Here is a 114361-nt window from a genome sequence, read left to right as displayed (position 1 = left end):
CCCACCTCGGCGTCCTGTCCGGTGACCACCGGCAGCTCGTCCTTGGCGTAGCCGCCGGAGCGCAGGGCGGAGATGATCCCGATCGACAGCCCGTCGTAGGGGGAGAGCACGCCGTCGAGCTGCTCGCCGCCGCCCACGGTGATGAGGTCCTCCATGCGGTCCTGGGCGGTGTCCGGCAGCCAGCGCAGGATGGCGGCCTGCTCGAACTCGGTCTGCCCGCTGGGCACGTTGAGGGTGCCGTCGTCCAGGTAGGGCTTGAGGGTGTCCATGGCGCCGTTCCAGAAGAAGGTGGCGTTGTTGTCGTCGGGGCTGCCGGCGAAGAGCTCCACGTTGAAGGGGCCCTTCTCCCCGGTCGGCTCGCCGTTCTCGTCGAGGATCCCCAGACCGGTGAGCAGGGAGGTGCCCTGCTGCACGCCCACCTCGTAGTTGTCGAAGGTCGTGTAGTAGTCCACGGTGTCGGACTCGTTGATGAGCCGGTCGTAGGCGATCACGGGGATGTCCTGGGACTCCGCGGTGTCGAGCACGCTGGTGAGCGTGGTGCCGTCGATCGAGGCGATCACCAGGGCCTTCGCCCCGCCGTTGATCATGTTCTCGATCTGGGAGATCTGGGTGGGGATGTCGTCGTTGGCGTACTGGAGGTCCACCTCGTAGCCGAGCTCCTCGAGCTCCGCCTTGACGTTCTCGCCGTCGGCGATCCAGCGCTCGGACTGCTGGGTGGGCATGGCCACCCCGATCCGGGCGCCCTCGTTGGAGCCCTCCTCCGCGCCGGCGCCGCGGCTGCCGCCGCAGGCGCTGAGGCCCAGGACGAGGGTCAGTGCGGTCACCCCGGTGAGGGTCCGCTGCAGGTGGGTCTTCGCGGTCATGGTCGTGCCTTTCGTCGGTCCGGTCCCCGGTGGCCGGAAGTCCGTGCTGGGCCCGTGCTGGGCCCGTGCTGTGCTCGTGGTGGGTCGGTGGAACGGAGGTGGTGTGTGCGTGGCGGAGCGGGTCAGAGCGTCTGGGCGAGGCGGTAGTACGCGGCGTTCCAGCGCACCTCGCGCTGGAACTCGCGCAGGGTGGTGGAGTCGTCGATGAGCAGCAGCTCGGTGCCGGTGATCTCCGCGAAGTCGCGGATCACGTCCGCGCCCACGGCGGTGCTGAGCACCGTGTGGTGGGCGGCCCCGGCGGTGAGCCAGGCCGCGGCCGAGGTCGCCAGGTCCGGCTGCGGGCGCCACACCGCCCGGGCCACCGGCAGGTGCGGCAGCGGGGCGTCCGGGGGCACGACGTCGACGGTGTTGGCCGTGAGCCGGAACCGGTCGCGCATGTCGGACATCGCCACGACCACGCCCGGGCCGGCGTCGGTGTCGAACACCAGGCGCACCGGGTCCTCCTTGCCGCCGATGCCCAGCGGGTGCACCTCGAGGGAGGGCCGCGCCGTGGTGAGGGTCGGGCAGATCTCCAGCATGTGGGCGCCGAGGATCTTCTCCTCGCCGGGGACCAGGTGGTAGGTGTAGTCCTCCATCAGGGAGGCGCCCCCGGGCAGCCCGGCGCCCATCACCTTCGCGGCCCGCACCAGCAGCGCCGTCTTCCAGTCGCCCTCCGCGCCGAAGCCGTAGCCGCGGGCCATGAGCCGCTGCACGGCCAGGCCCGGCAGCTGGCGCAGCCCGCCGAGGTCCTCGAAGTTCGTGGTGAAGGCGCCGAAGCCGCCCTCCTCGAGGAACTGGAGCAGCCCCAGCTCCTGCCGGGCCCCGCAGCGCAGGGACTCGTGGCGCTCGCCGCCGCGGCGCAGCTCGGGGGCCACGTCGTAGAGCTCCTCGTACTCGGCGACGAGCTCGTCCACGCGGTCCTCGGCCTGGGCGTCCACCACGGCCACGAGGTCGTTGACCCCCCAGGTGTTCACCGAGACCCCGAACCGCAGCTCGGCCTCCGTCTTGTCGCCCTCGGTCACGGCGACGTTGCGCATGTTGTCCCCGAAGCGGGCGATCCGCAGCCCCTGGACCGCGGCCCGGCCGGCGCAGGCGCGCTGCCAGGCGGCGATCTGGCCGGTGACCTCGGGGTTGGAGGCGTGGCCCACCACGGTCTTGCGCGGGACGTCGAGCCGGGTCTGGATGTAGCCGAACTCCCGGTCCCCGTGCGCGGCCTGGTTGAGGTTCATGAAGTCGAAGTCGATCTCGCCCCAGGGCAGCTCGACGTTGATCTGGGTGTGCAGGTGCAGCAGCGGCTTGCGCAGCGTGTCCAGGCCGGTGATCCACATCTTGGCGGGGCTGAAGGTGTGCATCCACGCGATCACGCCGATCACGTGGTCCTCGGCGTTGGCCTCCAGCGCGGTGCGGCGGATGGAGGCGGCGTCCTTGAGGGTGGGCTTCCACACCACGCGGACCGGCAGTCCGGCGTCGTCGAGCATCCCGACGATCGCGCGGGACTGCTCGGCCACCTGGCGGAGCGTCTCCTCGCCGTAGAGGTCCTGGCTGCCGGTGAGGAACCAGACCTCGTAGGGCTCAAGAGTGGTGCTGAGAGGGCTCAAGGGAGTGCGCTCCTGGGGTCGAGGGGGTGGTGGCGGGCTGCTGGCCGTAGACGTTCTGGTACCGGTCGAACAGGGAGTCGACGTGGCTGGGGTCGATGGGCAGCGGCTCGCCCAGCTGGCGGGACAGGTGCACGGTGCGCGCGACGTCCTCGAGCATGGCGGCGGCCTTGACGGCGTCGCGGGCGTCCTTGCCGATCGTGAAGGGGCCGTGGTTGCGCATCAGCACCGCGCGGGAGCGGTGCCCGGAGAGGGTCTCCACGATGCCGCGCCCGATCGAGTCGTCGCCGATGATCGCGAAGGGCCCCACGGGGATCTCCCCGCCGAACTCGTCCGCCATGGCCGTGAGGACGCAGGGGACGGGCTCGCCGCGGGCGGCCCACGCCGTGGCGTAGGGCGAGTGGGTGTGCACCACTCCCCCGACCTCGGGCATGTGCCGGTACACGTAGGCGTGGGCGGCGGTGTCGCTGGAGGGCGAGCGCTCCGCGCCCGGGGTGCCGGACACGGGGCGGCCGTCGAGGTCGCAGAGGATCTGGTTCTCGGGACCGAGCTCGTCGTAGCTCACGCCGCTGGGCTTGATGACGAACAGGTCGGTGCCGGGGACCCGCCCGGACACGTTGCCGGCGGTCCACACCACGAGGCCGTAGCGCACCAGTTCGGCGTGCAGGTCGGCGACCTCCTGCCGGGTCCGGGCCACGCGCTCCTCGAGCTCGGGCGTCAGGGTGTTCATGCGGAGACCTCCTGGGTGGATCGTGCGTGGCGGCGCAGCGCCTTGAGCCGGCGCATGACGTCGTTGCCGCCGCGGCCGAAGTGGTCGTGCAGCGCGGTGTACTCCGCGTAGAGCGCCGAGTAGGCCTCGGTGCGGGCGGGGTCCGGGGTGTACGCGGCGTGCTCCAGCCGGCCCATGGCCCCGGCGGCGGTCCGGACGTCGGGATAGGCGCCGGCGGCCACGGCGGCGTGGATCGCGGAGCCGAGGGCGGGGCCCTGGTCGCTGCCGATGACGGAGATGGGCATGCCCAGCACGTCCGCGTAGATCTGCATCAGGAACGCGTTCTTGATCAGTCCGCCGGCCGCCACGAACTCGGTGACGGGGATCCCCGAGGCCGCGAAGGTCTCGACGATGGTGCGGGTGCCGAAGGCGGTGGCCTCCAGCAGCGCCCGGTAGACCTCGTGGGGGCGGGTGGCGAGGGTGAGTCCCACGAGCAGCCCGGAGAGCTCGTGGTCCACGAGCACCGAGCGGTTGCCGGACTGCCAGTCCAGGGCCAGGAGCCCGTGGGCGCCCACCGGCTCGCGGCTCGCCTGCTCGGTGAGCAGCTCGTGCACGCTGAGCCCGCGGGCGGCGGCCTCCTCGCGCAGGGCGCCGGGCACGAAGTGGGCGGTGAACCAGCCGAAGATGTCCCCCACCCCGGACTGGCCGGCCTCGTAGCCGTAGAGCCCGTCGATGATCCCGCCGTCCACCACGCCGCACATGCCGGGGACCTCCCGCAGGGTGTCCGAGCTCATGACGTGGCAGGTGGAGGTGCCCATGATCGCGACCATCTGCCCCGGGTCGGTGGCCCGGGCGGCCGGGGCGCACACGTGGGCGTCGACGTTGCCGACGGCCACCGCGATGCCGGCCGGAAGACCCGTCCACGCGGCCGCCTCGGCGCTGAGCGTGCCGGCCGCGGCGCCGAGGGCGCCCACGGGGTGGTCGACCTTCTCCTCGGCGAAGCCGGCGAAGTCCGGGTTCAGCGCGGCCAGGAAGTCCCGGTCCGGGTACTGCCCGTCCTGCAGGATGCCCTTGTAGCCGGCCGAGCAGGCGTTGCGCACGTAGCTGCCGGTCAGCTGCCACACGATCCAGTCCGCGGCCTCCACCCAGTGGTCCATCCGGTGGTAGAGCTCCGGGTCCTCCTCGAGCAGCTGCAGGCCCTTGGCGAACTCCCACTCGCTGGAGATCAGCCCGCCGTAGCGGGGCAGCCAGCGCTCCCCCCGCCGGGCGGCGAGCTCGTTGATGCGGTCGGCCTGGGCCTGGGCGGCGTGGTGTCGCCACAGCTTCACGTAGGCGTGCGGGCGGTCCGCCAGCCCGGGCAGCTCGTTGAGGGGCGTGCCGTCGGCCACCACGGGGACCATGGTGCACGCGGTGAAGTCGGTGCCGATGCCCACCACGGCGGCGGGGTCCACCCCGGCGGCGCGCACCGCCGCGGGCACCGCCTGGCGCAGCACCTCGACGTAGTCGGCGGGCACCTGCAGGGCCCACTCGGGCGGCAGGGGCGCGCCGGTGGCGGCCAGCACGGTGTCCATCACGCCGTGCCGGTACTCGTGCACGGCGGAGCCCAGCTCGGCGCCGTCGTGCACCCGCACGACCACGGCGCGCCCGGAGAGGGTGCCGTAGTCGACGCCGACGACGTACGTGGGGATGGTGCTGCTCTGGCTCACGGTGGACCTCGTTGTCGCTCCGGCCGTCCGCTCCGGGTCCGGCGCTCGCTGGCCACCGGAACCGAATGTGAACGGTCACATCTGTATGTCCGGGACAACGTACCCCGCTGCGGAGTGAGGTGCACCACAGTGTCACATAACGGTTTGGTAACGACCAGCCCGGGGGCGTCAGGCGGGTGGCGGCGCCGTGGAGCGGCGCAGCACGAGCTCGGGCACCACGTCCCCGGGCTGGACGGGCTCGTCGCCGCGCAGCTCCGCCAGGAGCACCGTCACGCAGCGGCGGCCGAGCTCGGGGAAGTCCTGCCGGACGGTCGTCAGCGGCGGCAGGAAGTGCGCCGACTCGGGGACGTCGTCGAAGCCGACCACGCTGATGTCCCCGGGCACCTCCAACCCCACCTCGGCGAAGGCGTGCACCAGCCCGAGCGCGATGTGGTCGTTGCCGGAGACCACGCCGGTGAAGTCCCGGCGCTCCCGCACGGCCAGGCCCACGCGGTAGCCGGACTCCGCCGTCCACTCCCCCGCGGCGGCGAGGGCGGGCTCGAGCCCCCAGGCGGCCATCTCCTCGCGGTAGCCCTGGCGCCGGGCGTCGGTCTCGACCCAGCCCTCCGGGCCGGGCACGTGCAGCACCCGCCGGTGGCCCAGCTCGAGCAGGTGCCGGGTGGCCCGCCGGGCGCCGGCCAGCTGGTCCACGGACATCCGGTGGTCCGTGCCGTGCAGCGAGTGCACCGTGACGAAGGGGATCCGGATGGAGAGCTGCTCGATCACCTCCAGGGTGGCCGACTGCGGGGCCAGCAGCACCAGCCCCTCGACCGCGTGGTCCATCAGCCGGCCGAGCGCCGCCTCGATGGAGGACCGGTCCGCGTGGTCGATGTGCGCGGTGTCCACCACGTAGCCGGCCTCGGTGGCCGCGGTCTGGACCGCCTGCAGGCTCGCCGTGGGCCCGTACTCGGCACCCGAGGAGACCAGGGCCCCGATGATCCGGGACTCGCTCGTGACCAGGGCCCGCGCGGCCCGGTTGGGCCGGAAGCGCAGCTCCTCCATGGCCTGGAGCACCCGCCGGCGCGTGGAGTCCCGCAGGTTCGGATGACCGTTGAGCACCCGGGAGACCGTCTGGTGGGAGACCCCGGCCGCCCGTGCCACGTCCCGGATGTTGGGGGCGCGCTGAGGGCGCGCGGCACGCGCGCCGTCCTCGTCGATCATGGCCGAAACGGTACTCCACGGGCCGGCCGGGCACATCCGGGACTCTCCCGGAGGGCTCCTCGCAGGGCGGCCGCGGCGCGGATGCTTGCGCACGGAGGCCGCCGCACCGCATGGTTGACCCCGGTGCCACCCGATCGGCGGGGCGCCGTCCCCCGCGCAAGCGGGGACTCCCACCGAAGACGGAACGGACGACACGACGCATGGAACACCGCACACTGGGCAGAACCGGACGGACCGTCTCCACCGTGGGCCTGGGCACCTGGCAGCTGGGCGCCGACTGGGGCGAGGTCGAGCCGGCCGAGGCCACCGCCGTCCTGGAGGCGGCCGTGGAGTCCGGGGTGAACTTCTTCGACACCGCCGACGTCTACGGCGACGGGCGCAGCGAGCAGACGATCGGGGCGTTCCTGCAGGAGCACCCGGAGCTGGACGTCACCGTGGCCACGAAGATGGGCCGGCGCGTGGACCAGGTCCCCGAGAACTACGTCCTGGCCCACTTCCGGCAGTGGGTGGACCGCTCCCGGCGGAACCTGGGCACCGACACCCTCGACCTGGTCCAGCTGCACTGCCCGCCCACGCCGGTCTACAGCGACCAGGAGGTCTACGACGCGCTGGACACCCTCGTGGAGGAGGGCGCGATCCGCCACTACGGCGTGAGCGTGGAGCGCACCGACGAGGCCCTGGCCGCGATCGCGCGCGGGAACACCGCCACGGTGCAGATCATCCTCAACGCCTTCCGGCTCAAGCCGCTGGACGCCGTGCTGCCGGCGGCGCGGGAGGCCGGCGTCGGGATCATCGCCCGGGTGCCCCTGGCCTCGGGCCTGCTCTCCGGGAAGTACACGAAGGACACCCGGTTCGCGGAGGACGACCACCGCAACTACAACCGCACCGGCGGCGCCTTCGACGTCGGCGAGACATTCTCCGGGGTCGACTTCGAGCGCGGCCTCGAGGCGGTCCGGGAGTTCTCCGAGCTGCTGCCGGAGGGCACCCCCACCGCCCAGGCCGCCCTCGCGTGGGTGATCGCCCAGGACGGCGTCAGCACGGTGATCCCGGGGGCGCGCAGCGTGGAGCAGGCCCGCGCCAACGCCTCGGCCGCGGACACCGGGTCCCTGGGCCGTGACCTCGACGAGGGGGTCCGCCGGATCTACGACGCCCACTTCCGCGAGAGCGTCCACCCCCGCTGGTGACCGGGCCCGTCGTCGTCGTGCCCGGCCCCGGGGACGGACCCGACGACGACGCGGCGGGACCGGCCGCGGCACCGGGATAGCGTGGGCGGATGGGCTGGCACATCGGCACCTCCGGGTGGAGCTACGACCACTGGGAGCACGTCCTCTATCCGACGGGCACGCCCCGGGCCGGGCGCCTGGCGCGCTACGCCGAGGTCTTCTCCACCGTGGAGCTCAACGCGAGCTTCTACCGGTGGCCGCGCGAGAGCACCTTCGCCGGGTGGAACCGGCGCCTGCCGCCGGGCTTCCGGATGTCGGTGAAGGCGCCCCGCGGCCTGACGCACGCCAAGAGGCTCTACGCGCCGGAGACCTGGGCGCGGCGCATCGCCGCGTCCTGGCACGAGCTGCGGGACCGGCGGGGCGTGCTCTTGGTGCAGCTCGCCCCCACCCACGCCCGTGACGACGCCCGGCTGGACTGGTTCCTGGCCGCGCTGCCGGACTGGATCCAGGTGGCCGTGGAGTTCCGCCACGACAGCTGGGTGCACCCGGAGGTGTTCGCGCTCCTGCGCCGGCACGGCGCGGCCTACTGCGTCATGAGCGGGGCGGGGCTGCCCTGCGTCCTGGAGGCCACCGCCCCGGTGGTCTACGTCCGCTTCCACGGCCCGGACCACCACCACCTGTACGCCGGGTCCTACCCGGACGCGGACCTGGCGTGGTGGGCGGAGCGGATCCGCGAGTGGGACCGGGCCGGGCACGAGGTCTACGCCTACTTCAACAACGACGGCCACGGCCACGCCGTGCGCAACGCCCTGACCCTGCGCCAGCTCCTCGACGGCGGCTGAGGACGGCGGATGAGGACGGCGCTCGAGGACGGCCGGCGGGGTGCCCGACGGCGGCGGGACGCAGGTGAGCGCCGTCCCCGCCCTCGGTGCCCGGCCCCCGCACGGCGGCGCCGGGGCTATGCCACCACCTGCGGCTCGGCCGCGAGCTCGGACCGGAGGGCCGCCACGAAGGCGTCGACGTCCTCGGCCGTGGTGTCGAAGCTGCACACCCAGCGCACCTCGCCCGTCGCGGCGTCCCAGTCGTAGAACCGGAAGCGCCGGCGGAGGCGGTCGGCGACGCCGTCGGGCAGGACGGCGAAGACGGCGTTCACTTGGGTCTGCTGGGTGAAGGCGACGCCGGGCATCGACCCGTCGGCGATGCCCGCCTCGATGCCGTCGCGCAGGCGCCGGGCCATCGCGTTCGCATGGCCGGCGGTGCGCAGGTACAGGTCCCCGTCCAGGAGCGCCAGCAGCTGGGCCGAGACGAAGCGCATCTTCGACGCGAGCTGCATCTGGTGCTTCCGCAGGTAGACCAGCCCCTGGGACGCGGCCCGGTTCAGGACCACCACCGCCTCGGCGCCCAGCGCCCCGTTCTTGGTGCCGCCGAGGCTGAGCACGTCGACGCCGACGTCGGTGGTGAAGGCGCGCAGGGGCAGGCCGAGGGCGGCCGCCGCGTTCGAGAGCCGGGCCCCGTCCAGGTGGACGGACATGCCCTGCGCGTGCGCGTGGTCCGCGACGGCCCGGATCTCGTCCGGCGTGTACAGGGTGCCGAGCTCGGTGGACTGGGTGAGGTGGACGACGAGCGGCTGGGCGCGGTGCTCGTCCCCCCAGCCCCAGGCCTCCGCGGCGATCCCCTCGGGCGTGAGCTTGCCGTCCGCCGTGGGCACGGGCAGCAGCTTGAGGCCGGCGGACTTCTCGGGCGCACCGCCCTCGTCGACGTGGATGTGCGCCGTGTCCGCGCAGATCACGGCGCCCCAGCGCGGGAGCATCGACTGGAGGCCGACGACGTTGGCGCCCGTGCCGTTGAAGACCGGCCACACCGACGCGCCCTCGCCGAAGTGCCGCACGATCACCTCCTGCAGCTTCGCCGTGTAGACGTCCTCGCCGTAGGCGACCTGGTGGCCGCCGTTGGCCTCGGCCAGGGCGTCGAGCACCTCCGGGTGGACCCCGGAGTAGTTGTCGGAGGCGAATCCCCGCAGCTCCGTGTCGTGCAGCCTGGTCATGGGGTGCTTCGTCCTTCCTGCGCGAGTTCGATCGTCGAGTCGTTCAGTGCCGCGGCCTCGGCGTCCCACAGCCCGGCGTAGGCCGCGGCGAGACGATCCTCCAGGCCGGCCAGGGCCTGCACCCGGAAGATCACGGCCGCGGCACGCAGCGGGGCGCCGGCCTCGCGGGCCGACCTCGCGTATCCGTGGGCCACCGCCCGGGTCCACGCCTCGCCGGCGGCCTTGACCGCGGCGTAGTTGGCGCCGCCCGCCAGGGGGCGGGCGACCGCGGTCGAGGACACGATCGCCAGCCGGCCCGCCGGTGAGGCCCGCAGGTCCTCGTCGAAGGCCCGGCTCAGGTGCCGCAGCGCGGAGAACGAGGGCTCCAGCGCGCGGTAGTCGTCCTCCGTCTGCCCGGCGAGCCCGCCGCCGCCCCGCCAGCCGCCGACGAGGTGGAGGAGCCCGTCGATCGGCATCCCGTCGTGGCGCAGCCGGCGGGACAGCGCGAGCACCGCGTGCTCGTCCGCGAGGTCCAGCGCGTCCACGCGAGCCCCCAGGGCGGCGAGCGGCGCGAGCTTCCCGGCGCTGCGGCCCGTGGCGACGACGCGGGCCCCGGCGGCGGTCAGGGCACGCGTCGCCGCCAGACCGGAGGCGCTGGTCGCGCCGGCGATCAGCACGGTGCGGCCGGTCAGATCGGTCATCGCTCAGTCGTCCGAGGCACGGATGCCGGTCGTCGAGGCGATGACGCCCCGCATCTTCTTCTCGAGCGCCTCGAAGAACATCGACAGCGGGAACTCGTCGTCCAGCACCAGGTCCGTGTACCCCTTCGGCGGCCCGGCGAGGACCTCGCGCGGGAGCCCCTGCGCCCAGGCCGAGGCGGGGTGCGGGGTGACCACGGAGGCGACGAGCTCGTAGGCCTTCAGCCAGTGCACCGTCTTCGGGCGGTCGATCGACTCCCAGTACAGCTGGTCGATCGCGTCGCCGAGCTCGACCACCGCATCGGCGACCCGGTCCCAGTCGACGCTGAGCTCGACGTCGCGCCACCGCAGCACGTGCCGGCGGTGGAGCCAGGCGAACAGCAGCTGCCCGCCCAGCCCGTCGTAGTTGCGGACCCGCGACCCGGTGATGGCGAAGCGGAAGATCCGGTCGAAGATCACCGCGTACTGCACGAGCTTCCCGTGCCGGCGGGTCTGCTCCTCGAGCGCGGTGAGCTCCTCGCCGGCCGCCGTGCGCGCGGTGAGCGCGCGCTCGATGGTGACCGACTCGCGGAACGCCGTCAGGTCGCAGCGCAGCTCCTCCAGGGAGTACAGGAAGAACGGCATCCGCTGCTTGATCATGAAGGGGTCGAACGGCAGATCGCCGCGCATGTGCGTGCGGTCGTGGATCATGTCCCACATCACGAAGGTCTTCTCGGCCAGGTCCTGGTCGGCGAGCAGCGCCGCGGCCTCGCCGGGCAGGTCCAGCTGGGTGATGCCGGCGGCCGCGGTGACCACACGGCGGTAGCGGGCCGCCTCGCGGTCCTGGAAGATGGCTCCCCAGGTGAAGCGCGGGGTCTCCCGCACGGCGACCGTCTCGGGGAACAGCACCGCCGAGTTCGTGGCGTACCCCGGGGTGAAGTCGATCAGCCGCAGGGACACGAACAGGTCGTTGCCGTAGTGCCCGGCCTCGAGCGCGGCGATGAACTCGGGCCAGATCGCCTCGACGATCAGGGCCTCGACGTACCGGTGCGCCGAGCCGTTCTGGGTGTACATCGGGAACACGACGAGGTGCCGGAGGCCGTCGACCCGGTGCTGCTGCGGCTGGAACTCGACGAGGGAGTCCAGGAAGTCCGGTGCCCCGAACCCCCCGTCCGCCCAGCGGGCGAAGTCGGCCGGCAGGGCCGCCAGGTACGCCGCGTCGTGCGGGAACAGTGGAGCCAGTTCCGCGATCGACGCCACGATCCGCCCGACGAGCTCGCGCGCCGCCGGGTGGTCGGAGGCCTCCGGGACCGACCCGTCCGTGACCTGCAGGGCCTGCAGCGCGGTGGCCGCAGCCTTCAGCCGCAGCCACGCCGGGCCCGACTCCACGGCGCGGGCGTCCTCCACGACCTCAGGCTCTCCGATGATGGCCGGCACCGTCTGCAATGACGTGGACATGGAAACCCTCCTGTCGTCGAATCGGCGGAAAAATTACGGTGATACCGCTCACATGCAGGAAGATTCACATGCACTCGGGGGTCTGTCAACCCTCGCGTCCCGAGCAGCTGATAGCGTTCGGGCCATGGACGACCCTGTCGACGTACGGCTGGCCACCGAGGTGTCCCACGACCCGCGCGCCACCCTCGCCCAGCTCTCCGAACGGGTCGGCCTCTCGACCTCGGCCGTGCAGGCGCGCCTGCGGAAGCTGGAGAGCAGCGGTGTGATCGTCGGCTACCAGGCGATCCTCGACCCCGAGGCCGTCGGCAAGCCGCTGTCGGCGTTCATCGAGATCACCCCGCTCGATCCGCGTCAGCCCGACAACGCCCCCGAGCTCCTCCAGCCGCTCACGGCGATCGAGGCCTGCCACTCGGTGGCCGGGGACGCCGCCTACATGCTGTTCGTCAGGGTGGGCTCGCCCAAGGAGCTCGAGGCGCTCGTCAACGAGGTCCGCCACACGGCCTCCGTCAACACCCGCACCACCGTGGTGCTGCAGACCTTCTACGAGCACCGGCCGATGCTCCCCGCCGCCGAGGCCTGACGCCGGCGCCGGTGTCCTCGGCCGCGCGGGACCCCTGGACCGCGCGGCGGCGCCGCTCGGAGGCCGTCCGGACGGCGCCGCACCCCGCCGCCGGCGGGGGACTCCGGCGGATCAGGAGATCTGCAGCCCGCCGTTGATGTCGTAGGTCGCCGCGGTGATGTAGCCGGCGTCCTCGCCGACCAGGAAGGCGAGCAGGGCGGCCATGTCCCGCACGGTGCCCACCCGCCCCACGAGGATGTCCTTGGCCATTCCCGCCTTCCGCTCCTCGGTCAGCGTGCCGCCCATGATGTCGGTGTCCACGGGGCCGGGGGCGATGCAGTTCACCGTGATCCCGTGCTCGCCCATCTCGCGGGCCACGGCCCGGGTGAAGCCGATGATGGCGGCCTTGGAGGCGCTGTAGGCGGACTTGGAGTAGGTGCCGCCCCCGCGCTGGGCGGAGATCGAGGAGATGCTGACCACCCGGCCCAGCTTCCGCTCGATCATCCCGGCCAGGACCCGCTGGGTCACCAGGAACGTGCCGGTCATGTTGATCGCGAAGACCCGGTCCCAGGTCTCGCGGGTCTCGTCCATGAAGTCGGTGGGCGAGCTGATCCCGGCGCAGTTCACGAGGGCCACGATCGCGGGCAGCTCGGCCTCCACCCGGGCCACGGCCTCGTGCACGGAGGCCTCGTCGGACACGTCGGTGCGCAGCCCGAGCGCCGGCACGCCGTGCCGGTCGGCGATGTCCCGGGCGGCCTCGGCGGCCGCGTCGCCGTCGATGTCCAGGATGGCCACGCTCCAGCCCTGGCTCGCGAGCAGGTCCGCGGCGGCGCGGCCGATGCCCCGCTCGGAGGCGGCGCCGGTGAGCACGGCGGTGCGCTCGGCGGGGAAGGCAGGGGTCTCGGTCATGTCAGTCATCTCCTGTGCTGTGCTGGTCGGTCGGGTTCGGGTTCGGGGTCGGGTGGTCGGGTGCGGGGACCGCGCCGGCCGGGCGGCCGATGTAGTGCTCGTAGTCCTCGTAGGTCTGGTCGAGGTGCTCCTCCATCGCCGTGCGGGCGGCCGCGGGGTCGCGGGAGGCGATGGCCGCCAGGACCAGCCGGTGGTGCCGGATGGCGTGGCGCTGGACCTCCGGGAAGGCCGAGGTGGCCCGCCGCTCGGTGTAGAGCAGCTGGGAGAGCTGGCCCAGCAGCACGGGCACGAACGGGTTGCCGGAGGCGCGCAGCACGGCGTCGTGGAAGGCCATGTCCGCGGCGGTCACGGCGTCGAGGTCCTGGGCAGCGTGGGCCTGCTCCAGCTCCTGGACGGCGGCCTCCATGGCGGCGAGGTCCTCCTCGGTCACGTGCTGGGCGGCCAGCTCCGCCGATCCGGTCTCCACCATGCGCCGGACCTCCAGCAGCCGCAGGGCCACCTGGTTCGAGGCCACGCCGCGGGAGGCCGCCTTGAGGATGGCCTCCAGACCGGTCCACGCGTCCGGCGGGTTGACGAAGGTCCCGAGACCGCGCCGGACCTGGACGATGTTCTGCGCCTGCAGGGCCTTGAGCGCCTCCCGGACGGTGAGCCGGCTGACCTCGTGCTCCCTCGCGATCTGCGCCTCCGGCGGCAGGGCCTCGTGCGGGGCGACCTCGCCGCGCAGGATGCGCTCGAGCAGCTCCTCCGCGACCGACTCGACCAGCGACTTCCTAGCCATCGGCACGTCGCTCCGCAGCCGGCGCCCTCCGCTGCGCCGGGACCGGCACCGTCCGCGCGAGTGTGCCGGCGGCGCCGGGCGCCCGGACCAGGTCCGGCGCAGCGCTGCGGGTGCGCGCCGGCCGGCGGGGAACGGTGCGGCGGCCGGTGGTGCCGCCCCCGAGCACGAACGTCTCCGATGTCACAGCGGCCCTACCCCCTTGTCAGATGTCTTATCTGTGATTAGCCTCACATGAACCGTTCCGTCCGTCAATTCCCCGGCACCGGGCACCGCTGCCCGGGCGCCGCGCGTCCTCCACCGTCCGCAAGGAGCTGCATCACCGTGGATCTCCAACTCCTCCTGGCCCTGGTCCTGGGCATCGCCACCATCATCGTCCTGGTGCTGCGCACCCGCCTGGACGCCTTCGTGGCCCTCCTCATCGCCGCGCTGGTCACAGGTCTGGTCGCGGGCCAGCCCGTGCTCGAGATCGTCGCCGCCATCACCACCGGCTTCGGCAACACCCTGGCCTCCATCGGGATCGTGATCGGCCTCGGGGTGGGCATCGGCAAGATCCTCGAGGTCTCGGGCGCCGCCAACGCCCTGGCGCTGGCCTTCCTGCGCGTCTTCGGCCACGGCCGCGAGCCCTGGGCGATGGGCAGTGTGGGCGCCCTGGTCTCCATCCCGGTGTTCTGCGACTCCGGCTACGTGATCATGAACCCGCTGGCCCGCTCGATCGCCCGGGTGAAGCGCGCCGGCTACGTGACGCTCGCCCTCGCCCTGGGCTGCGGCATGACCCTGACCCACCACCTCGTGCCGCCCACCCCGGGCCCGCTGGCCGTGGCCGGCATCCTCGGGGCGGACCTCGGCGCGCTGATCCTCGGCGGCCTGGTCTTCACCGTGATCCTGCTGCCCGTGGTGGTCCTCTACGCGCGCTGGATCGGCCCCCAGCTCGAGCCGCGGGTCGAGGAGCACGTGCGCGAGGCTGTCTACGGCACCGTGGCCGCCGCCGGCGTGGGCGGGTCCGCCGCCGCCGGGACGGGCTCCTCGGGCGCCGGCACCTCGGACGCCGGGCTCCGGGACGGCCTGGACGAGGAGGCCCGGCAGCCGGTCACCGCCGATCCCGCCGTCGACCTCGGCGAGCCGCCGGCCGGGGCCAAGCCGCACCGGGTGGGCGCGTTCGTCGCGTCCCTGCCGCTGCTCATCCCGCTGGCGCTGATCATCCTCAACACCGTCACGGGCGCCATCGACCAGAACGCCCAGGGCGTCATCGGCGGCGACGAGTACGAACCCTCCGCCTGGGCCGTCCCCTTCGCGTTCATCGGCAACCCCGTCGTGGCCCTGATCATCGGCATGGTGCTGGCCCTCTACGTCCTGCTGCCCCGGTGGACGCCGCGCAACAAGGCGCACGGCTGGTTCGCCGAGGCCGCCGCCTCGGCCGGGCTCATCCTGCTCATCACGGGCGCCGGCGGCGCGCTGGGCCAGGTGCTCCGCAGCTCCGGGGTGGGCGACGCCCTGGCCGAGGCCATCGCCGCGACCCCGCTGCCCGCCTTCCTCGTGCCGTTCCTGATCGCCACGCTCGTGCGCATCGCCCAGGGCTCCGGCACGGTCGCCATGATCACCGCGGCCTCCGTGTCGGCGCCGCTGGTGACCACGCTGGGCATCGACCCCGTCGTCGCCGCCCTGGCATGCACCGCCGGGTCCATGGTCTTCAGCTACTTCAACGACTCCTACTTCTGGGTGGTCACCCGCTTCACGGGCCTGCAGGGCACGGACGCCCTGCGCGGCTGGTCCGGCATCACCACCGCGGTGTGGGCCGGATCCATCCCGCTGCTGTTCGTGGCGAACCTGATCCTCAGCTGATCCGCACGGACCCCGCCGGGGCGGCGCGCCGGGAGCGCGCCGCCCCGTACGCTGTCCGGAGATCCCCGCCTCCCGATCCGAAAGGACGCACCGTGCTCACCGACGCTTCACCGGCCACCGCCCGCCGGGCCCGCCTGGGCCTCGGCTTCCTCGGCGTGCTGCTGATCGGGGTGAACCTGCGGGTGGGCTTCGTGACCGTGGGCCCGCTGCTCGAGGAGATCAGCCGCGATCTGGGCATCTCCGCCGGGCAGGCCGGGCTCCTGACCGGCCTGCCGCTGGCCATGTTCGCGCTGTTCTCCCCGGTGGCGCCCGCGGTGGCGGCCCGGACGGGCCTGGACCGGGCACTGTGGCTGTCCCTGCTGCTGCTCGCGGCCGGGATCGTCGGCCGTTCCGCGCCGGTGCCCGGCGCGGTGTGGCTCGGCACCGCCCTGGTGGGCATCGGCATCGCGTTCCTCAACGTGCTGCTGCCCTCGCTGGTGAAGCGGGAGTTCCCGCAGCGGGTGAGCCAGGTGACCGGTCTCTACACGTCCGTGCAGGGTGCGGTGGCGGCGGCCGGCTCCGCCCTGGTGGTGCCCATCGCCCACGCCGGGGCGGGCGGGTGGCGCCTGGCCCTGGCGGTGTGGGCGGTGCTCGCCGTGCTCGCGCTGGTGCTCCTGCTTCCATGGCTGCGGCAGCGGACCGCCGCCGGCCCGCACGAGACGGCAGCGGACCGCTTCCGCTCGCCCTGGCGCTCCGCGCTGGGCTGGCAGGTCACCCTGTTCATGGGCCTGCAGTCGGTGGCGTTCTACGTCTACATGGCCTGGCTGCCGAGCATCGAGCGCAGCCACGGCGTCTCGGCGACCACCGCCGGCACGCACATGGCCCTGTTCCTGCTGGTCGGCATGGCGGCCAGCCTCAGCTCCGGGGCGCTGATGCACCGGTTCGGCGACCAGCGGGCCGTGGCGTTCGGCGGGGCCGCGCTGGCGCTGGCCTCCTACGCGGGCCTGGCCGCCGCCCCGGCCCTGGTGCTGCTGTGGGTGGTGCTCGGGGCCGCCGGCTGCGGCAGCCTCATCGTCGTGGCCCTGTCCCTGTTCAGCCTGCGCTCGAGCAGCCATCAGCAGGCCGCGGCGCTGTCCGGGATGGCCCAGTCCGTGGGCTACGGGCTGGCCGCGGTCGGGCCCGCCGTCTTCGGCGTCCTCTACGACGCCGGTGGGCGGTGGGAACCGCCGCTGCTGATCATGGCGGGCCTGATGGTGGTGCTGTGCGGCGTCGCGCTGCTGGTGGGTCGGGACCGCGTCATCCCTCCGCCCGCCTGAGGCGCGGCCGGACAGCGCAACGCCGCCCGGCCGAGCGGCGGGGCGGCGTTGCGCTCAGGACCCGGTCATGCGGATCAGGCCATGTGCGGCTGGGCGAACCACTGCTTGACCGGGGCCTTGAACGCGGTCACGAGCCACAGGACGTTGACCACGATGAGCAGCAGGCCCAGGATCAGCAGGACGATGCCCACGCCGCCGTACATCAGGGCGCCGAAGAGCCCGATGCCACTGGTGACGATGCTGAGGATCGACAGGACGATGCCCAGGATCCGGGCCCAGTTCTTGCCCTTCTTCAGGAACACGTAGATCAGCGCGTAGAGACCCAGTGCGATGAGCAGCATCACGATCGAGGTGACCATCGCGGTGCTCTGGGTCTGGGCGATCTGGTCGGCGGACAGGCCCAGCTGCTCGTAGGTCTGGGTCATGTCCGCGGTGGAGCTCGCGTACAGTCCGACGAGCTGGTTGAGCAGATAGAGCCCCGCCGAGGCGAGGGTGAGGGTCAGGAGCCGGCCCAGCTCGGGCGGGGCCGCTGCGGGCCGGCCGGCGCCGTACTGGTCGCCGCCCGCCGCGTTGTAGCTGGGCGGACCGGAGGGCTTGCCGGGCCGGTCGGGATACGGATTGCTCACGGGGATCTCCTTCGGTGGGTACGGGCAGAGCACGCTCTCCCATCCTCCCCGGGAATTCGCGAATGCACCTCCGCCGCGCGGCCGAGGCGTGCCCCCACTTCTGCGCCGGCCCTCCCCCGCGAGAGGCAGCACTGCTCAGGCGAGGAGCCGCGCGTAGACCACGTAGTTGTCGTCGAACAGCCCGGTGGCCGGGTCGTAGCCGTCGCAGGTGATCAGGCGCAGCTCCGCCCCTGGGGTGTCCCCGTAGACGTCCTGGGTGGGAAACGCGTTCTTGGCGTACTGCTCCCCGCGCTCGACGGCGAAGACGGCCGTGCTGCCGTCCTCCCGCACCACCTCGATCCGGTCCCCGGGGACCAGGCCGCGCAGACCGGCGAACACCCCCGGCCCGCCGTCGGTGGCGTTGACGTGGCCCAGCAGCACCGCCGGGCCGCGCTCGCCCGGTGCGGGCGAGCCGGTGTACCAGGACGCGGGGGCGCCGGGATGGGTCGGCGGCACCTCGAGCGAGCCGTCGGGGCGCAGACCCAGGTGCAGCAGCTCGGAGACGCTGCCCGCCGACGGGATCCGGACCGACACGGGCGCGGAGGCCGCCAGGACCACCGGCCCCGTGGCCGGGGCGGGAGTGGCCGCGGCACCGGGTGCCGGCGCTGCCGAGGGTTCGGCGGCCGGACTCGGTGACGACCTCACCGGGGCTGCGGTCGGAGCCCCCGGTGAGGAGCGCGGGGAGGAGGTCGCGGACGCCGTCGGCGACGGCGCCGTGGACGGTGCCGGCGTCTCGGCCGAGCAGCCGCTCAGCAGGAGGAGGGCGACCGCCGCAGGGGCCAGGCGGCCCCTGCGGCGGTCGGTGGTCGGATCCGTCACGGGGATCGGCTCCTGGTGCGCCGGACGGGCCCGCGCTACGCCCGAACGGTGCTGCGCCGGCGCACCACCACCGCGGCACCGGCGGCCAGGGCCAGGCCGCCGCCGAGGACGAGTCCGCCCGTCCCGGAGCCGTCCTGCACGGCCGCACCGGTGTCGGCGCCGCCCACGGGCACCTCGTCCATCTGGGTGTACGGGTCGACGCCGGGCACCTCGCCGGGCTGGGCGTCGGGGCCGGGGCCCGCGCCGGGGATCCAGTCGATGACGGTGTGGCTGTACCCGCCCTGGTCGTTCTCCACGGGGATGCGCGTGGGGTCGTAGGTCCAGTCGGCGCTCTCGCACACGACCCCGTCGCCGTCGTCGTCGACGAGGCTCGCGCTGTAGCTGACCGAGCCGACGGGGATGTTGTGGACGCCGTACTGGGCGGCCGTGGCGCAGTCGGTGAAGACCATCGGATCACCCGGCGCGGCCGTCGCCGGTGCCGCCGTCAGGGCCGAGAACCCGATGGCCATCAGCAGGGCCGCACCAGCTGTGTTCTTGTTCATGGAGTCCCCACAATCTCGGAGAGGAAGAGTTTGCAAAGGCATCGTAGGCAGGTGGGGAGTGCGGCGTCACGTGTCAAATCGTGACCCGCTTCCGGGCGCGTCGCGACAGTGAAGATTCCGCCGCGGCATTCCGGATGTGGGGCCTGACCGGGCCCTGTGTGACGCTCCCCGCGCGTGTGGATGACGCACGTCCCGCGCCACCCGCCGCGCCGGCATCCCCCCGTCCCGGGACAGAGACCCCGGAACAGGGGCCACGGAGCAGGAGCCCCGAGCCCGCTCAGGCCCCGGCGTCCGGACGCTCGTGCCCGGCCAGGGCCAGCCGGCTCGCGGCGGCCTCGTCCACCACGATCGTGGTGCGGCGGTGGAACTGCAGCACCGACGCCGGGCACCGGGCCGCCACCGGCCCCTCCACCGCCGCGGCCACGGCCTGGGCCTTGCGCTCGCCCTGGGCGACGAGGAGCAGCTGCCGGGCCTCCAGGATCGTGCCCAGCCCCTGGGTGAGGCAGTGCGTGGGCACGTCGTCGGGAGCGTCGAAGAACCGGGCGTTGTCGGCGCGGGTCTGCGCGGACAGCGCCAGGACCCGGGTGCGGGAGCTCAGGGCCGAGAGGGGTTCGTTGAAGCCGATGTGGCCGTTGGTGCCGATGCCGAGGATCTGCAGGTCGATTCCGCCGGCCACGGCGATCGACTGCTCGTAGTCCTGGGCCGCACCTTCCAGGTCCGCACGGACGCCGTCCGGCACGTGGACCCGCTCGGCCGACAGCCCGAAGGGGTCCGCGACCTCCCGCCGCAGGTACGCGGCGTAGCTGTGCGGGTCGTGGCCGGGCAGACCGACGTACTCGTCGAGGGCGAAGCACTCGAGGCGGGACAGGTCCAGCCCCTCCTCCCTGCGGCGGCGGGCCAGTTCCCGGTAGATCCCCACCGGGGAGGAGCCCGTGGCCACGCCGAGCACCAGGGCGGGCTGCGCAGCGATCCGATCGGCGACGACGCCGGCCGCGTGCGCCGCGACGTCCGCGGCGGTGGGCAGGACGACCACGTCCACTGCGGGCCTCCTTCGCTCGGCGGGACCTCCATTGTCCCCCGGAGCGCGGACCGCCCGCCGGGCGTCTCGCAGGATCAGCCGACGAGCTGGGCGTAGACCACGTAGTTGTCGTCGAACTCCCCGGTGGCCGGGTCGTAGCCGTCGCAGGTGATCAGCCGCAGCTCGGGGCCGTCGGTGTTGCCGTAGACGGACAGCGTGGGGAAGGCGTCCTTCGCGTACTGCTCCCCGCGCTCGACGGCGAAGACCGCCGTGCTGCCGTCCTCCCGCACCACCTCGATGCGGTCCCCGGGCGCCAGGTCCCGCAGACCGGCGAACACCCCGGGCCCGCCGTCGGTGGCGTTGACGTGGCCCAGCAGCACCGCCGGCCCCACCTTCCCCGGGGCGGGCGAGCCGGTGTACCAGGCGGCCGGCGCGCCCGGGTCTCCCGGAAGAACCTCCAGGGAACCGTTGTCGCGCAGGCCGAGGTGGAGCAGCTCCGAGTCGGTGCCGGTGGCCGGGATGCGGACCGACACGGGTGCGGAGACGGACGTGCCCCCCGGATCGGCTGCGGCAGCCGGTGCGGTGGACGCCGCAGGCGTCGGTGCGGCAGACGCCGAGGGCGTCGGAGCCGTGGTCGCCGGGGCCGTGGTCACCGACGGGGTCGGCGCGGACGACCGGCCGACGGATGCGCTGGCCGAGGGCATCTCCTCCAGCTGCGCGGGGTCGGGGCCGGCGCAGCCCGTCAACAGAAGGACAGCGACCGCCGCGGAGGCCAGGAGGCCCCTGCGGCGGTCGCTGGACGAGCTCTTCACGGACGACAACCTATCCGATCGGCTCGATGTGCCGGGCGGTCTCAGGCCCGGACGGTGCGACGACGTGCGACCACGGCAGCACCGGCGGCCGCGGCCAGGGCCAGGCCGCCGCCGAGGGCGACGCCGCCGGCCTGGGAGTCGTCCTCGACGACGACACCGGTGTCGGCCGCACCCGCGGGCACCTGGCCCGTCGCTGCCGGCAGCGGACGCCGCGGCCCCCGGACGCCGGATCCGGTCGGTGTGCGCATGCGGCCGGGGCCTGTCCCGCAGCTCCCGGGGTCACCGCTCGAGGGTCCGCCTCGGTGGCACGCCGTAGGCCGCCCGGTAGGCACCGGCGAAGCGGCCCGGATGGGAGAAGCCCCAGCGCGCGGCGGTCTCCCGCACGGTGTCCCCGCGCGCGGGGTCGCCGGCGAGCAGGTCGGCGTGGGCGGCGGCCAGCCGGGTGGTGCGCAGGTAGGCGGCGGGGGTGAGGCTTCGTGGGTGGTTGGCGCGGAAGGCGCGCACCAGGGCCTCGGTGGTGGTGCCGGCGGCGCGGGCGGCGTCCTCGACGGTGATGGGCAGGGAGGCGTGGCCGTCGAAGAAGGCCACCGCGATGCGGTAGACGCGGGTCTGGGCCTCCATGGACAGGATCCGCTCCCGCCGGTCCCCCACCAGGGGAAAGCACTCGAGCATCGCCACGGCCAGGTGGCGGCTCAGCTGCGCGCGCACCAGGGGCTCGGCGAAGGCCGCGGAGTCCACCGTGTCACGGGCCATGCCGGCCAGGTCGGTCCAGTACTGTCCCAGCCGGTCGGTGATCGGTCGTGCGGAGGCGAACGCCACGGAAGTCTCGGTGCCGTAGACGGTGTCGGCCACCCCTTGCAGCAGCGGGCGGGTGAGGTTGATGGTGGTCGCCTCCAGGGCGTCCCCGACCACCAGGGTGGGGTGACCCGGGCGGAACAGCACCGGGGATCCGAGGCCGGTACCGGCCTCCGCGCCGGTGGACCACTCGTAGCGGGTCGCGCGGCCGTCGGTCACGCCGAAGACCTCGGTGTCGCCCCAGGAGCAGAACGCTCCGTCCATGCCCAGCCGCACCACCGACAGGTGCTCGTCGCCGTCGTGGCGGTGCCGGTAGCGGAACTCCGGACGGGCCGGGGCGAACGAGAAGGGCACGCGCACCTCGGCGAACAGGGATGCGACGGCATCCGGCTCCCTGACCGTGGCCACGCGGTGGATCGGTGCGCTCATCCGAGTTCTCCCCATCGACTCGCTGCGTGCGGGTTCGACGCCCGGGCACTGCCCCCCACCGGACCCCCCTCCAGTCTACGGACAGGACGCGCTGTGGACCGGGACCGATCTGGGTAGCCTGGGAGCATGGGTTCACCGCAGGGATGGTCGGTCCTGAGGACTCGGGATCCGGAGGATGGCCGCGCGGCGATGGAACGGGCCTACCGCCGCCTGCGCCTGCCGCAGCCGGTGGCAGGGTTCGAGATGTCGCTGTCGATCACCGCCCTCGGGCCGCTGACCGCCCAGCGGCTGCGGCTGATCGGCTGGGACAGCTGCGGCGCCAACGACAACACGGGGCTGCTGCGCATCGGTAGCGTGGCCCACGGCCGCTTCCTCGTCCGGTCCGACCGCACCGAGGTCACCGGCGGACCCGCCTTCCTCTTCCCCACGGGCGGCTATGAGGCCCGGTGGGAGAGCCTGGGACTGAGCACCCTGACCGTGGAGACCGCGGTCGTGGAGGACTACGCCCGGGCGCTGACCGGCCGCCCCGACTTCCGGCTGCGGTTCACCGGGCACCACCCCCGCACCGAGGCGCACGCGAAGTACTGGCAGGCCACGGCGGGACAGGTCGTCCGGCACGTGCTGAGCGGCGACGTCGCCGCGGTCAGCCCGCTGCTCCTCGACCAGAGCCTGCGCAGCCTGACCACCGCCGTGCTGCAGACCTTCCCCAGCACCTTCCTGGAGGCCGGGAACGACCCGGAGCCGCCGGGGGCGGCCCAGCCGGCGGCCCTGCGCCGGGCGGTCGCCTTCATCGATGCCCACCTGGCCGAGCCCATCGGCCTGCCCGAGATCGCCGCGGCGGCCCGGCTGAGCCCGCGGGGCCTGCAGGCGGCCTTCCGCCGCCACCTCGACACCACGCCGCTGGGCTACCTGCGCACGGCCCGGATCGACGCGGCCCGCCGCGATCTGCTCGCCGCCGGCCGCGCCCCCGGCACCACCGTGACCGCGGTGGCCACCCGCTGGGGCTTCGCCCATCCCGGCCGCTTCGCCGCCGCCTACCGCGACCAGTACGGGGAGGCGCCCGGGGACACCCTGCGCCGCTGACCCGGCCGTCCCGTGCGAGGTCCGACCCGGCGGCCGGCGGCACGCTTCCCTCGACGGCGCGCGGACCGGCGACCTAGCGAGCCCCGCCGGTGTCACCAAGTCCGCGGACCACGTGCGCGACGACGGCGCCGAACCCCGGCGCGGCGCCCGCCGGACCGGCCGTCAGCGCGGTCGCGTACAGGGCGGCCCAGGCGGCGGCGCGGCGCCGCACGTCGGCGTCGTAGCGCCCGGTGCCGTCGTCGAGCGCCCGGAAGGCGGCGCGCTGCGGGGCGTCGAGGACCAGCCACGCGGCGGCGAGATCCGAGGCCGGGTCACCGGCGCAGACGTCGCCGAAGTCGATGAGCCCGGCCAGCCGTCCGGCGCGGTGCACGAGGTTCCAGGGGTGCGGGTCGCCGTGCAGCCAGACCGGCGGCCGGGACCAGGGCGCGGCCCGCGCCCCGTCCTCGACGACGCCCCGGAGCCGCTCGGCGGTCCCCGGCCCGAGCGCGGCCGCCGTGGCCGGCCAGGGGGCGGGCACGGTGCGGAGCCGGTCGGCGAGGGGCACGCCCCGGTAGGGGTTGCGCGGGGCCTCCGGCGGCGCGGGCACGTGCAGGGCGCTCAGCGCCCGGGCCAGGTCGGTGGCGAGCCGGTCGCGGCCGGTCACGGGCAGCAGCGCGACGGCCTCCCCCTCGACCCACCGCGTGAGCAGCCAGGGCCAGGGGTATCCGGCGCCGGGCCGGCCGGGGAACACCGGCACCGGCGCCTCGACCCCGAGGTCGCCCAGCGGGGCGCTCACGGTGGCCGTCCACCGCCGCTCGTGCCCCAGGCAGGGCACGGCGGCCTGCCGGCCCGGCAGGCGCACCGCGTGGGCGGGCCCGAGCCGGAACATCGCGTTGTCCCAGCCCTGGGTGGCCGGAACCGGCGGCAGGTCGGCCAGCGCCCGCAGCGGGGCGGGCAGCTGCTCCCGCAGGAGGCGGCGCACCAGCGTCGTCGTCGGACGGAGCTCGGGGGCGGACACGCCCCCAGGGTACGGCGGGGGCTCCGCACCCGGGCGGGGCCTCCTGGGTGCGGAGCCCCCGCCGGCGGTCAGGGCTGGGCGGGCAGCACGTACCGGCCGGTCCGGTCGGTGGCCAGGGCGAGGGAGGAGATGTACTGCTTCTCCCCGTGCGGACCGGGCTCGGCGGAGAGCAGCATGTCCGGGCGCTCGAACTCGAGGCCGCTGACGTGGCAGGTGAGCTTGGCGTCGGAGGGGTTGCCGTCGGCGTCGAACATCGGCAGGTCGATCCCGTCGTCGGTGCGCCGCAGGTAGTACTTCCCGCGGGTGGCCACGGCGAGCAGGGGCGGGCAGACCAGGGCCAGGCCGATCGCGAACATCGGCGAGAACGGCTGCACGCCGGCGCCGAAGGCCCCGAAGAACACGGCGATCGAGATGCCGGCGGAGAGCAGCATCGAGACGAAGCCGACCGGGTTGACGGCGTGGAGCATGCCGCGGCGGAATTCGGGGACCTTCGGGGAGAGCTTGAGCAGGTACTTGTTGACGGCGATGTCCGTGGCGACCGTGACCACCCAGGCCATCGCGCAGTTGGCGTAGAAGCCGAGGATCGTGTTGAGGAAGTCGAACATGTTCGCCTCCATCAGCACCAGGGCGATGGCGAGGTTGACCAGGACGAAGACCATGCGGCCCGGGTAGTGCCGGGTGAGGCGGGTGAAGCTGTTGGTCCACGCCAGGGAGCCGGAGTAGGCGTTGGTGACGTTGATCTTCAGCTGCGAGACCACCACGAGGATCAGGGCGAGGGTGAGCGCCAGCCAGGTCGGCATCATCTCCTCGTAGACGCCGAGGAACTGGTGCACGGGCTCGTCCGCGGTGGCGGAGGCGGCCGGGTCGAGCTTGGCCAGCAGCCAGACCGTGATGAACAGACCGGTGGCCTGCTTGAGGGCGCCGAAGACCACCCAGCCGGGCCCGCCCAGGACCACGGCGGTCCACCACGCGCGCCGGTTGGCGGCGGTCTTGGGCGGCATGAAGCGCAGGTAGTCGATCTGCTCGGCGATCTGCGCCATCAGGGACAGGCACACGCCGGCCGCGAGCATGACCGCGGCGATGCTGACCCCGCCGTCGCCGCTCTCGCCCTGGTAGGCGAAGAAGGTCTCGACCGAGCCCGGGTTGGTGAGCACGAGGAAGGCGAGCGGGAAGACCATGAGCAGCAGCCACAGCGGGGTGGTCCACACCTGCAGCTTGGCCAGGGTGTTCATCCCGTAGATCACCAGGGGGATCACGACGAGCGTGGAGATCGCGTACCCGATCGCCTGCGGGATGCCCAGCACCAGCTCGAGGCCCTGGGCCATGATCGAGCCCTCCAGGGCGAAGAAGATGAAGGTGAAGGTGGCGAAGATGATGTTGGTGACCACGGACCCGTAGTAGCCGAAGCCCGAGCCGCGGGTGATCAGGTCCAGGTCGATGTTGTACCGGGCCGCGTAGTAGGCCAGGGGCAGGCCGGTGGTGAAGATGATGACCGCGGCCACGAGGATGCCGAGCAGGGCGTTGGCCGTGCCGTGCGCCATGCCGATGCTGGCGCCGATGGAGAAGTCGGCGAGGTAGGCGATGCCGCCCAGGGCGCTGGTGGCCACCACGCCGGGGCCCCACTTGCGGTAGGAGCGCGGGGCGAAGCGCAGCGTGTAGTCCTCGAGGGACTCCCTGGTGGCCTGGCTGACGTCGCGGTCGGGGGCGCCGGGGGCGTGCGCCCCGGCCGGGGCGGGTGCGCCCGCGGCGGGATCGGCGGGTGGCGGGAGGAGCTTCTCGGACATGGCGGCTTCCTTCGGTCGAGGGGTCTCGCCTGCGAACCTAGGGAGGCCGTGAGGCCGGGCCGTGTCATCGCTGTTTCACGGTCGTAAATGCGGTGGCGTGCTCGGGTGCCCGGCCGGCCCCGGTGTGTCACACCGGGGCCGGCACTGGCCGGGAGACCCCGGGTGGGCCACACTGAAGCCCCACGTCAGGGCGGCCGGGGAGCCGCCCCACCGCGGCACGGGAGCAGCATGGACACCTCCGATCCACCGGGACAGGGCCGCGACGGCCTGTACAACCTGCTGGTGCAGATCCTGGGTCTGCTGAATCCCGGCGCCTGGCTCCCGGCGGTCTTCGGCCTGGGCGGTCTCACGCTGCTGCTGGAGTTCCGGGAGATGCACGCGGTGGACCTGCCCCGGGCGCTGCGGACCGTGCTGGACGCCGTGGTCGCGCTGTCCCAGTCCGCGGTGACCGCAGCGCTCGTCGTGCTCCCCACGCTGGCGGTCGCGGCCATGATCACGCAGCCGTTCTCGCACGTGGCCACGCGGTTCCTGCAGGGCCACTGGGCGCCGCGGCCGGGGCTGCTGGCGCTGCACCGGATGCTCGTCCGGCGGCAGATCACCCGGAAGCGGCGGATCGAGGCCCGGCGGAAGGATCAGGTGAGGGCCCTTCAGGAGTGGGCGGGCACCCCGGAAGAGGCCGCCTCCGGGAGGTCGGAGTGGCGCACGCGGGCCACCCCGGAGGAGCTGGCCACGGTGGAGCACTGGCTGGAGGAGGAGTCGGCCTACCCGGCGGAGACGCGCATGTTGTCGACGAAGCTGGGCAACATCCTGCGCCGGACCGAGGACCGGATCAGTGCTGCGGGGCCGGCCATCGGGATCGTGCGCCGCCCGGCCACGGTCCCCTCCGCCGTCGACGCCGAGCTGGACCAGGCCCGCACCCTGCTGGAGATGTACTGCACCCTGGTCTTCGTCGCGGCCCTGCTCGCCCTGGTCACCCCCGTGGCCCTGACCGGTCCCCTGCGCTCCGCGGCGCCGGCCGTGACGGTGCTCGTGCTCGTCTTCGCGGGGATCTCCGCGCTCAGCTACCAGGCGGCCATCGCCAGCGCCCGGCGGTACTGCTTCCTGCTGGAGGCGGTCGCCGGGGCGGCCCCGCCGGACGGGGGCGCGGACCCGGAGGGCGGCTGAGCGGGCGCTGCACCCCGCCGAGGGCGTCGGTTCAGCCCAGTCGCCCCAGCAGGTCCCGGAGGGTGGCGAGCTCGTCGTCGGCCAGCCCGGCGAGCGCCAGGGCCTCTGCCTCCTGCAGCGGCGGCCACAGCTGCTCGTGCAGCTCCCGCCCGCGGTCGGCGGCGTGCACCCGCAGCCGCCGGCGGTCGGCGGGGTCCACGTTGCGGTAGACGAGGGCGCGGGCCACCAGCCGGTCGACGAGCCGGGTGAGCGTGGGGGCGGTGGTGCGGGTGGCCTCGCTCAGCGGCCCCATGGACTGGGCGCCGTCCACGCACAGCGTCTGCAGCACCCGCCAGCCGTCGAGGGTCAGCTCGTGGGGCGCCAGGACCTGCTCGAGGGCGTGACGGGTGGCTGTGGCGGCCCGGTCCAGGAGGTCGATGCTGAGGGTCGTCGGGGCGGTCGCTTCTCGACGCATGGTCCGGCCTTTCCGCGAGGAGGGCCCCGGGTCCGCCGGCTCCCGGTCCGGCGGGGAGCCGGGGCGGAGCGCGGTGGACGGGGCCGCTGACTGCGTTCTCATGGTACTGCCGAGGCCGTCGCGCCCGTGGGTGCCGCCCGGGCGTCGTCATCATTTCCCTCCCGGGGCGGCGGTGGGCATAGTGGTGCCCACCGCTCGGACCGCTCCCTGCCGGGAGCGGCGCGCTCCGGCATTCCCAGGAGTAGAAGGTGCTATGCGGAACGACGATGTGCGCATCGGCCTGGTCATCCCGTTGCAGGGTTCCACGGGGATCTTCGGCCCCTCGTGCGAGGCGGTCGCCGACACCGCCGTCCGGGAGATCAACGCCGAGGGGCTGCTGGGCCGGAGGGTCGTCCTCGAGGTCGTCGACGGCGGCGCCCCGGTCCCGGAGATCACCGCCCGCGTCGGCCGTCTCCTCGAGCGCGGAGCGATCGACGCCCTGACCGGCTGGCACATCTCCGCGGTGCGGGAGGCCCTCGCCCCGCTGACCGCCGGGCGGATCCCGTACGCGTACACCTCGCTCTACGAGGGCGGGGAGCGCCGGCCCGGCGTGTTCTGCACCGGTGAGACCCCGGAGCACCAGGTGGGCCCGGCCCTGCGGTGGTTGCGGGACCGGCGCAGGGCCCACCGCTGGTTCATCGTCGGGGACGACTACGTCTGGCCGCGGGTGTCGGCGCGGGTGACCGAGCGCTTCGCCCACGAGCTCGACCTCGAGCTGGTGGGCGCGGCCTTCGTCCCGCTCGGCACCGGGGACTTCTCCGGGACGCTGGACGCCGTCGCCCGCAGCGGCGCCGACGGCGTGCTGCTCTACCTCGTCGGACAGGACGCGGTGCAGTTCCACCGCATGTTCGCCGCCCGCGGGCTCGACGACCGCCTGCTGCGCTACACGCCGCTGATGGAGGAGAACATGCTGCTGGCCAGCGGCTGCGAGGCCACGCGGGACCTGTTCGTCAGCGCCTCCTACTTCCGGTCCCTGGCCACCGCCTCGGCGCTGCAGCTGTGCACCTCCTACGTGGCCGACCACGGACCCGACGCACCGCCGCTGAACGAGATGGCCGAGTCCTGCTACGAGGGGCTGCTGATGCTGCAGTCCCTGGCCCACCGGGCCGGCAGCTTCGAGGTGCCCCGCCTGATGGCGGCCGCCCAGGGCTTCGGCTACGACGGACCCCGGGGCGCCATGACCATGGCACAGCACCGGACCGACCAGCCGATCCACCTCGCCGTCCCGGACGGCTTCGACTTCGAGGTGATCGAGACCCTGTGCCGGGGCGGGCCGCCGAAACCTTAGTCCCCGATCGCCCGGACCGCTGACTCCCCCGATGTTTCCACCTGAAATAGACGTCACCTGGAAACATTGGGAGGTAGCGATGGCCACGTACGTGTTCCGATGCGCCGAGTGCTCGGACTTCGAAGTCGTCCAGCCCATGTCCGCGGTGAGACCCACGCACCCGTGCCCGGGGTGCGGCGGCCCCTCCCGGCGGGTGTTCACCCCACCGGCGCTGCGCACCACGCCTGCCGGGCTGCATCGCGCGGCCGAGGCCGCGGAGGCCAGCGCGGAGGCGCCGCAGGTGGTGCACTCCCTGCCCGGCGGGGCGCCGAGGCCGCGAAGCCGGCGGTGGAGCCCGTTCACCGGAGCCGCTCCCGTCGCCGCGGACCGCAGGCCCGCGGGTCCGCACCAGCCGCTCCCGAAGCCGTGACCCATGGCTGCCGTCGGTCTGCTCTACGTCGGTGCGGTCCTGTTCGTCAACGGGGTGCTGCTGCTGGGGCGGATCAGCCCCCGGGCCGCGGCTCCGCTGAACCTCTTCGTGGGTGCCCTGCAGGTGCTCACCCCCACCTACCTGATCGTCTTCGCCGCCGGTGACCCCGCCCAGATCGCCTTGGCCGCGGGGCTGTACTTCTTCGGCTTCACCTACCTGTGGGTGGGCATCAACGCGATCACCGGGTGGCCCAACCACGGGCTGGGCTGGTTCTCGCTCGTCGTGGCCGTCAGCGCCGTGGGCTTCGCCGTGTACACGTGGGTCGAGCTGGCGGACCGCGCGTTCACCGCGCTGTGGATGATGTGGGCCGTCCTCTGGTTCGCCTTCTTCGTCCTCATGGCCTTCGACCGGGCGGACCTGGGCCCGGCCGTGGGGGTCCTGGCCATCGGCAACGCCGTGGTCACCACCGGCGTCCCCGGTTTCGTCCTCCTCTCCGGGTGGTGGCAGGACTCCACCGCCCTCGCCCTGGCCATCGCCGTCATCGGCGTGCTGCTCCTGGTGCTGTGCCTGCCCCTGGGCCGGGCCCTGGCCGCCCGCGGCACCTCCTCCGAGTCCGGGTCGGCGTCCACGCCGGCCACCTGAATGAAAGGACAGTCCCATGCCTGAAGTGATCTTCAGCATCGACCAGAGCAAGTCCATGTGGGACCAGGCGGTCCCCGGCCACAACCGGTGGCACCCGGAGGTCCCCGCGGCGGTGACCGTCAAGCCGGGCTCGGACATCCGCGTGGAGTGCCGGGAGTGGACCGACGGCCAGATCGGCAACAACGACTCCGCCAACGACGTCCGCGACGTCGACCTGTCCAAGTGCCACGTGCTCTCCGGGCCCATCGCCGTGGAGGGCGCCCAGCCCGGGGACCTGCTCGTCGTCGACATCCTGGACATCGGCCCGGTGCCCCAGACGGTCGGTGACAACTGCGGGGAGGGCTGGGGCTACTCCGGGATCTTCGCCAAGATCAACGGCGGCGGCTTCCTCACCGACTACTTCCCGGACGCCTACAAGGCGATCTGGGACTTCCAGGGCCAGCAGTGCTCCTCCCGCCACGTCCCCGGGGTGCGGTACACCGGGATCACCCACCCCGGCCTCTTCGGCACCGCCCCCTCGGCGGACCTGCTGGCGCGGTGGAACAAGCGCGAGCAGGCGCTCATCGACACGGACCCGGACCGGGTGCCGCCGCTGGCCCTGCCGCCGCTGCAGGACAACACCCTGGGCGGGACCGCGCAGGGCGACCTCCTGGACCGGATCGCCCGTGAGGGCGCCCGCACGGTGCCGCCGCGCGAGCACGGCGGCAACCACGACATCAAGAACTTCACCCGGGGCAGCCGCGTCTTCTACCCCGTCTTCGTCGACGGCGCGAACCTCTCCGGCGGCGACCTGCACTTCTCCCAGGGCGACGGCGAGATCAACTTCTGCGGCGCCATCGAGATGGGCGGGTTCATCGACTTCCACGTCGACCTGATCAAGGGCGGCATGGAGACCTACGGGATCCACAACAACCCGGTCTTCATCCCCGGCCGCGTGGAACCGCGCTACTCGGAGTTCCTGACGTTCATCGGGATCTCCGTGGACCACCGGGACGACACGAACCTCTACCTGGACGCCACCCAGGCCTACCGCAACGCCTGTCTCAACGCCATCGAGTACCTCAAGAAGTGGGGCTACACCGGCGAACAGGCCTACCTCATCCTCGGCACCTCGCCCATCGAGGGCCGGATCGGCGGCGTCGTCGACATCCCCAACGCCGCCTGCTCCGTCTTCCTGCCCACGGAGATCTTCGACGTGGACATCCGCCCCGGCGGGGACGGGCCGGTGCACCGGGACCGCGGCCAGGTGGCCGTCACCTCCTGAGCCGTTGCCGCCCGGCACGGCCCCGCCCGGGAGGGACCCGGGCGGGGCCGTCCCGGGCGGCGCGCCGCGCCACGGGCCCGACACCTGCGCATCACTGTTGTCCCTGCCCGTTCCCCCGGGCGCATCGCATCCCTAGGCTGTGACCATGGCCACACCACAGACCCGCACCCGGCCCACCGTCAACTCCGACATGGGCGAGGGCATCGGCCTGCACCGCTTCGGCAACGACCCGGAGCTGCTGCAGGTGGTGGACCTCGCCAACGTCGCCTGCGGCTTCCACGCCGGGGACCCGGACATCATGTCCGCCACGGTCGCCGGCGCCGTGGCCCACGGCGTGCGGATCGGGGCGCACCCCTCCCTCCCGGACCAGTGGGGCTTCGGCCGCCGCGCCATGGTGCTCACCCCGGAGGAGGTCGAGTCCCTGGTCCGCTACCAGGTGGGCGCCCTGACCGGCTTCCTGCTCCAGCACGGCGCGGAGCTGCACCACCTCAAGCCGCACGGCTCGCTCTACGGCATGGTCGCCAAGGACCCCGCGCTCATGGAGTCCGTGGCCGCGGTCGCCGCCGACTACGGGGTGGCGGTGCTCGGGATGGCCGGCACCGCCCACGAGGCGGTGTGCGCCGAGCGCGGCGTGCCGTTCGTGGCCGAGCTCTACGTGGACCTGGACTACAACGCCGAGGGCGGGCTGATCATCCAGCGCACCCCGCACACCACCGACCCGCGGGCCGCCGCCGAACGGGTGGCGCAGGCCCTGGAGCAGGGCACCGTGCGCGCCGAGGACGGCACGGAGCTGCCCATGCGCTTCGAGTCCGTCTGCGTGCACTCGGACGCCCCCGGGGCGCCGGCGGTCGCCCGCGCCGTGCGGGAGGCGATCGACGCCCGCGTCCCCGCCGGCTGACCCGGCGGGCGGGCCAGGAGACCACCAGCAGGAACCAGCCGCAGCACCGACCGAAAGGACCGACATGGCCGAGATCCAGTCCCCGCTCCCCGGCGTCTTCTACCGCCGCCCCTCCCCCGACAAGGACCCCTTCGTGCAGGACGGCGACCGGGTCGAGGCCGGTCAGGTCATCGGCCTCATCGAGGTGATGAAGCAGTTCTCGGAGGTCCAGACCGAGTCCGCCGGCACCCTGGAGGGCTTCCGGATCGATGACGGGGACATGGTCCATCCCGGGGACGTCATCGCCGTCGTCGCGGAGAGCTGAGCCGTGGCGATCTCCACGCTGCTGGTGGCCAACCGGGGCGAGATCGCGGTCCGGATCCTCCGCTCCGCCCGCAGCGCGGGCCTGCGCACGGTCCTGGCCGTCAGCGAGGCCGACCAGGACTCGATGGCGGCGGGCCTCGCCGACGCGGTCGCCGTCGTCGGGCCCGCCCCGGCCCAGAAGTCCTACCTGAACGCGGAGGCGCTCGTGGACGCGGCCCGGGAGCACGGCTGCGACGCGGTGCACCCCGGCTACGGCTTCCTCTCCGAGAACGCCGCGTTCGCCCGCCGCGTCCAGGAGGCGGGGCTGACCTGGGTGGGCCCCTCCCCCGAGGTCATCGACCTCATGGGCCACAAGACCCGCGCCCTGGAGGCCGCGATCGCCGCCGGGGTGCCCGTGCTCGCCGGGTCCAACGGCCCCCTGGAGGGCGACGACGACGCCGTCCTGGCGCTGGCCCGGGAGGTCGGGTACCCGCTGGTGATCAAGGCCTCGGCCGGCGGCGGCGGGCGCGGCATCCGCCTGGTGCGGGCCGAGGAGGACCTGCTGCGCACCGTGGACACCGCCCGGTCCGAGGCCGGGGCGAGCTTCGGGGACACCACGGTGTACCTGGAGCGCTTCGTCGAGCGGGCCCGGCACGTGGAGGTCCAGGTGCTCGGGGACGGCGAGACGTTCCTGCACCTGGGCGACCGCGACTGCTCCCTGCAGCGCCGCTCGCAGAAGATCGTCGAGGAGGCCCCCGCCCCGGACCTGCCGGACGCGGTCCGCGAGCGCATGAGGGACTCCGCCGTGGACCTGGCCCGGCTCTGCCGCTACACCGGGGTGGGGACGGTGGAGTACCTCTACGACCCCGTCCGGCACGAGGCGGCGTTCATCGAGATGAACACCCGCCTGCAGGTGGAGCACCCGGTCACGGAGTTCGTCACCGGCGTGGACCTCGTGGCCGAGCAGCTGCGGATCGCCTCGACCGGGCGGACGCAGCTGCGGCAGGAGGACATCACCTTCACCGGCCACTCCGTGGAGTGCCGGATCAATGCCGAGGACCCGGAGAGGAACTTCCTGCCCAGCCCCGGGACCATCAGCCGGCTCGACTGGCCCGAGGGCGAGCACTACCGCGTGGACAGCGGGGTGCGCGCCGGGGACACCGTGGCCCCGTACTACGACTCGCTGCTGGCCAAGCTGATCGTGCACGCCGAGGACCGCGGCACCGCCGTGCAGCGGATGGGCGCGGCCCTCGCCGCCACGCACATCGAGGGGGTCCGGACCACCGTGCCGCTGCTGCAGCGGCTCGTGCTGGACCCGGTGTTCGCGGCCGTGGAGCACCACACCACCTGGATCGAGACCGAGCTGCTCGGCGGACCGCCCAGCGGAGGGAGCACACCGTGACCGAGACCCTGCACCTGCCCACCGCCCGCTACACCTGGGGCGGGGACGAGTTCCTGTTCGTGGAGTTCGACGAGGCGATGAACCTCACCGCCAACTACCTGGCCACCACGGTGGCCCAGGGCCTCACCGGGCTCGAGCTCGAGGGCGTGGTGGACGTCTGCCCCGCCAACGCCTCCCTGCTGGTGCGCTTCGACCCCGACGTCCTCGCCCCGGAGGAACTCAAGCGCCGCGCCCAGGAGCTCGAGAGCCAGGCCCGCACCTCCACCCAGCACCGGGCGCAGACCCGGATCATCGAGGTCCCGGTCTGGTACCAGGACCCCTACACCGCCGAGGTCGTCCAGCGCTTCCGCGAGGGCTACCACCAGGACCCCTCCGGCACCGACCTCGACTACGCCGCCCACGTCAACGGCCTGTCCGACGCCGCCGAGTTCATCCGCCGCCACCACGGGTCCCCGTGGCTGGTGTCCATGGTGGGGTTCGTGGCCGGGCTGCCGTTCATGTACCAGCTGGTCCCCCGGGAGCGGCAGCTGGAGGTGCCCAAGTACCTCAGCCCCCGCACGGACACGCCCCCGCTGACCGTGGGCCACGGCGGGTGCTTCGCCTGCATCTACTCCGTGCGCGGCGCCGGCGGCTACCAGATGTTCGGCATCGCCGCCGCCCCCATCTACGACCCGGCCCAGGAGCTGCCCGACTTCCGGGACTTCCTCATCCTCTTCCGGCCCGGGGACCTCGTGAAGTTCCGGCCGGTCGACGAGGCCGAGTACCGGTCCATCCAGGAGCAGGTCGAGGCCGGCACCTGGCGGTTCAAGCAGGCGCCCGTGACCTTCGACGTCGAAGCCGCGCTCGCCGACCCCGACACCTACAACCGCACTCTCCTGGAGGCCCTCGATGGCGCTGAGAATTGAGCAGCCCGGGCTGCTGACCACCGTCCAGGACCAGGGGCGGTTCGGCTACTACAACGTAGGCATCCCGCAGGGCGGGGCCATGGACCAGGAGTCCGCCCAGGCCGCCAACAAGCTCGTGGGCAACTCCGCCGAGGAGGCCGTGCTGGAGTGCACCTACATGGGCCCCTCCTTCACGGTGGACGCCCCGACGACGATCGCGGTGGCCGGCGCCGACGTGCCCCTGCTGGTCAACGGGCAGGAGCGCCCGCCCTGGACGCGGATCGAGCTGGCCGAGGGCGACGCCGTGAAGTTCGGGGTGATCCGCGGCGGCGCCCGGTTCTACCTGGCGATCCGCGGCGGCATCGACGTGCCGCAGGTGCTCGGCTCCCGCTCCACCTACGCGATCGGGCGGCTGGGCGGGCTCCACGGCCGGAAGCTGGAGGCCGGGGACGTGGTGCCCGTGGGCGAGCCGACCGGTCTGCTGCCTTCGATCGAGGAGATTCCCGCGTCCCACCGGCCCGCGTCCGGCGGGCCGCTGGAGCTGCGGATCGTGTGGGGGCTCTACGACCACCTGCTCACCGACGAGGGCCGGCGCCGGCTGGTCGAGGAGGAGTGGAAGCTCACCCCGGTGGCCGACCGCATGGGCCTGCGCTTCGAGGGCCCCGGCGTGGAGTGGATCGAGCGGGAGCAGCCCTTCGGGGCCGGCTCGGACCCCTCCAACATCGTCGACGCCGGCTACGCCGTGGGCTCGATCCAGATCCCCGGCGGCACCCAGCCGATCGTGCTGCACCGGGACGCGGTCTCCGGCGGCGGCTACGCGATGGTGGGCACGGTGATCTCCGCGGACATGGACCTGCTGGCCCGGGCCACCCCCGGCACTGTCACCCGGTTCCGGGCGGTGGACCTGGAGGAGGCCCACGCGGCCCGACGGGAGCGGGCCCAGCGGCTCGAGGAGCTCTGGGCGCTGTAGCCGCGGCGGCGCCGTCATCGCCTGGGCCGCCGCCTCCCGCGCTGCTGGCTCCCGGGCCGCTGGCTCCCGGGCCGTCATGAACCGGTCGCGCCGCTGTCGCGTCCGGGGTCCCGCCTACCCTGATGTCTTAAGCGAACTCGGAGGGGGAGGCGCGGGATGGCGAGCAGCGACAGCAACACCGGCGGGGCCACGGGGGTCGGCTGCCTGGCCCTGATCGTGCTGGGGATCCTCGGCTGGATCTACTCCTTCGTGGTCGAGCACTGGGAGTTCTTCGTCGGCGCCGCCGTGGTCCTCGGCTCGCTCACCGTGGTCGTGCTGGTCACCAGGACCCTGTTCCGCAGCACGGTGGGCCGGAAGCGGGCCGCGGCGGCGGCCGCGGAGAAGACCCGGCGGGGCCGGAACGCCGTGCTCGAGGAGTCCCGGCGCGCCGGCCGGAACGACATGCGCACCGCCTGGCTGGAGTGGCAGATCCGCCCCGGGACCACCGCACCGCAGAGCGCCGACGCCGCGTCCGTCGTCGAGCGGCTGGCCGTGATCCCCAAGCCCGGGTGGAACCTGACCCAGCTGCGGATGCACGGGCGCGCCGTCTGGGCCCGGCGCGGCGGAACCGCCGGTCGCTCGTCGCGCGCGGACGTCGAGGCCCGCCTGGACCGGGTGGCCGCCATGATCTCCGACCTCACCGACGAGGAGTTCGACACCCGCCGCGGGCAGACGAACGAGCAGTACCTCTACCACCCGGACCGCGAGGTCCGCGCGGCCTACCTGGAGGGCGGCGCCCAGGGCGTGGAGACCATCATGGGCACCATCACCGCCGCCCGGGCCCAGGCCCGCGAGGACGCCGCCACCCGCGCCTCCGCAGAGTCCCTGGCCCAGCAGCGCAACGCCGCGCTGCGGGCCCTGCGGGAGACCCGGCAGGCCACCGAGAACCGGGACGCCCACGCCGCCTGGGACGAGGAGGCCCGCCGCGCCGGGGAGTGACCGCTCCGGGTGAGCACGCCCAGATCGGCCCCACCGGCCCCGGTCCCCCGGCGCCGGTGACGACTACACTGGGTGCTCAGGACTCGTGGTTCTCGGGGGGACCCACCATGAAGAACACCCAGGGCAGCAGCAGCGCGACCGTGTGGCTCGTCCTGCTCGCCGTGATCGTCTTCCTCGGCCTGTTCCGCTTCCTGATCCTCGGCGGAGTGGTCATCATCGCCCTGGCCCTGCTCGGCCTGCTCGTCTGGCTGAGCGCGGGGTTCATCCGGAGCCAGCTCCGGGCGGCCCAGGAGATCGGGGTCCCGGATACCGGGGCCGGCCCGCCGCCGGTCGTGAACCGGCGGACCGGGCAGCGGGCGGTGGAGGACGCCCGGGCGACCGGCGCGTCCAACATGCGCACGGCGTGGATCTCCTGGCACCTGCGCTCCCTGCCCCCGCAGGACGGCAACCGGGATCCCCGGCTCCTCGCCGGGACGCTGGCCGTGGTCCCGCAGGCGGAGTGGAACGCGGACCGGCTGCGGCAGCACGGGCGGGCCCTGTGGTCGCTGCGCACCAGCGCCCGGGTGCACCACCTGCTCGAGCAGCTGGACGCCTGTCTGGACCGCACGGTGGCCATGATCTCCGACCGCACCGACGACGAGTTCGACACCAGCCTCGGCCAGGTCAACGACCAGTACCTCTACCACCCGGACCGGCAGGTCCGCACCGCCTACCTGGAGGGCGGCGCCCTGGGCGTGGAGGCCATCATGGACGCCGTGACCGCCGCCCGGGCCCAGGCCCGCGAGGACGCCGCGACCAGGGCTGCCGCGGAGTCCCTGGCCCAGCAGCGCAACGCCGCGCTGCGGGCTCTGCGGGAGACCTACGCCCCCACCGAGAACCGGGACGCCCACGCCGCCTGGGACGAGCAGGCCCGCAAGATCGAGGAGTGAGCCCCCGGCGTCACGCCAGCGGAACCTGCAGGCACCGCTCCTCCTCGAGCCAGCGGCACCGGGTCCCCAGCGCGGCGCTGCGCTGCTCCATCCGGGCGGCGATCGCCCGCGCCTCCCGACCCGCCCGCATCACCCGGCAGTCCGCGATCACGGTGGGGACCAGGCGGAGCTCCCGGGGACGGCCGTCCCGGACGTCGAGCAGGAAGACGAACGACTGGTCGTTGCGCTCCTCGGGGTCGACCGCGTAGTCGTCGACGAAGTCCCCGGCGCTGTGGACCACCGGCCGCCCGCGCACGACCTCGACCCCGCGGAAGATGTGCGCGGAGTGCCCGACGACGACGTCGGCCCCCGCCTCCACCAGTGCGTGGGCGAAGGCGCGGTGCTCCTCCGGCACCTCCACGCCCCAGTTGGGCCCCCAGTGGGCGGAGACGACGAGGAGGCCGGTGCGCCGGCGGGTCTCCCGGACGAGCTCCAGCAGCTGCTGCCCACGAGCATCCCCGAGCCGGACGGGCACGTGGAAGATCCCCGGGGCGCCGGGCCCGGCCGCCCAGCGCGGTTCGTTGTCCGTGAAGGCGAGGACCCCGACCGTGGTTCCGGCCGCGGTGAGGAGCGCCGGCTCGCGGGCCGCCGCGGCGTCCGGCCCCGCCCCGGTGTGCCGGATGCCGTGGGCGTCGAGCAGGGGCAGCATGTCCTGCAGCGCGGGGACGCCGACGTCGAGCACGTGGTTGTTGGCCAGGGAGACGACGTCGAGGTGCGCCGCCTCGAGGCTGGCGATGTTCTTGCGGTCGGAGCGGAAGTGGAAGGTCTTGCGCGGCCACGGCGTCCCGCCGTCGGCGAGCACGCACTCGAGGTTCGCGAACCGCAGGTCCGCCTGCTCGAACAGGGGCAGCACGTCGCCCCACGGATAGGCCGGGTCCTCCCGCCGGAGCCGCTCGTTGACCAGGCGGCCCAGCATGACGTCGCCGACCATCGCGATCCGCATGACCCACCCCCTCGGTCTGCTCCCATGGTGCGCCGGCGCCCCGGCGGGGACAAGGCGCGCGGAGGCCTCGCAGGGAACTCGTGGGGGCTACGCGCGGCCCTGGCGCAGGTGCTCCCGCAGGCCCGGGATGGCGAAGCGGACCAGCCCGTAGCCGGCCGGCTCGATCAGCCCGGCGTCGATCAGCCGGGTCCGGTAGTTGCCCACGGTGTTCGGCCGGGCCCCGATCCGGGCGCCGATGTCCCCGGCGGTGGACGGCCCGTCGTCCTCGGCCATGGCCCGCAGGACGTCCAGGTCCCGCGGGGAGGCCGTGGAGAGCGCCGCCTCGATGACCACGCGCTCGTTCCGGCGGCGGGCGGCGGCGACCGCCTGGTCCACCATCGCATCGGTGAGCACGGGCGAGACCTTCTCGGCCTCCTGCCACAGGAAGTATCCCACCAGCTGGATCAGGAAGGGGTAGCCGCCGGTGGCCTCGGCGGCACGGCGGGCCTGGCCCTCGGTGAGCGTGAACCCGCCCGCCGCGAAGGTCTCCGCGTAGGAGCGCTGGACCTCGTCGACGGCGGCGGCGTGCAGGTCGATCCGGTCGGCCCGGCGCAGGAACGTGGCCACCCCCTCGTTGAGCAGGTCCGAGACCGCCGCCGGCAGGCCGGCGAAGAGCAGGGCGACGGGCAGGTCCGCGCGGATGAAGTGCTGCACGTCCGCGGCCAGCTGGGCGATCTCCTGCCGGTCGGCGGCGTGGATCTCGTCCACGGTGATGACCAGGCCGGTCCGCTGCTCCTCCAGCAGGTGCAGCAGGCGCAGGCCCTCCTCGCGCCACTCCAGCTGCTGCTGGGGCGGCAACTGGGTGGTGAAGCCGAAGCCCGCCGCGGTGACGGCGGTGAGCCGCCGGCCCTGGGGCCCGCTGCCGAGCTCCTCGGCCAGCCGGCGCATGGCGTGGCCGATGCGGCCCAGAAAGCCCTTCGTGGCCGTCTCGGAGACCACGGCCCAGCCCTGGGTGCGGGCCAGGTCCTCGGCCGCGCCCAGCATCACGGTCTTGCCCACGCCCCGGGCGCCCGTGAAGATGGTGAGCAGTCCGGGCGCCCCGGAGCGCAGGCGCAGCCCGTAGGCGAACTCGTCCAGGACCCCGGCCCGGCCGATGAGCTCGGGCGGCGACGCCCCGGCGGTGGGCCGGAAGGGGTTGTCCACGGCGCCCCCTGTGTATGTCGGTGAATGGTGTGAATCTTGTGAATCCGGTGCGTCCAGCGTACTCCGCCGGGACCCGGTGTGAGGCGCCGCCCTCATCGCCGCTACATCGGGTCCCGGCGCGTCCCTCCCGCGGAGCCGCTGTGGTCACCGGGGGTGGTGGGACTCCTCGAGCCCGAAGACCGGGGTGGGAAGGCCCTCCATCCGGGCCTTGAGCTGCAGGGCGAGGTACTTGGAGTAGTGCCGGCTCTGGTGCAGGTTTCCGCCGTGGATCCAGAGGTTCTCCACGTTGGTGGGCTTCCACATGTTCCGCAGCTCCCCCTCCCAGGGCCCGGGGTCCCGGGTCGTGTCCGAGCCGTAGCCCCAGCACTTGCCCACGCGGTCGGCGACCTCCGGGGAGATGAGGTCGGCGAGCCACTCGTTCATGGACCCGTAGCCGGTGGCGTGGACGACCAGGTCCGCCGGCAACTCGGTCCCGTCGTCGAGGACCACCGCGTCCTGCGTGAGGTGGTCGACCTGCCCGGAGGCCAGCCGGACCCGGCCGTCGATGATCAGCTGGGAGGCGCCCACGTCGATGTAGTAGCCGGAGCCGCGGCGCAGGTACTTCAGGAACAGCCCGGAGCCGTCCTCGCCGAAGTCGAGGTCGAAGCCGGCCGCCTCGAGCGCCTCGTAGAAGTCCCGGTCCCGCTCGGCCATCTCCTGGAACGCGGGCCGCTGCACGTCCGGCAGGACGCGGTAGGGCCAGGAGGCGAAGAGCATGTCCGCCTGCTCCGTGGTGATGCCGGCCTCGAGGGCCTCCTCGGAGTAGAGCGGCTTGAGGACGAGGTCCATGAGGGAATCGCTGCGGGAGATGTGGGTCGAGGAGCGCTGGACCATGGTGACCTCGGCCCCGTGCTCCCAGAGGTCGGCGCAGATGTCGTGGGCGGAGTTGTTGGAGCCGATGACCACGGCCCGTTTGCCCGCCCAGTCGTCGCCCCCGGCGTGGGCGGAGGAGTGGTGCTGCGCGCCCCGGAAGGTCTCGGCGCCGGGGAACTCCGGGATCCGCGGGTACCCGGAGACCCCCAGCGCGAAGACCAGCTGGGTGGGGTGCAGCACGATCTCCTCGCCGTCGCGGTCCACGACGACGGTCCAGGTCCCGGCCTGCTCGTTCCACTCGGCCGACCGGCACTCCGTCCTGGCCCAGTAGTTGAGCTCCATGATGTCGGCGTAGTGCATCAGCCAGTCCGCGACCTTGTCCTTGGCGGGGAACACCGGCCAGTCGTCGGGGAACGGCAGGTAGGGCATGTGGTCGTACCAGACCGGGTCGTGCAGGTGCAGGGACTTGTAGCGGTTGCGCCAGGCGTCGCCGGCCTTCTCGTGCTTGTCCACCACGATCGTGGGGATGCCCAGGCGGCCCAGCCGGGCGGCCAGGCCGATCCCGCCCTGCCCGCCGCCGACCACGAGGCAGTACGGTTGCTCGCTGCGGCCCAGGGCCTCCTCCCGCGCTCGGCGCCGCTCCAGCCAGGTGGTGCGCTCCCGGGTGATCTCGTGGACGACGCCGCGGTCCCGCCGGGGGCCCTTCTTCTCCTCGAAGCCGCGCAGGTCCTGCAGCGTGGTGAGCAGGGTCCACGCCTTGCCGTCGCGCAGGCGCAGGTAGCCCCATCCGGAGCCGGCGGCGGTCTCGAAGCGCACCCAGCACTCCGTGACGCCGTCCGCCGTGGTCGGTTCGCCCTCGACCTCCCACCCGGAGGGCCGGACGTGCGGCAGGGTCTGCGCGAGCATCCGGCAGATCTGCTCGCGGCCCTCCAGGGTCTTGAGGTTCCAGGTGAAGGCCAGGAAGTCGCGCCAGAAGCCGTCCTCCTCGAACAGTCCCGCAGCCGCGTCCGCGTTCCCGGCGGTGAGGGCGTGCTCCAGGGACGCCAGCCAGGTACGGGCGGTCTCTGTTCCGGCGCGCACTCCGGTGTCGATGTCGGTCATGGTTCCTCCTCCATGTACGCCGGACGCCCGGTGGCATAGGGTCCGGTGTGATGCGTGTCACCACTGTGGAGCCGCGGGGGTTTCCGCGACGTTGCATCAGGACGCACGCGGAGGGCGGGCACCGAGGACGGAGGAGTGCGCTGTGGACAGCTGCGGATCGGCCGGAGCACCGGAACGGGTGCGTTCCGCCTGGGAGCGGTGCGCCGCCCGGGGCATGTCCCGGGACCTGGACGGCCCGCGGGAGGTGCTCCCGGACCACGAGGTGGAGCACCAGCGGGCGCTCTCCCCGCTGGGAGCGCACGTCGATGTCGTCGCCGATCTGCTGGGCGTCGCCCGCGACGCCGCCGAGGCCCGGGTCGCGGTCCTCGCGGGACCGGACGGCACGGTGCTGTGGCGGCGCGGAGGGCGCTCGCCGCTGGGGCGCGCCGACCGGCTCGGGTTCGTCGAGGGCGCCGGCTGGGACGAGCACGGCGTGGGCACCAACGCGATCGCCCAGGCGCTGCGCACCGGAGCCCCGGAGGAGCTGCGGGGAACGGAGCACTTCGCCCGCTCCCACAGCGCCTGGGACTGCACGTCCGCCCCGGTGCGGCACCCGGGCAGCGGTGAGGTGCTCGGCGTCATCGACCTCTCCGGCCCCCGGGGCACCGCCACCCCGGACACCCGGGGCCTGGTGCGCTCGGCCGCGCGCGTCGTCGAGACGCTGCTCGCCGCCCAGGCGCCCTCGCCGCCGCACGCCGCCCGCGGCACCGGCACCCCGTCCCTGGAGCTGCGCCTGCTGGCCGAGCCGGCCACGGCCCGCGTGGGCGGCGGGGACTGGTTCCCCCTGCCGACGCGCTCGGCGGAGATCCTGGCGCTGCTCAGTCTGCGCGAGCGCGGGTGGAGCGCCGAGGAGATGGCCTACGAGCTCTACGGCGAGCGCGGCACCCCGGGCACGGTCCGCACGGAGATCCACCGTGTGCGCCGCAGGATCGGCGCGGTGATCACCACCGGCCCGTACCGCTTCGCCGACCCGACGGCGGTCACCAGCGACGTCTCGCGACTCCGGAGCGCCCTCGAGCAGGGCGACGTGGCCCGGGCCCTGAACATCTACCGGCAGCCGCTGCTGCGGTCCTCGGACCTGCTCACCATCGAGGAGTGGCGCTCCGAGCTGGACCGGGAGACCGCGGCGGCCGTGCGGCGCAGCGGCGACCCCCGGATCGAGGCCCGCTGGTCACACACCGAGATGGGACAGACCTACCGGCACGGGTGAAGCGGGGCGGACGTCGTCCGTGCGGGTTGGTCGAGCGCTGCGCCCGGCCGAGAGAGCGTTTCAGCCGACCAAAGTAGCGAAGACGACGTAGTTGTCGTCGAACTCGCCTGTGAAGGTGTTGTAGCCGTCGCAGGTGATCAGCCGCAGCTCGGGCCGCTCGGTGTTCCCGTAGACGGCCTGGGTGTCGAAGCTGTCCTTGGAGTACTGTTCAGCCCGCTCCACAGTGAACACCGCAGTCGAGCCGTCCTCTCGCGCCACCTCGATGGTGTCCCCCGGCGCCAGGTCGCGCAGTCCGGCGAAGACGCCGGGGCCGCCGTCGGTCGCATTGACGTGGCCGAGGAGGACCGCCGGCCCGCGCTCTCCCGGTGTGGGCGATTGGTTGTACCAGGACGCGGGCGAGCCCGGAATTCCGGGCGGCACGTCCAGCGTGCGATCCTCACGCAGGCCCAGGTGCAGCAGTTCGGACTGGGCTCCGATGGCGGGGATGCGCACGGAGACCGGCACCGACTCCTCCATGGGCACTTGGCTGTCTGCTGACTCAATCGCCGGCCCGGGCGCCGGATTGGAAGGGTTCGCGGACGGTCCCGTGGTCGCGAAAGGGGCAGACGGGGACGATGGGCCTGTCGCGTCCGCTCCCGGATCACCCTCGGATCCCTGGGCGCAGCCGGTGACCAGCAGGGCGGCCACCGCCGCAGCGGCCAGGAAGCCGCTGCGGCGGTCGCGGAAGAGCGTCAGCACGGACACGAAACTTATCCCGTTGCCCTTGCCTGCTGGTTGCCGACGAGCCGTGTCTCAGGCTCGGACGGCGCGGCGGCGGGCCACAACGGTCACGCCGGCCGCGGCCACCAGGGTCAGGCCGCCCGCGAGCGCGAGACCGGGCGCGGCGGACTCGCCCTCGACGCCGGTGTCGGCACCGCCGACCGGCACCTGACCGACCTGGTCGTAGCCCTGGCCACCGTTGTTCCAGTCCTCCGGCACCCAGTCGACGATCTCCTGGTACTGCACGCCGTCGTCCGTGCCGTCGGCGTCGCAGCCGAAGCCGTCCCGGTCGGCGTCGAGGTGCAGGGCGTACGCGGGGTCACCGACGGGGATGTTGACCCGGCCGGCAGCGCGGGCCTCGGTGCAGTTGTCGAAGACGGCAGGGTTCTGGACGACACCGTCCTGCACGACATCGGTGGGGTTCGGCGCGACCGGAGTGTCGGGCGTCGGGAAGATGTAGACCGAAGTGCCGCCGCCCTCGCAGGCGACGCCGTCCTCGTTGCCGTCGAGATCGAGGCTGTAGGCGGCGGACGACGCCGGGATGTTGTAGTAGCCGGCATTGTTGGCGTCCGTGCAGTTCTGGAACATCTGAGCCGAGGCCGGTGCCATCGACAACCCCGTGAACCCGGCGGCGGCCAGTGCCGCCAGTGCTGCTGCAGTCTTCTTCATCGCGATTCCTCCGCAAATGGGTGCATGTGATTCATTGCACACTCATCATAAGGAGGGTGATTGTTTGTCGGTGCAAAGGGACGAAGAAACCGCAAAAAACGGTGTTGGTCAGTGTCGATAACGTTCTTGGCATAGCAATCAGCCTCGACATCCGCGTCCGGCAGGAAAGCTGAGTCCCCCGGTTGGGGGACACAGCACTACTGAAGACCTCCGGTGGGGACGCCCGGCGGTTGGGCCAAGAGGATGCCCCAGGCGCCCTTCGTGACTGTCGATGGCCCTGGTGCACCCGACGTTTTCCAGCTGGTGTGCCGAGGCCCGGGCTGGCAGGAGCGGGTCCCACCCACACGGTGGGACAGGCATTCCATGGTCCTCCCTCCCTCGATCGGCATGACGGTGTGACGACGCCGTTGCGGTCCGCAGCGGCCGCCGGCCCTCACCGGGCTAGGTCAACGGTCCTGGTGAAGCGCGCGCGGTACTGGGTGGTCGAGATCTGGAACCGTGCCGCGAACGTCCGGCCCAGTGCGCCAGTGCCGCTGATGCCGGCGGCGCAGGCGGCCTCGGCGATGCCGCGCCCACCGGCAGACGGGCCCCGGCAGAGGTATGCACCGGCTGCCCGGGCTCACTCGGGCCAGGCGTTGCCCTGGATGATGCGCACGAAGTCCTCCCGGTGGAAGTCGGGGTCGAAGTGGGCGAGCACGTCGTCGTTCATGGTGCCGAAGGTGGTCTCGGGACGGTCGGCCATGCCGTCGTAGAAGGCGCGGAGGATCCGGTTCTTGAAGTCCGGGCGGGGGTGCGCGGCGACGACCTCGGCGCGGTGCTCCTCGGAGATCTGGTCCAGGTCCAGGCCCAGCACGTCGGTCTCGACGCCGAGGGTGACCATGGCGACCTCGGGCTCCAGGTGCAGCGGGATCTCCGGAGTGGTGTGCAGGGCGATCGCCAGCCACACGGTGCGGGCCTCCTCCGCGGAGCGGCCGTGGTCGCGCAGGAACGCCTGGGCCGCGGCCGCGCCGTCGATCTCGAAGCGCTGGTCCCGGGTGCGGTACTCGTCGGTGAGGCCGAGGTCGTGGAACATCGCCCCGACGTAGGCGAGCTCCGGGTCCACCTCGATCCCGCGGGCGGCGGACTTGAGCATGCCGAAGAGGAAGACCCGGCGGGAGTGGTGGAACAGGTTCTCGTCGGCGGCCTTGCGGACCAGCTCGGTGGTCTCGCGGGCGAGGGGCGAATCGGGAACGGTGATGCCGGCGATGGTCTCGGGCACGGTGTCTCCTCTGCTCGGGTGTGGGTGGCGCGCGGAACCGGCCAGGGCCGGTCCTCCCCCACTCTCTCAGGCAGGAGTGCAGCGGGACCGCAGGATGGGGACGCCCTCACCCGTCAGGTCGTCGCAGTACGCCGCGCGGCCGGCCATCGCCATGGTGAGCGCCAGCGTGGTCCCGCGGACCTCCGGGCCGGAGCCGGTCTCGAACGGGCCGTCGGTCGCCACCAGGTGCAGGCCCTCGGCCGTGCTGCGGCTGGGCACGGCGAAGTCCCGGCCCGCGAAGAACCGCGCCACCTCGGTCACCGTGCCGACCGGCGGGGTGCGGGGCAGCCCGAGCGGGCGGCGGATGTCCTGGCCGTGCACGACGACCTCACCCAGCCACGCCGCGGTGTCCTTGGAGGGTGCTGTCCTGCTCCCGGCCACGGCGCGGAACCGCTGGAGCGTCTCGGCCGGCGTGGCACCCCGGTGCTCCTCCAGCCGGCGCTGGTTGTGCAAGCCGGCGTCGAACCGGGCGCCCAGCATGCTCCGGAGCCACCGGAACCGGCCGAGGCTCGCGGCCGCGGTCAGGTGGGCGACGACCTCCTCCACCGACCACCGCCCGCACAGGGACTGCACCGCCCACCGGTCCTCGTCCAGGTCGGCCAGGTCCTCGGCCAGGGCCGCGCGCTCGGCGTGGACGGCGGGCCACAGATCGCTCGCACTGGTGCGCACCATGGCCTTACTCAAGCACATGCCGGGGTGCCGCGCGTGCGGTGTCCGCCGGTCCCGCTAGCGTGGCAGAGGACCCACACCCCCGGGGCAGCACACCGGCCACCCACCGAGGAGCTTCGATGACGAGCACCCGCTTCCTCCACACGAGCGACTGGCAGCTGGGCATGACCCGGCACTACCTCGAGGGCGAGGCCCAGTCCCGGTACACGGGCGACCGCGTGGAGACGATCCGCCGGATAGGGGAGCTGGCCCGCGAGCGGGGATGCGCGTTCGTGGTGGTGGCCGGCGACGTCTTCGAGCACGCCAACCTCAGCCGCCGGGACGTCGGCCGCGCCCTGGACGCCATGGGCGCCGTGCAGCTGCCGGTGTACCTGCTGCCCGGCAACCACGACCCCCTCGGCCCGGGGTCGATCTACGCCCAGGACGCCTTCCAGCAGCTCAAGCCGGACAACGTCGTGCTCCTGGACGACGTCGGCCCCTGGCCCGCCGCCGACGGCGTGGAGCTGGTGGCCGCCCCCTGGCGCAGCAAGCGGCCCGACGCGGACCCGGTCGCCCCGGCCCTGGAGGGCCTGACGGCGGACGGGACGCTGCGGATCGTGGTGGGCCACGGCATGCTCGACGAGCTGGACCCCGACCAGAACTCCCTGACAACCGTGCGCCGGGCGCCCCTGGACGAGGCGCTGGCGCGCGGGGCGATCCACTACGTGGCGCTGGGCGACCGGCACATCCGCTGGCCCGAGGACGGCCGCGGCGCCATCCACTACTCCGGCACCCACGAGTCCACGAGCTTCCGCGAGCACGGCCGCGGGCAGGTCCTGGAGGTTGCCCTGGACGACGCCGGCGCGCAGGTCACCGCCCACGAGGTGGGCCGGTGGGAGCACCTGCGCCTCCAGCGCCGGCTGGACGGCCCCGAGGACGTCGACGCCCTGCGGGCCGAGCTCGCCGCGCTCACGCCCAAGGAGCGGATCATCCTGCAGACCGTGTTCACCGGCACCCTGAGCCTGTCCGCCTCCGCGGCGCTGGAGAACCTGCTCGCGCAGCAGGCGGAGGTCTTCGCGAGCCTCAACGCGTGGGAGCGGCACACCGACCTGGTGGTCGTCCCGGACGAGCACGAGTTCGAGGACCTCGACGTCGGCGGCTACGCCGCGGACGCCGTCGTCGAACTGCGCGAGAAAGCCGCCTCCGACGCCGAGGACGCCCCCGCCGCCGGGGACGCGCTGCGGCTCCTGTACCGCCTCGTGGGAGGACCGACCCGATGAAGCTGCACCGCCTCAAGCTCGAGAACTTCCGCGGCGTGACCGCCCGCGAGATCGAGTTCCCCGACGCCGGGGTCGTGGTGGTCACCGGCCGCAACGAGATCGGCAAGACCTCCATGATCGACGCGCTGGACGCGCTGATCGCCCTGCCGGACAGCAGCAAGAAGCGCACGATCCTCGAGGCGAAGCCCGCCGGCCGGGACGTGCCCGTGCTCGTGGAGGCGGAATTCTCGATCGGGCCGACCCGGGTGGTCTACACCAAGCAGTGGCTGAAGCGGCCCACCACGACCCTGCGTCACGTCTCGGGCGCCTCGGCCGGGCGCACGGTCACCGGCCGCGAGGCCCACGACGCCGCCGAGCAGCTGTGGGCCACCGCCGACACCATCCTGTGGCAGGCGCTGCGCTACCTCCAGGCCAGCGGCCTGGACCAGAACGCCCTGACCGACAGCGCCGCGCTGCGCCGGGCCCTGGAGTCCCGCGCCGGCGAGGCCCAGGGCGACGACCGCGAGGTCACCACCCTGCTGGAGCGCGTGGGCGCGGAGTGCGACCGGTACTGGACCTCCACGCGGAAGAGGAACGCCAAGTTCGTCCAGGCCGAGACCGACTGCCGGGACGCCGAGACCGCCGCCGCGGCGGCCGCCGAGGAGCTGCGCGGCATCGCCGGAGTCGAGGACGAGCTGGCGGAGCTCACCGAGGAGATCGCCGACTCCGGCCGCAAGCTCGCCGCGGCCCGGGCCGAGCGGGCGGAGCTGGACCGTGCCGCCGAGCAGATCGAGGCCGTCCAGCGGCAGCAGCAGGAGGCGCAGCGCCGCCGGGACGCCGCCCAGGGCGAGCTCGACCGCGCCCGCGAGCGCGCGAGCCGCCGCACGGAGCTGGTCGCCGCCCTGGCCGCCGATGAGGAGCGCAGCGCCGCTCTCGCCGGAGACCTGCGCGCCTGCGAGGAGGACCTCGCACCGGTGCGGGAGCAGGCCGAGGAGACCGAGCAGCGCCGCGCCGCGGCCCAGGCCGCCGTGCAGGAGGCCCGGGCGGCGCACCGGTCCGCGCGGGAGGACCAGAAGCACCTCGAGGACGTCGGGCGCCACCGCCGCGCGAGCACGATCCTGGACTCCCTTGAGGCGGTCCGGGCGCGGCTGGCCGAGCTGCAGTCCCGGCCCATCACCGAGATCGACGAGGACGTCCTGGACGAACTCGACCGGGCCCAGCGCGCCGCGGAGCGGGCCGAGGCGGAGCTGGCCGCCGGCAGCGCCCGGGTGGAGCTCACCGCGCTCGGGCACGCCCGCCGCATCGAGCGCTGCGGCGCCACGGAGGAGGTCCGCTCCGAGGAGCCGTGGTCGGTCCCGGTGACCGACGAGGTCGAGATCGAGATCCCCGGCGAGTGGCGGGTGCGGATCTCCCCGGAGCAGGGCATCGAGACCCGCCGGGACGCCGCGCAGCAGGCCGCCGAGGCCTTCGCCGCGCTGCTGGCGCGGCACGGGCTCGGCTCGGTCGCCGAGGCGCGGGCGGCGTGGCGCGACGCCCAGGAGCTGGCCCGGCAGGTGCGCGAGGCCGTGGCGGACCGCGACCGGCTCCTGGACGGCGAGGACGAGAGCCGGCTGCGCGACGAGCGGGACCGCCTCGCGGCGGCGATCGAGCAGTACGGCGAGCGGCGCAGCGGCGACGTGCCGCTGCCGGCGTCGGCCGACGCGGCGCAGGCCACGGTCCAGGCCGCCGAGGACGCCCTCATCGAGGCCGAGGACGCCGCCCGCCGCACGGAGGCGGCCGCCCAGGCGGCCCGGGCGAACCTGGAGAAGGCGCAGACGCGGCTGCACTCCCTGCAGGGTGCGGCCCTGGAGCAGGAGCGGGCCCTCACCGCCGCCCGGGCCCGGCTCGAGGAGGCCCGCCACGACGTGCCGGACGAGGAGCTCGAGCGCGCCGTCACCGCGGCCGGTGCGGCGCTGGCCGCCGTCCAGGAGGAGATCGACGCGCACGAGGCGCACCTGACGGGTCTGGACGCCGAGCGAGTGCTCGCGGACCGGCAGCTCGTGGCCGACCAGGTCGCCGGGCTCGAGCGGCTGCTCACCGACCGGCAGGGCCGCCGCAGCTCCCTGCTGGGCAAGCTCGAGGGCATGGGCCGCGACCGGGTGCAGCTGGTCCACGACCAGGCCGAGACCCGGCTCGAGGCCGCCCGGCGCCACCTGGCCGGGATGGAGCGGCGGGCCGAGGCGGCCCTGCTGCTGGAGCGCACCCTGCTGGCCCACCGCGAGCGCGCCCACGCCCAGTACGTCCAGCCGTTCCGCACCGCGGTGGAGCAGCTGGGCCGGGCCGTCTACGGCCCGGAGTTCGAGGTGCAGGTGAGCGGCACCCTGGAGGTGGAGCAGCGCAAGCTCGACGGCGACTGGCTGCCCTTCGCGGCCCTGTCCACCGGGGCCAAGGAGCAGCTGGTGATCCTCATCCGGCTCGCCACCGCCCTGCTGGTGGACCCGGAGGACGGGGTGCCGGTGCTGCTCGACGACGCCCTGGGCCACTCCGACCCGCAGCGGCTGCGCCGGCTGGCCTCGGCCATCACCACCGCCGGGGAGCGGACTCAGGTGATCGTGCTGACCTCCAACCCGGAGCGCTTCGCGAACCTGCGGGAGGCGCGGCGGATCGAGATGTGAGCCGCGCCGGACTCCGGGAAGGTCGGGCAGAGACATATCCGGCCCACCGGACGACCGCCGCCCCCCGGTGTGCCGTGGCTCACCTAGACTCGTGGCCACGGAGACGAGGGACGGACATGAGCATCGAGGACCAACGACGTTCCCGGGTAGCGGCCACGGGATCGCAGGCGCCGGCGTCGGGCGATCGCGCCCGCTCCGAGGCTGATTCCCGGGAGGCCGATGCCCGGGACGCCGATCTGGAACAGGCGCTGGCCGAGGTGCGGGAGGTCGGGGTCGAGGCGAGCGAGCTGCTGCGCGCGGAAGGCCTGAAGCCGGCCCGGCTCGTGCACTTCCCCCGGGGCGCCCGGTCCTACCCCCTGTTCGGCCGTGCGCTCTCCGGGGTCCGGAGCGGCCACGGGTGGCACGTCGTCGGCGGCCTGGTCGTGGGCACGGACGGCCGGTTGTGGGCGCGCACACCGGGCCCCGACGCCACCCCGCACCAGGACCTGGGCGCGTGGCGGCTGGAGGTGGAACCGCCCGACGGCCCGGGCGAGCTGCCGCCTCCCGTGGCCTTCGACGGGACCTCCCTGCACACTGTGCGCCGGATCTCCGAGGACGAGTACCTGAAGGTCGACCTCATCGACCGCCTCACGGACGGCTACGCGCGGCTGCTCATCCTCCACCACCGGCAGCGGTCCTGAAGGGCTGAGCCGGGTGACCGGCTCACCCTTGCGGCAGCGCGGCCTCCGGGTACTTCTCCTTGACCGCGTCCCAGTTCCGCTCCATCACGAGCGGATCCACCCAGGCGATGTTCCACCGGTGGCCGTCCGGGTCGGCGAAGACCCGGTTGCGCATGTAGCCGGCGTCCTCGGCCCGGTGCGTGGTGGCGCCGGCGGCCACCGCCCGCTCCGCCAGGGCGTCGACCTCCTCGGGCGTGTCCACGACCAGGGCGTAGCCGCCGCTCACCGTGCGGCCGGGGTCGGCCAGCTCCTGGTCCCCGCCGATGACCCGCTGCATGTAATCGCGCTCCACGAGGGTGACCCCGAAGTTCTCGCCGAGCTCCAGGATCACGCTGTGCCCCTCCTCCAGGCCGGGCGCCACCGACCAGCCCAGGGCCTCGTAGAACGCCCGCGAGCGCGCCAGGTCGGTGACGGGGATGTGGGGATAGAACTGGTAGGCCATGACGACTCCTCCGGGGATCGGCGGGCGAGACTTCCATGCTCGCCCCGCGCCCGAGGAGGAACAACGATGTGACCCGCCTGTTGCGGCACCGCCCGCGATGGTGGTTCCGGCTGTCGAGCCCACGGACATTTCTGCCGCTACTTCAAAAAGTAATGCGCCAGCCACCGTGTCATGCCTCACACTGCCTCTAGAGTCGGAGTGCCAATTGCATCCGCAAACTAGTGGTCAGGGGATGCCCTGGGACCACGGGCTGACGCGGCAGGTGAATTGAACCTGCTGCCTCGGGAGAGCCGGAAAGGGAGGACGCGTGAGCACCCAGCGCACTGACTTCAGCCTGCCCAACCTCCCACTTAGCTGTTGCGGGGCATGAGGTTCTTGGCGCGGGTGCGGCGCTGAGATGAGGAACGGGCTCCTCGCTTCAGGATGGAAGTTCCTACACCAACATCCGCGCGAGAGAGCCCGTTCATGACCCACCGTAATGCACCCCTGACCCCCACCGGCCGGCTGCGCATGGTCCACCGTCACCTCCACGACGGCATCCCGAAAGCCCATGTGGCGACCGAGTTCCGGGTCAGCCGTCCCACGGTGGCCACCTGGGTGGCCCGCTACCTCGCAGCGGGTGAGGCGGGGTTGGTCGATCATCCCTCGACTCCGCGGCGCAGCCCTCAGCGCACCCCTGCGGCGGTCGTGGAGCTCATCGAGTCCCTGCGCCGGGACCGGAAGTGGTCGGCCCGGCGCATCCACCGCCACCTGCTGGATCTGGGGCACCGCCTGCACCTGCGCACCGTGGGCCGCTGGCTGTCCCGGCTGGGCATCTCTCGGCTGCGCGACCTCACTCCGGACGGGGACGACCTGCGGCGCCCGCCGCGGCGGATCCGTGCGGGGTGGCCAGGGCACATGGTGCACCTGGACGTGAAGAAGGTCGGACGGATCCCCGACGGCGGCGGCTGGCGGGCCCACGGCCGTGGCAGCGCTGCTGCCAAGCAGTCCAAGCGTGGTCCCGGGGCGAAGGTCGGCTACACCTACCTGCACTCGGCCGTGGACGGGTTCTCAAGGCTGGCCTATACCGAGGCCCTCGAGGACGAGCGGGCGACCACCACGATCGGGTTCTTCTGCCGGGCGAGGGTGTTCTTCGCCGCCCACGGCATCGACCGGCTGCATCGGGTGGTCACCGACAACGGCGCCAACTACCGGGCGAAAGACTTCACCCGCACGGTGGAGGTCCTCGCCTCCCGGCATCAGCGGATCCGCCCGTACACCCCGCGCCACAACGGGAAGGTGGAGCGGTTCAACCGGCTGCTCGCCGACGAAGTCCTCTACGCCCGCCCCTACGCCAGCGAGCAGGCCCGCCGGGACGCGATCGGGGTGTGGGTCAACCACTTCAACTACCATCGGCCCCACACCGCCTGTGGTGATCAGCCCCCGGTCTCACGCACCCCGGCCCGTGCCAATAACGTCATGCCCTCTTACACTTAGCACCCCGCTGCAAGCGGAACCGGGCCGGGAGCGCGGTGTCTACTCCTGGTGGCTGGACACCGCCCGCTATCCCACCCCCGAGGCGGCCGGTCTGCTGCAGCTGCCGGACGTGCCGCGGCTGGTGCACGCCTCCGGCCGGGCCGAGCTGCTCTACGTGGGCCGGGCCCGCCGCAATCTGCACCAGCGCATCGTGGGCCAGCACCTGCGGCGCACCCGGTCCTCGGCGCTGCGGCGCACGCTGCTGGCCGTCCTCCTGCCGGGCGGCCCGTCCTGGCGGCAGGGCGCGGCCCTGGACGGGCGCGGCCGGGTGGTCCTCGACGAGGCGCAGGAGCAGCGGCTCACGGACTGGATACAGGAGCACCTGCTCCTGGGCTGGGCGGTCTGCGCGACGAAGGACGACGTCGACGCGCTGGAGCGGCGGTGGATCGCCGAGCACCGGCCGGTGCTGAACACGGACGGCACCGACCACGGCGCTCAGCTGACCGCGCTGAAGGAGACTTTCCGCGCGGGCCTGCCGCGGCGTTCCTGACCTCGGCGCACGAGGGACTTCTTGACCACGCAGACCACCAGCCGCGCATCCTGAAGCTGCTGCGACAACTACTACGGAACACACGGCGGCCCGCCGCCCCGGCGGCTCACCAGGAAAGGACGTCATGACCACCACCGTTCCCGAGGTCCCCACCGCGCTCCGCGACAACCTGCACGAGCTCTACCGCCACCTGCACCGGAGCCCGGAGCTGTCCATGCAGGAGCACGCGACCGCCGAGCTGATCCGCGCCCGCATGGAGGCACTGGGCTGCGAGACGTTCCGGTGCGGGGACACCGGCGTCGTCGCCGTCCTGCGCAACGGCGAGGGGCCTGTCGTCGGCTTCCGCGCGGACACGGACGCCCTGCCCCTGGCCGAGGACACCGGCCTCGACTACGCCTCCACGGCCCGCGGCACCCTGCCCGACGGCACCGAGGTGCCGGTGATGCACGCGTGCGGCCACGACACCCACATCACCAGCGCGATCGGCGCCGCGACCCTGCTCGCCGGCGACCGCGACGCGTGGGCGGGCACGGTCGTGTTCCTCTTCCAGCCCGGCGAGGAGACCGCCGAGGGCGCCCGCGCCATGCTCGACGACGGGCTGTGGGACCGGGCACCGCGCCCGGAGGTCGTCTACGGCCAGCACGTGTGGCCGGGGCGCGCCGGGCAGGTGGAGATCAGCACCGGCCCGGCCATGGCGATGGCCGACAGCTGGCGGGTCACGGTGCACGGGCGCGGCGGGCACGGCTCCCGTCCCGAGGACACGATCGACCCTGTCGTGCTGGCCGCCCACATGGTGGTGCGGATGCAGAGCATCGTCTCCCGCGAGGTGCCCGCCCAGCAGTCCGCCGTCATCACCATCGCCACCTTCCACGCGGGACTGAAGGAGAACATCATTCCCCCGACGGCGGTGTTCACCGTCAACGTCCGCAACCTCGACCGCGCGGTCCGGGAGAAGGTGCTCGCCGCGCTGCGCCGCGTGATCCTCGCGGAGGCCGACGCCTCGGGCGCACCGGCCCCGGACATCGAGGAGCTCTACACCTTCCCCCTGCTCGTCAACGACCCCGCGGAGACGGCCGCGCTCAAGCAGGCGCTCGGGGCCGCCCTGGGCGAGGGAAACGTGCTGGACCGTCCCGCCCAGATGGGCAGCGAGGACTTCGGGCACCTGCCCGACGCCATCGGGGTGCCCGGCGTCTACTGGTTCTTCGGCGGCACGCCCGACGACGTGCTCGACGGCGGGAAGCCGGTGCCGACCAACCACTCGCCCTTCTTCGCCCCGGTGATGGAGCCGACCCTGACCACGGGCGTGACCGCCGCGGTCACGGCGATCCTCTCCCGCGTAGGCATCGCCCGATGACCGCCCGCGCGGACACCTCCCTGCTGGAGCTCTCCGCCCGGGAGCTCTCGGCCGCGATCCGGCAGCGGAGCGTGTCCGCGCGGGAGGTGCTCGAGGCCCACTACGCCCGGATCGACGCCGTGAACCCGGCCGTCAACGCCGTGGTCACCCAGGTCCGGGAAGCGGCCTACGCGGCGGCCGCGCGAGCCGACGAGCGCACCGTCGTCACCCCGCCCGACGAGCTGCCGCCCCTGCACGGGGTGCCGATGACCCACAAGGACACCCACGCCGTCCGCGGGATCCGCACGACCTCCGGTTCCCCGGTGTTCGCCGAGCACGTGCCCGACCACGACGACCTGATCGTGGCCCGGTTCCGGGCGGCCGGGGTGATCAGCACCGGCAAGAACAACGTGCCGGAGTTCGCCGCCGGCTCCCACAGCTTCAACGAGCTCTTCGGCACCACGCACAACCCCTACGACCGCACCCGCAGCGCCGGCGGCTCCAGTGGCGGGGCCGCCGCGGCGATCGCGTCCCGGATCCAGCCCCTGGGCGACGGCTCGGACATGGGCGGGTCCCTGCGCAACCCGGCGTCGTTCTGCAACGTCGTGGGGTTCCGGCCCTCCACCGGGGTCCTGCCCCTCGCTCCCTCCCCCGACGCCTGGGCGTGGCTGGGCCGGTCCGGGCCGATCGCCCGCAGCGTGGACGACGTCGTCCTGGCGATGTCCGTGCTCACCGGGCCCGACCCCCGGGTCCCGCTGGCGTGCCCGGTGGAGCGGGCGGCGTTCCGCACGTTGGCCGCCGAGGATCTCCCCGAGCCCGACGCCCGGCCCCTGGCCGGGGTGCGGATCGGGCTGACCACGGACTTCGGGGTCGGCGTGCCGGTCGAGGCGGAGATCCTCGACGTGCTTCGCGAGCAGGCGCGGGTGTTCGAGCAGATCGGGGCCGTGGTCGAGGAGGCCGTGCCCGACCTGCGTGACGCCGATGAGGTGTTCGATGTGACGCGGGCCTTCGACATGGCCGTGAACCTGCGCACCGTGGTCGCCGAGCACCGGGAGCAGGTGAAGCCCGAGGTCGTGTGGAACGTCGAGAAGGGCCTGGCCCTCACCGGCCCGCAGCTCATGGACGCCGCCCTGGCCCGCACCCGCCTGCACGAGGCGACCCAGGCGTTCTTCGGCGCCTACGACCTGCTCCTGTGCCCCACTGCCCAGGTGCTGCCCTTCCCCTCCGAGGAGCGCTGGCTGCGCACGGTCACCGGTATGCCGATGCAGACATATGTCGAGTGGCTGCGCTCGGCCACGCTGATCTCGGCCACGGGCTGCCCCGCGGTCTCGGTGCCGGGCGGGTTCAGCCCGGGCGGGCTGCCGGTCGGGCTGCAGCTGGTCGCCGCGCACGGCCGGGACGTCGAGCTGCTGCGTGCCGCCCGCGCCTACGACATCGCGACACGCCACGCGGAGCGGGCGCCCGTGCTCTGACCCTCCTACCTCTCGGCGCTACGACACAGTGCCTCCCGGGTCGGCGGCGTCCTAGGCTGGGAGCGGGAGAGGTGGGAGACCATGAGAACCCGCCGCACCGTCGTCGCCCTGTTCGGAGCGCTCCTGCTCGCGGCCGGAGCCCTGCTGCTGCTCCAGGCCGTGGGCGCCCCGGTGGCCACGGGGCTGTTCTGGAGCGTGCTGTTCCTGGCCGCCTCCGCCGTCTTCTGGTACCTGTTCGCCACGGACCGGCAGAGCTGGTGAGCCGCGATCCCCGGTGGCGCGCTCCTGGGCCTGGGCCTCTCGGCGCTCGCCGGCGAGGCCGGACTGCCCGGCGCCGCCGTGTGGGGCGGCTCCCTGTTCCTCGGCTCGATCAGGCTCGGCTTCGCCGCGGTGTACCTGCGGGACCACGAGCGATGGTGGGCGATCATCCCCGCCGGCGTGATGCTGACGCTGGCCGTTCCCGCGGTGGGAGGCGCCTCGGACGCCGGGGCGCGCGCCTCCGGGGCCCTGTTCTTCGCCGGCCTCGCCCTGACCTTCGTGCTCGTGGCGGTCCTGCCCGGCGGGCCGGGCCGGCGCCGGTGGGCGTGGATCCCCGCAGGCGCGCTGGCGGTCCTGGCCGTGCTGGTCGCCCTGGACGCCACCGCGCTGCTGAGCGTCTTGAACTACCTGTGGCCGCTGGCCCTCATCGCCGGCGGCGGGCTCCTGCTGTGGCGGGCGCTGGGGCGGCGGCACACGCCGGAGCCGGTCGACAGCAGCGGCGACCGGGCGCCGGCGGCGTGCGAGGAATCCAGCTCTCCCTGACGGATGCTGAATCAGCAGCCGGAGCGGAGCACATCCGGCTCGGCGTGACGCAATAGGCAGACCGATCTTGTGGTGACCCGGCACCTGCTCACGAGGGAGATCTCGGAGGGCAGAATCACTAACGCTGGATCCACTCACCGACAATTTCTATCGCCGTAGCTGTTGTGGGCTTCCCGCCCACCCATGAGATGCATGGAGTTTTCTCACCATGTCCGCCACGATCACCACCGCGGAACATGTCCCGCTCCCCCGCACTGGAGCTCTTGAGATCGCCCCGTGTGCCCGATCTTGGCAGCAGGCAGGAACGCTGCTGGACCAGGCTGCACGCTCAAGTGCACTTGGCCCTGCCCGGCCGACCGCGTGACATCAGATGCAGACGGGGCAGGGTTCGTAGAAGTTCAGTGGTCTACCGCAGCCGGAGCAGGGCGGCGGCGCCCATGGCCACTCCATGGTTCCCGTATGGACCGCTCTGGCGAGTTGAGGTGTGGGCATCGGAACCGCGTTGTCCGGCACGTCGGGGCAGTACAGGCGGTAGGACGCAAGCCTCTCCTCGGCCGCAAAAGCTTCGAGCTCGACCTCATTGTCGGCGGGGCCGCGATTGCGCCGCCGAAACCAGTCGTTGAACCCGGGGCCGACCATGCCGGATCCCTTCTGAACGACGAGGGCCGTGATCCCCGGCAGGCTCTGTCCTTCGCAGTAGTCGAGCACCCGATAGAGCGGCTGCCCGATCCACCGCGGGAGCAAGCTCGTCGTGCGAACCTTGGTGGCCTCGAACAGATGGTCGCCCAGGTCCTGGTACGTGATGTAGCCGCCGAACGTTGAAGCGACGGACTTCAGCTTCGGAATCGCCTCCTCTGTCCACAGTCTTCGCGCTTCCTGAGGAGGAAATGGGACGTCTCGGTGCGGCTCTTGCCATGTCCCGGGCAGTCGGCTCGTCATGTTCGTGCCTCCGATAACGGCGATGTTCGCATTCACAAATTTACATCGGACGTTTGCGGGACTCCATTTGCGACGCCCACATGAATACCATCGTCGATTTCCACCGCCGGCGTCCGGAAATGCGGGCGAGGGCTGCGGCCCAACCTGGGCCGCCCCTGATAGCTTCAACTCATGGAAGAGGCCGGAGAGTTCGACGACGACTACAACTTCCGCGACGACACTCCGGCAGGCAAGGACCCCGACAGTCGTAGCCCCACACTCCGGCAGTACCACCGAATTCTCTGGAGCAAGCCGCTCCCTGACGGGCGGCCGTTCGAGCTTCATGCTGGGCGCGCTTTGTCCCCGTATCTCGCGTATGAAGCAGACGGCACGGAATTTGTCCTCGGCAGCGATGCCATCACGAGCTCCTACACCCGCTGGTCACGTCCAAAATCTCTGGTCAACGCCATCGCTTCGTTGGATGAGGACCAGCGGTCCCGATATCTGAACCCGCCGTACACCATCGGCAGTGCGATGATTTGGCCCGTCAGGAGGAAGGACCGGCCCACCATGAACACGGCGCGCGGGTTCAGACTGCTGATCGCTGACCGTATGGACCTCACACTTGAGTGCATCCGGCGTCACTACGCAGGAGAACCGTGGAGTCCCCTCGCTGATGTCATCAACGCCTACGCGGACTACTTCGAACTCTTCGAAGGGTTTACGGAGTTCGTGGAGTTCTTCCACTTTCAAGACCTCGTGACGCCCGACTGTGACGAGGTCCGGTTCTACCTGCCGTTCGATAACTTCAAGCGTTCCGGGACACCGACCACAACCGACGAGTACGTGGAGTACCGGGAGAAGACGTTGGAGTTCATTGAAGGCCGGAAACGCCGGATGGCCGAGTGGGTCAGCGAGCACCACTCCCGAAACTGAAATCCAGCAGCAGTGCCGCAGCAACTGCCTCTCCCCCTCGATCCAGAGGCTGACTCACACTGTGCAGAGCACGGTCCGCTGCAAGAGTGCGACGGACAGCCCTGACCGTGCTCGCTCGGCGGAGGGTGATGCCACCGTCATCCGCCGGAGGAGGGCGGCCTGGGCCGTTCCCAGACCCGGGCGAATTCTTCGGCGACCAGTGGCCAGATCAGCCGGAGACCGTCCGCGACCGTGTCGACGCCTTCGGCCAGCGGCCCGAAGGCGACGAATTCGTGGGGAATGACTCTGCCGGCCGCGTCTTTCCGGCCCAACGGATCCGGGAAACGCAGTGCCACCTTCTCGGCGACGCGGCGCCAGGCTTCCGGTTCATCCTCGACCCCCGAGAAGACTGAGTCGTACTCCGGGAGCGGATCCTGGAATCCTCCGTCACGGAGGAACCGGAACCCCCAGTTCCGCCCCCGAGTGGCCCAGATGAGGCTCATCTGAGACTCCTGATAAAAATCCGCTTCTCTTCGCCTGCTTCCAAGTCGATCTTGAAGCGGGTCAGCGCGGCAGTCAGGTAGTCTCGCTTGGCCAGAGCTTCGGCGTGCAGCACCTGGAGTCTGTCCCCGGCGAGCTTTGCCGCGTCGTTCAAGACTTCTTGCGAGAGAACAAGGCCGACAAACTTCAGCACAGGGCCGATTGGGCCGGGTCGCTTGATCTTGATCCCGACCAGCACGGCGGCCAGAGCTCCGGCACCACTCAGCAGTTTCTCGCCCACTTTCGCAGGGAGAAGCTTCAGCTCGGCCCACCGCAGGTGTCGCTCGAACGGAAGCACGGCGGCCAATGGCAGGATCAGGTCCAGACCGATTCGCTCGGTCACCTCGACCTTGCCCGCGTCGAACCTAGCTGACGACAGCAGCACGAAGTCCTCACCGACTGACAGCGCGTCGCTCCCTTCCACCAGCCCCGCGAGCACCTGGCGCAGGTCTGCCATCTCATCGCCGGCCTTCTCGATGAGAAGATCCCTGAACTTGAACACGTCCAGGTTCGGCAGGAGATCGGACTTCGACAACGCCATGATCCAGATCCGCGGGAACTCGACGAGAGGCTTGCCGTCCTCCAGGAGGTCGTCCTTGAGCGAGAGCAGTCCGTTGTGGAAGGTGGCCAGCAACGCCTTGAGGTACCGCTCCTCCTCCCCTGCGTTGTCCAGCAGACGCTGACCATCCACGAGCAGGAGTGCGACGTCAGAACCCAGCAAGGACTTGAACGTGTCAATCCTGCGCTGGGCCTCCTCCGGTCCGCTCACGTTCTGTTCGAACCACTCGCCCGGATAGTCGTGCCAGACCAGACGCAGGGCGTCGAAAGGCTTCTTCTTCATCGCCTTGGCGTCAGGTTCATCCTTCAGCCTGACCGAGAACGAGTAGGACGTGGCGGAGAAATGGTTGGACATGGGCAGTCGCGCCGAGTTCTTCATGCCGAGGTAGCTCTGATGCAGTCGAGTGCCTTGACCGGCATCGTCCGCCACGACGTGGAACAGATTGTTCTGCCGGTACTGGGGCTCCTGGGTGGCTCCGTAGAACGAGGAGAGCATCACGGTCTTGCCACTGCCACTCGCGCCGAACACCGCAATGTTCTGCTCCAGTACTCTGCTCGGTTTCATGTGCAAACCCTACGCCGGACAACCACTGATGGTGGGTTCCGTGGACCCCCGTGCGATTCGCCGCGTCGGTGCCGATGGGCAGGGAACTGCTGCCGTGGTCACTGTTCCGCCGGGTCACTTGCCCAGGCGCTGCAACACCCCATCGGCCGGCGCTTTCTCGTCATGGTCGCAACACCTGACCGAAAGTTAGGCCATGACAGCACCACTGAGAGGCCATGATCGCCGCGTCGGGCGGCGGCCGATGTCGGCCAAACGGGAACAGTTCCTGAAGATGATCGGGCAGGGCTGGTCCGTGGCCGCCGCGGCCCGCGAACTGGGCGTGAGCCGCAGCTCCGCGAACAACTGGAAGAACGGCTACCGGGTGGCCCGACCCGACGGCACCGTGGTCGTGTTCGAGCCGCTGACACCTGCCCCGCAGCCGATCTCCGCCCGGTTCCTATCCCAAGAAGAGCGGCTGATGATCGCCGACGAGCTCCGGGCCGGCACCAGCCTGCGTGGCATCGCCGCGCTGCTGGGCCGAGCCCCCTCGACGATCTCCCGCGAGGTGCGCCGCAACCACGGCGGACTCACCGCCTACCGGCCCTTCACCGCCGAACAGCTCGCACGCCACCGCCGGCGGCGCCACCATCGGCTCAAGGTCGAGGCCGACGCCCAGCTGGGAGGCTGGGTCGCCGCGCGGTTGGCCGAGTACTGGAGCCCCTCGCAGATTGCCCGTGCCCTGCCGGCCACCTTTCCGGGCCAGCCAGCACGCCATCTGGCGCACGAGACGATCTACCGCGCCGTGTACCGCCACCAGCTCCCGCCACTGGCCCGGGGACAGCGGTCCTGTCTGCGCACCGGGCGCACCTACCGCAAGGCCCACCGCCACCCGTCCCGGCGTCGGGCCCGGTTCGGGCTGCCGGTGCGGATGATCAGCGACCGCCCCGCCCACGTGCTGGAGCGTCTCGAGCCCGGGCACTGGGAAGGCGATCTCATCGCCGGGCCCGGCCACCGTTCCAACATCGCCACGCTCGTGGAGCGCACCACCCGCTTCACCATCCTGGTCCCCGTGCCCGGATCCCGCCATGCCGAACTCGTCCACCGCGGCCTGGTGGTCGCACTGGGCACCCTGCCCCCGGACCTACGGCGCTCGATCACCTGGGACCAGGGCATCGAGATGTCCCGGCACCGGGAAGTCAGCGCGGACCTGGGCTGCCCGGTGTTCTTCTGTGAGAAGGGCAAGCCCTGGCAACGGGGCACGAACGAGAACACCAATGGTCTGCTGCGCCAGTTCTTTCCGAAGGGCACCGACCTGTCGGTTCATGCCCCGGAGCATCTGCGAGTCGTCGTGTCAACGGTCAGCGGGACTTCCTTGTGGGCGGTCAGGTGATCTCCCCGCCGGCGGACAGCTGATCTCCCTGCCCGCGGTCAGTTAATCTCCCTCCGGCGGTATCAGGTCAAGGGGACCACCCCGCGTCCGGCGGTGGCGTCGGTGAGCCGCAGCGAGGTGCCCTCGGTGATGATGACGTGGGCGTGGTGCAGGAGCCGGTCCACGGCGGCGGTGGCCAGGGTCTTGGGCATGATCGTGTCGAACCCGGCCGGATGGATATTGCTGGTCACGGCGAGGCTGCGGCGTTCGTAGGTCGCGTCGACGAGGCGGTAGAAGGCCTCGGCGGCGGCCTGGCCCGAGGGCAGCATCCCGATGTCGTCGACCACGATGAGCTCGGCCCGGGTGATGCGGGCGATGGTCTTGCCGATCGAGCCGTCCGCCCCGGCCCGCCCGATCGCGGCGGTCAGCGATTCGAGGGTGAACCACGAGACCCGCATTCCGGCGTCGATGACCTGATGGGCCAGGGCCTCGAGGAAGTGCGTCTTGCCCGTGCCCGATGGCCCTGAGATCGCGAGGTTCTCCGCCCGGCCCACCCATTCCAGGGTGGCCAAGGCCGACTGGGTCGGGACCGGGATCGAAGAGTCCGACTCGCGCCAGGACTCGAAGGTCTTCCCAGCGGGCAATCCGGCGGCCTTGCGGCGGGCGGCTTTGGTGGCCTCGTCGCGGCCACGGGCTTCCTCGGCCAGCAGCACCCGCAGCACCTCGGTGGGGTCCCAGCGCTGGGCGCGGGCGGTGGCCAGCACCTCGGGGGCGGCCGTGCGCAGGTAGGGCATCCGCATGCGCTTGAGCACCGCGGTGAGGTCGTCGGGCAGCGGCGGTGCTGCCGGGGCGGTGGTGGTCGTGTTCATTGAGCGGTCTCCTCGGTGGTGGGGATTGTGCTGGTTGTCGTGCTGGCGCCAAAGGACGCCCAGGCGGCGGTGCCGGGCTGGGCGGAATGGGTCTCATCGGCGGCCACGAGCCCGGCGGCGGTGGCCCCGGTGGCCTGGTGATCGCAGATCGCGGTCAGGTCACCCTCGCCGAAGCGCCCGGCGGCCGCGGCGATTCCGAGGGCGGCGTCCACGGGCCCGTCCCCGATGAGGGCGGCGAGCTCAACGGCGGCGGCCATCTTCGCCCGGATCCGGGTGGTCCCGGCCGCGGAGGCCTCGATCAGCCAGGTGTGCGCCCCAGCCCCCAGGGCCAGGAAGTTCTTCTCCGCCGCGCTGCGGGCTCGTGGCCGGGGCGGGCGTGGGGCACCAGTGGGGTCTTGGGGGTGGTCGGGGTAGTGGGCCAAGTCGATCCGTGGATTGCCCGGGGTCGAGAGGCGGTGGCGGGCGACCTCGGTGAGCCCGGCGCGGCCGGCGGCCCAGCCCGGCATCGTGGGGAGGACGTCGAGGTCGGCCATGACCACCAGCTCGGCCCCGGCGACCCGCACCCACACCTCGGCCCCGACCAGCCCCGGTGGGGTGGAGTAGCGCACCGAGCCGAACCGGATGGTCTGGTCGGTGCCCACCGTGCGGGTCACCCCCAGGGCGGTGGTGTGCGGAGCGGCCGGCAGTACGTGCAGGCGTTGCTGCTCCTCGGCCAGCGCCTCGGCGGGCACCCGGGCCGACTCCCGGTGGGTGCGTCCGTTGACCTTGGCGCAGAACGCCGTACAGGCGGCCTCGAGTGCGGCGAAGGAGGCGTACTGCTCACGCAGGTTCGCCTCGGTGGGCACCAGGTCGGCCTTGGCGATGCGCACCGTGGACTCCGACCCACCCTTGGACTCCGGGTCATACGGCACGCAGGTGTGCACCTGGGTGCCGTAGTGCCGGCCGGCTTCCACGATCTGCGGGTGGCGCACCGCAACCCCGGCCACGTGATCGACGGTCACGGTCCTGGGGTTGTCGGTGAGCACGTAGGTCGGCACCCCGCCGATCCGCGCCAGGGTCGCATCCAGGCACCCGATCAGCGTCGGCAGGGTCTGGTCCCAGACCGGGATCACCACTCGGTAGCGTGACCAGGCCAGCCAGGCGCAGAACAGCCACGTGCGCCTCGGCGTCCCGTCGATCCCGGGAACCTTCGGGCCTTCGCCCCAGTCGAACTGCAACCACAGACCCGGTTCGGTGATCCAGGGCCGGTAGGTGCGCCGGTGCCCGGCCCGCCAGGCAGCCTTCACCTGCGCCACGGCCCGGCGGGTGGTGCGCTCGGTCCCCGGGAACCCGAGCGCGACGAGGCGGGCGTGGATGACGTCGGCGCGGACCGTGCCCTGGCTGCGCTCGACCCACTCCTCAATCTTCGGCAGATACCCATCGATCATCCGGGGACGACGGCCCGGCCCGGTCACCGGCCGGCCCGCATCCCGGGCGGCGGCGTAGCGGCGGACCGTCTTCGGGTCCACCCCGGCCAGGGCCGCGGCCGAGTGCGCGGAGCCGGTGGCGTCGTAGGCTTCGAGAATTTCCATGATCTCCCTGTCAGACTTCTTCATGCGTCCCTCCGGCGGGTGATGGCTCAAGGTGGTCAGAGACCTCGAGCGAACCCCCGGAGGGACGTCTGCATGGGGACCGACACGAGCCCGGCCCCGGGGCTGAGAACAGGGAGATCAGCTGTCCGTCAGCAGGGAGATACGTGTCCGCCTACAGGGAGATTGGCATGTCCGCTAGCACGTCGCTCACCAGCTCAACCGTCGACCCCGAGCGGTGCTCGGTGGTCGGACGCCGGCGGAGCTGTTCGCCGCCTTGCTACCCTTCCCGGACCACCCGCTGTTGCGACCATGACGAGAAAGCGCCCGTTGACAGCCGACGACCAGCAATAGCCGCACCTGGTTGCCGCAGTACACCACCAGCCCTTAGACAGGACCCATAGAGAACCCCACGCTCGCCGACTTAGTCGCCTCCGTGCCCGAACTGGACGCCCGGGAGGTCGGCTCGGCTGGCTTCGAGCGCGGGACTGCCCCGACTTCCGTTGACAGGTTGACCTGCCCTATGGCCTGCTTACCCCTGTAGGTGTGAAGATCGGCGCATCTCATTGAGAGGCCCCGACCATGCCACGCCCCTTTCCTGCAGAGTTCCGTCTTCGTGCCGTCGCCCTCGTACGGGCCGGCAAGACCATCACCGCCACCGCCGCCGAGCTGGGCATCAGCACCGGTGCGCTGCACAACTGGGTTCGCCAGGACCAGATTGACCGCGGCGAACGGCCCGGGCTCACCACCCATGAGTCGGCGGAGCTGGCCAAGGCGAAGAAACGCATCCGGGCCCTCGAGGCCGAGGTCGAGATCCTTAAGCGCGCCACGAAGCTGCTCGGGGAGGACCGTCCCGCCCCAAAAGGATTCATCCGGTGATCGATGAGCTCGTCGACGCCGGGCACCCCGTCAAGGTCTGCTGCCGGCTGCTCGGGGTGAGCAGTCCCGGCTACTACCAGTACAAGAATCGGCCGCTGTCGCCCACGGCAATGCGCCGGCAGTGGCTCACGGGGCTGATCCGGGAAGTGCATACCGCCTCCCGCGGCACCTACGGCTCCCGGCGGGTCCACGCAGAGCTCACCCGCGGCATGGACGTGGTGGTCAGTGAGAACCTGGTGGCCGTGCTGATGAGTCTCGCGGGGATCGCCGGGCTACCGGGCCCGGCCAAGGTGAAGAAACTCAAGGGCGTGGCCACCGCCGATGACCTGGTGCACCGGAAGTTCCACCGGCTGGCGCCCAATGAACTATGGGTCACGGACATCACCGAGCACCCCACCAGAGAAGGCAAAATCTACTGCTGCGCGGTGCTGGACGCCTTCTCCCGCCGGATCGTCGGCTGGTCCATCGACAACCACCAGGACTCCTCCCTGGTGGTCAACGCCCTGGACATGGCGATCAAGAACCGTCGACCGGCGCCGGGCGGGATCGTGCACGCCGATCACGGCGTGCAGTTCACCTCCTGGGCCTTCACCCGCCGCATCCGGGAGGCGGGCCTGATGCCCTCATTCGGGACGATCGGGGATGGCTACGACAACGCGATGATGGAATCCTTTTGGTCCTCCATGCAGATCGAGCTGCTCAACCGGAAGAAGTGGCGCACCCGGATCGATCTGGCCAACGCGATCTTCGAGTACATCGAGATCTTCTACAACCGGCAACGGCGTCACTCACAGCTGAACTACGAGTCCCCGGTCACCCACGAACTACGCTACGAATCACCATCCATTCCTGCCTGATCTTCAGACCGCACGGGGTAAGCGAACCGTGGGGCAGGTCAGGTATGGAAAACATCGAGCAGACCACCGCCCCGATGACCATCGCTGAGTTTTTGGAGCGTTGCAGCGCCGAGGACCTCAAGCACCTGGCCGCGATCGGCATCACCGCGCTGGGCGGCATGAAGGGCTGCCCCGAGGAAGACTTCAGCGGCGGCGACTTCTACGAGCGGGTGAACCAGGTCGTCCACGAGGTCGCCCCGAGGCTCGCCCCGCGCCCGGCGTTCCTGCTCTCCGACGAGGAGACCGTCGAGACCGACGGGCAGGCCTGGCGCGACCGCCTCGACCCCTTCTTGTGGGACCTCGGCTGACCCTCTGACCCCACCGCCCACAACGGCCGGCACCCCGAGCCCCAGGGTGCCGGCCGCTCCCGTGTCCCTCTACGGGCGGACGTAGCCGCTTCCGTCCCCCCAGTACATCGGTCGCTGCTCGCACTCCGAGCCGTCCACGAGGTACCGCGTGGACTGCGGGGTGCCGTAATTGTCGATCCGCAAGCAGGCGTCGAGCACCCACTCCTGCTCGATGACGGGATCCGTCGCGGTCACCGTGGGAGTCTGTTTGCCCCGCTGTGCGCTCGTGGAGGTGGTCGTGGTGGTGGTCTCCTGGTGGTATGTCCCGTGGTGGTAGGTCAACCCTTCGAGAGGGGTGACGGCCGCCCGCCGGGGCACGTCGATGACCGTCTCGGTGGTCGTGGTCTCGCACGAGCGGATGCCCTTGCTGAAGCTGTAGGTGCTGCCATCGGCTTCGCAGCTGGACTGGGTGATCCGGTCCTGGTTCGGGTGGGCGCCGGGGGCGGCGGTCGCAGCGGTGGCGCCGACCAGGGACAGGGCGCCGGCGAAGGCGAGGGACAGAGCTGAGCGAGTGAGTGTCTTCATGGAGTTCACCGTAGCGAATGCGGCGCTGACCATTCGTTCTGTGACTCAGCATCGGCCGTCCCCTGTTCTGGTGATGGGGTCCAGGGCTCATAGTGCTGTTCGGACTGGCACAAGTTCCGCACATATGGAGGGCATGAACAAGACCTCCCAGACCACCGATCCGACGACCTTCGACTCCACCGGCCTGGCCGAGAAGCTCGCCAGCACGATCACCAATCAGCTCCTCGAGACGTTCGGCACCGCCGGTCTGCTGCGGCAGCCCATGGTGCGGGCCACCGTGGGCGAGCACCTGGCACCCACGCTGCGGTCGCTGGCCGACGAGGGCCTGATGATGGTTATGGAGGACCTGCACGACCGCCTCGCCGCCTTCCCCGCCCTGGCCGAGCAGCTACTGCCCCCGTTACCTTCTTCCCAGCTCCTCGGTCCGTGATGATGAGGAGTGTTGGCCGGCCGGTCCTCGGCATGATCGTTTGCCCCCAGTCATCCATGATCCGGGGGGTGTTGTCACCGAGGGCCGGTCCGGTGGTCACGGATCGCTGATAGAGGCGGGATCTCCTGTGGAGGACCTTTGTAACGTGGATGCCGAGCGTGACCACCTCCCGGCCGGCCAGCACGTGCAGATGCCATCGCAGGAGAAGGGACCCGGCCATGTCAGAGCAACCATCCCCGGCGGTGTTCGTCGGCCTCGACGTCGGCAAGTCCGACCATCACGCCGTGGCCGTCACGAGCACGGGGAGGGCGGTCTATGACAAAGCTCTGCCCAACGACGAGGCTCGGCTGCGGGCGATTCTTGAGGCCCTGATCGTCGAGCACGGGCCGGTGCTGATGGTCGTTGATCAGCCGGCCACCATCGGGGCGCTGCCGGTGGCGGTGGCCCAGGCGATGGAGTCTGTCACCGTGGCATACCTGCCGGGACTGGCCATGCGCCGGATCGCGGACCTGCACCCGGGTGCGGCGAAGACGGACGCCCGCGACGCGTTGATCATCGCCGAGGCCGCCCGGACCATGCCGCACACCCTGCGGAACATCCGGGTGGACGAGGCTCAGATCGCCGAGCTGGGTGTGCTGGCCGGCTTCGACGACGACCTCGCCGCCCAGATCACCGCCACCTCGAACCGTCTGCGGGGGATGCTCACCCAGATCCACCCCGCCCTGGAACGGGTCCTCGGGCCGCGGGTGACCCACCCGGCGGTGGCCGACCTGCTCACCCGCTACCCGACCCCGGCGAAGCTGCAGACGGCCGGACGGGGTCATGTGAGGGCGAGGCTGAAGAAGCACGCCCCGCGGCTGGCCGAGCCGTTGACCGAGGAGGTCTTCGACGCCCTGGGCCAGCAGAGCGTGGTCGTGGCCGGTACCGAGGCCGCCGCCACCGTCATCCCGATCCTGGCCGGGCAGCTGGCCGGCCTGATCCATCAGCGCGCCACGGTGGCTACCCAGGTCGAGGCCCTCGTGGAGGCCCACCCTCTTTCCGCGGTCCTGACCTCGATGCCCGGCATCGGCGTCAGGACCGCCGCGAGGATCCTCACCGAAGTCGTCGGCAAGGACTTCCGAGACGCCGGGCACTTGGCCTCCTACGCCGGAATCGCCCCGGTTACCCGAAGGTCGGGAACCTCGATCCGCGGCGAGCACGCCGCCAAGGGCGGGAACAAGAGACTCAAACGGGCGCTGTTCCTCTCCGCCTTCGCCTCACTCAACCACCCGCCCTCCCGGGCGTACTACGACCGCAAGCGCGCCCAGGGCAAACGCCATAACCAGGCGATCATCGCCCTGGCCCGCCGACGGATCGACGTCCTGTACGCGATGCTGCGCGACGGGACCCTCTACCAAGACCCCACCGAGCCTCAGAGCCCGTCACCGGTGGCCCTGGCCGCTTGACGAAAACGATAGAGGCACCCCCCGCTAGGCTGACGTCCCAGCTGTCACCGCCACGCTGACCCTGCAGGAGTGGGTGGGTCCGAAGGAGGACCGTGCGGAGCCGGTGGGCTACCCCGAGGAGATCATCCTCCCGGCCGCGTGGCTGGTCCGCCAGAACCGCGACCAGTTGGAGCGGACCGGCACCGGTCAGCTCGACGCCGACGAGCTGCACCTGCTCGGTGACCACGACGGCCCGTTCGAGCTGAAGCTCCATGAGAACTGGGAGACCGGCAAGAACCTGCTCCTTCAGTGGCTGGAGGCCACCGAAAAGTGACCGCATGACCACCACGACGGCCGGCGCCCCAGCGCGGGGCGCCGGCCGTTGCCATGCGCGCATGGTTGGGCCGCTGGGCGCTGAGCTCGTCCGCCAGCTCTGAATGGGCGCATTGCGGAGACCCGGCACGGCTTCCCCATCGTGTCGTTGGTCGAAAGCAAATCCAGCCCGTCCACACTGTTGCCACGAGCAACACGACTTCTCCGACCAGGACGCGGCGCCGTGACGCCGTCATCGCTGCCAGCGGCCTCGTCCTGCTGTCGCTGACAGCCTGCGGCTCTGACATCGAAACGGGGGAGCGGGCCAAGGCCGAGAACGCCGAGCGGCAGCGCGTGCGAGACAGCTACGTATCCTTCATGCAGGGCTCGACCAGCCCGGGTCTGGTCATGCTGGATGACCATCAACTGCTCTCCGGCGGCGAGGAGGTCTGCCGCAAGTACGAAGACGCTGATCCTGACGACAACGTGCTGCTCAACTTCGTCAACGGCACCGATGCCGGGCGTGAGGTGCTGCCCGGGTTGACCGGCACGACCACGATCTTCGAGGAGGCCGCGGTTGAAACTGTCGGCGCCGCCACGAGCATCCTGTGTCCCCAGTACGAGGAGCGAGCCCAGCAGGAAGCCGAAAAGATGGACCTCATGGACTACACACTCTGAACACCGGCGGGACGCGCCTGCGCGAACTGGATCGCCGAGGAGCTCGAGCTACTCGGAGATGACACCGGCCCGTTCTAGCTGCCCGTCGGCGACACCCAGGACGTTCAGGATCTGCTCCAGCTTTGGCTGGAGCACACCGCCGTCCAGGGCTGAACACGACACGGGGGTGCGTCCACCACTGGGTCTCCTGGGTCGGCCATGGTGTTCGTGACCGCCCCGCGAACAGCGGGGACCAACAGGAGCAAGGAGCACCCAGTGGACGACTACGACTACGACTGGAAGCGCGGGGACCGCGTGCAGGTGAAGCTGACGGGACACATCGTGGAGCTGGTCAGTGACACCGGCACCCTCGACGCCGCCAATCATCTGATCAGCGCGGCCTCGGAGCCGAACATGAAGATCGTCCGCGCCGTGGACCTGGAGACGCGGCAGATCCACACGTACATGGTCGACGACTTACAGCGCATCCGCTGACACCAGACAGTCGAAGGGCCCGTCACCGGTTCGCCGGCGGCGGGCCCTCTGCTTGCATCACCCCGTCTAAGCCGGCCAGAGGTGCACACCCAACCGACCCTTGAGGCGGGCGATCGTGTAGCCGTCGGGCCAGGCGTGCCCGTTGAGGATCCGCGACAAAGTGGCAGGGCCCACGTCGGTGATTGTCTCGATCCCGGACAGGGAGCGGACGCCGAAAACCGCGCCCAGGTTCTTGACGAAGCAGCGCGCCAGTTCGTCCGCCGGGTCGCCGCCGATTTCGCCGGACCACGAGTAGCTGTAGGTGCGGGGCTCGGTCCGTGCCTTGGTGATCATGGCGGGGAGTCTAGGAATCGGACCTGGTCATCAGCCCAGGTCAGAACCTACCCTCGGCCGGCTCGACCTCCGGATTGGGTGCCGGTGCGTGTCCGCTCTGACGAGCTTCCCACTGCGCCCATGTCATGACGTGGATCTTCAGGGCCTCGACGGCGACCTCGGCCAGCGCGCAGGCGGTGGCGAAGTCGTGGCGGCAGCGGGTGAGCTCGCTCGCCCGGGCCGGGGCGACCAGCCACTTCCCGGTCGAGGAGAGCTGCACGTAGCGCTGGCCACCATTGAGCACCGCCTACTTGCCGCGGCCGCGGTGGACGACGGAGACCATGAAGCTGGAGGCGTTCGGGTCGTCCAGAGAGCACCCGTCGGAGAAGTCCTGACGCTCTCCCATGCGGTGAGCCATCAGCGGACCGCTCCGGCGCCGGCCAGCTGGCGCGAACAGGTGCCCAGCGGCAGCGGGAGGCCTTCGAGCTTTAATGCGGTGATGTAGCTGATGCCGCACAGCGCCTCGTGGTTCTCCCGGGTGTTGGCGCTGTCCATCGCGAACTGGGGAGTCGCGGAAGGTGATCACCCCACCGACGAAGCGGGCGTTGAACGTCGCCTTAAGAGGCTCGAGCCTGAGTAGGCGGATATCGAGTGCTGCCTACGCTGCCGGATCTCCGCTCGAGTCCAGTGACGTGAACCAAGCGACTCTTTCCATCTCGAAGAGCTTCCCTTGGTACCACAGCCTGAAAGAACGGATCGACATGCCGATATCGATACCGCACCGTCCTACGGCGCTTTAGCACTGACGCCGCAACTGATGTCAGGACTGCGGAATCTCCCATTCCCATCCGAGGCTGGGATCGATGGACTCGTTGTACACCAGAACTCCCTCGGTGCTGGGGACGTCCAGAACAACCTTGCCCGTCACGCGCTCCCCCGGGCCGATAGATGATGGCAGGGTTTCCGACTCCTCCATACAGCCATAGGACGGGCCAGAACTGACCGAGTTCACAGTCGTCCCCTTGGCATCGATCATTTTGAAGGAGTGCGGCGACACGTTGATCGGCCCGTACATGACTTCCGTGAACCCTGGTTCGCCTGCGGTCTCCACCTCCATGTCAATCGCAATGAAGTGGCCGTTCTCGGGCGCCATCGCGTATGGGCTGGTGCACACGGGATCTACTTCAATCCCCTTTACGACATAGGTGACGACGTTCTTGCTCGGATCGTCCAGCGAGTGGATTCCAGCGGGCTCGCCAATCTCCTTCATCAGGTTGCCGCGGGGAGAAGTCTCCTGCGTGGGGGAAGGAGTCGACTCTGCCGTGGCAGGTTCCACATTGGGCGCAGTCGGCTCCGGATCGGCCTCGGCGTTGGAGCAACCCACCAATGTCAGAGCAGGGAGAGTCAACAGGGCAATGGCGTAGCGCTTCATCAAGGGTCCTTCTGTGAGGGGAGTCCCTAGCATCGTGACACGACCTCATTTGAGGACGGCAATGCCCACCCGACAGACCAGTAACATTTGGCCAATTCCCATTTTCACGGTCTTTGCTCCGGTCCCAGATCCAGGCGCATCCAGGCCAGGTCCCGCGACTCGGCGTCCTTGCCGATGACCTGCAGGAACTCCTCCTGGCGCGGCTGGCCCAGTGCCATGCGGTAGAGGCCCAGGGCACGGAGCAGGTTCTTGTGCTTGATCCGCTCGGCGCTCAGCGGCGCCTGCGGGACATAACGCTCGATCTTCGCCCCGCTCTCGGTCTGGCAGACCCAGTACGGGTAGATCTCGCTCTCCCCGTCCGGCCGCGCCCGCTCCCCTGCGGCGAAGAGGGCGTCCCATGGGCTGGCCGCAGCATCGTCGTCGAGCACCGCGGCCGAGAACTCCTTCGCCACGTTCTTGCGCACCGCGTGCCCTTTGTACCGGTGCACGCGTCCCTCGCGCTGCTCCATGTCGACGGGGTTGTTGGGCAGGTTCCAGTGGACGACGGCGTGGCAATACCGGTGGAAGTCCAGCCCCTCCTGGCCGATGCTCGTGGAGGCCAGCACGAACGGCCAGAACGGTGAGTTGAAGCCGTTGCGGAGGCTGGTGTCCGCACGGACGCCCTGATCGCTCTCCACGCGACCGAAGCGGGCGGCTGCATCGGCTCGCAGGCGGCGGCGCTCGACCCGGTGGGAGTCCCCATCCGGGACGATCTCATCGAAGGAGATCGAGCCACCGCTCTGAGCGGCGTCAACCAGGGCCTCCGTCAGCGCCTGGAGCCGGTCGATGGGAGCGACGCTGCCGATCCGGGAGGCCTCGTCGAGGACGTGGAAGTACTCGTCGAGCACCGCCTGGAGATTGCCCTCGAGGCAGACCGCCAGCACATTGCGCCACTGCGGCGCCGATTCGCCGGCCCAGCCGCGCAGCATTGGCGCCACGGTACGGGAGTCCAGCAGGGTGCGCAGGCCCAGGGCGATGCGCACCGACCGCCAGACCGCGTCCGCCCGGACGCACTCTGGCACCGCTGCGCACAGCGCCCGTTCGGCGACCGTGGCCGGCGCGGCGAGCGCGAGATCGGTCAGCACCTCGGCCAGGTCGTCCGGACGAGGACCGAGCTCCGCCAGGAAGGCTTCGTCGATCTCCTTGGCCCGGGCGAGGTGCAGGGCGAGCGCGGAGGCCTTGCCGCCATCGCGCTCGTCGTCGGCGTGGTTGGCCCACTTGATCGAGTCGAGCGCGACCTTGAAGACTTCCGGGGAGCGCGCCTTTTCGAGGAACAGCGGCGCCGCCCAGTACCACTGCTCGCTCCCCCGGCCCTCGGCGTGCCCGGAGGGCAGGTCGGCCAGCAGGTTCCCGACCTTGGCCCGCACCACGGCGCGGACGTCGTCCAGCGACGCCTGTGTTGTACCGAGCTCCCGGGCGGCGGCCACGGGGTCACCGGCGGCGCCGAGCACCGTGAGGGGCAGGACGAGGGGCAGCAGCGGCATGCTGGCGAGGCGGCCGTCCGGGGACTTCCGCCAGCGCAGCAGGTAGCTGTGCCGGTCGGAGTAGGCGTGGGTGTCCTCCGGCCGGTGGTGCTTCCGCTCAACGTGGTAGCTGGTCATCGCCGCGATGGACTTCGGGGCGACGTTCCAGGCCGAGAAGATCAGCCGCTTGGTGAGCCCCGTCGTCGTCGCGCGGAAGAAGGGGCTGGTCTCCGGCACGGTGTAGTACGGCAGGGAGGCGGGGATCCAGGGGACGTCTGCGAAGCCGTAGTCGTCCAGGTCGGAGAGCAACCACCGCAACCGGCCGTTGGCGGGATCGACCAGGGCGTAGCGCTCGATCTCCTCGCCGCGCAGTTGCTGCGCGCCGGCGACGGCACGTCCCGCGAAGCCGGAGTCGTCCTTCTCCACGTGATCAAGGGTCTTCTGTTTGAGGTCGTACCCGTCCATGAACTGCAGGACGTAGGGCGCCACCCGCCAGTACTCCAGGACGTCGCGGTAGCTGCCCACCTCTCGGGCGACCTCGTGCAGCCGGCACAGGGCCCGCACGTCGTCGGCCGTGGGCCGGGCCGGCGGCAGCGTCTTCTCGACAAGCATTCCGTCGCGGTCCGGGGTGGCGGCCAGACGCTCGGTGCGGCACATGACCGCGCGGAGCAGCTCGGTGACGTGCGCGGCGGCCGCGGTACCGTCCTCGACGTCGTCGGCCAGGGCGGCGTCGCGCATCCTCCGGAGCCCGGTCTGCAGCTCGGCGACCGAGCCGACGAGGGCGGACCCGTCCTCGTCCCGCTCTCCCGCGAGCGCGTCCCTCGACGCCCCGGTGAGGAAGCGGTAGGTCTTGAGGAAGTCGCCGTAGTGGTCGTCGCCCACACCCTCCTCCGGGACGGAGTACATGCTGTAGGGCGTGGCGGAGAGCAGCACCACGCGGGCGCCCTCGTGGCTGAACACGGCGTCGGCGAGTTCGGACATCTCGGTGTCCTCGTGCAGGAGGCTCTTGAAGCGCTGGAACTCGTCGAGGATCACCAGATCCGGCTGGAGGGCGTCGACCGAGGCCTGCGCGACCAGCCGACGCAGCTCCCCGATCAGGCGGTAGCGGCGGTGGGAGAGCGGCCAGTCCGGATTGCCGGTCACCGAAACGAACTCGGCGGCGGCCTCCTCGAGCCGGTGGCACAGCTCCGGGTCCTGGAGAACGGCGAGCCGGAAGCGCTCAAGAATCTCGGCGTCGATGGTGTCTGGGTCGAAGCCGGCCACCTCGGCCACGTAGTTCTGCGGTCGTTTCGTGCCGCAGAAGAAGGCCAACCACTCCGGCCGCCGCACCACGTGCTCACCGAGAACCTGGGCGAGCATGTGCTGGACCAGCACCCGTTCTTCGCTGCGTCCGCCGGACTGGCTGATGTTGAAGGACGTTCCCGGGGTGAGGCTGAGCAGGTTGACCTTGTTCGCGGCGAGATTGCGCACCTGCGTGGGGAGCATGGTCAGCCGGTCCACCTTGGAGATGCCGTAGTCGGCGACATCCAGGGTCTGGATGTTCTGGGCGGCGATCTGCTGGCTGGAGCAGATGTAGACGATGTCGATCCGGTCGACCTCCGCAGATTCCCAGAGGTGATCGATGGCCTTGGCGATGAGGCCGCGGGCGATGAGCGTCTTGCCGAGCCCGACCTCGTCGGCGACGAGGAAGCGGCGGCTGGAGTCCTCGTCCTCCCACAGCCGGCGGTGGGCGTACTCGACGGTGCGGCGTTGGAAGTCCTTGAGCCCGTTCAGTTCCCGCTCCACGTCGGGACGGCGCGGTGCTGCGCTCATGGGGTGGTCACCGCCTCGCGGACCACGGTGACGAGCTCCTCCAGCCCGTCGGGGAGCAGGTGCAGGGCCTCGACGGCCCTGAGCTCGCCGACGAGCCGGTCGATGCGGCCGAGGGCGTCGGCGTCACCGTGCACCGCGGCGCGCATGAGGGGCTCGAACAGGACCACGTCGGCGCTGTGCCCGGTGCTGCCCGCCCCGAAGAACGCGGCCGCGCCCGTGGTGCCGCCGAAGCGCAGGGCCTGGGACAGCGTGACGTCGCCGAGCAGGAACGCCAGGTAGCGCAGCACGTCCTCCGGGGTCTTCAGCAGCTCGGCGAGCACGCGCGCGGAGCGGTCCTCCGGAGCACCGTGCAGGTCCGCGACCAGCACGGCGGAGCGTTCGACGACGCCGCCGCCCACCGACGTGTGACTGCGCACGCAGAGCAACGGCGTGATCCGCGAGGCGTCGACGCGGGACCACGTCAGCGCCTCGCCCAGCATCCGCTCGTGGGCGGGCAGGGACAGCAGTCGGACGGTCGTCGTGACGCCGTCGGGTTCCCCGACCGGGCGGCCGAAGGAGGCTTCCAGGGTGTACGTGCCGTCGGCTTCCTCGACGGCGTCGAGGCGCAGCCCGGCACCGGCAAGCGCGGCGTGGAAGCGCTCGAGCTCCCGCTCGGCCTGCTGCCGGGCGATCGCGGCCTCGTCCGGCGGCTTCGGGTCGTACGGCTGGCAGACCGCGGACAGGCCGAGGTTGCCGTGGGTTCCAGACCAGATGTCGTCGATGAGCCCTTTACGGCCCGTCAGCCGGACGCCGAACTCCGCATTGCGGCCGAAGCCACCGCGGGTGGCGTTGGCCGAGCCGACGTACAGGGTAGTGCTATGGCCTCGCTCCACGAGGTAGATCTTGGCGTGCAGACCAGCCAGCCGGCCGGCCGACTTCGACCCCACGCTGCCCTCAACGTCTTCGTCCTCGGTGCCGTCCAGGTCAGCCGAGGGGTCCAGGACGAAGGTCTCGACCCGCTCCGCCAGGTCGCCGAGGGCGTCGAGGGCGTCGAGACTCTCGGCGCGGGAGAGCAGCCGGACCGTCCCGCACCGGTCGACGAGGTCCGCGAGCGAGGTGTCGAGGAACGGGGAGATCACCAGCGCCCGGGTGGCGCGGTCCTGGGCGTGGACGCCGCCGGTCACGTCCTCCCACAGGGACCGGGTGTGCACGGAGCGCTCACCCGTGCGGGTGACCCACGCGGCGTCCTTGAACCCGGCGGGCGCTGCGAAGGAAACTCCGCTCAGCGACGCATTGAGGTCGGCGAGCTCCTCCGTCCGCTCAGCGCTCAGTCCGGGAGCCACGGCCCAGGAGGCGGTCGTTGCCAGGTAGTCGGCCAGCTCTCGGCCGGGCATCAGGTTCTCCCGCGGGTCGTCGGACTCGTCCAGAACCAGGATGGTGTCCCAGGAGTTGTCGAAGGTCAGGTTGCGGCTGAGCACGAGCACCCGATGGGCCAGCTTGCCCTCGGCGTCGCGGAAGCGCAGCACCCACACCTTGGGATGGAACACGCCCCCGGTCCCGGGCACGGCGACCTGGACGAGGGTGCCCTCCAGATAGGTCAGCATCGGCCGGTACCTGGCCGGCACCGCGATGCCGCCCGCCTGCACGAGCACGGTCAACCGGTCCGCGTAGCGGCGCACCGACTCCAGCAGCGCCACAGGATCGACTCCCTGATCCGGCTCCCCAGCGCTTTCCTCGCTCCCCCGCTGGTCGATCGCAGCGAAGGTCAGCGGCACCAGCAACAGGGCCACGAGGTCCAGGGAGTAGGTCGTGGTGACGGCGCGGTCCAGCTCCATCCCCGGCGGTGGTTCGAGCGCGTCGGTGAGCAGCTTCCGGTCCTCCGGCCCCAGGCTCATACGACGGTCTCCACTCGGGCACCGGTGTGGATGTCGGCGATGATCCGCCGGACGATCGGCCAGTTGTACTGCAGCTGTCCCAGCGCCGAAGCGCCGCTCCAGGCGTTGAGCGCGCTCGGGTTCACGAGCCGGGCGCGCGGGCCCTTGAGGGAGCGCTCGCGGTGGGCGATGAGTTCGCGGGCGGCGACGTCGTCGACAATCCCGGACCCGGAGGCGACGAGCCCGTGCCAGCGGTCCACGAACGTGCACGTCGGGCGGCTGATGCGGGCGCCGGTCCCGGCGAGCAGCTGCCAGAAGATGTCCGGGCTCCAGTTCCGCAGACCGTCGGGACCGTCGACGGTGGCGCGCCACTCGAGGAGGTCCGCACGGTACCTCTCGGTGCGCTCTGCGTCCTCGGAGGCCTCGGCGAGCTGGAGGTTGTAGAGCAGCGCGGCCCCGCGGTTGAGTACGGAGAACGCCCGGCCGTGCTCGACCCACCTGGCCATCGCGGCCGGGAAGTCGCCGGCTCGCGGGTGCTCCCACACGAAGCGCTCAGCGGTCTCGACATCGACCTCCTCGCGCAGGAACCATGCGTAGAGGCTCTCCGGGTGCGAGGTCATGATCCGCCCGCGCAGGTAGTCGGCCTCGGCGGGAGTGAGGGCGAAACTCGCTTCCTGCGGCCAGTCCCGCGGGCGGAGAAGGAGTGCGTGGGGGTCGAGGCCGGGACGGAGCAACGTCGGGCCGTGCTCACCATCGGCCTCACGCGGCGCCCGGCGGGTCTCGACGGTGAAAGCCACGCCATCCCGCAGCAGTCCGGCGATCGAGGCACGGCTCGTGGAGATGCCGTAGCTGCGCAGCGCCGCCCAGTACATGGCCGAGGGCATGCGCCGCAGATCGGCCCTTGCTTGGCCGCCGATCAGCCCCTGCCGGTCGTCACTCTCTGCCAGCACGTCGATGAGCCGTACCTCCCCGCGGCGCAGCTCGGCGACGGCCGCGTCGGCGTCCTTGGCCGCCATGGCGTCGGCGACAAGCCACGGGATAAACAGCAAATACCGGGCCCGGGTGTGCAGGACCGAGGAGCCGGGGAACAACTGGTGGGTGATCGCGTCGCGGATGCTGCCGACGCCGAGCTCGTCCACAGTGGTCCTGTCCCGGAACGCGTCGAGGACGGCCATGGCCTGGTCGCGCTGGTGGGAGTCGGTGTCGAGCCAGGAGAGGAAAGACGTCACCGTGCAAGCTCTTCTCGATGGATCCGGCGGAAGATGTCGTCGGCCAGAGGCACGCAGTGGTAGCGCCCCATCATCGACGTCCCCTTGCGGAGCAGACCCATCGCGGTGGTACGGGCCGCATCCCGCACCAGAGGATGGTAGACGGCGAATTCCAGGAAAGCGGCCTCCGCTCGGATGGTTTGCACTTGGCCCACGGTCCGGTATTCGACCAGCTCGACGTTCAATGTGGAGGGCAGTCGTAGTCCGGGAGCGACATTGAGGAAGCCGTCAAGAAAGACTCGACCGTTCTCCGTCGTCTCACCGATGACGAGGGTCTCGACATTGTTGACGGTGATCGCCGCGACGCGCTGCCACGTGGAAGTGCGGCCGGTGCTGGGCATGGCGCTGACGTACCAGAACGTCTTCTCGGTGGACTCCGGCGCCGGAAGCACGTGCCGGACGTAGGCGGCGAGGATGTCGAGCAGCACGTCGTAGTACGGGCGCAGCGCCAGCGCCGTGAAGTTCTTCCCAGAGCGGTCACGGCCGTCGGCTTGGGTGCACCGGCCACTGACATCGATGTCCGGGGTGACGCCATCCAACCACCGTTCCTGCTCGGCCCTGGTGACGTGAACGTCCACAGCCGCGTCACCCATCGGCAGCCCGACCAGGGCGGAATTGCGCAACCTCACGCCGGCGCGTTCCTTCGCCTGTATGACCCGGCGTTCTGTTTCGTTGAGTTCCTCCACCGGGACGGGGGCGAAGTCGAGCGCCACAACGGGGTGGGACCAGGACCGCACATGAGTGCGGAATCTGGCGAGTACGTCCTGCGCCTGTCCGACGTACTCGTAACCGCCGGCGAAGTGCAGGACATAGATTCCGCACCGCGAGGAGCCTGCAGAGAACGCATTGCTCACGGCGGAGAGCGAGTCGACGTCACGGACGTCCACCCGAATCATCTCCAGCCGTTCCGTCGACTGCGTCATCGCTCGTTGTCCTGCCGTGGGGACACCGTCAGACTCCCTCGAAGAAGTCCTCGTCGACGTCGACGATCTCGTAGGTCTGCTTCACCTGGACGCCGACCTTGTACTTCAGCATCAGCTTCACCAGCCGGGCGCCGTCGATGAGGATGGGCCGGGAGGGCACCATCCCGGCGTACTCCTTCGCGCCCTGCGTGAAGGCGCTCGTGGTGATGAAGATGCCCTTCGACGCACCGCGGCCGTGCAGTGCACCGACGAAGGCCTGGATGGCCTCGCGGCCCACGGTGTTGCCCTCGGCGTACCGTTTGGCCTGGACGTAGATCTGGTCGAGACCCAGCGGGTCCTGGTCGATCACGCCGTCCACACCACCGTCGCCGCTGCCACCGATGCGCTGACCACGGGCCTCGGCACCTCCGTACCCCATCCTCAGCAGGACACGGACGACGGCTTCCTCGAAGAAGTCGGGATGGCTCTCGCGCAACCTTGTCAGCAGTTCCTCTCCGACTTCCACGTGGAGCTGTTCGATGCCCTGGTCGATCTTCTCCAGCGGATCGAGGGCCTCCACGTCCGGCGCGACCGCGGTGTCGGGGTTCTTGGTGGAATCGGTCCGCCAGTACGGCGAGAAGAACGTATGGGCGGTGCTGTAGTTCATACCCTCCGGATGCTCTGCAAGCCATGCGCGTCCGGCGTCGTTGATGGCGTAGTGCGCCCGTCTGGGCCGGTCGATCAGGCCAGCGCGGGAGAGGTGGCTGAGGGTCCAGCCCATGCGTTGGACATAGCGCAATCCGCCGCTGTTCAGCCGTTCGGCCCGCGCTGCGTCACCGAGATGTGCAACCTCGGCGGCACGGTCGATGAGTTCCCTGCGGTGATAGGTTTGACCGCTGCTGAGGACTTCCAGCACAGGCTTCAGGAACTCAGGCCAGGTGGGGACCCCACTCGATAACGAATCGCTGTCGATATCCATTGAAAAAATTCCTTTCACAAAAGCACTACCCACTCCGAGCTTGCAACAGAACCATTCCGGTTTCGAGTGTTTCAGCCATTTGGGCTCGTTCGTAGCGCAATGCCGTGGCAGGAGTCGCTACCGCCGCTCTGCCGTAAGCACTACATGGCTCAGCGGTGGATGATGCGTTTGCGCGCCAGTATCCGTCCCGTTCCAGCCCGGTCGGTCATCCGCTCGGCGACCGTCCGCAGGGAAAGCGCGGGCGGCAACATCTCGAAGAATTTCAGCTGCCGGACCGCCTTCTCGTCGGTCTCGGGAACAGCCTCGGCGAGTTCCGGACCGAACTTCGCCTGAGCCGCTCGAAGCGCCGCGAACGCCGAGCCGCCGGTCGCATCGCCGCGCAGGGCGATCTGGAAGTTGTCGAAAGCGGTGGTGGTCTCGAACAGCTCGGGGGCCACATCGGAGAGCGCTGCGACCAGCACCGCGTTGGCCCTCGCCCCTGCCCAGGTCCACCAGCGCACCCTGCTGTCGTCCTGCCCTGTGACCACGGACCCCGAACCGTCCACCCGGTGGGCGTAGTCCTCACGGAGGTCAGCGATCCTGTCCTGGGCCCGCTTGGTCAGTCGCACTCCGGCCGGCTCGGCACCCAGCAGGACCCGGCGCACAGCGTCCGAGAGAGCGTAGGAGATGGGTTGCGGCATGCTCATCCAGCGGACGGCGCCGCCACTCTCAGAGGGCTCGACGAAGGCCTTGCGCCGCTTCCAGTCGATGTACGTCACTCGCCAGGGTCTTCCGCCGAGGGTGATCAGCCGTGGCCCTTCGACTTTGCGCTGCAACAGCATCGGGTCCACGGCACCGACCTCCTGCCGGCCGTGCAGGACGATGATCTGCGGGTCGGCCGTGAACACCGCCATGAGGTCCCGGTAATGGATCTTGCCGTAGCGTCGCTCAGCCTCGGGTCCGACGAAAAGCATGCCGCCGTCCTCGTCGAGATGTCCTTGCTGCAGGAGCCAGTCCTGGATCTCGGCCCACTCCACCGGTGAGGCCAGGCCGAGTGCGCCGAACCACTCGGGCCAGACGTTCCGGCCGACGTGGCGCTCCTGCAGGACGAGACCGAGCAGCTGCTGGGCAGCGACGTGGCGCGGCGAGGGCGGAGGCACGACCGGCTCGACGTAGCCCTCGGACCAGAGCAACAGCAACCCGCAGGCGCGCAGGAATTCGGCGTCATTGGTGCCCAGGAAGAGCATGTTCCGCGACGTCCCCGAGCGCCGGCCCGTGCGGCCGAGCCGCTGCAGCAGAGAAGCAACCGTGCCCGGAGCGCCCACCTGAATGACTCGGTCGAGGTCGCCCACATCGATGCCCAGCTCCAGCGTCGAGGTGGCCACGATGACGCAGTCCCGACCCTCGGCGAAGGCCGCCTCGGCCCGGCGTCGAGCGTCGACCGACAGCGACGAATGGGAGACGTGGGTTTCGACGTCCCGGTGGTGCAGGCTCAGGGCCAGGTCCTCCACGACCCGCCGTGAGTCGGCGAACACGAGTCGCTTCTCCCCGCGGTGGAGGAGGGAGATGACCGTCGCGGCGTTGTCGGTGCTCCCGACGAAATCGTGTTCCATGTCCGGGACCACGGCCGAGGAAGTCTCCGGAGCAACGACCGTGGCCGGCCGGTCGGCTGCCCCGCCCTGGAGCCAGTGGAGCAGGTCCGGAGCATTGCCCACGGTCGCGGACAGGCCCACCCGCTGGAGCGGGTGCCCCGCCAGCCTGCTGATGCGCTCCAGGACGCCGAGCAGGTGCCAGCCGCGGTCGTCACCGGCGAAGGCGTGCACCTCGTCGACGACGACGGCACGCACGTCGGCGAACAGCCGCCGGGGGTCACTGCTCGTGGAGACGAGCATGGATTCCAGCGACTCCGGCGTGGTCAGCAGGATGTCCGGACGGTGCAGGGCCTGACGGCGCCGGGCGGATGCGCCGACATCCCCGTGACGGACGGCGGCCGTCCGGCCGAGCCAGGCGGTGTAGGCGGCGATCCGCGGCTCGAGGTTGTTGAGCAGCGCCCGCAAGGGGCAGACGTAGAGCACCGAGGTCCCTTGCCACTGCTCCTCGGACATCCGGGAGAGCAACGGGAAGACGGCGGCCTCGGTCTTCCCGCCGGCCGTCGGGGCCAGCAGCAGGGCGTCGTCGCCGCGCAGCAACGGCTCCACGGCCTCGTCCTGGAGCGGTCGCAGTGCCGGCCAGCCCAGGGTGTTGACGATGTGGTGCTGGACCGCCGGGCTGAGCAGGTCGAATCCGCTGGAGGCCATCAGAGGTCGAGGCTGATGTCGTCAGCGGTCCGCGCACTGGCGTTCCGCTCCACGTCCGTCATGTCGTCGCGGGAGAGCGTCAGGGAGTAGTGCTGCCGGGGATCGAAGTCCGGGAACTGATCGACGCGGTCGAGCACATCCCCCACGAGCTTCTTGAGGAACAGTCTCGGGGCGATGCCGACCCGGCCGCCGAGCCCGCCCGCGACCGCGGCGGAGAGCTCCGCCAGGTAGGCGTCGTCGACGACGGAACAGATCCGGTCGGCACCGGACGATCCCGCCGCGTAGAGGTCACGCACCCGGCCGCCGACCTCCACCAGCGAGTCCTGGCTGAAGCCGGGCAGGCGGATCTGCACTGCCCGCGGGTTGTCGAAGCGCGCATCGGTGGTGAAGTCCGTGGCCAGCCGCTGCGCCAGCGGTGGGAGGCGAGGCACGCCCGAGGGTCCCTCGAAGAACGCGGGCGTGCCGGTGAGCACGAGGTACAGGCCGGGGAACCGCCCGGCGTCGATCTCGTCCATGAGCTGGCGCAGGGCGTTGAGCGCCTTGTCGCGGACGTCGGAGCGCATGCGCTGCAGGGTCTCGACCTCGTCCAGCACGACCAGGAGTCCCGGGTGGCCGGCGTCCCGCAGGACGAGAAGCAGTCCCTGGAGAAACGCCATGGCCCCGAAGTGGTCGAGGTCCCCCTTCACCCCGGCGGCACGCTTGGCGGCCGCAGCAACGTGCGGCTGCCCACCGAGCCAAGCGGCCAGCCCGTCGGCCACGGCCGCCTCTCCGGAGGCAACCGCCGCCCGGTATCCGCGCAGAGCCTGGGCGAAGGCCGGGGTCTTGGCGCTCACGGAGGCCAGGCGCTCGTCGAGCAGCTTGGTCACGGCCGTTTCCAGTGCGGCGGCATCGGAGGGGTCCAGCGCGGCGTCCGCGGCCAGGGCGTCGTCCTCCAGGGTGAACAGCCACGAGTCCAGCACGGAGCGGAAGGCGGACGGCGGGACGGAGGCGGTGCGCAGCGATTCGGTGATCCGCCGGTAGACGGTCTCGAGCTTGTGCAGCGGCGTCTCGGTCTCCGAGATCTGTACCTCGGCGGCCGCGAACCCCCGGCGCAGGGCCGACTCCGAGAGGTGCCGGGCGAAGAAGGTCTTGCCCGTCCCGTACTCACCGCGCACGGCCTTCACGACGGACCCGCCGCCGGCGACGGCGTCGAGCTCCTCGCTCAGCGCGCTCTGGAAGCGGTCCAGGCCCACGGCGAGCTGGTCGAGCCCGTTGGCGGGCACGGTGCCACGGCGCAGGGCGTCGATGATCTCCTGCCGACGACGGGGCGAGACGGTGCTCATACGGCGACTCCGAACTGCTGGGTGAGGAGCGGGGCGTCCAGCACGAGCATGCCACCGTCCATGCGCACCACGCGGTAGCCCTCGACATTGAGCAGCTTCTGCACCTGTCCCACCGCGAACTGCACCCGCTGCTGGGGAATCCGCAGGAGGGAGGCCACCGCCGGGGCCGCGATCCGATGTCCGTCGGCGCCCAGCAGGGCATCGATCAGAGCCGCGACCACGGCGTCGGACAGGCTCACCCGCCCTGAGATCTTCCGCTGGTCGGCGTAGCGCTCGGTCGCCACCACCGCCTGACCCGCAGGCTGCGGCGTAGGTTGCTCGAACAGGTCGAACTCTCCCTGTCCGGCCCTGTTCTCCTCCGGCTCAGGAGCTGTCGGAGGAGTCCCCGCCCGGGCGAGGTTCCACCAGACCGGTTCCTGGGACGGAGCGCCCGTCCAGTCGGCGACGCGGACCTCCTCACCGGTGACGGTGGCGGTCGGGGTCAGCACGACCAGCGGGACGACCACCTCGGCCGGTGAGCCGCCGCCGTGGTACCCGGCCTTGAGGGTCGAGTACCGCAGGTCCTCATCGACGGCCAGCACCGCGGTGCCGTCGTGCGAGAGCACGCGCGACCCGCTGACGAAGATCTCGCCCTCTCCGGCCGGCTCCTCGGGCGCCCTGGAGCGGGCGCTCGAGATCCCGGTGGCCGGGAGCTTGGTCCCCGCTCGCCGCTCGACGACGTGCCCGTGGTCGGCGGTGAGGATCACCGTCCGCCCGGCGGCATGGGCCGCGGCGAGCAGCGGGCGGAGGTGCTTGACGAGCTCCTCGTTCCACACCGTCCCGGCGGGGTCGCTGCGGTCGAGGGCGTCGTCGATGGTGTTGAGCACGCATCCGACGAGGCGGTGCCGGGACACGTCGGCAATGGTGTCCGCGACGTCGGCGGCGAGCTGGAAGCCGGCGCGGCGGGTGTCCAGCACAGCCTTGTGGAACAACCTTCCGGAGCTGTGGCCGGCTGCGCGGGCCATCTCGGCAAAGCCAAATCGTTCCTCGGACTGGCCACCGGTGACCGGGCGGCCACAGAAGAAGGACGTCCGGCTGTGTTCGGTGAGGCTGGGCAGCACGGCGAGCGCGGAGGCACGGCGGGTGGTGCCGACCGGGACGAGTTCCGTCCACTGCGCTCCGCCCTGCAGGACGCTGTCCAGTACCTGGGTCGCCGCTCCGGTGCTCATGCCGTCGAGCAGCAGCACGAGAGTGGGTTCTTCGCGGGTGATCGGGGCGATCACCTCGTGGGCCAGCTCCTCGATCCGCCAGACCCTGCCGTCGCCCTGCGCGGATCCGCGCAGGGGGCGGCCCGTGGCGGTGCCCTCGTCCGCCAGGGCGCGGGCGAACTCCCGGTCGTGGCCGCGGCGCAGCTCCAGCGCCCGACCGACGACCGCTTCGAGCCCCACTGCCAGGTCCGGAGCGTCCACGCCGCGGGCGGCGGTGTTGACGGCGGCATCCACCCAGGCGTCGTCGGCGCTCTGGCGGCGGGTGAGCGAGACCAGATCGGGGGATTCGCCCGCCTCGGTCAGGTGGGCGATCCAGCGCGTGATCCGCACTCCCGCGTGGGCGGGAGCTCTCCTGGGATCCGGGCGGCCTCCGGTACCCTGCGCCAGAGGGTGCTTGTCGACCGTCTGCCAGGCGGACTCCACGTCGTGGGTGCCGTTCGCGAGCGCCCGGCCGAGCGCTTCGTAGGCGGTGTCGAGCGATGAGGGCAGGAGGCCGGAGCGCCGGGCGACCGTCGGTGCGGAGACCTCGGTGAGCATCCGGTCGGTGCGGTCGAGAATGCGCTCGCCGGTCTCCCGGGTGGCGGTGCGCTCCAGGAGCTCCTGGACCGTGACCTCGCACAGTGTGCCGAGCCCCTCGGCCTCCTCGGAACGGAGATCCAGTCCGCTCCAGAGCCGCTCGGTGAGCCGCACGGCGGCCGTCTGCGCCTCGTCGCGCAGGGCGGTCGACGCGCGGCGGAGCAGGTGGAGGGCGAGGCCGGCGGGGAGGACCTCGCCGAGCCGTCCGCGCTGGAGCAGGTGCAGGACCGGGCGGCGCGCGGGACCGGCCTGGTCCGCCAGCCAGCCGAGAACCGCATCGGTCAGGGCGTCGCCCGTCTGCGCACGCAGCGTGGAGACGGCCGCCACCGACTCGGGCCGCGTGGTCCACTGGAGGATGCCCGGCGCGTCGGCTCCCAGGGGCAGGCCGAGGTACTTCACGGCCACCGAGGCGAACACGTGCTCCCTCGTGAGCACTCCGCCCGGCGCCGTGGGCCAGCCGTCGTCGGGCGTGATGGCGACGAGCTGGGACGGCAGGTCGGACTGCCTGCCCTCGGCGAGCAGCGCCCGTTGGAGGGTGCGGGCCCCGAACACCTGCATCGCCGCTTCCCAAGGATCCGGAGTCAGGAGCCGGTGGTCGACCAAGCGCGCAAGGGTCCCGGGTCCGAGGTCGTCCTCGGGCCGGTCGGTGAGGACGACCAGCCACCCGATCCCGTCCCAGCGGTGCAGGGCGTCCCAGACCGCCAGGGTGGACGGGCAGGCTTCCACCTGGATCCGGTGGCCGGCCGGTGAGGGGCGGGCCACCGTGACATTCGGGTCGGGGACCGCGCGGATGCCGAGGACACCGCCGTTCCGGTGACGGCCGGCGGCCTCGACCCTGGCGACGACGGCGGCCACGGCAGCGCCCGTCACGGCGGGAGCCGCGAGCACGTCAGCCGCCATCGACGAACCTCCAGCGCAGCTCGACCCTGCGACCCTCCGCGTGGCGCTGATCGAGCTCCTGCTGCAGCTGCTGCAGGGAGCCGTTGCCCCACGTGATGGTTCGCGTGTGCCAGGCGACGTCAGGAAGATCGCCCGGCGGCTGCTCCGGCGGATCAGCACGGACCGGGCCCCAGCTCTGCATGGCCCAGTCCCAGGCCGCCTTCTTCGCCACCGCGAGCGCTCCGACCAGTGACTGCTCGTACTCGTGGGCGGTCAGTGCCGTGCCGAGGGCGTCGAGGACCTTCGCAGCAGCCTCACCGCGCTCGGTCGAGTCGTCCCGGGCCCGCAGAAGGGCCTCGATCGGCTCCCACTCGACGGTCCGGAGGGCCTGCGCCACCGCTGCGGCCTTGTCGAGAGAGACCGAAGCCATCGCGTCGGTTCCGGGCAGGTCGGTGGCGGCGAGGTGCCGGACCAGAGGCACCCCGGACAGCTCCCGCAGGGTCCGCACAAGCGTAGCCGCGGCCCGTGCCATGTCGAGCCGGGCTCCCTGGCGTAGGCCGAGCTTCCCGTAGGCCTGCTCCAGCGCGGTGACGAGGTCCTGCGCCGGGGCGGCGAGCGCGGCGGCCTTGTCCGTGACGTGCTGGCTCAGGCGGTTGACCGCCGAGGCGGTGAGGTACGGCTGGTCGCCCACGCCGAAGAGCTTCGAGGCCCGGTTCCGGGCACGGTCCCACTCCTCCGGCTCCGGCATCTCCTGCGGACGGAGCTCCCAGGTCCCTTGGATCTTCCCGGGGACCGCCTGCTCCTTCATCGGCACGTTGTAGGCGAACCAGGCCCGTTGACGGAGCGCCGCCCACGCGATGATCACCGTGTCGGCGACCTCGTCGCGCAGTCCGCGCGCCGGTTCGGCGCGCTCGAGGATGCCGCGCAGTTGCTGGACGGTCACGGGCTCGTTCTCCTGCAGGCCCTGCTCCACCATGCCGCGGGCGATGAGCCGCGGCCAGTCGCCGAAGCGGTCCTCGCCGAAGAGGAAGTGGGTCTCCGTCGCCTGGCCCACATTCAGCGCATTGGCGATCCGGCGGACCGCGACGTGATCGCCTTCCAGCGGCACCCGGTGGTCAGGGTGTGCCACGGCTCGCTCGACATGGCGCAGGACGTGCTGCAGCTGCGGCACCCGGACCTCATGATCCGCCGGCTCGAACTCCGGGTGTCCCGGGTAGCTGGCGTCGAAGGCGTCGGCGACCAGCCGCTCGAAGGCGACCTTCATCGGCCGGTCGGTGGCCAGTTCGGGGGTGAACCCGCGGTCGAGGGACCAGAGCACCTGGTTCGCCGCCCCTTCCTGGAGGGTCCCGGCCTGGGCGGTGATCACGCCATAGGCCTGGGCGACAGCCTTGTGCAGGGTGTCGTGCAGGGTCCGGCGCTGGCCGTGGAGGATCTCCTTGGCCACGCTGCGGTCGGTCTCGCTGAGGTGCTGGGAGTACTGGTTCCACCGATCCCCGCTGCCGGTGAGCAACCAGTCCAGGACGACGAGACGGCGGAGCTCCTTGAGCTTCTCCTGGGAGAGGAACCGCGGCAGCCACAGCACGGTCTGGCTGGCGACATTGCGGGCCAGGAGGCTGTCGATCCGTTCGACGTCCTCCCGGTAGGAGTGGCCTTCCTCGTCGAAAGGGTGGTCGATGACGAAGCGCCAAGTGCCCGCCGTGGCACGCAGCCGATCCTCGGGCAGGTCGCCGGCGTCGCGGACGTTGCCGAAGACGATCTCGATCTCGCGGCGGGACCCTCGCCACACGACCGTGTGCCGGTGGGCGCCGGTCATGTCGGTGTCCTCGCCGAGGTTCAGTTCGAGGTTCTCCTGGAGGAGCCGGCGGAGCATGTTGCGCTGGCGGCCGGCGTTGTCCTCGACCCGGGCCTTCTCCACGATCGACTCGTAGTCGACGTCGGAGAGCTGGACGCGGACCACGGGGTCCTGGTGGTCGTCGTCCACGTGGATCTCGGGCACGCGGCTGGCCCAGGTGCGCACCTTGGCACCGACGACCCGGGCCTCGCCACCGGGCAGGGGCGAGACGATCGAGCCGTGGTTGAGCGAGGCCAGGCGGGTGGTGGTGAGCCGGCTGAGCGCGGGCACCTTCGTGGCGACGGCGGACAGCAGCAGCGTCTTGGCCAGCCGCTCGTCCGCCAGGTAGGCCGGTGGCAGGCTGCTGCGGTCCTCCAGGTCCTGCGGGGAGAGGTTGTTGGTCTCCAGCAGGACCGGCCGCAACTTCTCCTCGTAGAGCTGGGCGGCGGACCGGAAGAGGGCCGCGGCCTGGGGATCGAGCACGGCGTTGCTCTTGCCGGTGACAATGTGGTCGAAGGCGTCGCCGACGGGGATCACCTCGTCGATGGTCATGGTGTCCTGACGCTCCACGAGCATCTGCTGCATGACCTTCAGCGCCGTGCGGTCGCGTTGCATGACCCCCGACAGGGAGCGCAGCGTGGAGACCAGGGCCGGGGAGAACGGGTAGGTCATCCGGAACGACTTCTCGTCGGCCCCGCGGTGCTGCTCGTCGGTGTTCACGCCGTCGAGCAGCACCGTCCAGACGTCGGGCGTGCGGTCGAGGCGCTCGAAGGCGGCCTCCACGGCGGCGCGGGCGGCGTCGTCCTTGGGCTGAAGCAGGCGCTTGCTGGCGACGTAGGGCAGGTTGTCGTCGCCCAGCGTGATGGTCGCGAACCGGCCTTCCTGGTGCCGGAAGGCCTGGTCCAGGGCCGCCTGCTGGCTGCCGCTGGCCCCGGAGTCGGCGAACCACTGGCTCAGATCCATCTGGCGGGCGATGAAGGAGATCAGCGGGACCGGGAGGCGGCCGTAGGCGCCCTCCACGAGCTTGGTGATCTTCTGCGACTCCCGCCGGAAGAAGTCGGGCGTGTGCATGGCGAAGGCCAGCCACAGGACGAGCTCGTCCAGGAACAGGACGACCGCGTCGTAGCCGAGGCCCTTCGCGTGCTCGGACATCGCCCGCAGTCCCTCGTCCAGGTCCACGTAGGTGCCCTGGCGCGTGTAGGACCGGAAGTAGGCGTCGGTGAGTGCGGTCACCAGCTCCTGGCGTTCCGTGCTGTGCGGTCCGGCCGCCCGTGCGGCGTCGTACCGGGCGCGGTCCCAGCCGTCCCCGCCGAGCACCATGCCCCACTCGTCGTCCGCCGGAGCGTCGCCGCCGAGCCCGGCGAAGAACGCCGCGTCGCCCATGGACGCGCGCAGCCCTTCCGCGTCGCGCAGGAGGTCGTCGGTCCGGTAGAACGCCGGCAGCGGAGCTTTCGGGTGCAGCGCGCGGACCTGCTCGACGTACCCGTCGAACAGTGCCTCCTCCATGGACGAGGCGTCGAGGAAGTGGAAGGCCAGCGGGAGGATGTTCTTCTCCCGCAGGGCGTCGTCGTGGCGGACGACGACGCCCTGCAGCTCCTCGATGGCCCGCGCCTCCGGGCGGTGCCGCAGCAGGGCGTGGAGCACGGCCATGAAGTGGGACTTACCGGAGCCGAAGGACCCGGCCAGGAAGGCGCCGCGGTTCTTCCGCTCCCGGATCCCGCTGGACACCAGATCCAGCGCCTGGTCGAAGGCGTCCGCCAGCGCGGGTGTGACCACGTAGTCGTGGATCGCCTGGGCGGCGCCGTCGTCGTCGACCGTGCTGGTGAGGCGCAGGACGTAGTCCTCCGCCCCGGCGCGGCGGGGGATGTCGAAGACGTCCTTGAGGAGGGGGGAGGTCACGCGTTGATCCTTCCATCCGGATCCGTCGGGAACAGAGTGCACAGTGCGGCGGTCATGAGGCCTTCTTCCGGCCACGGGTCGCCTTCGGCGGACGCCAGGCGACGAGGTCGTCCAGTGCGACGGCGAGCCGCGCCCGCCGCTGCTCGACCTCCTGCGCCGCGAAGTCGCCGAGGCTCACTCCGTAGGCGGGGTCGAGCTCCGCGTGCCACTGCTGCACCCACGGCAGGAGCTCGTGCAGCCCGGCCAGCACAGGGACGAGCCGGTCGTCCTCGGCGCCGTCGGCAATCATCCGGTCCATGTGCGAGGCCAGGGCGAGGAACTGCTCGGCGTGGTTCCAGCCCGCCCAGCCCAGCAGCATCGAGCGGTCGGTGGACAGCTCCGCCCCGGGGTAAGAGATGAAGCGTTCCTTGGGGACGTCCAGCTTCCCGCGGTGGGACCAGTAGGACTGCTTGCGGAAGTCGGCGGTGGTGTACTTGGGCGGCACGGGAATCTGCCCGACCTTCTCGCCCTTGTCCTCACGCCGCTGGAGGTCCCAGGTAGCCTTCCACGCCTCCCACTTGCGCAGGGCCGGTTCCTTCAGCCGCCACGCAGCGAGGTACGGCACCGCCTCGTCGGTGAGCAGTTTGGTCAGGGTGGCCACGAGGTCGACGTCGCGCTGTCCCGCCCACAGCTCGAGGACGGACACGAAGTCCTCGTCACGACCCAGTGCATCGGCCAGTTGACCGATGCTGCGCACCGACGGACGCCCCTGCCGGTCGAACCAGTGCCCCCGGGCCTCGATCCGGTCGAGGAGCCAGCCGCGCAGAGCTAATCTCTCGCGCTTTTCCCAAGTCTCAGCTGACCATGGCCGCTTGAAATCGGGGCTTTCCAACCAGCGAACCAGGGGATTCGAATTAATGACATCAAGTCGACGATTGACAACATGCCCGTACTCCTCTGAGTCGCCCCGGTCAAGTCGATCCACTTCGGCGAACTCAGTGAACCATCGGGTGACGTACCCATGATCCCGAACTCGATGACGCAGTGCTTCTTCAAAAGGTCTACCACCCACACGGACGCATTGGGCGCAGCCATAATAGTTCAGGTCTTCGTCAATCAGACCAAAAGCCCTGTAATAGAACCAATCCAACTCCTCCTGAAGGAAAACCATCCGCCCACGAATTTCCCTTTCGCACTCCCGCGCCCTGTCCATGAGAGCACGGGAAGGCACGCCTGCACGAGCCACAGCTTCCGGAGAGTGCTTTGCCAACTCGGCCGCGCAAGCATCGAGCTTCCTTGGCATTTCGATGTCGAGCCGACCAGGCAGAGGGAGCCCTCGAAGCACCGTCCCGGTGAATTCATAGAAGTCTCGCCACTTTTCGTCTTTTGAACTACCACCCCCTGGCCCGCCCTTATTGTGGCTGTTCTGCTTGAGCCAGAAGCAGGCCACTGACGAGTTGAGGACGCCGAGCAGCGCCAGGTGCTCCTCCTCCGTCGCCCCCTCGGGCAGCTTGATCACCGGAGCGGACTGCTTGAAGACCTTCCCGCCCCGATCGAGCACGAAGTGATTGTGCGTCGCCACAAACGCGAACGTCAGAGTCAGCTTCGAAGCCCCGATGTCCTTCGGCAGTTGGTGCCATTCATAGAACGGCCGGCCCTCTGCAAAGTACGTTTGTTTTGAGAATGTCGCCCGATTGCCCAGCTCAGTCCTCACCCGCCACAAGTGCCGACCCCAGCCAGGGAACTCGTCGATGCGACGGAGCGCATGGTTCTCGGTGTACGGAAACCATGTGGGGTAAGTCTCGGTGACGGAAAAGTCCCGCACCTTGTCGCCGACAACCAGAGCCGACACCGCAGACGTTTCCCGGCCGGTGCGTTCGGCCACCCCATCTTCAAGCATCATGGCGTCATCGGCGCCCATGATCCCGAAGACACCGATCCGATACGTGATGTCCCCGAGGTTTGAGTGCCGAGCCACTTCGATTCGCCCAGCGACTGCGGGAGCCGATCCTCCGGTCAAACTCCAGGGATGCGCAGCCAACACTTGTCGCTCGAGGTCGACGACCGAGACCCATTCGTCCTCGTAGCCTGGCTCGTGGACGTGGCCGGAGATGGATGACCACACCAGCCCGCGGGAAGCATCGGCGGGACGGCCGGGTTCGCCTCGAATGCCCAGCACCGCGCGGACAGTTCCGGACTGAGGCTGGTCGTTGCGCCCCACCAGGATGACGGTAGGGGTGCCATGCCCCGGAATGTAGGCTCCCGACGTGTCGATGACCGACCGGAGGTCGAGCTGGGACAGGAAGTCCTCGATGATCTTCGACCCGAACTCCCGCTTCATAAAGGAGTTCGAGGTGATCTGCCCGGTCCAGCCCGCGGGCTGGTGCGATGAGCTGCGCTTGGCGAGCTCGAAGAACCGTTCCATGAAGGGCACGGTCATGGCGTACTTGCCCTTGCACGTGCGGTACAGCTCCCGGTACCGCTCGTTCAGTGTCTTGTCCTTGACCGTGATGTACGGCGGGTTTCCCACGACCACGTCGTACTGTCCCGGCGCCAGGATCTCCTTGAGCGCCTGCTGGTCCTCCGTGGCGTAGGCGAAGAGGTCGGCACCAGTGCCGTCCGAGAAGCCTTCGAGCATATCCGGGGCCTTGCCGTGGATCAGCGAGTCTCCGGTCTCCACATGGATGTCGAACGCATCGGCGGTGTCCAGAGAGCGCTCGCCGCAGGCCTGCATCGCCGCGATGGTGAGGCGGAACCGTGCCACGGCCACGGCGAAGGCATTGATGTCCACGCCGTAGACCGACTCCAGGGCCTTCTGCACGCGCTCCCGCGCGCCCATGCTCGGCGCCTTCTGCGCCCACAGGTCGTTGAACCGGGTGAAGGCACCCAGCAGGAAGTGCCCCGATCCGCACGTGGGGTCGATGAGCTTGAAGCCCTCCAGCGGGCGCTCCTCGAGTGCCGGCGTCAGGGTCTGGTCGAGGATGAACTCCTCGACGAACTCCGGGGTCTGGAGCAGCGCGAACGTCTCCCGGGCGTGCTCGGAGAGGTCCTGGTACAGGTCCCCCAGGAACCGGGTGGACAGCTCCGGATCGGCCAGGTCGTGGACGACCGCACCGTCGTCGTCGAGCCGGCGCCAGAACTCGATGATGCGCGTCGCCATCTGCCCGGAGGGGCTGATCAGGCGCAACCCGGCGTGGTCGTCGACCAACCCGGCCGTCGCGGGGTGGCTGCGCAAGTGCTCGAAGGCGTCCTCGATCCACTCGCGGTCAGTCAGCACGGGGCGCTCGCGGAAGAAGGCCAGCTGGGCCTCAACGGCGTGGTGCCGCCGCTCTCCGGGCCCGGTGAACCAGGTGGGGGCCACCAGCTCATTGTCCTCGGCGAAGCGGACGAAGACCGTGGTCAGCACCCAGGAGACCGCCGCCTGGACGATGCGGTCGTCCCGCCAGGTCGTCCAGGCCATGGCGGTGCGCCGGGCACGCATCGCCTGCCGGTGCTCCTCGTGCCAGTCCCTGCTGCGGTCGGGATCCGCCTCCAGCCGGGCACGGAGGTCGTCCTCGACCTCCAGGACCAGCTTCTGCAGGTCGGTGGTCAGCTGGGGAGTGGCGGTCATGCGTGGGCTCCTCGGGGATCGCCGGGCTCGAGCAACGCTGCCGCCCGGGGGTCGATCCACACGGAATCGACGGGAATGAACTGCTGGGGGGAGGTCTGCACGGACTCGCCGTCGACCATGCCGCCGACATGGGACGCGAACTGCGGCACGAGCACCCACACCGCGCGTTCCCTGCGCTCGGTCAGGTCGCTGAGCCGGCGCAGGACCGCGCCGTGGCCGTAGCGGACCAGCGGCGAGGTCTCGGTGAGGACGACCGGCCCCGGGCGGTCGGCGTCGTTCATGGCCTCGTGCAACCGGTCGATCACCGCGGGGATAGCCCGGTCCACCACGACCTGCAGGCCCTTGCGCGGCCGGGCAGTCTCCGGCTGGGCATCGGCCGCCACGAGGGACGTCCAGGGCGGGACCCTGCCCTCGTCGGCCATTCGGTGCAGTTCGTCCAGGAGCAGGCTGGTGACGTCCAGGACCTGGCCGCCGAACTGCTCCTGCAGGATCTGCTGGAGCTTGTCCATGCGGTCCGGGCGGGTGCCGAGCACGAGGTAGGAGCGGCGGTCGATGCTGTCCTTGAGCCGCTGCGTCAGCGCACCGGCGCTGAGGTCCTCCGCGGTGTCCGCCACATAGGTGGGCACCTGGGTGTAGAGGCCTGTCGTGTCACCGCGCACCGTCGGGCTCACATAGGCCTTGCGCGTCTCGTCGAAGATCAGCTCCACGCCGGCGTCCCGGAGCACGGAGTCCAGGCCCGGGCGGTTCGGCAGGGATCCGAACGACGGGAAGCGTGTCCGGACGCGGTCGTGGATCTCCTTAAGAGTGTGCAGTTCCCGGACCCCGATCCCGCCGAGCACGAGCGCCACGGCGCGGTGGGCGGGCAGGTCGCGAGAGTACAGCTCGCCGATGCTGGTGGCCGCCGCTGCCGCCGACAGCTGCGCGGCCAGGCGCACGGGGCGGAGCCCGTCCCACAGCACCGGGGGGTCGTCGTCCTGCCGGTGCCTCTGTAGCCCCTCCAGGACGCGCTCCGCCGGGACGAGATCGTCCTCGGCGGCCAGGCGGCGGACGAGGGCGTCGGCTTCGGCGCCGAGGGAGTCCGCCCGGTCCAGCAGCCGGGTGTCGCGGGCAATCGCCAGGACGCGCTTCTCACGGCGCCTGATCTCCAGGGGGTGGGCATCCTGTTCACCACGCAGCTGGGCGCGGCGCCGATCGACGACAATCCGCAGCAGGCCGTGTGCGAGCCGGCGGGCCTCGGCCGGCTTCTCGGGTCCCGCCACGGAGGCATTCCGGATGGCGTCGGCCAGCTCCTCCGGCGTGGCGACCTGGCCGAGTTCGTCGAGGCGGGCGTCGACCACGCGCTCCAGCGCCCGCAGCAGCCGCAGGCTGTCGTCGTGCTTCGCCCAGGTGTCCTGGAGACGGTCGAGGAGCAGGCTGGTCCCCGCCGCGGTGATGGGCTTGGCCATGGACCCGCCGAGCTCAGCCTGCGTCGCGAAGGCGTCGAGAGAGCCTGTCCGGCCGAGGATCAGGTCGACGGCCTCGACGCCGCTCGTGGTGCGGGTGCTGGTGAGCACCGCGCGGAGCAGGTCCGCAGCGTGCGTGAGAGTCGGGAGCCCGGACCGGTCCGTGTCCAGGGCGACCTGCTCGCCGAAGCGGCGCCGCCAGGCGTTCGCACGGCCCTTGACCTCCCGGCGGGTCGGCTCGGCCACGCCCGACAGGTGGTTCAGCCGGACGGCGTCGACCGCCAGCAGGTCTCCCACGGTCGTCACGCGGAAGGGTTCGAGGGCCGAGAGCCCCCGGGCGGAGAGCCCGGCCTCCGTGAGGGGCGTGTCCAGCTCTGCCCGTTCGGCGAGCTCGTCGGCGTCCTCCGGGGCCGTGGTGGCCTGGCCGGTGAACACCCGCTGCCACGCCGTCCGCATGTCCTGGACGGTGTCGAAACGGTCCGCGATGTCGCGGGCCAGCGCGCGGCGGAAGAACTCGCCGAGCGGTTGCTCCACCGACGGGTCGAGCTCGCCGGGCCGGATGGTGACGTCGTCGTCCACCACGGTAGGCGCAGCGTACGGGTCGTCCCCGTAGTAGGGCGTCCGACCGGTCGCCATCTCGAAGAGGACGACGGCGGCGGCGTAGCGCTCCGCCGCGGAGTCGAACTGCGGGCGGTCCTTCCCCAGGAACGGGTCCAGGTACGGTGCGGTGCCGATCTCCAGATTGCCGGGGTCGGCCCGGGAGGCGGAGAAGTCGAAAAGCACGAGGTGCTTGGACTTGTTGCTGTCGGCGCGCACCCCGAGGTTGGAGGGCTTGATGTCGCGGTGGACGATGCCGGCCTTGTCGAGGAGTTCGACGGCCTGGAGCAGGTCGTTGCCGAAGCGTTCGGTGAGGTCCAGGGACAGACGGCCCCGGCGCTCGCGGAGCAGCTCGGTGAGGGTCTGGGGCCCGGCGGACTCCAGGAGGAGGGCCTGGCGGCCGTCGACGTCGATCGGTCCTTCTACACGGGCGACCAGGCGCGGGGAGCGCGGCAGGTCGGCCATGACCTTGGCCTCGTCCTCCAGGCGGGCGGCCGCCTTGTCGTCGAGCGCCAGCTTGAGCACACGGACCACCGGCTCCTCGCCGGACCGGTCCTCGACTTGCATGCCGACGGCGGTCGAGCCCTTGCCCAGGCGCCGCTGCACGACGAACCGGCCGCCGGCCAGGACGGTGCCCGCGGTGGCCTCCAGCGGATCATCCACGACGGTCTCGCCGACGTCCGGGCGTTCCAGCTGGTCCAGGAAGTCCCGGATGGTTTGCGTGCGGTCACTGGGCCGGGGGCGGGTGGCGTTGCGAACGGCATCCCGGATGTTGGAGCCGAGCTGTGGCACCAGGGCCGCGGCGTCCAGGCCGCCCTGCTCGCGGAGCTTCTCGGCCAGGTCGAGAGGGCTCTCGGCCGGGGGCCGGCCGGTGAGGACGTAGAAGGCGAGCGCCCCGAGGGAGAACACGTCCAGTCCCATGCGGTCGGTGGACGGTCCGATCCAGCGGCCTTCCGGTGCGCGGTACACGTCGGCCCGCGAGCCATCGTCGTCCGTTCCACCGAACACGGTGGCCTCGGATCGGACGAGGCTGGTCACGCCAGTCTCCGCGGCGTCGGCCGAGGCCGAGCCGGCGGTCTGCCAGTCGCTGAGCTTCACCGCGAGCCTATTCCGCTCGCGCTTGACCCACACCGCCTGCGGCCAGAGACCGCGGTGCACCACGGCGTTGCGGTGGGCGTAGTCGAGGGTCTCGGCCGTGTGCCGGATGATCTCGAGTTGGTCCTCGAGCGTCGCGCCGTTGGTCTGGTCGGCCATCCAGAGGTCCAGCCGCTGATAGTCCTCGTCGTAGTCGTAGACGAGGCCCACGCCCATGTCGGTCTCGAGCAGGTCCACCGGACGCATGAGGCCGTCGTGGGAGAGCCTGCTCATGAGGCGGAACTCGTGCTCGGCCAGCTGGCGCCGGCGGCGGACTTCCTCCTTGGATGCTCCCTCGGGAGTGAGGTGAATGCGAATGCGCGCCTGTCGGTCTTGGACGGCGGAGTGGCTCGCGGCGAGGTCGAGCCAGTCGGGCCCTTGGCCGAGCACCTCGCTGGCGTGCAGGGTCCACGAGCCGTACTGCCGCTCGCGTCGCTGCACGCCCACGCGCTCGATCAGCTTCGCCAAGATGTCTTCCTGGTCCCGGCTGAGCGAGATGCCGTTGTGCGGCTCTTCCAGGATGAGACTGGAGATTCCGCGAAGCCCGGAGACATTCTCGGTGGCGTCGAGGCCCCACAGGCCCTGCTTCGAATCGTCGCTCAGGTCGACGCGGACGCGTGGGTGATGAAGGAACACGTCCGCCTTCACGTACGGGACGACCTGCCGCATGAGCGCTCGGTGGTCGACACCGTTCTTGACCGCCCAATCAGCGAACTCATCCTTGAGCCGGGAGGCGAAGACCCGGGCCTTCTTCTGCGCCAGCATGAGAGGAGAATCTTCGGAGCGACTCCGGTCGCCGTTGTCGCGGCGCCACCGGGTGTCCGTGCCGGTAATGGTCCCGCTGTAGTACTTCAGCTCGACGATGTGCAGGGTGTTGCGCGTGAGGATCATGGCGTCGACCTCGTGCCAGCGACCCTGGGAGTCGCGGAACTCGAAGTTGCTCCATGCGCGGTAGGGCGTCTCATCCGGGAGCCGCTCCCGGAGGTACGCCAGGCCTTCGGCCTCGTGCGGGAACTCAGACGGGCTGACTTCGATCCACCTCTCGTCAGCCAACGTCGTTCCTCCTTGCTGCCCAGTGTCGCTATGGTGCAGTCACGCTAACAGCACCATGAAATTGCAACCGCCATGATGACGGCACATCTCCCCACCTTATGGGCTCCAATCCGTCGGCGACCGCCATACGGCCTGCAGACGCATGTGAGTTACGAGTGCACGTCCTCCGATTGCGACGACCCGGAGGCAAGTCGGCTGGAGCCCATGAATCCGGAGGTCCGAGCGAACGCCACCAGCCTGGCTTACCGACGTCGCCCTGTCCCTTGCGAAGGCGACAGCCTGGCCACCACGCTGGTGGATCCGTCGTAAAGCTCTCGCGAAGCTTGGTAACGGCTGTCGTTGGCCTGTTCCAAATCGGACGAGTAGTTGCGGCGGGCGGCTTGGAGCCTGGTCTGGGCCCTGACGTCACGTCCGTCCACCAGCGGACTGGAAAGTCTGTCCGGAGTTTTCTGGCCGCCCTTGGCACTCTTCGGAACAACAGAGACGACTCTCGGCAGGACCGGTCGCGCGTGCCGCCCGTCGGCCTCAGGCACAACGATCTTCTCGACGATGCGCCATCGCGCACCCTTCACCTCGGACGGCAGATACGAGGCCCCGCTCCTCAAGCAGAAATACCGGTCCTTGCCTGTCGATGTGTGGCGGGGAAAGCGCCCGATCATGGAAAGGACCGTTTCGCGCGTACCGCATCGGTTGCAGGTGACGTTGTACTCCACCTCATGTCCGGCGGGAACCACAGGGATACGCCCGGAGCACCACCCCTGGGACTTCTTCTTGCACTGCTTCGACCCCATGCCCGTCTCCTGAGATTTCGTCATCCTCTGGAGAGAGCTTAATGAGGTCGTTGGCTTCTGTGAATGATTTCCTTCTTGGTCCGTCTCATGGTGAAACGACGGACAACAATCCGGTATGGATATCACTCGCGTCGGCCGCCAAGTCAACGGTGAGCACTCGGAACTCATGCCCGTGCATCCGCGTCGTCACGTCGAGCTCGGGCACCTGCTCCGTCGCCGGATACAGCAATACCCCCTCGGTGCGCATGTCGTCCGCGACCTCGCCCTCCTGGCTCCGGACGTACGTGTACAGCTGGTAGAGGTGGTCCGAGCGGAGCCCTCCGCCGCGGTGCCCGAACTGCTTCGAGAAGGCGGTGGTGAACTTGGTGTCGAGCACGATCCGCCGTCGATGCCGCCGGTGCTCGAGGACCACGTCCGCCTCCATCACGGGCAGGAGCGCATCCATGGCATCCGATGACGACGACGGCCAGCGGAGTTGCTGCTTGTCCACGGACCATCCCTCCGGCCGCAGGTGCACGGCGTAGAACCCCCGGACCGCCGCCTCGAACAGTCGGCGGAGGCTGCGCTGCGACCAGTCGAGCCCGCGGAGCGCCATGCGGCCCGTCGAGTGGCTGGGCAGGGCCAGCTCCAGCAGGAGCTGGGCGGCGGCGACCATCCTGCGGTCGTCGCTGTCGAAGTGGCTGTAGGTCTGCTTCCGCGGCGTCAGCGGATCGGGACGCTCGGCGGTGACACCGACGCGTTGCAGGTCGGCCGCCACGGAGCGGCAGTCGTGGGCTAGGGCCGAGGTGCGGGACGGATCTGCAGACCGCAGGACTCTCGTGGCCCCCAGCCACCGTGCGGCCGTCAGGAGCGCGGCGCAGACATAGCGGTTGCGCGGGGTGTCCACCGTGAGCTCCTCGAAGTCGCAGGCGACCCGTCCGCGCTCCAGCAGCATGCCGCGTGCAGTGGTGATCTGGTCCACCCGGTCCCGCACGTGCGTCAGGACCTCGTGCCGGGCGACATATCCCGGCGTCAGCCCGCGTCGCATCCGGCTCCGGACCTCGGCCAAGAGGATCCGGGCCGCCAGATCCGCGAGCGCGGTGGGATTGCTCTCCGCCTGGACACGCTCGGACGCGGACAGGTGCTGGTAGAGCTCCGAGGCGTACAGGTAGAGCAGCCAGAGGTTGCGGACCGGGATTTGGGTGGAGCCTTCGCCGACGACGACGCCCACGCTGTCGTCGTCGGACTCGTCCATCGTCATGCCCGGGCGGCGAGCAACCGGTCCGATGCTTCGTCCGCGCGCTCGGGGTTGTCGAACCAGTACTCGTGGAGCAATGGGCGGATGGAAGTCTCCACCTGCTCGTGGAACCAGCCCCAGGCGTCGTCGACGACGTCCACGGGCGTCACGAAGCTGTGGCCGATCACGAAGTTCGGACCCAGCGAAGGATCCGTTCGGATCTGCTCGTTCAGCTCCTCGATGCCGGCCTTCACCACTCGGACGAATCTCCCCGCATCCACGCCCCGGCTGCTGATGCGGGCGGTCGTCCACTGCATCCACGCCTCATTGAGCTGGGGTTCGACGGTGATGAAGGAGAACCGGCGGCGCAGCGCCAGGTCCACCAGCGCCAGCGAACGGTCGGCGATGTTCATCGTGCCGACCACGTGCAGGTTCGGCGGCAACCACACCACCTCTTCATCTTCCTCATCTTCAATCTCCCGAGAGTAAGTGAGACTCATGGCATGCTCCTCGGACCGCTTGGAGGCCTCAATCAGCGTGAGCATCTCGCCGAGGGAGCGGGCCGGGTTGCCGCGGTTGATCTCTTCGATCACCATGACGTGGTCGAGATCGACATCCACCCGTGCCCGGTCGGCCAGGCGCAGGAAAGGCCCGTCCTTGAGGGCCAACCCGGCCGCCCCATCCCTGGTGGCCTGCGGCCTATATCCCCGGACGAAGTCCTCGTAGGAGGTGTTGGGGTGGAACTGCACGACCCGGACCGTGTCCGACCGACGTTCGCCCGCGAGGATCCACCCGAGCCGTTGCGCCAGCCAGGTCTTGCCCGTTCCGGGAGCTCCCTGCAGGATGACGTTCTTCTTGTGCCGCAACGTATGAAGAACGGACTGGATCTCCGATCGCGGCAGAAAGCACCCGTCCGCGATGAGGTGCTCAATCCCATACCCCGAGTCTCCGTCGGGATTCGAGTGCGCCTCCGCCTCCGCGATTACAGACGTCACCCGGGTTTCTGGCACCTGAAACTTCTTTTCTTTGTTCACGGACGGCCACCTTTTCTCAGCGTCATGGGACATGGCCGCGATGTTGGGATGCTCAGCGTCAGGAGAGGACACGTACTCCTGTACCTGGCGAAGCAGATCCACGTAGGCGTCCACGGCGCTCGCAGTCTTGGGGCCGGGTACTTCAAGTCCGAATATCTCACGCGCAAGGTTCACATGACTCTTTTCGAGGGGATAGAAGACATGCGGGCGGGCGCGGAAAAGCCCCGTGGCGACTCTCCACCCCAGGTTGGTTCCTCGAAGCACTGATGCCAGAGCGTTGCGGAACTCCCCCTCCCTGGTGGAGTCGTTAAGATCGTTTGCCCATGCGCAACCAGCACTGAAGACGTGCCAGAAGAGTTCGATCTGGTCCTTGCGGTCTTTCTCGTACTGGAACCACCACGCTTGGTGGAAGTGCGTCACGGAGGCGCCCGCGAAGCTCATTGGGGCAGGCGCGTCGATTCCAAGGCGTTCCCTGACGTTCGTCGCGATGCGAGCGCGACGATTGCCTCTGTTGAACATCCACATGAACGTGAACGGGCACATGTCGCGGACAGGCCCCACCGTTCCGTCCGAGTACCTGTCCTGATGGACCTTGTACCCGGCATCCGACCAGATCGTTCGGTACATCGTCGCAAGCGCGGGCCGGTCCTCCTGATACTCAAACAGCCGGGTGGCCACGGCCTCGTAGAACGGAACCCAGGAGAAGGGATCATCAGGCGAAATCTCCGCGTGGTCAGCAGTCTCCGTCGTGGCCACCTCCGTCACCGCCCCTCGGACTCGCGGTCCACGACGTAGACCTCCCGCAGCGGCATCCGGGAGCGCCACTTCTGGGGGAGGTCCTTGTAGTGGCGCAGGGTCATCTCCACGACGTCCTGGCCGGTGAGGAGCCGGAGGTCCTGGCGCACCCGCTCCAGGTCCACGGCGTCCCTGCTGTAGCTGCCCATGGTGACGAATAACCCCAGTTCCCCGACGGAGAGCGTGCCGATGAGGCGCTGGACGTCCGGGCGGCTCTGCACGGCGGCCGTGTGCTTGCACTGCACCTTGAGCAGCGGAGGCTCGAGGCCCAATGGGTCCTTGTGCGCGACGACGTCGATCCCACCGTCTGCCACGTAAGGAGTTACCCGCGCCTGGTATCCGAGGGCGCGCAGTAGATCAGCGGTGAAGTACTCGAACTCCTCGTGCGTCAGCTCCTCCAGCAGAGTCTTGCGCACGAAGTCCTCGGTGTACTGGTGGAGCTTCCCGGCACTGGGCTCGTCGGCGGCCCACTCGTCGAGGTGCTCTGCCTCCTCGTCGACGACGACGGGACGTGAGGCCTCCTCGACCGTCCCGGACGGCTGGTCGAGGTAGACCAGGAAGGCGGCCACGTTGTTCTTCACGCGGAAGAGCGTCAGCGCGGACCCGATCTCGTACAGGGCCTTCTGCGGGAAGATGCCCCGGGGGACGCCCGTGCGGATCCACTCCACCCGGCGACGGTGGTAGTGCTCCTCCACTTCCGGGTGGAACTCGTACTCGCCGGTCACGCGACCGAAATTCAGGGTGCCGTCCGGCTTGTACGGAGCGATGACTAGGTCGCCGATCCGCATCTCGAAGGCAAAGCGCAGCAGGATGCCAGCCCACACGGGAATGGCTCCAGGCTTAGCCTCCGGATAGGCGCCCTCCACGGCCTGTTTCATACGGGAGCGATCATTGCCGATCTCTTTCAGGTCGCCGATTTCGTCCCATCCGACACTCACGAAACCCTCGTCAACCAGCTCGGTTCTGAGTGCGTCGTTGTGGATACCCCATATCGCAGTCGTCGGCATACGTTCCCCTCCTCGTAGTCACCTGCAGAGACGCATGGCCGTTGCAGTTGGAAATTACCCGTCCCAAGCGTACGTCCGGACGCGTTGGTGAGCTGGAGCGAATCACGGGCGTCGGGCCGACCCCTCGCGCTCCTCCCACCCGTGGCGGCAGACCTCTTGGTACGTCCGCGTACCCGTACGGTCATCTCGCAAGCACGGTGGTCGAGCCGGGCCACGCCACCGCCCGGGGTGGCGTCTTGTGTGGCGCAGTGCCGACCAGGACATCGCTGCTGATGAGCGCCCGTCAACAGCAGCGTGGACCCACGGATTGAGCACCGTCCTGCTCGCTTAGGATTGACGCGCGAAGCCCGCCTCGAGCTCGCACGCGTCCCCAGCGTCCGGCCACGCCCGACGGCCCGCCGTCCGAGGTCATGCACGATGCCGCCGAAGGAAGAAACCTGTGCCCGCACGCTACAACCGCAACCCTTATGAGCCGGATGAAGCGGAGGAGTTGAGCTTTTACTATGCACAGGCACGAAAGGTGAATGGCGCGACTCCACCGGACCACCCCAACCGGAGGGCTGGGGACTACTTCGCCGGCATCGTCGCCGATCGCCGCGACTCCGTCGACCCGCCATATACCTATTACGAACTCGCCACGCCCATCGTTGTTGATGGCAAACCTCTGGACCAGCGCACGCTCCGGATGTTTCTGGGCCGACGAGGATATGAGAAGCTGCCTCCCTCGCAGAAGGCATACAGAGGCGTATCGATCTACTCCCGCCACCGGACCGAAACCCATTTCGCCTGCGGGCACGAGCGCGTCAAAGAGAACAGCTATGTCACCAAGCGTGGCCTGGACATCTGCCGGACCTGCCAGATGGAGGCAAACCGTGCTTACCACCAGGCTCGTCGCGCCGAAGCTCGCGAGAACGGCGAACAACGCGATGCCAACAGTACGTTTCCGGATGACCAAGGGATCACACCTGAGGGCCCTGAGGAAGCGGAGATGCCTCGAGCGACAGCCGATGTCGCTTCTGTCGCTGCTGACATCAACGCAGTCCTCGAACAGGGGGACATCGCCGATCTTCTCCTGGAGCCGCAGGAGGACAATGCAACCTCTCAAGCCGTGGAGGGACGCCTGCGCCTGGTCCTGAAGTCACTGCGTCAGCGCAATCGGAAGCTGCGTGAAGAAAAACTTGCCGCCGTCGAGCTTGCAGGTCGTCCTCTTGCCTGCGAAGTCTGTGACTTCGATTTCGGTAAGGCGTACGGCCCCAGAGGCGAAGGCTACATCGAGGTCCATCACACGACACCTCTGCATGTGACAGGGCCAGTGACGACGAGCCTTGGCGACCTGGTGCTGCTCTGCGCCAACTGTCACCGGATGATCCACCGTGGCCCAAACTGGCTCACCGTCTCGGAACTTCGAGCGCAGGTCGTGGCCGAAGGACGCGCATAACCCGGTAGCAGTGGCCTGGGTCTGCCGTCCTGCCATCCGCCGCATGGGCTTCCCGGGTCATACCTGACGGATGCCACTTTCACCATTGCGCACACAGAGTGACGACATCTCGGCCGGACTCCTCTACAGATGCGTGTAGATGAAGATAACCTTTGGAAACGATCACAACAGGCCCTCGAAAGGCCTCACGCACCGGCTCGCCGAGGGATCGGCGGTGACAGGAACAGGGGACAGCACATGCAGGACTCCGTAGGTTCATCCCGAAGGGCGAGGCCCTCGTTTCGGGAGACCTTGAGCCTGCTGTTCAAGGCTCGCTTCCCCGTCCTCTACATCGAGTCGTTCGAGGAGACCAGGGTCCTCCGGGAGATCTCGGCGGTCGCTTCCGACGTCGAGCAGGTGCGTACGCCCCGCCCGGTGTGGACCTGGTCCGCGACCCAAGGCCTGGTGGACCCGGAGGGGAAGCTTCCGTCCGGGACAAGCGATGCCGCGAAAGCCCTCGAGCGCGTGCTGAAGCACGCGGAGCCCGGCGTCTTCGTGTTCCGTGACCTGCACTCCCATTTCGGAGACGGTGCCGGACGCCCCGCGGATGCAACCGTGGCCCGCCGCATCCGCGAAATCGCCGAGGCATTCCAGACGGGGGTCGCGGCGCGGGTGCTCGTGCTCGTGTCGCCTGTGCTGCGCATTCCACCGGAGCTGGAGAAGGACATCACCATCGTCGACTTCCCGCTGCCGGACGAGTTCGAGATCCGGCAGCTGCTCGACGGCATGATCGAGGCGAACGCGTCCGGCGGTCGGATCCGGGTGGAGGTGGACGAGACCGGCCGGGAGCGACTGGCTCAGGCGGCCATGGGGTTGACGCTCCACGAGGCCGCCAACGCTTTTGCGCGCGCCATGGTGAACAACGGGGTGCTGGCGAACGAAGACGTCCAGGTCGTCCTCGAGGAGAAACGCCAGACGATCCGCAAGTCCGGATTGCTCGAGTTCGTCCCGGCGGATGTGGACCTCGCGGATGTGGGCGGTCTGCAGAACCTCAAGCGGTGGTTGAGCAAGCGGGACAACTCCTGGATGGCTGCCGCGGCGGACTACGGTCTTCCGGCCCCGAAGGGCGTCCTCATGACCGGCGTCCCCGGCTGCGGCAAGTCCCTCACGGCGAAAGCCGTGGCTTCCGCGTGGGGCCTCCCACTGCTGCGACTCGACATCGGCAAGGTCTTCGCCGGCCTCGTTGGATCCAGCGAGCAGAACATGCGCAACGCCATCCGCTCGGCCGAGGCAACGGCCCCGTGCGTCCTGTGGATCGACGAGATCGAGAAAGGATTCTCGGGCGCTGGCGGCAACGCGGGGGACTCCGGCACATCGTCCCGGGTCTTCGGTTCCTTTCTTTCGTGGATGCAGGAGAAGAACGCACCCGTGTTCGTCATCGCCACGGCCAACAACGTCGATGTCCTCCCGCCCGAGTTCCTGCGCAAGGGCCGCTTCGACGAGATCTTCTTCGTGGATCTTCCCACCGCCGCCGAGCGGTGCGATGTATGGCGACTACATCTCCACAAGCGGCTGGGCAACGAGAACGTCGCCGCCGGGCTCACGATCGACGACGCGCTGACCTCCCGACTGGCGGCGGTGACGGAAGGCTACTCAGGGGCCGAGATCGAGCACGCCGTCATTGCCGGGCTCTTCGACGCCTTCGCAGAGCGGCGGCCGCTGACCGACGAGGACCTGTTCCGTGCTGTCGAGAACATGGTGCCCCTGAGCATCACGCAGGCCGAGCAGATCCGGGCGATCCGGGCCTGGGCCGCTGTCCGTGCCGTCGCCGCGACCGCGGGCGAAGACCGCACCGGGTACGGCGTCGAGACGTCCGCCGGTTCGGACGGACCGGACGAAGCAGGGACCGCGTCCTCCGGGACGGTGGTCGAGCTGCCGCTCAACCGCGGCGGTCGTCTGGTGGACTTCTAGATGAGCAATCGGCCCCCGGGAGGATTCCCATGAGCGTCTCCCTGATCTTGGTCCCTGCGGCCATGGCCGCCGTCGCCGCGTGGAAGGCCAGTCGCCCGGAGACCGATGCGCACGGCCGCACGGTGTGCCATGTTGCCACCCGCATGCGCAACGAGCACCTCCTCGCCGCCGCGCTGGCTGACACCGGCGCTTCGACGGCCCTTCATGAGAGTCGCCTGTCGGCGGAGTGGCAGGGCGTCCAGGCCGACTTCCAGCGTGACGCGGAGGGCGCCTGGTCGGTGCACCTGGTCGGCGAGGTCGACACCGCCAGGGCGGAACAGATCATCGCAGCGGTCGATGCCGCCTACGGGCGGCGGGTCCAGCAGGAGGTCCTCGCCAAACTGCGAGAACGGGCGCCCCGAGCCGGAATGACCCTGGAGTCCGAGACCGTCGAGGACGACGACAGCGTCACCGTGGTCCTCACCGTGGGAACTTCGGCATGACGGCCCCGGCGCCCCGGCAGATCGTGGTTCGGGTCGACCCCGACGGCGCCATCACCGCCGAGACCAGAGGCATGCTGGGCCCGAGCTGTCTCGATTCCATCGCCCTGCTCGAGGACCTGCTCGAAGCCACCACTGTTCACAGCACGTTCACCGCCGACTACGACCGGCGAACGGACGCCATCGACACCGAGGTACGACATGAACTACGCCAGCAATAATCCCGTCGGGCTCCAGCCGACGGCTGGACAGAAGCTCGCGAGCGGGAAGTGGCGTCTGCGTCACAGCGCGTGGCTGCTCGCACCCATTCTCGGTCTCGGCATGTTCTCGTGGATCGGATTCGTCTATGTCGCAGCCCGCACGAGGAAGCGTCGGTGGTGGATCCTCGCTGCCGTCTATGCTGCGCTCAGTGCCTCCATCTTTGTTCTCGATGAAGTAGGCAGATCCACGGGAGTCCAGGCGTTCGGCGACGTCAGTGCTCTGGTGCTCCTCGCCACATGGGTTGGAGGGATCATTCATGCCTTCGTCCTCAATAAGGAGTATCTGCGGTGGCGGGCCTCGGTCGTCCCCTGGTACACGGAAGGCACTCCACCGCAGGCGCCGCCAGCTGATGCTCGTCAGCTTGGACAGCCGAGCCTCAACTTTCCGGGCGTCGACAGCGCCGCTTACTACCAGCCCAATCGGCCGGCCCCTGCACCAGGTCCTCGACCGTGGACGCCGCCCCCGCCGTCCGGGCCGGCGCAGTTCGTGCCACCCTCCCCCACACCGAGACCAGCACCGGCACCGGCACAATTCGGACCCGTGCACGTCAACACGGCGACTGCTCAGGACGTCGCCCGCCTTCCCGGCATCGACGACGCTCTGGCCCGCCACATCCTGTCCGTGCGGGACGCTCAGGGCCCGTTCCGGGACAACGACGACTTCGTGCGATCCACGGGATTGCAGCCGCATCAGTACACGAGGATTGCTCATCTCGTCGTGGTCGACGCCCCCGCCGCGGAGCAGGGCGGCCAGCGTCAGGGGCCTCCGGGTGGGCGAATTCTTGACATCTGACACAGCAACACTCCGTGTGTCGCACGTCGTCCCGGTGACCGAGGCCGAGGGACCCGGGCGCCGGTTCGCGGTGTGGATCCAGGGGTGCAGCATTCGCTGCCGCGGGTGCTTCAATCCGCACATGTGGGCCAAGAGCGGTGGACGGCCCGCAGAAGCGCTCGCGCTCGTGGACGAGGCTGACCGCTCGGACGTCGAGGGCATCACCCTGCTCGGCGGCGAACCGTTCGAGCAGGCCGAAGGCCTCGCCGAACTGGCCGAAGCGGCGCAGGTACGCGGCCTGTCCGTCATGACGTTCACCGGTTACCTCCGCGAGGACCTAGAGGCTCGTGCAGCCCGGGGCGACGACGCCGTTCGTCGTCTCCTCGGGGCCACCGATCTCCTGGTCGACGGACCCTACGACGATGCCCTCCCGGATCTCACCCGCCCCTGGGTGGGCTCCACCAACCAGCGCTTCCACTTCCTCACTCCGCGATACGCCCATCTCCGGGACCGTCTGGGCACATGCAATGACCGCCTAGAAGTTCGAGTCACTGCCGAGGGTCAGGTGTCCGTCAACGGATGGGCCACCTCGGACGATCTGGACACACTGCTCGCCGGCCTCGGCAGTCGGCGGAGACCTCCTCGCTCGCACAACTCGCGCGACGGGGCCGACCCGGTCTGAGGCCGGATCAGGATATTTCCCGGGTGGGTTTCTGCAGCGAAGACCTACGCATTCCCCGCTGATAAGGTCACGGCGGCCGTCAGTCCACGGATCTGCCGTAGCACCTCCCGTGGCGCGGCTGTGAGGTCTAGATGCCGTAGGTGCAATCACTCACCGGCATGCCGAGCCTCGTGCATGACCGGGGCCTATGGCCCCTGTGCGTAGATCAGCGTGGTCACGGGTCACCAGTCACCCCGCGGCATTAGCATGCGTATGCAACGGATCCGCGACGCTGAGAATCAACAACAGGACCCATCGTGTGGTGCCCCTGTTGAGACGTCAGCGGATCTGTCCAAGGTCTGGCCATCCAGCTGGGCACTGAATCCACCCGAGAGGGCTCGCCATGGCCAAGGCTCCGATTGACGGTATCGACACCGACGACGCGAATGATGCCGACCGGAAGGTCGTCGAGGACGAACGAGCCAAGCTGCGAGATTTCGTCAAGGGGCTCAGCCCGGATGACATCAAGTCGGGCCGATGGTTCACCAAGCTCAGCGCTCAGGCGGTCAAGCCCCCGGGAGTGGTGTAACGATCCTTCGTACGGGGATCAGGCTGTCAGTGCGGTCAGGGGGTCGGGATTCACCTCGCTTCCGGTGACGTCGACGGTGGTGAGCCGGCATCGGGTGAGTACCTCCAGGCCGAGGTAGCGGCGGCCTTCGGCCCACTCGTCGGTCTGTTCGGCCAGCACGGCGCCGACGAGGCGGACGATGGCTGCTCGGTTGGGGAAGATCCCGACTGCGTCGGTCCGCCGCCGGATCTCCTTGTTCAGCCGTTCGGCGGGGTTGTTGGACCAGATCTGGGCCCAGACGTCCTTGGGGAAGCTCGTGAAGGCGAGGATGTCCTCCCGGGCCTGCCCCAGATGCTCGGCCACCGCCGGGAGCTTCTCGGCGACGTAGTCGATGAGGCGGTCGAACTGGGCGTGCACGGCGGTGGCGTCGGGCTGGTCGTAGGCCGAATGCAGCATCGCCTTCACGGCCGGCCACATGCTCTTCGGGCAGATCGACATGAGATTGGCCGCGTAGTGGGTGCGGCACCGCTGCCAGGTGGCCCCGGGCAGATTCGCGGCGATCGCGTCCTTGAGCCCGGCGTGGGCGTCGGAGGTGACCAGGCGGACCCCGCCCAGGCCGCGGGCCACGAGGTCGGCGAAGAACTCGTTCCAGGCCGCCCCGGTCTCGGCCGTGGCCACCCGCATGCCCAGGACCTCGCGGTGGCCGTCGCCGTTGACCCCGGTGGCCAGCAGCACGACCGCGTTCACTACGCGCCCGCCTTCGCGGACCTTCATGGTCAGCGCGTCGGCGGCCACGAACGTGAAAGGACCGGCCTCGTCCAGGGGCCGGTGGCGGAAGGACTCCACGTGCTCGTCGAGATCACCGGCCATCCGGGAGACCTGGGACTTCGACAGGCTGTTGATCCCCAGGGTCTTCACCAGCTTGTCCATCCGGCGGGTCGAGACCCCGGCCAGGTAGCAGTCGGCCACGACCGTGATGAGGGCGGACTCGGCCCGTTTGCGCCGCTGGAGCAACCAGTCGGGGAAGTAGGTGCCGGTGCGCAGCTTCGGGACGGCGACGTCGATAGTGCCGATGCGGGTGTCGAGGTCGCGGTGCCGGTAGCCGTTGCGCTGGGTCACCCGCTCGGGAGCGGGTCGGCCCCATTCGGCGCCGACCACCGCCTCGGCGTCGGCGGAGAGCAGCGCGTTGATCACCGTCTGCAGCAGGGACCGCATCAGATCCGGGGACGCTTCGGACAGGGCTTCGCCGAGCAGGCCGACAGGGTCGACAATGTGAGGAGCGGTCATCGTGATGATGTCCTTTCGAGGGTGCTGTGAGAGGTGAACTCGAAAGATCTCACGGTGGCCGCGCCCTCGTCCGGAACGACGAGCAGGACCACCGCGCTACACCACTATCGGGGGCTCAACTTCGGGAAGCTTTTCCCGCGAATTCTTGCGCCATGACATGGGTGTCGCCGAGGGACCTCCCGCCCCAGGACAGGAACGTACCTACCCGTCGGCATGAGCTGGGCAGAGCCGCAGGTCAAGACCACCTTCGTCTCGAGATGAGCCTCCTGGGGATCTCCGCCGCCACCCCTCGCCGGGCGAGCCAGCCGTGGGCGCAGGTGCCCACAGCCAAATCGCAACAGATTCCGAGACACGCCCGTGATCAAAACGAGACTTTCTCGTTACTTTTCGATTAGTGTTCTCTCCGTGCCGATCCCCCCACTGATCGGTACCCCCATGCACATCGCCGAATTCTGCCGGTGCCCGGGGCCCCCTGAACACATCGCTCGGCAGAAGCGGGGGAACCACGAACGGTCCCTCCCCCGGGACCTAGGGGTTAAGTCGCCAGGGCCTCCACCCTGCGACCGGGTGTCTCCCACCCGCATCCGACAGCTCACCTCGCAGGCAAAAGGGAGGACATCACTCATGCCCATCTTCCACTCCCGCACGCCCCGCCACCGCGCCCAGCGCTCGTTCCCGCTGGGACGCACGGCGACCCTGGCGGTCGCCGCCGGTGCCATGGCGCTCGGCAGCGTGGCCCCGGCCCAGGCCGCCCCGGCCGCAGCCCCCCAGCAGCTCGTCAGCATCCAGTCCCAGTCGGGCAAGGCCGCGACCATCGCCGCCGCGGCCAGGAACCAGGTCGGCGTGGGCCAGGACTGCACCTCCCTGGTCACCAAGTCCCTGCGCGCGGCCGGGATCCACCACCACGGGTGGCCGGTCTCCTACCTGAACCTCGGCCACCGGGTCTCCGCCGCCCAGGCCCAGCCCGGTGACCTGGTCTACTACGCCAACGGGGGCATGGGCTTCGCCCACATCGCCGTGTACATCGGCGGCGGCAAGGCCGTCCACGGCGGCTGGAACGGCAACCAGACGGTCATCCAGACCGTCAACGTCGGCTCGGGTCCCGTCTACCTCCGCGTGCGCTGACACTCCACGCAGGATTCGGGTGTGCGGTTCCCGTCCCGACGGGAACCGCACACCCGAGTCTCGTTACGGGGCGCCTCAGGACACCGAGAGGCGTCGGACACCTTCAGCCGTGACCCTGTACCGGCGCTTGCGACTGGTGGGAGGAGCCGTAGCCTCGAGCATGCCACGGCCGATGAGCTCGTTGATCCGGCTCAGCGTCCGGCTGTAGGTCCATCCCAGGTGGGCGGCCACCGGTCGCGTGGCATCCAGGCCCTCCGCACCCACAGCACGCAACACGGACTCCAAGTCTTCGTCCAGGACGATCGTCCCGCCGGGTCGAGGCGCCGATCTTTCGAGTGGGCTCGATGGGTCGACATCGGATCCGGCCACTCGGGAAGACAGCGCGACGTCCGGTGAGAGCTGATACCGGGCATAACGTCTCCCGCCAGAACGCTCGGCAAGCCCCCTGTCCACGAGGTCAGTGAGTGCCGCGGTGGCTTCCCGGCTGTCGAGTCCCCAACTGCGCAACCGCTCGTTGGACACCTCGGTGCCGTGGTGGAGCATCGCCAGGGCCATGTGCTGGGCATCGGTGAGGCCGGTGACGCCAAGGGAGGCGATCCATTCCACGGTGTCGGTGTCGAGAAGGGCATGCCGGGGAACGGTGACCTTGACGTGGCTCAGCGTGGCCTCGAACTCGGGCGGGGTCATGCCTGCAGCGCGCAGCGTCGCCATGATCCGGGGAATGCCCGACCCCCTGTTCTCGCAGACCACCTCGCCCCGGCCCGGGAGTTCGACGTCGGAGAGCAGACGAGCAAGCAGACCGTTGCGCGAGGACGTGATCTCATCCGCGCCGAGCCCTCCGACCTCGACGCCGCCGTAAAGCGAACCCGGGTTCTTGACGACGAGCCGATCTGCATAGAGCTCGATCTGCACTTGGGTCCCCCTGGCCAAGGGGCCGTAGTCCCGGTGCATCAGGGCGTTGACCACGAGCTCGCGCACGGCTTCGAGCGGGTACTCGTATCGGTCCGACCGTCCAGCCCCCTGGATGACGGCGCCACGCAGCATATTGCGCTCCACCGCGGCCACTGCGTCCTGCACTATGACCGGCAGCGGACCGTCGACGGTCTGGTTGTCGAGAAACCGTCGTCCGTCCTGGGTGGTTTCGCCCATGGTGGTTCCCGGCAGCGCCACGAAGGTGACGTTGAGCTGCGGGAAGAACTGCTGCGGGTAGATGCCCAGGCACAGCAGGCCCGCCAGTGACGGAACGAGGTTCTCACCGTCCCGCACCAGTACGCCCAGGCGGGTGAGAGCGACGTCGTCGGACACTCCGGCGAAGGCCCGAGGGGAGCGCTCCCGCACGCGGGTGAGCAGCGCGGAGACCGCTTGGGGGTCGAGGTCAGCGAGTGCGGCCTCCCTGACCGGCTGCTGATCATCGGTGGGTTGGCCCTGGTTGGCGAGAAGCTGAGTGACCTCGTACTGGGTCAGTTTCCGATCACCGTCGCCCACGCGGAGGTAAGAACCTCCGTAGACACCCCGGGCCGTCACGTAGCACGGCTTCTCGCCGGAATTCATCTCCGGGACGTCGATCCGGACGATGCGGGCTCCTTCGAACGGCTCGATGGCGATCTCGCACCGCACCGCGGGTGTCATGGAGTCCGCCGCCATGCCTGCCGCAGCATCCCGGATGGCATCGGCGTCGAACGACGCCACAGGCGTGAAGTCCTCGTCCTCACTCAGTCCGAGGAGAACGATGCCTCCCTCCCCGTTACTGAAGGCACTTAGAGTCTCCTTGAGGGATTTCGGCATTCCTCCCGCCGCCGCTTTGACCTCCACTTGCGTGGGCTCGGCTCCGCGACGACGGAGATCGGCGACGACCTCGCGTGTTTCGCTCACGGAACTCCCTCACTCGTTCTTTCATTCACTTGTCACTCACTCATTGTGCCTGAATGAGGAGCGAATGACAGAGTGAGCACCTGAATGAACCTTTAGGTCGCTCGGCGCTCGTTGTCTCCATGTAGGACATCATCCTGAAGCCGCTCTTCCCAGACTGATATATGAGTCGTATGCTCAGTGCAGATCCAGCAGTGGATCGATCGCCAACTCGACGAGGAGTGGAACAGCATGCGGCAACTCGCGCACCGGCTCGAACGGCTGGGCACCGAAACCGCCTTCAGCGTCGCCCAGGCCGCGGCCGCCTGGAAGGCACAGGGGAACCGTGTGTACCCCTTCCACCTCGGCGACATCAACATCCCGACGGCCCCGCACATCGTCGAGGCCATGAACCGGGCCATCGCCGACGGCTACACGGGCTACTGCCCCGGCCCCGGCATCCCGGAGCTGCGTGAGGCTCTCGCCGAGGACATCGGCTCACGTCGCGGCATCAGCCTCACCCCGGACAACGTCGTCGTGATGACCGGCGGAAAGCCCGTCATCACGAAGTTCCTGCAGGCGGTCATGAACCCCGGCCAGGAGGTGCTCTACCCGAACCCCGGCTTCCCGATCTACGAGTCGCAGATCGAGTACCTCGGCGGCACGGCGGTGCCGTACCGCTACCTCCCCACGGAGAGCGGATTCGCGATCGACCTCGACCAGGTGCGCGCCGCGATCACCCCGAACACGGTCGCCATCATCTACAACGACCTGCAGAACCCCATCTCGGCCGAGTCCACGGCGGCCGAGCGCGAGGCCGTCGCGCAGCTGGCCCAGCAGCACAATCTGTGGGTGCTGTCCGACGAGGCCTACTTCGAGACGCGCTACGAGGGGGTCTCGAACTCGATCGCGTCGCTGCCCGGCATGGCCGAGCGCACCGTCATCCTCTACACGTTCAGCAAGAAGTTCGCCATGACCGGCTCGCGCCTCGGCTGCGCCGTCGCGCCGCCCGAGATCGCCAAGGTGCTCAGCACCCTCAACACCAACGACGAGTCGTGCACCACGCACTACGTGCAGTGGGCCGGCATCGAAGCGCTCCGCGGCCCCCAGGCACCCGTGCAGCAGATGCTCGACACCCTGCGCGAGCGCCGGGACGCCGCCTGCGAGCTTGTGAACGCCACCCCCGGCATGCACG

Annotated in this window: 99 protein-coding genes, 2 pseudogenes and 1 riboswitch (2 of these 102 only partly in view); of the genes and pseudogenes, 46 read left to right on the top strand and 55 right to left on the bottom strand. The window is 70.6% G+C overall.

Annotated elements, in window-relative coordinates; translation table 11 throughout:
• From chvE to AYX06_RS11980, 5 genes are all read right to left on the bottom strand, one after another.
• On the bottom strand, positions 1 to 863 hold the 5' portion of the coding sequence (chvE, locus tag AYX06_RS12000) for a multiple monosaccharide ABC transporter substrate-binding protein (protein WP_062735965.1). 256 nt of this gene lie to the left of the window's left edge; 863 of the gene's 1119 nt are visible here — the first part of the coding sequence; its start codon is at positions 861 to 863; the stop codon falls past the left edge of the window.
• A 122-nt stretch (positions 864 to 985) separates the two neighbouring features.
• Positions 986 to 2500 carry an L-arabinose isomerase gene (gene araA, locus AYX06_RS11995; protein ID WP_062735964.1) on the bottom strand — a complete coding sequence of 505 codons (1515 nt, stop codon included), beginning with the start codon at positions 2498 to 2500 and terminating at the stop codon, positions 986 to 988.
• Positions 2475 to 3227 (bottom strand): L-ribulose-5-phosphate 4-epimerase, encoded by a 753-nt coding sequence (locus tag AYX06_RS11990; RefSeq protein WP_062735963.1) that lies wholly within the window; start codon positions 3225 to 3227, stop codon positions 2475 to 2477. The genes araA and AYX06_RS11990 overlap by 26 nt, the downstream gene beginning before the upstream one ends.
• Positions 3224 to 4912 carry a ribulokinase gene (gene araB, locus AYX06_RS11985; RefSeq protein ID WP_062735962.1) on the bottom strand — a complete coding sequence of 563 codons (1689 nt, stop codon included), beginning with the start codon at positions 4910 to 4912 and terminating at the stop codon, positions 3224 to 3226. The genes AYX06_RS11990 and araB overlap by 4 nt, the downstream gene beginning before the upstream one ends.
• Positions 4913 to 5080: 168 nt before the next feature.
• Complete coding sequence (locus AYX06_RS11980) at positions 5081 to 6112, bottom strand: LacI family DNA-binding transcriptional regulator (protein WP_062735961.1); 1032 nt, start codon at positions 6110 to 6112, stop codon at positions 5081 to 5083.
• Positions 6113 to 6312: 200 nt separating this feature from the next.
• Between AYX06_RS11980 and AYX06_RS11975 the strand changes: the two genes are divergently transcribed.
• Together AYX06_RS11975 and AYX06_RS11970 are read left to right on the top strand one after the other, a co-directional pair.
• Entirely contained in the window at positions 6313 to 7296 is a 984-nt protein-coding gene (locus tag AYX06_RS11975) for an aldo/keto reductase (RefSeq protein ID WP_062735960.1), read from the top strand.
• Between the two features lie 89 nt (positions 7297 to 7385).
• Positions 7386 to 8117 (top strand): DUF72 domain-containing protein, encoded by a 732-nt coding sequence (locus tag AYX06_RS11970; protein WP_062735959.1) that lies wholly within the window; start codon positions 7386 to 7388, stop codon positions 8115 to 8117.
• 116 nt (positions 8118 to 8233) lie between these two features.
• On the opposite strand, the gene AYX06_RS11965 is transcribed toward AYX06_RS11970, so the two are convergent.
• From AYX06_RS11965 to AYX06_RS11955, 3 genes are read right to left on the bottom strand one after another with little or no spacing between them, the layout of a single operon-like run.
• Positions 8234 to 9319, bottom strand: a complete 1086-nt coding sequence (locus AYX06_RS11965) for a threonine aldolase family protein (protein ID WP_062735958.1) — start codon at positions 9317 to 9319, stop codon at positions 8234 to 8236.
• Positions 9316 to 9999 carry an SDR family NAD(P)-dependent oxidoreductase gene (locus tag AYX06_RS11960; protein WP_062735957.1) on the bottom strand — a complete coding sequence of 228 codons (684 nt, stop codon included), beginning with the start codon at positions 9997 to 9999 and terminating at the stop codon, positions 9316 to 9318. Before AYX06_RS11960 ends, AYX06_RS11965 begins: the two co-directional genes overlap by 4 nt.
• A gap of 3 nt (positions 10000 to 10002) precedes the next feature.
• Positions 10003 to 11433 carry a DUF6421 family protein gene (locus tag AYX06_RS11955; protein ID WP_062735956.1) on the bottom strand — a complete coding sequence of 477 codons (1431 nt, stop codon included), beginning with the start codon at positions 11431 to 11433 and terminating at the stop codon, positions 10003 to 10005.
• Positions 11434 to 11557: 124 nt separating this feature from the next.
• Here AYX06_RS11955 and AYX06_RS11950 point away from each other — a divergent pair, with 124 nt between their 5' ends.
• Positions 11558 to 12013, top strand: coding sequence for an Lrp/AsnC family transcriptional regulator (locus AYX06_RS11950; RefSeq protein WP_062735955.1), 456 nt, complete (start codon positions 11558 to 11560; stop codon positions 12011 to 12013).
• A 111-nt stretch (positions 12014 to 12124) separates the two neighbouring features.
• Here AYX06_RS11950 and AYX06_RS11945 read toward each other — a convergent pair whose 3' ends face one another.
• Both AYX06_RS11945 and AYX06_RS11940 read right to left on the bottom strand, forming a co-directional pair.
• The gene (locus tag AYX06_RS11945; protein ID WP_062735954.1) at positions 12125 to 12901 is read right to left on the bottom strand and encodes an SDR family NAD(P)-dependent oxidoreductase; all 777 of its coding nucleotides are present in this window, start codon (positions 12899 to 12901) and stop codon (positions 12125 to 12127) included.
• 1 nt (position 12902) lies between these two features.
• Positions 12903 to 13679: a FadR/GntR family transcriptional regulator gene (locus AYX06_RS11940; protein WP_062735953.1), complete on the bottom strand. Its 777-nt coding sequence runs from the start codon at positions 13677 to 13679 to the stop codon at positions 12903 to 12905.
• Positions 13680 to 14000: 321 nt separating this feature from the next.
• Here AYX06_RS11940 and AYX06_RS11935 point away from each other — a divergent pair, with 321 nt between their 5' ends.
• A complete protein-coding gene (locus AYX06_RS11935; RefSeq protein ID WP_062735952.1) occupies positions 14001 to 15518 on the top strand; it encodes a GntP family permease in 1518 nt (505 codons plus the stop codon).
• A gap of 92 nt (positions 15519 to 15610) precedes the next feature.
• Positions 15611 to 16813 carry an MFS transporter gene (locus tag AYX06_RS11930; protein WP_232319299.1) on the top strand — a complete coding sequence of 401 codons (1203 nt, stop codon included), beginning with the start codon at positions 15611 to 15613 and terminating at the stop codon, positions 16811 to 16813.
• Between the two features lie 74 nt (positions 16814 to 16887).
• Here AYX06_RS11930 and AYX06_RS11925 read toward each other — a convergent pair whose 3' ends face one another.
• The 7 genes from AYX06_RS11925 to AYX06_RS11895 all read right to left on the bottom strand — a co-directional run bounded on the left by AYX06_RS11925 (position 16888) and on the right by AYX06_RS11895 (position 21893).
• On the bottom strand, positions 16888 to 17439 hold the full coding sequence (locus AYX06_RS11925; RefSeq protein ID WP_062735951.1) for a hypothetical protein: 552 nt from the start codon (positions 17437 to 17439) through the stop codon (positions 16888 to 16890).
• Positions 17440 to 17574: 135 nt separating this feature from the next.
• The gene (locus tag AYX06_RS20525; protein WP_232319298.1) at positions 17575 to 18012 is read right to left on the bottom strand and encodes a class F sortase; all 438 of its coding nucleotides are present in this window, start codon (positions 18010 to 18012) and stop codon (positions 17575 to 17577) included.
• Between the two features lie 320 nt (positions 18013 to 18332).
• Positions 18333 to 18839 (bottom strand): excalibur calcium-binding domain-containing protein, encoded by a 507-nt coding sequence (locus AYX06_RS11915; protein ID WP_147017641.1) that lies wholly within the window; start codon positions 18837 to 18839, stop codon positions 18333 to 18335.
• Between the two features lie 277 nt (positions 18840 to 19116).
• On the bottom strand, positions 19117 to 19878 hold the full coding sequence (gene nagB / locus AYX06_RS11910; protein WP_062735948.1) for a glucosamine-6-phosphate deaminase: 762 nt from the start codon (positions 19876 to 19878) through the stop codon (positions 19117 to 19119).
• 74 nt (positions 19879 to 19952) lie between these two features.
• Entirely contained in the window at positions 19953 to 20390 is a 438-nt protein-coding gene (locus tag AYX06_RS20520; protein ID WP_232319297.1) for a class F sortase, read from the bottom strand.
• Positions 20391 to 20710: 320 nt separating this feature from the next.
• Positions 20711 to 20851: a hypothetical protein gene (locus AYX06_RS11900; protein WP_186815645.1), complete on the bottom strand. Its 141-nt coding sequence runs from the start codon at positions 20849 to 20851 to the stop codon at positions 20711 to 20713.
• Between the two features lie 97 nt (positions 20852 to 20948).
• The gene (locus tag AYX06_RS11895; RefSeq protein WP_062735945.1) at positions 20949 to 21893 is read right to left on the bottom strand and encodes a helix-turn-helix domain-containing protein; all 945 of its coding nucleotides are present in this window, start codon (positions 21891 to 21893) and stop codon (positions 20949 to 20951) included.
• Between the two features lie 189 nt (positions 21894 to 22082).
• Here AYX06_RS11895 and AYX06_RS11890 point away from each other — a divergent pair, with 189 nt between their 5' ends.
• On the top strand, positions 22083 to 22976 hold the full coding sequence (locus AYX06_RS11890) for an AraC family transcriptional regulator (protein WP_062735944.1): 894 nt from the start codon (positions 22083 to 22085) through the stop codon (positions 22974 to 22976).
• Positions 22977 to 23049: 73 nt separating this feature from the next.
• On the opposite strand, the gene AYX06_RS11885 is transcribed toward AYX06_RS11890, so the two are convergent.
• Positions 23050 to 23973, bottom strand: coding sequence for an aminoglycoside phosphotransferase family protein (locus AYX06_RS11885; RefSeq protein WP_062735943.1), 924 nt, complete (start codon positions 23971 to 23973; stop codon positions 23050 to 23052).
• Positions 23974 to 24041: 68 nt separating this feature from the next.
• On the bottom strand, positions 24042 to 25757 hold the full coding sequence (locus AYX06_RS11880; RefSeq protein ID WP_062735942.1) for a purine-cytosine permease family protein: 1716 nt from the start codon (positions 25755 to 25757) through the stop codon (positions 24042 to 24044).
• Positions 25758 to 25985: 228 nt separating this feature from the next.
• Here AYX06_RS11880 and AYX06_RS11875 point away from each other — a divergent pair, with 228 nt between their 5' ends.
• Entirely contained in the window at positions 25986 to 26921 is a 936-nt protein-coding gene (locus AYX06_RS11875) for a hypothetical protein (RefSeq protein ID WP_062735941.1), read from the top strand.
• Positions 26922 to 26952: 31 nt separating this feature from the next.
• Here AYX06_RS11875 and AYX06_RS11870 read toward each other — a convergent pair whose 3' ends face one another.
• Positions 26953 to 27375, bottom strand: coding sequence for a MarR family winged helix-turn-helix transcriptional regulator (locus AYX06_RS11870; RefSeq protein ID WP_062735940.1), 423 nt, complete (start codon positions 27373 to 27375; stop codon positions 26953 to 26955).
• Between the two features lie 253 nt (positions 27376 to 27628).
• Here AYX06_RS11870 and AYX06_RS11865 point away from each other — a divergent pair, with 253 nt between their 5' ends.
• The 11 genes from AYX06_RS11865 (at position 27629) to AYX06_RS11815 (ending at position 37360) form a co-directional block, all read left to right on the top strand.
• Positions 27629 to 28702, top strand: a complete 1074-nt coding sequence (locus AYX06_RS11865; protein WP_186815646.1) for a substrate-binding domain-containing protein — start codon at positions 27629 to 27631, stop codon at positions 28700 to 28702.
• 31 nt (positions 28703 to 28733) lie between these two features.
• Positions 28734 to 29111: an FmdB family zinc ribbon protein gene (locus AYX06_RS20945; protein WP_084271600.1), complete on the top strand. Its 378-nt coding sequence runs from the start codon at positions 28734 to 28736 to the stop codon at positions 29109 to 29111.
• Between the two features lie 3 nt (positions 29112 to 29114).
• Positions 29115 to 29753: an AmiS/UreI family transporter gene (locus AYX06_RS11855; protein WP_062735939.1), complete on the top strand. Its 639-nt coding sequence runs from the start codon at positions 29115 to 29117 to the stop codon at positions 29751 to 29753.
• A gap of 16 nt (positions 29754 to 29769) precedes the next feature.
• A complete protein-coding gene (gene fmdA / locus AYX06_RS11850; RefSeq protein WP_062735938.1) occupies positions 29770 to 31017 on the top strand; it encodes a formamidase in 1248 nt (415 codons plus the stop codon).
• A 145-nt stretch (positions 31018 to 31162) separates the two neighbouring features.
• Positions 31163 to 31915: a 5-oxoprolinase subunit PxpA gene (locus AYX06_RS11845; protein ID WP_062735937.1), complete on the top strand. Its 753-nt coding sequence runs from the start codon at positions 31163 to 31165 to the stop codon at positions 31913 to 31915.
• A 64-nt stretch (positions 31916 to 31979) separates the two neighbouring features.
• Positions 31980 to 32219: an acetyl-CoA carboxylase gene (locus tag AYX06_RS11840; RefSeq protein WP_062735936.1), complete on the top strand. Its 240-nt coding sequence runs from the start codon at positions 31980 to 31982 to the stop codon at positions 32217 to 32219.
• A 3-nt stretch (positions 32220 to 32222) separates the two neighbouring features.
• Positions 32223 to 33599, top strand: coding sequence for an acetyl-CoA carboxylase biotin carboxylase subunit (locus tag AYX06_RS11835; RefSeq protein ID WP_062735935.1), 1377 nt, complete (start codon positions 32223 to 32225; stop codon positions 33597 to 33599).
• Positions 33596 to 34504 (top strand): 5-oxoprolinase subunit B family protein, encoded by a 909-nt coding sequence (locus AYX06_RS11830; protein WP_084271599.1) that lies wholly within the window; start codon positions 33596 to 33598, stop codon positions 34502 to 34504. The genes AYX06_RS11835 and AYX06_RS11830 overlap by 4 nt, the downstream gene beginning before the upstream one ends.
• The gene (locus AYX06_RS11825; RefSeq protein ID WP_062735934.1) at positions 34488 to 35453 is read left to right on the top strand and encodes a 5-oxoprolinase subunit C family protein; all 966 of its coding nucleotides are present in this window, start codon (positions 34488 to 34490) and stop codon (positions 35451 to 35453) included. Before AYX06_RS11830 ends, AYX06_RS11825 begins: the two co-directional genes overlap by 17 nt.
• 156 nt (positions 35454 to 35609) lie before the next feature.
• Positions 35610 to 36431 (top strand): hypothetical protein, encoded by an 822-nt coding sequence (locus AYX06_RS11820; RefSeq protein WP_062735933.1) that lies wholly within the window; start codon positions 35610 to 35612, stop codon positions 36429 to 36431.
• Between the two features lie 107 nt (positions 36432 to 36538).
• Positions 36539 to 37360: a hypothetical protein gene (locus tag AYX06_RS11815; RefSeq protein WP_062735932.1), complete on the top strand. Its 822-nt coding sequence runs from the start codon at positions 36539 to 36541 to the stop codon at positions 37358 to 37360.
• Positions 37361 to 37370: 10 nt separating this feature from the next.
• Here the strand turns inward: AYX06_RS11815 and AYX06_RS11810 are convergent, their stop codons facing one another.
• The 3 genes from AYX06_RS11810 to AYX06_RS11800 all read right to left on the bottom strand — a co-directional run bounded on the left by AYX06_RS11810 (position 37371) and on the right by AYX06_RS11800 (position 41477).
• Entirely contained in the window at positions 37371 to 38342 is a 972-nt protein-coding gene (locus AYX06_RS11810) for a CapA family protein (RefSeq protein ID WP_062735931.1), read from the bottom strand.
• An 87-nt stretch (positions 38343 to 38429) separates the two neighbouring features.
• The gene (locus AYX06_RS11805; RefSeq protein WP_062735930.1) at positions 38430 to 39524 is read right to left on the bottom strand and encodes an AAA family ATPase; all 1095 of its coding nucleotides are present in this window, start codon (positions 39522 to 39524) and stop codon (positions 38430 to 38432) included.
• 144 nt (positions 39525 to 39668) lie between these two features.
• A complete protein-coding gene (locus tag AYX06_RS11800; protein WP_062735929.1) occupies positions 39669 to 41477 on the bottom strand; it encodes a flavin-containing monooxygenase in 1809 nt (602 codons plus the stop codon).
• 178 nt (positions 41478 to 41655) lie between these two features.
• Between AYX06_RS11800 and AYX06_RS11795 the strand changes: the two genes are divergently transcribed.
• Positions 41656 to 42726 carry a GAF domain-containing protein gene (locus AYX06_RS11795; protein ID WP_186815647.1) on the top strand — a complete coding sequence of 357 codons (1071 nt, stop codon included), beginning with the start codon at positions 41656 to 41658 and terminating at the stop codon, positions 42724 to 42726.
• A gap of 60 nt (positions 42727 to 42786) precedes the next feature.
• Here the strand turns inward: AYX06_RS11795 and AYX06_RS11790 are convergent, their stop codons facing one another.
• The 4 genes from AYX06_RS11790 to AYX06_RS11775 all read right to left on the bottom strand — a co-directional run bounded on the left by AYX06_RS11790 (position 42787) and on the right by AYX06_RS11775 (position 46123).
• Positions 42787 to 43464 carry a class F sortase gene (locus AYX06_RS11790; RefSeq protein ID WP_232319296.1) on the bottom strand — a complete coding sequence of 226 codons (678 nt, stop codon included), beginning with the start codon at positions 43462 to 43464 and terminating at the stop codon, positions 42787 to 42789.
• A 54-nt stretch (positions 43465 to 43518) separates the two neighbouring features.
• On the bottom strand, positions 43519 to 44154 hold the full coding sequence (locus AYX06_RS20515; RefSeq protein ID WP_062735927.1) for an excalibur calcium-binding domain-containing protein: 636 nt from the start codon (positions 44152 to 44154) through the stop codon (positions 43519 to 43521).
• A gap of 619 nt (positions 44155 to 44773) precedes the next feature.
• Complete coding sequence (locus AYX06_RS11780; protein ID WP_062735926.1) at positions 44774 to 45412, bottom strand: HD domain-containing protein; 639 nt, start codon at positions 45410 to 45412, stop codon at positions 44774 to 44776.
• Between the two features lie 66 nt (positions 45413 to 45478).
• Entirely contained in the window at positions 45479 to 46123 is a 645-nt protein-coding gene (locus AYX06_RS11775; RefSeq protein ID WP_147017649.1) for a maleylpyruvate isomerase family mycothiol-dependent enzyme, read from the bottom strand.
• A 116-nt stretch (positions 46124 to 46239) separates the two neighbouring features.
• Here AYX06_RS11775 and AYX06_RS11770 point away from each other — a divergent pair, with 116 nt between their 5' ends.
• The 3 genes from AYX06_RS11770 (at position 46240) to AYX06_RS11760 (ending at position 50692) form a co-directional block, all read left to right on the top strand.
• Entirely contained in the window at positions 46240 to 47379 is a 1140-nt protein-coding gene (locus AYX06_RS11770) for a metallophosphoesterase family protein (protein ID WP_062735925.1), read from the top strand.
• The gene (locus AYX06_RS11765) at positions 47376 to 50012 is read left to right on the top strand and encodes an AAA family ATPase (protein ID WP_062735924.1); all 2637 of its coding nucleotides are present in this window, start codon (positions 47376 to 47378) and stop codon (positions 50010 to 50012) included. Before AYX06_RS11770 ends, AYX06_RS11765 begins: the two co-directional genes overlap by 4 nt.
• Before the next feature lie 116 nt (positions 50013 to 50128).
• Positions 50129 to 50692 (top strand): hypothetical protein, encoded by a 564-nt coding sequence (locus tag AYX06_RS11760; protein ID WP_062735923.1) that lies wholly within the window; start codon positions 50129 to 50131, stop codon positions 50690 to 50692.
• Positions 50693 to 50714: 22 nt separating this feature from the next.
• Here AYX06_RS11760 and AYX06_RS11755 read toward each other — a convergent pair whose 3' ends face one another.
• Positions 50715 to 51173 carry a VOC family protein gene (locus AYX06_RS11755; RefSeq protein ID WP_062735922.1) on the bottom strand — a complete coding sequence of 153 codons (459 nt, stop codon included), beginning with the start codon at positions 51171 to 51173 and terminating at the stop codon, positions 50715 to 50717.
• Between the two features lie 465 nt (positions 51174 to 51638).
• Between AYX06_RS11755 and AYX06_RS11750 the strand changes: the two genes are divergently transcribed.
• From AYX06_RS11750 to AYX06_RS11725, 6 genes are all read left to right on the top strand, one after another.
• Complete coding sequence (locus AYX06_RS11750; protein ID WP_062735921.1) at positions 51639 to 52649, top strand: IS481 family transposase; 1011 nt, start codon at positions 51639 to 51641, stop codon at positions 52647 to 52649.
• Entirely contained in the window at positions 52618 to 53178 is a 561-nt protein-coding gene (locus AYX06_RS11745) for a GIY-YIG nuclease family protein (protein ID WP_157093464.1), read from the top strand. Before AYX06_RS11750 ends, AYX06_RS11745 begins: the two co-directional genes overlap by 32 nt.
• A gap of 124 nt (positions 53179 to 53302) precedes the next feature.
• Positions 53303 to 54532, top strand: coding sequence for an amidohydrolase (locus tag AYX06_RS11740; RefSeq protein ID WP_062735919.1), 1230 nt, complete (start codon positions 53303 to 53305; stop codon positions 54530 to 54532).
• A complete protein-coding gene (locus AYX06_RS11735; protein WP_062735918.1) occupies positions 54529 to 55983 on the top strand; it encodes an amidase in 1455 nt (484 codons plus the stop codon). The genes AYX06_RS11740 and AYX06_RS11735 overlap by 4 nt, the downstream gene beginning before the upstream one ends.
• An 81-nt stretch (positions 55984 to 56064) precedes the next feature.
• Positions 56065 to 56244, top strand: coding sequence for a hypothetical protein (locus AYX06_RS11730; protein WP_062735917.1), 180 nt, complete (start codon positions 56065 to 56067; stop codon positions 56242 to 56244).
• Positions 56245 to 56322: 78 nt separating this feature from the next.
• Entirely contained in the window at positions 56323 to 56784 is a 462-nt protein-coding gene (locus AYX06_RS11725; RefSeq protein WP_062735916.1) for a hypothetical protein, read from the top strand.
• Between the two features lie 366 nt (positions 56785 to 57150).
• Here AYX06_RS11725 and AYX06_RS11720 read toward each other — a convergent pair whose 3' ends face one another.
• Entirely contained in the window at positions 57151 to 57759 is a 609-nt protein-coding gene (locus tag AYX06_RS11720) for a hypothetical protein (protein ID WP_147017937.1), read from the bottom strand.
• 135 nt (positions 57760 to 57894) lie between these two features.
• Between AYX06_RS11720 and AYX06_RS11715 the strand changes: the two genes are divergently transcribed.
• Complete coding sequence (locus AYX06_RS11715) at positions 57895 to 58638, top strand: DUF6994 family protein (RefSeq protein ID WP_062735914.1); 744 nt, start codon at positions 57895 to 57897, stop codon at positions 58636 to 58638.
• Positions 58639 to 58775: 137 nt separating this feature from the next.
• Here AYX06_RS11715 and AYX06_RS11710 read toward each other — a convergent pair whose 3' ends face one another.
• Positions 58776 to 59120 (bottom strand): hypothetical protein, encoded by a 345-nt coding sequence (locus AYX06_RS11710; protein WP_062735913.1) that lies wholly within the window; start codon positions 59118 to 59120, stop codon positions 58776 to 58778.
• Positions 59117 to 60280, bottom strand: a complete 1164-nt coding sequence (locus AYX06_RS11705) for a TRAFAC clade GTPase domain-containing protein (RefSeq protein ID WP_062737030.1) — start codon at positions 60278 to 60280, stop codon at positions 59117 to 59119. Before AYX06_RS11705 ends, AYX06_RS11710 begins: the two co-directional genes overlap by 4 nt.
• 193 nt (positions 60281 to 60473) lie before the next feature.
• Here AYX06_RS11705 and AYX06_RS11700 point away from each other — a divergent pair.
• Positions 60474 to 61607: pseudogene (locus AYX06_RS11700) on the top strand (IS30 family transposase); the annotation flags it as partial.
• Between the two features lie 104 nt (positions 61608 to 61711).
• On the opposite strand, the gene istB reads toward AYX06_RS11700, so the two are convergent.
• Positions 61712 to 62497: an IS21-like element helper ATPase IstB gene (gene istB, locus AYX06_RS11695; RefSeq protein ID WP_062735912.1), complete on the bottom strand. Its 786-nt coding sequence runs from the start codon at positions 62495 to 62497 to the stop codon at positions 61712 to 61714.
• Positions 62494 to 64092 (bottom strand): IS21 family transposase, encoded by a 1599-nt coding sequence (gene istA, locus AYX06_RS11690; RefSeq protein ID WP_198161398.1) that lies wholly within the window; start codon positions 64090 to 64092, stop codon positions 62494 to 62496. Before istA ends, istB begins: the two co-directional genes overlap by 4 nt.
• A gap of 555 nt (positions 64093 to 64647) precedes the next feature.
• Here istA and AYX06_RS11680 point away from each other — a divergent pair.
• Both AYX06_RS11680 and AYX06_RS11675 read left to right on the top strand, forming a co-directional pair.
• Positions 64648 to 65801: pseudogene (locus tag AYX06_RS11680) on the top strand (IS3 family transposase).
• A 44-nt stretch (positions 65802 to 65845) separates the two neighbouring features.
• On the top strand, positions 65846 to 66148 hold the full coding sequence (locus AYX06_RS11675; RefSeq protein WP_062735910.1) for a hypothetical protein: 303 nt from the start codon (positions 65846 to 65848) through the stop codon (positions 66146 to 66148).
• A gap of 69 nt (positions 66149 to 66217) precedes the next feature.
• Here AYX06_RS11675 and AYX06_RS11670 read toward each other — a convergent pair whose 3' ends face one another.
• Positions 66218 to 66712, bottom strand: coding sequence for a hypothetical protein (locus AYX06_RS11670; protein WP_147018058.1), 495 nt, complete (start codon positions 66710 to 66712; stop codon positions 66218 to 66220).
• Positions 66713 to 66845: 133 nt separating this feature from the next.
• Between AYX06_RS11670 and AYX06_RS11665 the strand changes: the two genes are divergently transcribed.
• The 5 genes from AYX06_RS11665 to AYX06_RS11645 all read left to right on the top strand — a co-directional run bounded on the left by AYX06_RS11665 (position 66846) and on the right by AYX06_RS11645 (position 70030).
• A complete protein-coding gene (locus AYX06_RS11665; RefSeq protein ID WP_062735908.1) occupies positions 66846 to 67142 on the top strand; it encodes a hypothetical protein in 297 nt (98 codons plus the stop codon).
• Positions 67143 to 67360: 218 nt separating this feature from the next.
• Positions 67361 to 68587, top strand: a complete 1227-nt coding sequence (locus tag AYX06_RS11660; protein ID WP_062734075.1) for an IS110 family RNA-guided transposase — start codon at positions 67361 to 67363, stop codon at positions 68585 to 68587.
• Positions 68588 to 68660: 73 nt separating this feature from the next.
• The gene (locus AYX06_RS11655) at positions 68661 to 68900 is read left to right on the top strand and encodes a hypothetical protein (RefSeq protein WP_062735907.1); all 240 of its coding nucleotides are present in this window, start codon (positions 68661 to 68663) and stop codon (positions 68898 to 68900) included.
• 53 nt (positions 68901 to 68953) lie between these two features.
• Complete coding sequence (locus AYX06_RS19835) at positions 68954 to 69556, top strand: hypothetical protein (protein WP_147017795.1); 603 nt, start codon at positions 68954 to 68956, stop codon at positions 69554 to 69556.
• A gap of 255 nt (positions 69557 to 69811) precedes the next feature.
• Positions 69812 to 70030 carry a hypothetical protein gene (locus AYX06_RS11645; protein WP_062735905.1) on the top strand — a complete coding sequence of 73 codons (219 nt, stop codon included), beginning with the start codon at positions 69812 to 69814 and terminating at the stop codon, positions 70028 to 70030.
• A gap of 66 nt (positions 70031 to 70096) precedes the next feature.
• Here the strand turns inward: AYX06_RS11645 and AYX06_RS11640 are convergent, their stop codons facing one another.
• The 19 genes from AYX06_RS11640 to AYX06_RS11565 form a co-directional block, all read right to left on the bottom strand.
• On the bottom strand, positions 70097 to 70363 hold the full coding sequence (locus AYX06_RS11640; RefSeq protein ID WP_062735904.1) for a hypothetical protein: 267 nt from the start codon (positions 70361 to 70363) through the stop codon (positions 70097 to 70099).
• 40 nt (positions 70364 to 70403) lie between these two features.
• Positions 70404 to 70646, bottom strand: coding sequence for a hypothetical protein (locus AYX06_RS19830; protein ID WP_147017798.1), 243 nt, complete (start codon positions 70644 to 70646; stop codon positions 70404 to 70406).
• 113 nt (positions 70647 to 70759) lie between these two features.
• Complete coding sequence (locus AYX06_RS19825) at positions 70760 to 70897, bottom strand: hypothetical protein (protein WP_157093463.1); 138 nt, start codon at positions 70895 to 70897, stop codon at positions 70760 to 70762.
• Positions 70898 to 71162: 265 nt separating this feature from the next.
• Complete coding sequence (locus tag AYX06_RS11635) at positions 71163 to 71774, bottom strand: DUF4352 domain-containing protein (protein WP_147017800.1); 612 nt, start codon at positions 71772 to 71774, stop codon at positions 71163 to 71165.
• Positions 71775 to 71878: 104 nt separating this feature from the next.
• Positions 71879 to 75088, bottom strand: a complete 3210-nt coding sequence (locus AYX06_RS11630) for a C-terminal helicase domain-containing protein (protein ID WP_147017802.1) — start codon at positions 75086 to 75088, stop codon at positions 71879 to 71881.
• On the bottom strand, positions 75085 to 76962 hold the full coding sequence (locus AYX06_RS11625; protein WP_062735902.1) for a phospholipase D family protein: 1878 nt from the start codon (positions 76960 to 76962) through the stop codon (positions 75085 to 75087). Before AYX06_RS11625 ends, AYX06_RS11630 begins: the two co-directional genes overlap by 4 nt.
• Positions 76959 to 78170 (bottom strand): DUF6361 family protein, encoded by a 1212-nt coding sequence (locus AYX06_RS11620; protein ID WP_062735901.1) that lies wholly within the window; start codon positions 78168 to 78170, stop codon positions 76959 to 76961. The genes AYX06_RS11625 and AYX06_RS11620 overlap by 4 nt, the downstream gene beginning before the upstream one ends.
• The gene (locus AYX06_RS11615; protein WP_062735900.1) at positions 78167 to 79132 is read right to left on the bottom strand and encodes a GIY-YIG nuclease family protein; all 966 of its coding nucleotides are present in this window, start codon (positions 79130 to 79132) and stop codon (positions 78167 to 78169) included. Before AYX06_RS11615 ends, AYX06_RS11620 begins: the two co-directional genes overlap by 4 nt.
• A 28-nt stretch (positions 79133 to 79160) precedes the next feature.
• On the bottom strand, positions 79161 to 80090 hold the full coding sequence (locus AYX06_RS11610; RefSeq protein ID WP_062735899.1) for a restriction endonuclease: 930 nt from the start codon (positions 80088 to 80090) through the stop codon (positions 79161 to 79163).
• Between the two features lie 149 nt (positions 80091 to 80239).
• Complete coding sequence (locus tag AYX06_RS11605) at positions 80240 to 82366, bottom strand: DEAD/DEAH box helicase (protein ID WP_062735898.1); 2127 nt, start codon at positions 82364 to 82366, stop codon at positions 80240 to 80242.
• Positions 82366 to 83688, bottom strand: a complete 1323-nt coding sequence (gene brxD, locus AYX06_RS11600; RefSeq protein ID WP_062735897.1) for a BREX system ATP-binding protein BrxD — start codon at positions 83686 to 83688, stop codon at positions 82366 to 82368. The genes AYX06_RS11605 and brxD overlap by 1 nt, the downstream gene beginning before the upstream one ends.
• The gene (gene pglZ / locus AYX06_RS11595) at positions 83685 to 86411 is read right to left on the bottom strand and encodes a BREX-2 system phosphatase PglZ (RefSeq protein WP_062735896.1); all 2727 of its coding nucleotides are present in this window, start codon (positions 86409 to 86411) and stop codon (positions 83685 to 83687) included. Before pglZ ends, brxD begins: the two co-directional genes overlap by 4 nt.
• On the bottom strand, positions 86401 to 90120 hold the full coding sequence (locus AYX06_RS11590) for a DUF6079 family protein (RefSeq protein WP_062735895.1): 3720 nt from the start codon (positions 90118 to 90120) through the stop codon (positions 86401 to 86403). The genes pglZ and AYX06_RS11590 overlap by 11 nt, the downstream gene beginning before the upstream one ends.
• Before the next feature lie 52 nt (positions 90121 to 90172).
• Positions 90173 to 93709 carry a BREX-2 system adenine-specific DNA-methyltransferase PglX gene (pglX, locus tag AYX06_RS11585; protein WP_062735894.1) on the bottom strand — a complete coding sequence of 1179 codons (3537 nt, stop codon included), beginning with the start codon at positions 93707 to 93709 and terminating at the stop codon, positions 90173 to 90175.
• On the bottom strand, positions 93706 to 97935 hold the full coding sequence (gene pglW, locus AYX06_RS11580) for a BREX system serine/threonine kinase PglW (RefSeq protein ID WP_062735893.1): 4230 nt from the start codon (positions 97933 to 97935) through the stop codon (positions 93706 to 93708). Before pglW ends, pglX begins: the two co-directional genes overlap by 4 nt.
• A 242-nt stretch (positions 97936 to 98177) precedes the next feature.
• Positions 98178 to 98726, bottom strand: a complete 549-nt coding sequence (locus AYX06_RS19820) for a hypothetical protein (RefSeq protein ID WP_147017808.1) — start codon at positions 98724 to 98726, stop codon at positions 98178 to 98180.
• Between the two features lie 85 nt (positions 98727 to 98811).
• Complete coding sequence (locus tag AYX06_RS11575) at positions 98812 to 99960, bottom strand: 5-methylcytosine restriction system specificity protein McrC (protein ID WP_062735892.1); 1149 nt, start codon at positions 99958 to 99960, stop codon at positions 98812 to 98814.
• A 2-nt stretch (positions 99961 to 99962) separates the two neighbouring features.
• Entirely contained in the window at positions 99963 to 101732 is a 1770-nt protein-coding gene (locus AYX06_RS11570; RefSeq protein WP_147017810.1) for an McrB family protein, read from the bottom strand.
• A gap of 5 nt (positions 101733 to 101737) precedes the next feature.
• Complete coding sequence (locus tag AYX06_RS11565) at positions 101738 to 102649, bottom strand: restriction endonuclease (RefSeq protein WP_084271762.1); 912 nt, start codon at positions 102647 to 102649, stop codon at positions 101738 to 101740.
• 568 nt (positions 102650 to 103217) lie between these two features.
• On the opposite strand from AYX06_RS11565, the gene AYX06_RS19315 reads away from it, so the two are divergent.
• From AYX06_RS19315 to AYX06_RS11535, 7 genes are all read left to right on the top strand, one after another.
• Positions 103218 to 104216: an HNH endonuclease gene (locus AYX06_RS19315; protein ID WP_232319295.1), complete on the top strand. Its 999-nt coding sequence runs from the start codon at positions 103218 to 103220 to the stop codon at positions 104214 to 104216.
• 291 nt (positions 104217 to 104507) lie between these two features.
• The gene (locus tag AYX06_RS11560; protein WP_232319294.1) at positions 104508 to 106166 is read left to right on the top strand and encodes an AAA family ATPase; all 1659 of its coding nucleotides are present in this window, start codon (positions 104508 to 104510) and stop codon (positions 106164 to 106166) included.
• Positions 106167 to 106195: 29 nt separating this feature from the next.
• The gene (locus tag AYX06_RS11555) at positions 106196 to 106648 is read left to right on the top strand and encodes a hypothetical protein (protein WP_062735888.1); all 453 of its coding nucleotides are present in this window, start codon (positions 106196 to 106198) and stop codon (positions 106646 to 106648) included.
• On the top strand, positions 106645 to 106866 hold the full coding sequence (locus AYX06_RS11550) for a DUF2997 domain-containing protein (protein ID WP_062735887.1): 222 nt from the start codon (positions 106645 to 106647) through the stop codon (positions 106864 to 106866). Before AYX06_RS11555 ends, AYX06_RS11550 begins: the two co-directional genes overlap by 4 nt.
• Positions 106847 to 107698, top strand: a complete 852-nt coding sequence (locus AYX06_RS19815; RefSeq protein ID WP_147017812.1) for a ComEA family DNA-binding protein — start codon at positions 106847 to 106849, stop codon at positions 107696 to 107698. The genes AYX06_RS11550 and AYX06_RS19815 overlap by 20 nt, the downstream gene beginning before the upstream one ends.
• Positions 107676 to 108359, top strand: coding sequence for a 4Fe-4S single cluster domain-containing protein (locus AYX06_RS19810; RefSeq protein WP_232319293.1), 684 nt, complete (start codon positions 107676 to 107678; stop codon positions 108357 to 108359). The genes AYX06_RS19815 and AYX06_RS19810 overlap by 23 nt, the downstream gene beginning before the upstream one ends.
• Positions 108360 to 108741: 382 nt before the next feature.
• Complete coding sequence (locus AYX06_RS11535; RefSeq protein ID WP_062735885.1) at positions 108742 to 108927, top strand: hypothetical protein; 186 nt, start codon at positions 108742 to 108744, stop codon at positions 108925 to 108927.
• A gap of 18 nt (positions 108928 to 108945) precedes the next feature.
• On the opposite strand, the gene AYX06_RS11530 is transcribed toward AYX06_RS11535, so the two are convergent.
• Positions 108946 to 110193, bottom strand: a complete 1248-nt coding sequence (locus AYX06_RS11530) for an IS256 family transposase (protein ID WP_062735884.1) — start codon at positions 110191 to 110193, stop codon at positions 108946 to 108948.
• Positions 110194 to 110626: 433 nt separating this feature from the next.
• Positions 110627 to 110812, top strand: a riboswitch (cyclic di-AMP (ydaO/yuaA leader).
• Positions 110813 to 110817: 5 nt separating this feature from the next.
• Between AYX06_RS11530 and AYX06_RS20510 the strand changes: the two genes are divergently transcribed.
• Complete coding sequence (locus AYX06_RS20510) at positions 110818 to 111318, top strand: NlpC/P60 family protein (protein ID WP_062735883.1); 501 nt, start codon at positions 110818 to 110820, stop codon at positions 111316 to 111318.
• Positions 111319 to 111393: 75 nt separating this feature from the next.
• Here the strand turns inward: AYX06_RS20510 and AYX06_RS11520 are convergent, their stop codons facing one another.
• Complete coding sequence (locus tag AYX06_RS11520) at positions 111394 to 113190, bottom strand: ATP-binding protein (protein ID WP_198161397.1); 1797 nt, start codon at positions 113188 to 113190, stop codon at positions 111394 to 111396.
• A 228-nt stretch (positions 113191 to 113418) separates the two neighbouring features.
• Here AYX06_RS11520 and AYX06_RS11515 point away from each other — a divergent pair, with 228 nt between their 5' ends.
• Positions 113419 to 114361, top strand: the 5' portion of a protein-coding gene (locus AYX06_RS11515; protein WP_062737027.1) for a pyridoxal phosphate-dependent aminotransferase. The gene runs 257 nt beyond the window's last position; the window shows 943 of its 1200 coding nt (coding positions 1-943); it begins with the start codon at positions 113419 to 113421; its stop codon lies beyond the right edge, outside the window.

Source organism: Kocuria turfanensis (assembly GCF_001580365.1).
GTDB lineage: Bacteria > Actinomycetota > Actinomycetes > Actinomycetales > Micrococcaceae > Kocuria > Kocuria turfanensis.
This window is presented reverse-complemented; position numbering and strand designations above follow the sequence as displayed.

What these genes read in the sequence shown, in the direction of transcription:
- AYX06_RS11990 (WP_062735963.1), bottom strand. Translation starts at nt 3,227, where the DNA reads ATGAACACCCTGACGCCCGAGCTCGAGGAGCGCGTGGCCCGGACCCGG.
- AYX06_RS11980 (WP_062735961.1), bottom strand. Translation starts at nt 6,112, where the DNA reads ATGATCGACGAGGACGGCGCGCGTGCCGCGCGCCCTCAGCGCGCCCCC.
- AYX06_RS11975 (WP_062735960.1), top strand. Translation starts at nt 6,313, where the DNA reads ATGGAACACCGCACACTGGGCAGAACCGGACGGACCGTCTCCACCGTG.
- AYX06_RS11970 (WP_062735959.1), top strand. Translation starts at nt 7,386, where the DNA reads ATGGGCTGGCACATCGGCACCTCCGGGTGGAGCTACGACCACTGGGAG.
- AYX06_RS11965 (WP_062735958.1), bottom strand. Translation starts at nt 9,319, where the DNA reads ATGACCAGGCTGCACGACACGGAGCTGCGGGGATTCGCCTCCGACAAC.
- AYX06_RS11960 (WP_062735957.1), bottom strand. Translation starts at nt 9,999, where the DNA reads ATGACCGATCTGACCGGCCGCACCGTGCTGATCGCCGGCGCGACCAGC.
- AYX06_RS11955 (WP_062735956.1), bottom strand. Translation starts at nt 11,433, where the DNA reads ATGTCCACGTCATTGCAGACGGTGCCGGCCATCATCGGAGAGCCTGAG.
- AYX06_RS11950 (WP_062735955.1), top strand. Translation starts at nt 11,558, where the DNA reads ATGGACGACCCTGTCGACGTACGGCTGGCCACCGAGGTGTCCCACGAC.
- AYX06_RS11945 (WP_062735954.1), bottom strand. Translation starts at nt 12,901, where the DNA reads ATGACCGAGACCCCTGCCTTCCCCGCCGAGCGCACCGCCGTGCTCACC.
- AYX06_RS11940 (WP_062735953.1), bottom strand. Translation starts at nt 13,679, where the DNA reads ATGGCTAGGAAGTCGCTGGTCGAGTCGGTCGCGGAGGAGCTGCTCGAG.
- AYX06_RS11915 (WP_147017641.1), bottom strand. Translation starts at nt 18,839, where the DNA reads ATGAACAAGAACACAGCTGGTGCGGCCCTGCTGATGGCCATCGGGTTC.
- AYX06_RS11895 (WP_062735945.1), bottom strand. Translation starts at nt 21,893, where the DNA reads ATGAGCGCACCGATCCACCGCGTGGCCACGGTCAGGGAGCCGGATGCC.
- AYX06_RS11890 (WP_062735944.1), top strand. Translation starts at nt 22,083, where the DNA reads ATGGAACGGGCCTACCGCCGCCTGCGCCTGCCGCAGCCGGTGGCAGGG.
- AYX06_RS11880 (WP_062735942.1), bottom strand. Translation starts at nt 25,757, where the DNA reads ATGTCCGAGAAGCTCCTCCCGCCACCCGCCGATCCCGCCGCGGGCGCA.
- AYX06_RS11875 (WP_062735941.1), top strand. Translation starts at nt 25,986, where the DNA reads ATGGACACCTCCGATCCACCGGGACAGGGCCGCGACGGCCTGTACAAC.
- AYX06_RS11870 (WP_062735940.1), bottom strand. Translation starts at nt 27,375, where the DNA reads ATGCGTCGAGAAGCGACCGCCCCGACGACCCTCAGCATCGACCTCCTG.
- AYX06_RS11865 (WP_186815646.1), top strand. Translation starts at nt 27,629, where the DNA reads ATGCGGAACGACGATGTGCGCATCGGCCTGGTCATCCCGTTGCAGGGT.
- AYX06_RS20945 (WP_084271600.1), top strand. Translation starts at nt 28,734, where the DNA reads ATGTTTCCACCTGAAATAGACGTCACCTGGAAACATTGGGAGGTAGCG.
- AYX06_RS11855 (WP_062735939.1), top strand. Translation starts at nt 29,115, where the DNA reads ATGGCTGCCGTCGGTCTGCTCTACGTCGGTGCGGTCCTGTTCGTCAAC.
- fmdA (WP_062735938.1), top strand. Translation starts at nt 29,770, where the DNA reads ATGCCTGAAGTGATCTTCAGCATCGACCAGAGCAAGTCCATGTGGGAC.
- AYX06_RS11845 (WP_062735937.1), top strand. Translation starts at nt 31,163, where the DNA reads ATGGCCACACCACAGACCCGCACCCGGCCCACCGTCAACTCCGACATG.
- AYX06_RS11840 (WP_062735936.1), top strand. Translation starts at nt 31,980, where the DNA reads ATGGCCGAGATCCAGTCCCCGCTCCCCGGCGTCTTCTACCGCCGCCCC.
- AYX06_RS11825 (WP_062735934.1), top strand. Translation starts at nt 34,488, where the DNA reads ATGGCGCTGAGAATTGAGCAGCCCGGGCTGCTGACCACCGTCCAGGAC.
- AYX06_RS11820 (WP_062735933.1), top strand. Translation starts at nt 35,610, where the DNA reads ATGGCGAGCAGCGACAGCAACACCGGCGGGGCCACGGGGGTCGGCTGC.
- AYX06_RS11815 (WP_062735932.1), top strand. Translation starts at nt 36,539, where the DNA reads ATGAAGAACACCCAGGGCAGCAGCAGCGCGACCGTGTGGCTCGTCCTG.
- AYX06_RS11810 (WP_062735931.1), bottom strand. Translation starts at nt 38,342, where the DNA reads ATGCGGATCGCGATGGTCGGCGACGTCATGCTGGGCCGCCTGGTCAAC.
- AYX06_RS11800 (WP_062735929.1), bottom strand. Translation starts at nt 41,477, where the DNA reads ATGACCGACATCGACACCGGAGTGCGCGCCGGAACAGAGACCGCCCGT.
- AYX06_RS20515 (WP_062735927.1), bottom strand. Translation starts at nt 44,154, where the DNA reads ATGAAGAAGACTGCAGCAGCACTGGCGGCACTGGCCGCCGCCGGGTTC.
- AYX06_RS11775 (WP_147017649.1), bottom strand. Translation starts at nt 46,123, where the DNA reads ATGGTGCGCACCAGTGCGAGCGATCTGTGGCCCGCCGTCCACGCCGAG.
- AYX06_RS11770 (WP_062735925.1), top strand. Translation starts at nt 46,240, where the DNA reads ATGACGAGCACCCGCTTCCTCCACACGAGCGACTGGCAGCTGGGCATG.
- AYX06_RS11765 (WP_062735924.1), top strand. Translation starts at nt 47,376, where the DNA reads ATGAAGCTGCACCGCCTCAAGCTCGAGAACTTCCGCGGCGTGACCGCC.
- AYX06_RS11760 (WP_062735923.1), top strand. Translation starts at nt 50,129, where the DNA reads ATGAGCATCGAGGACCAACGACGTTCCCGGGTAGCGGCCACGGGATCG.
- AYX06_RS11755 (WP_062735922.1), bottom strand. Translation starts at nt 51,173, where the DNA reads ATGGCCTACCAGTTCTATCCCCACATCCCCGTCACCGACCTGGCGCGC.
- AYX06_RS11750 (WP_062735921.1), top strand. Translation starts at nt 51,639, where the DNA reads ATGACCCACCGTAATGCACCCCTGACCCCCACCGGCCGGCTGCGCATG.
- AYX06_RS11740 (WP_062735919.1), top strand. Translation starts at nt 53,303, where the DNA reads ATGACCACCACCGTTCCCGAGGTCCCCACCGCGCTCCGCGACAACCTG.
- AYX06_RS11735 (WP_062735918.1), top strand. Translation starts at nt 54,529, where the DNA reads ATGACCGCCCGCGCGGACACCTCCCTGCTGGAGCTCTCCGCCCGGGAG.
- AYX06_RS11730 (WP_062735917.1), top strand. Translation starts at nt 56,065, where the DNA reads ATGAGAACCCGCCGCACCGTCGTCGCCCTGTTCGGAGCGCTCCTGCTC.
- AYX06_RS11715 (WP_062735914.1), top strand. Translation starts at nt 57,895, where the DNA reads ATGGAAGAGGCCGGAGAGTTCGACGACGACTACAACTTCCGCGACGAC.
- AYX06_RS11710 (WP_062735913.1), bottom strand. Translation starts at nt 59,120, where the DNA reads ATGAGCCTCATCTGGGCCACTCGGGGGCGGAACTGGGGGTTCCGGTTC.
- AYX06_RS11705 (WP_062737030.1), bottom strand. Translation starts at nt 60,280, where the DNA reads ATGAAACCGAGCAGAGTACTGGAGCAGAACATTGCGGTGTTCGGCGCG.
- istB (WP_062735912.1), bottom strand. Translation starts at nt 62,497, where the DNA reads ATGAACACGACCACCACCGCCCCGGCAGCACCGCCGCTGCCCGACGAC.
- istA (WP_198161398.1), bottom strand. Translation starts at nt 64,092, where the DNA reads ATGAAGAAGTCTGACAGGGAGATCATGGAAATTCTCGAAGCCTACGAC.
- AYX06_RS11675 (WP_062735910.1), top strand. Translation starts at nt 65,846, where the DNA reads ATGGAAAACATCGAGCAGACCACCGCCCCGATGACCATCGCTGAGTTT.
- AYX06_RS11670 (WP_147018058.1), bottom strand. Translation starts at nt 66,712, where the DNA reads ATGAAGACACTCACTCGCTCAGCTCTGTCCCTCGCCTTCGCCGGCGCC.
- AYX06_RS11665 (WP_062735908.1), top strand. Translation starts at nt 66,846, where the DNA reads ATGAACAAGACCTCCCAGACCACCGATCCGACGACCTTCGACTCCACC.
- AYX06_RS11660 (WP_062734075.1), top strand. Translation starts at nt 67,361, where the DNA reads ATGTCAGAGCAACCATCCCCGGCGGTGTTCGTCGGCCTCGACGTCGGC.
- AYX06_RS19835 (WP_147017795.1), top strand. Translation starts at nt 68,954, where the DNA reads ATGCGCGCATGGTTGGGCCGCTGGGCGCTGAGCTCGTCCGCCAGCTCT.
- AYX06_RS11640 (WP_062735904.1), bottom strand. Translation starts at nt 70,363, where the DNA reads ATGATCACCAAGGCACGGACCGAGCCCCGCACCTACAGCTACTCGTGG.
- AYX06_RS19825 (WP_157093463.1), bottom strand. Translation starts at nt 70,897, where the DNA reads ATGGACAGCGCCAACACCCGGGAGAACCACGAGGCGCTGTGCGGCATC.
- AYX06_RS11635 (WP_147017800.1), bottom strand. Translation starts at nt 71,774, where the DNA reads ATGAAGCGCTACGCCATTGCCCTGTTGACTCTCCCTGCTCTGACATTG.
- AYX06_RS11630 (WP_147017802.1), bottom strand. Translation starts at nt 75,088, where the DNA reads ATGAGCGCAGCACCGCGCCGTCCCGACGTGGAGCGGGAACTGAACGGG.
- AYX06_RS11625 (WP_062735902.1), bottom strand. Translation starts at nt 76,962, where the DNA reads ATGAGCCTGGGGCCGGAGGACCGGAAGCTGCTCACCGACGCGCTCGAA.
- AYX06_RS11615 (WP_062735900.1), bottom strand. Translation starts at nt 79,132, where the DNA reads ATGACGCAGTCGACGGAACGGCTGGAGATGATTCGGGTGGACGTCCGT.
- AYX06_RS11610 (WP_062735899.1), bottom strand. Translation starts at nt 80,090, where the DNA reads ATGGATATCGACAGCGATTCGTTATCGAGTGGGGTCCCCACCTGGCCT.
- AYX06_RS11605 (WP_062735898.1), bottom strand. Translation starts at nt 82,366, where the DNA reads ATGGCCTCCAGCGGATTCGACCTGCTCAGCCCGGCGGTCCAGCACCAC.
- brxD (WP_062735897.1), bottom strand. Translation starts at nt 83,688, where the DNA reads ATGAGCACCGTCTCGCCCCGTCGTCGGCAGGAGATCATCGACGCCCTG.
- pglZ (WP_062735896.1), bottom strand. Translation starts at nt 86,411, where the DNA reads ATGGCGGCTGACGTGCTCGCGGCTCCCGCCGTGACGGGCGCTGCCGTG.
- pglX (WP_062735894.1), bottom strand. Translation starts at nt 93,709, where the DNA reads ATGACCGCCACTCCCCAGCTGACCACCGACCTGCAGAAGCTGGTCCTG.
- AYX06_RS19820 (WP_147017808.1), bottom strand. Translation starts at nt 98,726, where the DNA reads ATGGGGTCGAAGCAGTGCAAGAAGAAGTCCCAGGGGTGGTGCTCCGGG.
- AYX06_RS11575 (WP_062735892.1), bottom strand. Translation starts at nt 99,960, where the DNA reads ATGGACGAGTCCGACGACGACAGCGTGGGCGTCGTCGTCGGCGAAGGC.
- AYX06_RS11565 (WP_084271762.1), bottom strand. Translation starts at nt 102,649, where the DNA reads ATGAAACAGGCCGTGGAGGGCGCCTATCCGGAGGCTAAGCCTGGAGCC.
- AYX06_RS11555 (WP_062735888.1), top strand. Translation starts at nt 106,196, where the DNA reads ATGAGCGTCTCCCTGATCTTGGTCCCTGCGGCCATGGCCGCCGTCGCC.
- AYX06_RS11550 (WP_062735887.1), top strand. Translation starts at nt 106,645, where the DNA reads ATGACGGCCCCGGCGCCCCGGCAGATCGTGGTTCGGGTCGACCCCGAC.
- AYX06_RS19815 (WP_147017812.1), top strand. Translation starts at nt 106,847, where the DNA reads ATGAACTACGCCAGCAATAATCCCGTCGGGCTCCAGCCGACGGCTGGA.
- AYX06_RS11535 (WP_062735885.1), top strand. Translation starts at nt 108,742, where the DNA reads ATGGCCAAGGCTCCGATTGACGGTATCGACACCGACGACGCGAATGAT.
- AYX06_RS11530 (WP_062735884.1), bottom strand. Translation starts at nt 110,193, where the DNA reads ATGACCGCTCCTCACATTGTCGACCCTGTCGGCCTGCTCGGCGAAGCC.
- AYX06_RS20510 (WP_062735883.1), top strand. Translation starts at nt 110,818, where the DNA reads ATGCCCATCTTCCACTCCCGCACGCCCCGCCACCGCGCCCAGCGCTCG.